Below are 114,944 nucleotides of genomic sequence, written 5' to 3' on the forward strand. Positions count from 1 at the left end.
GCGCCTGTGGGTAGCGCTGCTGCGGCTGATGGGCCGCTTGCTGGCGCTGGCGCTGCAGCCGGCCAGCTACCGCGGCGCGGCGTGGCCGCGGGTGGCCCAGCATCTGGTGACAGCGGCGCTGCCGGCGCTGTGGTGGTATGCGGTGCTGTCGGCGCTGTTCGGTCAGGTGGTGATCCGCATCGTCGTGGTCACCGCGCAAGGCTATGGCCTCACCCAATACGCCGTGGAAGCGGTGGTGCGCGTGCTGGTGCTGGAGCTGCTGCCGCTGGCGGCGGCGCTGTTCGTGCTGCTGCGCGTGATGCTGGCACGGGGAGCCGAGCTGCGACGGCTGCGCCGTGAAGGTCGCCTGCCGTTGGAGCTGCGCGACGGCCTGGAGCCATGGCGCCTGCACGTGCTGCCGCGCGCGCTGGGGGGCGCGTTTGCGGTGGTGCTGCTGACGATGGTCAGCTGCATCCTGGCTTGCGTGCTGACCTATTTGAATCTGTATGGCTTTTCGCCCTGGGCATGGCCGAGCTACACGCGCGCGGTGGGCCAAATTTTCAATCCCGCGGTGACGCTGATTTTTTCGCTCAAGACGCTAGGCTTTGCGTTGGCGGTCGGGGTGGTGCCGCTGGCGGCCATGTTCGACGGACGGTCCCACAGTGATGTGCGCGCGCTGGTGCGCACCGCGGCGGTGTTGCTGGCGGTGGAGCTGCTCGGGCTGGTGGGCAACTATTACTGACAACGTTCGGGATGCGGGATGAACCATCCGACTGAACCCTCGCCCGTTGCGCAAGAGGCTGATGCGGCGCCAGCCCGCGGCATTGAGCGCCGCGCCCGGGCGCTGCTTGGGTTGCTGGCGCTGTTGTTGCTGTCGGCAGCCGGCTACCTGATGCATGCGCGCGGGGTCTTCGAGCCCACGCAGCGGCTCATTCTCGTCACCGACGACGCCGAAGGCGTGACCGTCGGCATGGACCTGACGTTCTCGGGCTTTGCCATCGGCCGCGTGCGCCGCATCGGCCTGGCCGACGACGGCAGCGTGCGCATTGAGATCGACGTGCCGCGGCGCGACGCGCGCTGGCTGCGCGAGGTCAGCGTCTTCACGCTGGAGCGCGGCCTGGTCGGCGGCACCCGGCTGCGCGCCTACACCGGGGTGATGGACAGCCCGCCGCTGCCGGACGGCGCGGTGCGCCCGGTGCTGCGCGGCGACGCGCTGGCGGATCTGCCGCGCGTGGTCAACACCGCGCGCGAGCTGGTCGAGCAGCTCAAGGCGATGACGGCGCCGCAGGCCCCGGTCAACGCCAGCCTGCGCGAGCTGCGCGAGCTGCTGGCGCGCGCCAATCAACCTGGCGGCGCGTTGCAGGCGATGCTCGGCGAGCGCGATCGCCAGCGTGTGACGGCGCTGCTGGACGACAGCCGGCGGGTGCTGGCCGGCGTGCAGGGGGTTCTGGAGCGCGTGGAGGCGGGGGTGCGGCGCGCCGACGAGCGGCTGCTGGCCCCGGAAGGCGTGGCCGGCGACGCCCAAGCCGCGCTGCGCGAGGCGCGCGCGCTGCTGGCCGATCTGCGCGGCTCGCTCAAGCGCATCGACGGCGTGCTCGACGAGGCGCACGGCGTGGCGCGCAACGTGCGCGCCGCCACCGTCGATCTGGATGCCCTGCGGGCCGAGGTCGAGGTCACGCTCAAGCGCGTCGACGCCCTGATGCTGGATTTGCAGCGGCGCTGGCCGTTTGCGCGCGAGACGGAGGTGCGCCTGCCATGAGGAGGCGTTGGCTTGCGGTCGGGGTGCTGCTGCTGGCCGGTTGCGCGGCGCAGCCGCCGGTGCCCGACTGGCGGCTGGATCTACGCCAGGCGGTCGAGCAGGGCCGCGCGGCGGAGCTGGAGGCGCGCGACCGCGTCGCCGCGCTGCACTGGGCGCGGGCGCAGCGGGCCGCGCGCAGCGCCGCGGACCCCCAGGCGCTGGCGCGCGTGGCGCTGGTGCGCTGCGCGCTGCGGTTGGCGGCGGCGCAGCCCGGCGCTTGCCCGTCAGCTGAGCCCTATCTTGAGGACGCAGGCGCGGTGGAGCGCGCCTACGCCGCGTGGCTGGCTGGCGCGGCGCCTGCGGCCGTCCGTCGCGGCGCTGACAAGGATGTGAACCTACCTGCTGCGCCGCAGGCCTTGGCCGTGCTGAACGGCGCTCGCGGCGCCACCGACACCCTGACCGTGCTGCGCGGCATCGATGATCCCTTGAGCCGGCTGGTGGCCGGCGGCTGGTTGTGGCAAGCCGGTCAATTGGATGCGGATGGCGTCCGTCTCATGGTGGAGACCGCCGCTGCCCAAGGATGGCGCCGCCCCTTGGCGGCCTGGCTGGCGGTGCAGCGACGTTGGGCTGAGCGCCGCGGCGACGCCACGACGGCAGGGCAAGCCGAGCGGCGCTTGCGGTGGCTCGGCGTGGAGCAGGCTGTGGCGGCGGACCAAGCGCCTGATGAGCGAGCAACCTCGCCTTGAGAAGCGTCTGTGTCGCCATGCTCAGGGGCCCTTGCGGCACAATCCAACTGGCGGTGGGCTGTCTTTCTCGGAGGCCGGGCTTGCCGTATTCGCCGTTCAAAGCGCCTCCGTGTTGCACCAAACTTAGCGTTGTGGATTTTTGGGCATGAAGAACCGTTTTCCTCTTGGGCCGCGCACGTTTCATGCGCGCAAATCGACCGCATCTTCGTTTCCGTCCGCGGCGGCGGTGGCGCTGGTTGACGAGCGCTACGTGCTTTGGCTGGCCACGCAGGCAGGTCTGGAGTCGGCGGCCCGGTTGCACCGGATCGCGCTGCCAGCCGTGATGACCACCCTGCTGCGCGCTGTAGGCAGCGAGGCCCCGCTGCTGCGCACCCTGCTGTTCACGGATCAGCCGATCACGGAGCTGGACGACGATGTGGTGCTGCGCCCGGTGCCGACGCACGCCAGCGACGGCGGGCTGGCGCTGGTGCGGGCGCTGGGCGCGGAAATGGTGCTATTGGCGCAGCACCAGCCTGGCTGTTTGTTGCTGGTGGCCAGCGACGACGAGCGGCTGATCCCGTATCTGGATGAGGCGCAGTGGCGCGGCGCGCGCGTGGTTTTGGTGGCTGACGATGCGGTGCACGATTTTGCTCGTCTGACCCGCGACGACCCGAGCTGGGCTCGCCTGTTGCAGCAAGCCGACCGGCGCGTGGTGCTGTCGGCCACGGCGTTGCAAACCCTCACCCAGGCGGCGGCAGGGGAACGTGAGGCCGAATCCGCCCGCAGCGAGCCGCCTGCGGAACCGGATGCGCAGTGGCGCGCTGAGGTGGCGCGCATCATCGGCGATTGGTGGGCTGCTGAGCCAGAACAGGAACGTCTGGATCTGGCTGCTGCGATGCGTCAGCAACAGGGCGTGCCGCCCGAGGCCGACCGCCGCATCCTGATGCAGGTCCGGCGCGAGCTGGGACGCAACCTGAGTTTTCCGGAAAAACGCGTGATGCGCGAGATGGTGCGCGCCACTGTCTTGGGCGAGGGCGCGCCATCCGCCCAGGTTGCCGCGCCCGAGTCGGCGCTGGCGCCGGCTTAAGACCGCCGGTTCGAGCTCCGTGACCGCGCCGCTGGCGACCGCCTCCCGACCCACGCCCGAGGGGGCAGGGGCCGAGCTGGCATGCTGGTTTGGCACCGCGCCCGGACGTTACCTGCTTGCATGGGAGGCGCGGCGGTTTGCCGACGCTGTGGCAGACGCCTTTGGCTACCATGCCTTACAGTTGGGGTTGCCGCAACTGGATACCTTGGCGGCCAACCGCATGCCCCAGCGCTGGCTGGCCGCCCCCGAAGACCCGGCGCTGGCTTCGGCGGATGATGGCGCGGCGCAGGCTCAGCGCCCCATCGACCTGGTTGCGCATGCTGCAGCGTTGCCATTTGCGGCGGCGAGCTTAGATTTGGTGACCCTGCCGCACACGCTGGAGCTCAGCGCCGATCCTCATGCGGTGCTGCGCGAGGTGGAGCGGGTGCTGGTGCCCAACGGTCGCGCGGTGGTCAGCGGGCTCAACCCGCTGAGCCTGTGGGGCTTGCGCCAGGGTCGTGCACACCTGGCCGCGCGCCTGGGGCTGGGGCGCACCCGCTTGGCGCGGCCCTACCTGCCGCAGGCGGGGGCGTTCATCGCGCCATGGCGGCTGCTCGATTGGCTGCGGCTGCTCAGCTTTGAGGTGGAGCAGCTCAAGTTTGGCTGCTACCGGCCCGCCATGCGCAGCGAGCGCTGGCTGCAGCGCTGGGCTTGGATGGATCGCTGGGGCTCATGGGCTTGGCCGCCGCTGGGCGCGGTTTATTTCATCGTCGCCGTCAAGCGCGTGCGTGGCATGCACCTGCTGGGGCCGGCGTGGCGGCCGACGCGCGCGGCCAGCGCCCCAGCGGTGGTGGCGCGCCGCGACGGCGACCCGACACCCTCATGAATGACGTCATCATCTACACCGACGGCGCCTGCAAAGGCAATCCGGGGCCCGGCGGCTGGGGCGCGCTGCTGCGCGCCGGCCAGGCCGAAAAGGAACTCTGGGGCGGCGAGCCGCACACCACCAACAACCGCATGGAGCTGACCGCGGTGATCGAGGCGCTGGCGGCGCTGAAGCGCCCGTGCCGCGTGCACCTGCATCTGGACAGCGAGTATGTGCGCAAAGGCATCACCGAGTGGCTGCCGGCCTGGAAGGCGCGCGGCTGGAAAACGGCCGATCGCAAGCCGGTGAAAAACGAAGATCTTTGGCGCCGCCTGGATGAGCTGGTGCATGGGCGCGGCCATGAGATCCACTGGCATTGGGTGCGCGGCCACAGCGGCGACCCTGGCAACGAGCGCGCCGACGCGCTGGCCAACCGCGGCGTGCCCGGTCGCTGAGCTGGGGGTGACGCCGCGTTTACATACGGGCAAAAGGGTTGCGCTACAGTGAGCGGCGGCTGACAACCAACGAGGTTTCGCATGGGCAAGGCCCGACGACCGGTCGCTTGGCTAGCGGGGGTGGCGCTGTTGGCGCTGACCTTGGGTGCGTGGTGGTGGCAACGTTCGGCGCCAGCCGGCGCGGCAGCCGCAGGCGTGGTGGCCGCCGCAGGTGCCTCTTCCGCCGGCGCCAGCGCCGGTGCAACGCCCGCACGCGCGGGCGGCTCCGGCGGTTCCGCCGGTCCCGGCCGCGGCGGCCCGCCGGCGGTGGAGGTGGCGCCGGTGCAGACCGCCCCGATCGCAGAGGAGGCGCAGGCCGTCGGCACGCTGGCTGCGCGCCAGCGCGTGGTCATCAGGCCGGAGGTGGCCGGGCGCATCGTCGCCTTTGGCTTTGCCGACGGCGCGCCGGTGCGCAAGGGGCAGCTGCTGGTGCAGCTGGACGACGCGCTGCAACGCGCGGAGCTGGCCCAGGCGCAGGCGCAACTCGCGGTGCAGCAGGCCAACCTGCGCCGCAACGAGGAGCTGGTGGCGCAGGGCTTCGTCGCGCAGCGCGTGCTGGACGAGAGCCGCGCCGCCGTGCAGGTGGCGCAGGCGCAGGTCGATCTGGCGCAGGCGCGGCTGGCGCGCATGCGCATCGTGGCGCCGTTCGACGGCGTGGCCGGCATCCGCGCCGTGCACGTGGGCGAATACGTCAAGGACGGCGCCGAGCTCGTGCACCTGGAGGATCTGTCGCAGCTGGTGGTGGACTTTCGCCTGCCGGAGCGGCTGCAGCCGCGCGTGCGCGTCGGCCAGCCGCTGCGGCTGCAGGTGGACGCGCGCCCGGGGCAGACGGTGCTGGCGCGCATCGTGGCCATCGACCCGGCGCTGGACGCCGACGGGCGGGCGCTGGTGGTGCGCGCGGCGCTGGACGGCGGCCGCCACGGCCTTCAGCCCGGCATGTTCGTGCGCGTGGCGCTGGAGCTGGGCCGTGACGAGGCCGCGCTGCTGGTGCCGGAGGAGGCCATCGTGCCGCAGGGGCAGCAGTTCTTCGTCTGGCGGCTGCGCCCGGCCGCGGGCGACGCCTTGCCGGAGGTCGAGCGCGTGGCGGTGCGACTGGGGCTGCGCCGCGACGGCCAGGTGCAGGTCACCCAGGGCCTGCAGGCCGGCGACACCATCGTCATCGCCGGCCAGCAGCGCCTGCAGCGCGACGGCACGCCGGTGCGCGTCATCGACCCGAACCGCCCCGGACCGGGCGGGCCGGCGGGGGCGGGCGGCGGCAATGGCCAGCCGCACGTTGGCCCGTCGGGGGCTTCCAGTGCGGCCCAGCCCGGCGGCGCCCCGGGCGCGGGCGGATCCGCTGGTGGTCAACCCGGCGGCGCCCCGGCGCGGGTAGGCTCCTGACGACGCAGCGCAAGGAGCGGCCCCATGCAGTTGCCCGAAATCGCCATTCGCCGCCCGGTGTTTGCCACCGTGCTGTCGCTGCTGATCGTGCTGGTCGGCTGGGTCTCGTTCCAGCAGCTGTCGGTGCGCGAGTACCCCAAGATCGACGAGCCGGTCGTCACCGTCACCACGCGGCTGGGTGGCGCCTCCAGCGAGGTGGTCGAATCCACCGTCACCAAGCCGCTGGAGGATTCGCTGGCCGGCATCGAGGGGGTGGATGTCATCACCTCGATCAGCCGGCCGGAGCAGAGCCAGATCACCGTGCGCTTCCGGCTGGAGCGCGACCCCGACGCCGCCGCCGCCGAGGTGCGCGACAAGGTCGCGCGCGTGCGCGGACGGCTGCCGCAGACGGTCGATGAGCCGGTGGTGGCCAAGGTGGAGGCCGACGCCTTTCCGGTCATCTGGATCGCGCTGTCGTCCGATCGCTACGGCCCGCTGGAGCTGACCGATCTGGCCAACCGCATCGCCAAGCCGGTGCTGCAGACCGCCACCGGCGTGGCCGAGGTGCGCATCTTCGGCGAGCGGCGCTTCTCGATGCGGCTGTGGCCGGACCCGGATCGGCTGGCGGCCTACGGCCTGACGGTGCAGGATCTGGAGGACGCGCTGCGCCGCGCCAACCTGGAAGTGCCGGCGGGCCGCGTGGAAAGCCGCCTGCGCGAGTTTAACGTCACCGCCGCCACCGACCTGCAGACGCCGGAGCAGTTCCGTGCGGTGGTGATCCGCGAAGTGGGAGGGCTGCCGATTCGCGTCGGCGATGTGGCCCGCGTGGAGCAAGGCGCAGCGGATGAGCGCTCCTCCGTGCGCCTGAACGGCCGCGACACGGTGTCGCTCGGGGTCATCCGCCAGGCCACGGCCAACCCGCTGGAGATGTCGGCGGCGGTGCGCGCCCTGCTGGACAAGGTGCGCGCCGACTTGCCGCCGGGCATTGACGTCGAGGTGGCCAACGACAATTCGGTGTTCATCGACCGCTCGATCAAGGCGGTCTATGCCACCCTCATCGAGGCGGTGGTGCTGGTGACGCTGGTCATCGTGGTCTTCCTGCGCAGCGCGCGCGCCTCCATCATCCCGCTGGTGACGATTCCGGTGAGCCTGATTGGCGCCTTCGCGCTGATGGCGCTGTTTGGCTTCACCATCAACACGCTGACGCTGCTGGCGCTGGTGCTGGCCATTGGGCTGGTGGTGGACGACGCCATCGTCGTGCTGGAAAACATCCACCGCCACATCGAGGAGGGCATGACGCCGCTGGCCGCGGCGATCAAGGGCTCGCGCGAGATCGCGTTCGCGGTGGTGGCGATGACGCTGACGCTGGCGGCGGTGTACGCGCCGCTGGCCTTCACGCCGGGGCGCACCGGGCGGCTGTTCGCGGAGTTCGCGCTGGCGCTCGCGGGGGCGGTACTGGTGTCGGGGTTCGTCGCGCTGACGCTCTCCCCGATGATGTGCGCCAGGTTGCTGCGTCACCAGCCGCAGCCGGGCTGGTTCGACCGCGCGATGGAGCGCGCGCTGCAGGCGCTGACGCGCGGCTACGGTGCGGCCCTGGCGGTGGCGCTGCGCTGGCGCTGGGCTGTGGTGGGGGTGATGCTGGCCAGCGCGGCGGCGAGCTGGTGGCTGCTGCGCACCACCAAGCAGGAGCTCGCCCCGCTGGAGGACCGCGGCGTCATCCTCAACATCGTCAACGCGCCGGATGGCGCCACCGCCGCCTACACCTCGCGCTACGCCGCCGCCATCGAGCGCATCGGCGCGCAGTACGAGGAGTTCGACCGCATCTTCGCGCTGGTCGGCAACCCCACCGTGTCGCAGGCCACGGTCTTCTTCCGCGCCAAGCCGTGGGAGGAGCGCCAGCGCTCGACGCTGGAGCTGGCGCGCGAGATCGCGCCGAAGGTCGCCGGCCTGCCGGGCGTGACGGCGTTTCCGATCACGCCGCCGTCGCTGGGGCAGGGCTTTCGCGAGCGGCCGCTCAACTACGTCATCACCACCAACGACAGCTACGCCAACCTGGCGCGCGTGGTCGGCGAGTTCCAGCGCCGCATGGCGCAATATCCGGGCTTCCTGCAGGTGGACACCGACCTGCGCATGAACAAGCCCGAGCTGCGGCTGGAGGTGGACCGCGAGCGCGCCGCGGCGCTGGGCGTCAGCGTCGAGGCGGTGGCGCGCACGGTGGAGACGATGCTGGGCGGCCGCGTGGTCGGCCGCTACAAGCGCGAGGGCGAGCAGTATGACGTCATCGTGCAGACCGCGGCCAGCGACCGCAGCGTGCCGCAGGATATCGAGCGGCTCTACGTGCGCGGGCGCAACAATGCGATGGTGCCGCTGTCGGCGCTGGTCCAGGTGCAGGAGGTGGTGGCCCCGCGCGAGCTGAACCACTTCGCACAGCGGCGCAGCGCCTCGATCACCGCCAACCTGGCGCCGGACTTCGCGCTCGGCGAGGCGCTGGCGACGATGGACCAGATCGCGCGCGAGGTGCTGCCGGAGGGCTACACCACCGACCTCAACGGCCAGAGCCGTGAATTCCGCGCCGCCTCCGGCGCCTTGGCGCTGGTGTTCGTGCTGGCGCTGCTGTTCATCTACCTGGTGCTGGCGGCGCAGTTCGAAAGTTTCCTCGACCCGTTCATCATCATGCTGTCGGTGCCGCTGTCGATGCTGGGGGCGCTGGCGACGCTGAAGTGGACCGGCGGCACGCTCAACGTCTTCAGCCAGATCGGCCTGGTCACGCTGGTGGGGCTGATCACCAAGCACGGCATCCTGATCGTGGAATTCGCCAACCAGCTGCGCCAGCAGGGGCTGGAGACGCTGGCCGCCGTGCGCCGCGCCGCCGAGCTGCGCCTGCGCCCGATCCTGATGACCACCGGCGCGATGGTGCTGGGGGCGATCCCGCTGGCGCTGGCCACCGGCGCCGGCGCGGAGAGCCGCCAGCAGATCGGCTGGGTCATCGTCGGCGGCATGAGCTTGGGCACCTTGCTGACCATCTTCGTCGTGCCGACGATGTACCTGCTGCTGGCGCGCCGCCGCGTGCCGGGGCCGGATCGGACGGTGGTGGAAGACGCCGCCGAATCAGCCCGCGCAGGCGCCGCCTCGGCCTAAGCAGAGGGGGCGGGGGACGCCGAATCGGCGGGGGAGCTGCAGCGCTCGTCCGGCCCGACCGTGCAGCGCTGCAACCACGCGATGTGGCTGCGCAAAAACGCCAAAAAAGTCTGCGCCACCACCGACAGCGGCTTGTCCTTGAGCCGCACCACATACCAATGCCGTCGGATCGGAAAGCCCTCCACATCCAACAGCGCCAGCCCTTGGGCGCGCAGATCCGGCCCCAGCGTGGAGCGCGACAGCACCGCTACCCCTAGACCCCCGGCCACGGCCTGCTTGATGGCCTCGTTGCTGCCCAGTTCCATGCGCACCCGCATCGCGAGGCCCTGTGCGGCCAGCGCTTGCTCGGTCGTCAGGCGGGTGCCGGAGCCGCGCTCGCGGGCGATGAAGGGCTCGTTGGCCAGCGCCTGCAACGGTATCGGCCTGGCTGCAACCAGCGGATGGTCGATGGCGGCCAGCACCACCAGCTCATTGGGCAGGAAGGGTTCGTATTCGATCTCCCAATCCTGGGGCGGCACGCCCATGATGTAGAGGTCGTCCTGGTTGCGTGCCAGCCGCTCCAGCACCCGGTCACGGTTGAGGACTTCCAGCGCTACGTCCACGCCCGGGTATTCGGCGCAAAAGGGGCCCAGCAGACGCGGCATAAAAAACTGGGTGGTGGTGACCGCCGCGATGCGCAAACGTCCTTGCTTGACCCCTTTGTGGTCGGCCACCGTTTGCTCAAAGCGGCTCCAGCTGTCAAGCCATTGGCTGCACGTGGCGTAGAGCGCCTCGCCCAGGTCGGTCAGGTAGATCTTTTTGCCGACCTGCTCCAGCAGCGGCAGACCCACCTCTTCGTGCAGCAGCCGAATCTGCTTGGATACCGTCGGCTGGGTGACGCAAAGCTCCTCAGCGGCGCGCGAAAAACTGCGCAACCGCGCCACCGCCTCAAACGCGCGCAATTGGCGCAGGCTGATGTGCATCATGGCAGGCAACGTTCAATCTATAGCCTTTAGGTTATAGTGTATGTGAAAACAATTCATTTTTCATTCTTTGGCTGCCTTCCTACACTGCCAGGGTCGGAGGCGGCATCTCGCGCGGTTCAAGCCGTCGGGTTACGCCTTCCCTCGATGTTGGAGGTGATGTTCGATGGCGATGGCCGAACTTTGGAGTCCGGTGTGGGCCTGGGCAGCGCCCGCAGCATTGGCGTGGGTCGGGGCGGTTCCCGCTGCCGCCGCCAACGCTCGCCCGCAGACCATGGCAAGGGCGAATGTGGCGGCAGCGTGGCTGGCGTTGCTGGTGGCGATGGGCGTTGCGGCGGCGCATGCAGCGGGGCTGCCAGGGCAGTGGCGCACCAGCGGCGTGGCCTTGCCCTTTAGCATGGGCGAGGCCAGGCTGTCGGTGGACATCAACAGCCTGACGGTGGTCATGCTGCTGTTGGTGAGCTACGTCGGCGTGATCGTCTCGCGCTTTGCAGCCCGCTACATGGAAGGCGATCCCGATCGGGGGCGTTTCCACAAGTGGCTGGCGCTGACGCTGACTTGTATTTTGGTGCTGATCACGGCAGGCAACCTGCTGCTGTTTGCTGCCGCATGGGTGGCTACGAGCCTGAGCTTGCACCAACTGCTGGTGTTTTACCGGCAGCGCCCCATGGCGGTGCTGGCCGCGCACAAAAAATTTATCGCCAGCCGTCTGGGCGACGCCAGCTTGCTGGTGGCCGCCGCGCTGATGGGCTCGACGTTGCAGACGTTGGAGTTTGCCGAGCTGCAGGCCCGCATGGCCGACTGGAGCGGGCCGCTGCCGTTGAGCTTGGAGGTGGCCTCGGTGCTGATCGTCATCAGTGCAATGTTGAAATCGGCGCAATTCCCGCTGCACGGCTGGCTGATCCAGGTGATGGAGGCGCCTACGCCGGTGTCGGCGCTGTTGCACGCGGGCATTGTCAATGCAGGCGCCTTCGTGGTGCTGCGCACCAGCCCCGTGCTGTCGTATGCCAACGAGGCGTTGATGCTGCTGGGCTTGGTCAGCTTGGTGACGCTGGCGCTGGCCTCGCTGGTGATGCTGACGCAAACCAGTATCAAAGTTTCGCTGGCGTGGTCCACCACGGCGCAGATGGGCTTCATGTTGCTGGAATGCGCCTTAGGGCTCTACAGCTTGGCCATGCTGCACCTGGTGGCGCACTCGCTCTACAAGGCGCATGCTTTCTTGGCTTCCGGCAGTGGCGCCGACGCCTACCGCGCACCGGTGTTGCGCGGCCCGGTGGCTGCGCCATCCCGTCTGGCTGTGGTGGCGGCGCTGCTGGCGGGCTGGGGGCTCATGGCAGGGCTGGGCGCCTTGGCGGGGTGGGATTGGAAGGGACAGCCGGCCCTTATCGCGGTCACCAGTGTCGTGGCGACGGCGGCGGCCTTTCTTATGCTGCAAACCGTGGCTTGGCTTGGAGCGGCGGCGTGGGGTCGGGCGCTGGCTCACGCTGCCCTGTTGGTGGTGACGTATGGGGTGCTGCACGCCGTCTTTGACGGGTTGATCAACCCGAGCGTGCAGCCGCTGGCCCAGCCTCAGGCCCCGGGGTTGTGGATCTTGGCGGCCTTGACCACACTGACTGCGCCCGCGCTGTTGCTGATGCAGCGGCGGCTGCAGCAGCCGCGCGCAGCCTGGCAGCGCCGGTTGGTGATCCATTTGGCCAACGGTCTTTATGTGGATGTGTGGATCACGCGGCTGCTGGAGCGGCTGTGGCCGCTGCCGCCGCGTGGCGCGGCCACGTGACGCTGGCACGCAGACGCGCCGTCGGGCGCTGCGGCCACGACCACCCGCATTGCCGCCTTGTGACCGACGAACGCAGCGCCGTTTACCAACGAAGCCCGAGGAGTTGTCATGAAAACCAACGATCTACCCGCGGCCGTCCTACCGCAGGCCCACATCCAGGCGTACGTGGAGGCGGCGTGCAACCGCATCGCGCCGCTGTGGCCGCTGAAGCACTTTGTGGCCGTCAACCCGTTTTTTGGGTTCAGCGACATGACCTTTCAGCAGGCCAGCGACACGCTGGCGCGCATCACCTGCCGCAGCCTCTATATGCCCCGCGCGTATTACCGCGAGCAGTATCGCAGCGGTCGCATCACCCCTGAAGATGTGGTGCAAGCCATTCGCCGCTGCGGCAGCACGCTGTCGCTGCAAGCCGTGGAAGCGGCGCTGGCCACCGAGGGGCCGCAACCCAAGATGGGCATGGTCAGCGTCAGCGACATCCTGGCTTTGGTGGAGGGCGGCCTCTGGAGCAGCTTTGTCACCGAGCGCATCAGCTTGCACTGCGCCGCATACTTCGACTTGGGGCAAGCCAGCATCGCGTTGCCTTGGAAGCACCTGTCGCTGTACGCCGCTTGGCGCGAGGCTGCGCAAGTGGATCGCAGCCCGGCTCTGATGGGTTTGCGCGATTTTGGCGCTCAGGTGGCGCGTCTTCCCGAGCAAGCGCAGCCGACCATCGAGTGGGCGGTGGGCGAGCTGGGGGTGCCCCCAGAGGCGTTGGAGCGCTATTTGCACGCGGCGCTGCTCAGCGTCGGTGGATGGGCGGCTTGGACGCGCTACCTGCGCTGGCAAGCGCAGTTGCAAGGGCGTCGCGATGACGCCATCGTCGATTTGCTGGCCATCCGTCTGGCCTGGGATGCGCTGCTCTTTCGGGCCAAGCGCTCGCCGGCGCTGGAGGCGCGCTGGCGGGAGATGCTGGCGCACAGCATGCGTGAGCCCTCGGCCAAGCGGCAGGCAGCCGCGGAGATCGACCGAATCTGGCTGGCGGCGATGGAAATCGGGTTTCAACGCCAGGTGGCCGCGGGGCTCGCACAGTGCCGCCGCCGTCAGCATGATCCTGATCCCGTTCCGATGCGTCCGGCGGCGCAGGCGGTTTTTTGCATCGACGTGCGCTCGGAGGTTTACCGACGCAGCCTCGAGACGGTGGCCCCGCAGGTGCAAACAGCGGGTTTTGCAGGTTTTTTTGGCGTGTTCATCGAGTGGCTGCCGCTGGGGGCCGACGAGGCGCAACGTCACATCCCGGTGATTTTCAATCCCACCCATCGCATCGCCGAAGTCAGCGCCGACGGCCAACCCTTGGCTGCCGCTTGGCGTCGGCGGCGGCTGGCGCACGCCCGCGCGCTGAAAAACTTTAAATTTGGAGCGGCGTCGTGCTTTTCGTTTGTGGAGACGCAAGGGTTGCTCTACGCCGGCAAGCTGCTCGCCCACAGCTTGGGCTGGTCGCGCCCGGTACCGTATCCGCAGCGCGAGGGCTTGGATGGGCGCGAGCGCCTCAAGCCCGCGATCGAGCCGCCGCGCGAGCCAGCGCTTCCTGATGGGCGGCCCATAGGTATCGATGCATCGGCTCGGGTGGCCGATGCGGCGCGCATTCTCAAGGCCATGAGCCTGCCGCAGCCGTTGGCGCGCATCGTGCTGTTGGTCGGCCACGGCAGCAGCAGCGTCAACAACCCTCATGCGACAGGGTTGGATTGCGGTGCGTGCGGCGGGCAAACCGGCGAGGCCAGCGCGCGCGTGGCCGCGGCATTGTTCAACGACCCAGTAGTGCGGTCTGGACTGGCTGAGCAAGGCATGCCGATTCCGTCCGACACGTGGTTTGTCCCTGCGTTGCACGACACCACCACCGACGAGGTGACGTTGCTGGACACCGACGACTGCCCGGCGCACCTGCGCGACGAATTGGCCCAGCTGCGTCGCTGGTTGGAGCAAGCCAGCGACCTGACCCGCATGCAGCGAGCCGCCCTCCTGGGCTTGGGCGGCTGGCCGGATCAAAAGGTGGCCGCGCAGATCCGCGCGCGCAGCCGCGACTGGTCGCAGGTGCGGCCCGAGTGGGGATTGGCCAACAACGCGGCCTTCATCGCGGCGCCGCGCAGCCGCACGCAAGGGCTCGATTTGGGCGGACGGGCGTTTTTGCACGAATACGTGTGGAAGCGCGATCCCTCGTTTGAAATTTTGACCCTGATCATGACCGCGCCGATGGTGGTGGCCAACTGGATCAACATGCAGTATTACGCTTCCGTGGTGGACAACGCCCGCTGGGGTAGCGGCAACAAGGTGCTGCACAACATCGTCGGCGGCGCCATCGGCGTGCTGGAAGGCAATGGGGGCGATTTGCGCGTGGGGCTGCCGCTGCAGTCGTTGCACGATGGCCAGCGTTGGGTTCACGAGCCGTTGCGCCTGTCGGTGTACATCGAGGCTCCGCGCCAGGCGATGGAGGACGTTTTGGCCCGCCACGCCCTGGTGCGCCAGTTGGTCGATCACCAATGGCTGCATCTGTTCCAAATCGACGACGAAGGCCGCGTGTGGCGACGGGCCAGCGCGCATTGTTGGGGCAACGATTGAGCGCGCCTGCCGCGGCGCGGTTCCGTGGCTTGGTTCGCGCGGGGCGCGGTGGATGATGGGCTAGAGCACCTCGCTGGCGTAATCCGCCAGCCGCGACCGCTCCCCGCGCGCCAGCGTGACATGGCCGCCGTGCGGCCAGCCCTTGAAGCGATCCACCACGTAGGTCAGGCCCGATGAGCCCTCCGTGAGGTAGGGCGTGTCGATTTGAGCCAGGTTGCCCATGCAGACCATTTTGGTGCCGGGCCCTGCGCGGGTGATGAGCGTCTTCATCTGCTTGGGCGTGAGGTTTTGCGCCTCGTCGATGATGACGTATTTGTTCAGGAAGGTGCGGCCGCGCATGAAATTCATGCTTTTGATTTTGATGCGGCTGCGGATCAGGTCGTGGGTGGCGGCGCGCCCCCATTCGCCGGCGCTGTTGCGCGCGCCCTGGGCGAGGAATTCCAGGTTGTCGTCCAGCGCGCCCATCCACGGGCCCATTTTTTCCTCTTCTGTGCCGGGCAGAAAGCCGATGTCCTCCCCGACGCTGACGGTGGCGCGCGTCATGATGATCTCGCTGTAGCGGCGCTCATCCAGCACCTGCGTCAACCCTGCGGCCAGCGCCATCAGCGTCTTGCCGGTGCCGGCGGTGCCGGCCAGCGTGACAAAGTCGATGTCCGGATCCATCAGCAGGTTGAGCGCAAAGTTCTGCTCGCGGTTGCGCGCGGTCACGCCCCAGACGGCGTTCTTGAGGTGTGTGTAGTCTTTGAGCGTGCGCAGCACGGCGGTTTTGCCGCGCAGCTCCACCACCCGCGCATACAGCGCCGGCTCGCCTGGCGCTTCGTAATAGACGAACTGGTTGAGCAGCAGCTGCTCGACGATGGCCCCGCTGATGCGGTAGAAGGTGTGGCCGCCTTGCTGCCAGCTCTCCACCGACTTGCCCTGCCGGCTCCAGAAGTCCGCCGGCAGCGCCAGCATGCCGGTGTAGAGCAGCTCGACGTCGTCGATCGTCTTGTCGTTCTCGTAGTCCTCCGCGGCCAGGCCCAGCGCCCGCGCCTTGATGCGCATGTTGATGTCCTTGGACACCAGCACCACATCCCGGTCGGGATGGCGGGCTTTGAGCCCTTGCACCACCACGAGGATCTGGTTGTCGGCCTTGCCGTGCGCGATGCCATCCGGCAGCGCTTGCGTGAACGGTTCGGTCTGGAAGAACAGCGTGCCGGTGGCCTCGCGGTGGCCGAGCGCGGTCAGCGCCACGCCGTCGCGGATGTCGCCGCGCACGGTGGCCGCTAGCGCATCCAGCGTGCGGCTGGCCTGGCGCGCGTTGCGGGCGACCTCGCTCATGCCCTTCTTGTTGTTGTCCAGCTCCTCCAGCACGATCATTGGCAGGTAGATGTCGTGCTCCTCGAAGCGGAACAGGCAGGTTGGGTCGTGCATCAGCACGTTGGTGTCGAGCACGAACAGGCGTTTGGCGTCGGGTGAGGAAGCCACTGCAGCCCGACGGTGTGAGATGCTGGCGGGTTCCAGCGCAAGCCCTGCAGGGGCCAGACCGCGCCCGTCAGGATGGAGCTGGGGCCCCTCGGCGGCTGGCGCCGCACGGCGCCGTCGGCTACCTGCCGGGCGGGTCGCAGCTCCATTTTGAGGCGGAACGGCGTCGGCGGTTGTGGCGGCCTCGGATATGGCGGCTATCGGCCCGGCGCCGTTGATCGCGGTATCAGGCGCGGGTGCTGCTGCAGCGCCGCGGCCATTGGAACGGCGACGATTGGAGGAGGCTATTGTTTCGGGCGACAGCCGATCGCCTTTGCGGGCGGGAGGAGGGGGTAGAGGCATGGAATCGAAGGCGCCAAAAAGCCAAACGCCGCCCTGGGTCACAGAGCGGCGCGGCTGAATCGGGACAATTTCACAGCAAGGCAATGACCGCGACGGTTTAGGCCACTTTTTTCAGCATCCGCACGGCTTTGAGCACTTCATCCACGTGACCGGGAACTTTGATGCCGCGCCACTCTTGCAACAGGATGCCTTCGGGGCTGATCAGAAAGGTGCTGCGCTCGATGCCTTTGACCTTTTTGCCATACATGATTTTATTTTTGACGACCCCGAACATATGGCACATTTTTTCTTCGGTGTCGGCGATCAGCTCAAACGGCAACCCCAGCTTGGCTTTGAAGTCTTCGTGCGACTTGAGGTTGTCGCGCGAGACGCCAAAAACCTGGGCCCCGAGTTTGACAAATTCCGCATATTGATCGCGGAATTGCATGGCTTCGGTGGTGCAACCTGGCGTATGATCTTTGGGGTAAAAATACAACACCAGGGTCTGGCCGAGGTGGGACTGATGGGTCACTTTGATGCCGCCGGTCGCTTGGGCTTCGAACTCGGGAATGGGTTTGTTGACGACGACGGCCATGCAAGAAGTCCCTTCATCACAGCAACTTAGCCTATTTTAGCATACAGCGAAGCCAGCTCCGCTGGCGGCCTTGCCGGCGTTGCCCGCAGGGCCGGATCAGCGATCCGCAGCGGCCTCAGGTTCCAGCAGCAAGGCCGCGACCACGCGGCGGCCTTCGCTGGCCAGAATGTTGTAGGTGCGCGCGGCGGCCATCGTGTCCATCGTCTCTACGCCGATGCCGCGCTCGATGAGCGGACGCAGCAACCCCGGCGCGACGAAGCGCAGCCGCCGCCCGCTGCCAAACAGCACCACCTCGGGGGCGTCGTCAGCCAAAGCCGCGAAGTGCGCCTCGGTGAGCTCCTCCCAGCGCGCGCAGCCCCAGGCGCGCAGCGCACCGCCAGAGGAGACCACCACGCTGGCTTCGAAGCGCTGGCCGCCGGCGACCAGCCACCCCGGCCCGTGTGCTTGGATGGCCAGGGTGTCGATGCGGTCGGGTTGCAGCTTCATGGTGCACCAATGGCTGGGGGAGTACGCCCGTCCGCCCTAAAGGGCAGAGGATTCTGTGGTGAAATTATGCCCGCCATGCTGCCGCCGATCCACAAGTCCGCCAAACTGGCCAACGTCTGCTACGACATCCGCGGGCCCGTGCTCGAGAAGGCCCGCCAGATGGAGGAGGACGGGCACAAGATCATCAAGCTCAACATCGGCAACCTGGCGGTCTTCGGCCTGGAGCCGCCCGACGAGATCGTGCAGGACATGATCCGCAACCTGCCGCAGGCGGCCGGCTACACCGACAGCAAGGGGCTGTTCGCCCCGCGCAAGGCGATCGTGCACTACACGCAGGAAAAGCGTATCGCCGGCGTGACGGTGGACGACGTCTATCTCGGCAACGGCGCCAGCGAGCTCATCACGATGAGCATGAACGCGCTGCTCAACGCCGGCGACGAGATCCTGGTGCCGGCGCCGGACTATCCGCTGTGGACGGCCTCCGTGTCGCTGTCGGGCGGCACGCCGGTGCACTACCTGTGCGACGAGGCCAACGGCTGGATCCCGGACCTTGACGACATGGCGCGCAAGATCACGCCGCGCACCAAGGGCATCGTCGTCATCAACCCGAACAACCCCACCGGCGCGCTGTACCCGGTGGAGGTGCTGCAGGCCATCGTCGAGCTGGCGCGCAGGCACGGCTTGATCGTCTTTGCCGACGAGATCTACGACAAGGTGCTTTACGACGGGAACGTCCACACCTCGATTGCGTCGCTGGCGGACGACATCCTGTTCGTCACCTTCAACGGCCTGAGCAAGAACTACCGCTCGTGCGGCTACCGCGCGGGGTGGATGATCGTCTCCGGCGACAAGCGCCGCGCCAAGGACTACATCGAGGGGCTGAACATGCTGGCCTCGATGCGGCTGTGCGCCAACACGCCGGGGCAGCTGGCGATCCAGACGGCGCTGGGCGGCTACCAGAGCATCAACGACCTGGTGGCGCCGGGCGGGCGGCTGTGCCGCCAGCGCGACCTGGCGCACCGGCTGCTGACCGAGATCCCGGGCGTGAGCTGCGTCAAGCCGAAGGCCGCCCTCTACATGTTCCCGCGCCTGGATCCGAAGATCTATCCGATCGAGGACGACCAGCAGTTCGCCTACGACCTGCTGGCCGAGGAGAAGGTGCTGATCGTGCAGGGCACCGGCTTCAACTACCCGACGCCGGACCACTTCCGGCTGGTGTTCCTGCCGCACGAGGACGACCTGGCCGAAGCGATCGGGCGCATCGCGCGCTTCCTCGGCCACCTGCGGCGGCGCTACGGCACCGACTGACCTCCCCCGAACCCGGCGGGCGGCGGCCCTGCGGTCGCGCCCTTCGATTTCACGACATCGACCACGGCATCCATGAGCAACCTTCCCCCCATCCAAGTCGGCCTGCTGGGCATCGGCACCGTTGGCAGCGGCGTCTTCCGCGTGCTGCAGCGCAACCAGGAGGAGATCCGCCGCCGCGCCGGCCGCGGCATCGCGATCACGATGGTGGCCGACCTCGACACCGAGCGCGCGCGCTCGATCGTCGGCGACGCGGCGCAGGTGGTGGCGGATGCGCGCGCGGTGATCGCCAACCCGGCGATCGACATCGTCGTCGAGCTGATCGGCGGCTACGGCATCGCGCGCCAGCTGGTGCTGGAGGCGATCGAGGCCGGCAAGCACGTCGTCACCGCCAACAAGGCGCTGCTGGCGGTACACGGCAGCGAGATCTTCGCCGCCGCGCAGGCCAAGGGGGTGATGGTGGCCTTCGAGGCCGCGGTGGCCGGCGGCATCCCGATCATCAAGGCGCTGCGCGAGGGCCTGACCGCCAACCGCATCCAGTGGGTGGCCGGCATCATCAACGGCACGACCAACTTCATCCTGTCGGAGATGCGCGACAAGGGGCTGGACTTCGACGTCGTGCTGAAGGAGGCGCAGCGCCTGGGCTACGCCGAGGCCGACCCGACGTTCGACATCGAGGGCATCGACGCTGCGCACAAGGCCACGCTGATGAGCGCGCTGGCGTTTGGCATCCCGGTGCAGTTCGACAAGGCCTACGTCGAGGGCATCACCCGGCTGCAGGCGGCCGACATCCGCTACGCCGAGCAGCTCGGCTACCGCATCAAGCTGCTGGGCATCACCAAGCGGGTGGACGGCGGCGTGGAGCTGCGCGTGCACCCGACGCTGGTGCCCGCCAGGCGCCTGATCGCCAACGTCGAGGGGGCGATGAACGCCGTCGTCGTGCAGGGCGATGCGGTCGGCACCACGCTCTACTACGGCAAGGGCGCCGGCAGCGAGCCGACCGCCAGCGCCGTGATTGCCGACCTGGTGGACGTGACGCGCCTGCACACCGCCGACCCGCAGCATCGCGTGCCGCACCTGGCGTTCCAGCCGCACGCGATGAGCGATCTGGCCGTGGTGCCGATGGAGCGCGTGGTGACCGGCTACTACCTGCGCCTGCGCGTGGCGGATCAGCCCGGGGTGCTGGCCGACGTCACCGGGATCCTGGCGCGCGCCGGCATCAGCATCGACGCCGTGCTGCAGCGCGAGGCCGACGAGGTCGGCGGCGAGGGCAGCACGCAGACCGACCTGATCATCCTCACGCACGAGACCGCCGAAGGCACGATGAACGCCGCGCTGGCGGCGATGCAGGCGCTGCCGACGGTGCTGGCGCCGATCGTGCGCATCCGCAAGGAGGAGCTGGCCTGATGCTCTACCTCTCCACGCGGGGTCACCCCGAACGCCGCCGCTTCAGCGACATCCTGCTGGAGGGGCTGGCGCCGGACGGTGGCCTCTATCTGCCCGAGCGCTACCCGCGCCTGGAGGCGGCGGATCTGGCGCGCCTGCGGCGCACCTACCACGAGCAGGGCTACGCCGAGCTGGCGTTCGAGATCCTGCGCCTCTACATCGACGACATCCCGGCCGACGATCTGCGCGCGCTGCTGCGGCGCACCTACACCGCCGAGGTGTTCGGCACCGGCGAGATCGTGCCGCTGCGCCACCTGGAAAACGGCCTGTGGCTGGAGGCGCTGTCCAACGGGCCGACGCTGGCGTTCAAGGACATGGCGATGCAGCTGCTCGGCCAGCTGTTCGAGTATGAGCTGGCGCGCCGCGGCGAGACGCTCAACATCCTGGGCGCCACCAGCGGCGACACCGGCAGCGCCGCCGAGTACGCGATGCGCGGCAAGCGCGGCATCCGCGTCTTCATGCTCAGCCCCTATGGGCGCATGAGCCCCTTCCAGCAGGCGCAGATGTACAGCCTGCAGGACCCCAACATCCACAACCTGGCCATCGAGGGGGTGTTCGACGACTGCCAGGACATCGTCAAGGCGGTCAGCGCGGATCTCGAGTTCAAGCGCCGCCACCGCATCGGCACCGTCAACTCGATCAACTGGGCGCGGCTGCTGGCGCAGGTGGTGTACTACTTCGCCGGCTGGATCCAGGCCACCGGGCGCGACGACGAGCGCGTGAGTTTTACCGTGCCGAGCGGCAACTTCGGCAACGTCTGCGCCGGCCACATCGCGCGCATGATGGGGCTGCCGATCGGGCGGCTGGTGGTGGCCACCAACGAGAACGACGTGCTGGACGAGTTTTTCCGCACCGGGGTTTACCGCGTGCGCGGCAGCGCCGACACCTACGAGACCTCCAGCCCCTCGATGGACATCAGCAAGGCGAGCAACTTCGAGCGCTTCGTCTTCGACCTGCTGGGGCGCGACGCCGAGGCCACGCGCCGGCTGTTCGCCGAGGAGCTGGCACGGCACGGGCGCTTCGACCTCTCGGCGCACCCGGCCTTCCCGCGCGCGCGGGAGGTGTTCGGCTTTGCCAGCGGGCGCAGCACGCACGCCCACCGGCTGGCCACGATCCGCGACGTCTGGCAGCGCCACGCGATGCTGATCGACCCGCACACCGCCGACGGCGTCAAGGTGGCGCGCGAGCACCTGCAGCCGGGCGTGCCGATGATCGTGCTGGAGACGGCGCTGCCGGCCAAGTTCGCCGCCACCATCGTCGAGGCCACGGGCCGCGAGCCGGATCGGCCCGCGCACCTGGTCGGCATCGAAAGCCTGCCCAAGCGCGTGCGGGTGATGCCGGCGGATGCGGCGCAGGTCAAGGCCTACATCGCCGAGGTCTGCGCCGCTGGCTGACGGGGAGGGCTGCGATGGGCACACCGATCGACACGACCGCCGCGCCGCCTCCCGCGCGCGCGCCGCTGATGACGGTGGAGGAGGCGTTGCAGCGCCTGCTGCAGGCGGTGCAGCCGCTGGATCTGCCGGTGGAGGAAGCGCCGCTGGAGGAGGCCGACGGGCGCGTGCTGGCCGCCGACGTCGTCGCGGCGCTGGACGTGCCGGGCTTCGACAACAGCCAGATGGACGGCTACGCGGTGCGCGCGGCCGACGTCGCCGCCGCCGTGGCCGAGGGACGGGCGCTGCCGGTGGCGCAGCGCATCGCCGCCGGGGCGTTCGGCGCCGCGCTGCAACCGGGGACGGTGGCGCGCATCTTCACCGGCGCGCCGCTGCCGACGGGGGCGGATGCCGTCGTCATGCAGGAGGAAGCGCAGCCCGGCGAGCCGCCGCCGGGGGCGGACGCGACGCTGGGCGCGCACGGCTGGGTGCGCTTCGCGTCGGCGCCGGCCCTTGGGCAGTGGGTGCGGCGCCGCGGTGAGGACGTGGCGCGCGGTGCGGTGGCGCTGGCCGCCGGCCTGCGGCTGCGTCCGGCGCATCTGGGTGTGGCGGCTTCGCTCGGCGTGGCGCGGCTGCCGGTGCGCCGGCGCCTGCGCGTGGCGCTGGCGCCCACCGGCGACGAGCTGGTGCAGCCCGGCACGGTGCCGCCCGAGCGGCTGCCGCCTGGCGCGATCTACAACAGCAGCCGCTACGCGCTGGTGCCGCTGCTGCGCCGGTTGGGTTTCGACGTCACGGTGCTGCCGGCGCTGCCGGATGAGCGCGCCGCCACCGAGCGGGCGCTGGCGCAGGCGGCGCTAACGCACGACGCCCTGCTGACCACCGGCGGCGTGTCGGTCGGCGAGGCCGACCACGTCAAGCCCGCGGTGCAGGCGCTGGGCGGGCTGGATCTGTGGCAGGTCTCGATGAAGCCCGGCAAGCCGTTCATGCACGGCTTCATCGATCGCGAGCGGCTCGGCGGGCAGGGGCGCTGCCACGTGTTCGGGCTGCCGGGCAACCCGGTCTCCAGCCTCGTGACCTTCCTGCTGCTGGCGCGCCCGGCACTGCTGTGGCTGGCCGGCGCGGCGGTGACGCCGGCGCTGCCGCCGGCGCTGCTGGCGCGCGCGGACTTCGACTGGCCGCGGCCGGACAAGCGGCGCGAGTTCGTGCGCGTGCGCCGCAACGCCGACGGTGCTCTGGAGGTGTTTCCGAACCAGAATTCCTCGGTGCTGACGTCGGTGGCGTGGGCGGACGGCCTGGCGGACATCGTCGCCGGGCGCACGCTGCGCCGTGGCGAGCTGGTGCCGTACTGGCCGCTGGCGGATTTCTTGGCTTGATGGGGAGACCTGCCGGGGAGATTCGATGCGCGTCACGGTGAAATACTTTGCGGCGCTGCGTGAGCAGCTCGGCACCGCGCAGGAGCAGCTCGACACCGACGTGGCGACGCTGCAGGCGCTGCGCGAGCAGCTGCGCGCGCGCGGCGGCGTCTGGGCCGAGGCGCTGGCCGAAGGGCGGCCGCTGCGCATGGCGCTCGACCAGACGATGGCCGACGGCGCCGCCGCGCTGCACGACGGCGCCGAGGTGGCGTTCTTTCCGCCCGTCACCGGAGGGTGAGGCCATGACTCTGCAGCGGCGCAGCGTGACGATCCAGACCGAACCGTTCGACCTCGGCGCCGAGGTGGCGGCGCTGCGCGCGGGCGATGCCGGCGTCGGCGCGGTGTGCGCGTTCCTCGGCACCGTGCGCGACGTCAACGACGGCGATGCGGTGGCGACGCTGGAGCTGGAGCACTACCCCGGCATGACCGAGCGTGCCATCGACGCGATGATCGACGAGGCGGCGCGGCGCTTCGACATCCGCGGCGTGCGCGTCATCCACCGCGTCGGGGTGCTCCAGCCGCAGGATCCGATCGTGCTGGTGGCGGTGACCTCGGCGCACCGCGGCCAGGCGTTTGCGGCATGCGAGTTCCTGATGGACTACCTCAAGACCCAGGCGCCGTTCTGGAAGAAGGAGCACACGCCGCAGGGCGCGCGCTGGGTCGATGCGCGCGTCAGCGACGATGCGGCGCTGGCGCGCTGGGGCATCGAGGCGAAGAACGCCTGAACCGCGCGTTTGCCCCCACGCGCGCGTTGGATCCGCGTCAACGACGCCGGGCTTGAAAGCGCGGCACAGTCGCCCCACATGGAATGGCAGTCTAACCTTTCGGAGCCCCTTCCATGCGGATCGACAAACTCACCACCTCGTTCCAGGAGGCCCTGGCCGAAGCGCAATCGATGGCGCTGGCCAAGGACCACGCCTACATCGAGCCGGCGCACGTGCTGGCCGCGTTGCTGCGGCAGGACGGCCCGCCGGCGCTGCTGCAGCGCGCCGGCGTCAACGTCGCGCAGCTGAAGAAGGCCGCCGAGGACGCCGTGCAGCGCCTGCCGCAGGTGCAGGGCCAGGAGCAGGTGCAGGTCGGCCGTGACACGGTCACGCTGCTGCAGGCCGCCGAGAAGGAGGCCGTCAAGCGCGGCGACCAGTTCATCGCCAGCGAGCTGTTTCTGCTGGCGCTGGCCGACAGCAAGATCATGCTGGCGGATGCCGCGCGCGCCGCGGGCCTGAACCGCAAGGCGCTGGAGGCCGCCATCGACGCCGTGCGAGGAGGACAAGCCGTGACGAGCCCCGAAGCCGAGAACCAGCGCGAGGCGCTGAAGAAGTACACCCTGGACCTGACCGAGCGCGCCCGCCAGGGCAAGCTCGACCCCGTGATCGGCCGCGACGACGAGATCCGCCGCACGATCCAGATCCTGCAGCGACGCAGCAAGAACAACCCCGTTCTGATCGGCGAGCCGGGCGTGGGCAAGACCGCCATCGTCGAGGGGCTGGCGCAGCGCATCGTCAACGGCGAGGTGCCGGAGACGCTGAAGAACAAGCGCGTGCTGGCGCTGGACATGGCGGGGCTGCTGGCCGGGGCCAAGTACCGCGGCGAGTTCGAGGAGCGCCTCAAGGCCGTGCTGAAGGAGATCGCCGCCGAGGAGGGGCGCATCATCCTCTTCATCGACGAGATCCACACCATGGTCGGCGCCGGCAAGGCCGAGGGCGCGATGGACGCCGGCAATATGCTCAAGCCCGCGCTGGCGCGCGGCGAGCTGCACTGCATCGGCGCCACGACGCTGGACGAATACCGCAAGTACATCGAGAAGGACGCGGCGCTGGAGCGGCGCTTCCAGAAGGTGCTGGTCGATGAGCCCAGCGTCGAGGCGACGATTGCCATCCTGCGCGGCCTGCAGGAGAAGTACGAGCTGCACCACGGCGTGGAGATCACCGACCCGGCCATCGTCGCCGCGGCGGAGCTGTCGCACCGCTACATCACCGACCGCTTCCTGCCGGACAAGGCGATCGACCTGATCGACGAGGCCGCCGCGCGCATCAAGATGGAGATCGACTCCAAGCCCGAGGCGATGGACCGGCTGGAGCGGCGCCTGATCCAGCTCAAGATCGAGCGCGAGGCGGTGCGCAAGGAGACCGACGAGGCCTCGCGCAAGCGGCTGGAGCTGATCGAGGAGGAGATCGCGCGGCTGGAGCGCGAGTACGCCGATCTGGAGGAGGTCTGGAAGGCCGAGAAGGCGCAGGTGCAGGGCTCCGCGCAGATCAAGGAGGAGATCGACCGCATCCGCTTCCAGATCGAGGAGCTCAAGCGCAAGGGCGACTTCAACAAGGTTGCCGAGCTACAGTACGGCCGCCTGCCGGAACTGGAGCGGCGGCTGCAGGAGGCGCAGGCGCGCGAGGCCGGCAAGGACGGCGCCAAGGGCTTCAAGCTGCTGCGCACGCAGGTCGGCGCCGAGGAGATCGCCGAGGTGGTCTCGCGCGCCACCGGCATCCCGGTCAGCAAGCTGATGCAGGGTGAGCGCGACAAGCTGCTGCAGATGGAGGCGCGGCTGCACGAGCGCGTGGTCGGCCAGGACGAGGCCATCGCCGCCGTCTCCAACGCCATCCGCCGTGCCCGCGCGGGCCTGAGCGACCCGAACCGGCCGCTGGGCAGCTTCCTGTTCCTTGGGCCCACGGGGGTCGGCAAGACCGAGCTGTGCAAGGCGCTGGCGGCCTTCCTGTTCGACAGCGAGCAGCACATGATCCGCATCGACATGAGCGAGTTCATGGAGAAGCACTCGGTCAGCCGCCTGATCGGCGCGCCGCCGGGCTACGTCGGCTACGAGGAGGGCGGCTATCTGACCGAGGCGGTGCGGCGCAAGCCCTACAGCGTCGTGCTGCTCGACGAGGTCGAGAAGGCCCACCCGGACGTCTTCAACGTGCTGCTGCAGGTGCTGGACGACGGGCGGCTGACCGACGGCCAGGGCCGCACGGTGGACTTCAAGAACACGGTCATCGTGATGACCTCCAACATCGGCTCGCAGCGCATCCAGCAGCTGGCGCAGCAGGGCCACGACATGGAGGACATCAAGGACGCGGTGTGGGAGGAGCTCAAGGCGCACTTCCGCCCCGAATTCCTCAACCGCATCGACGAGACGGTGGTGTTCCATCCGCTGGGGACCGAGCACATCAAGAACATCGCCCGCATCCAGCTGCGCACGCTGCAGGAGCGGCTGGCCAAGCTGGATCTGACGCTGACGTTTACCGACGCGGCGCTGGAGGAACTGGCCAAGGTCGGCTACGACCCGGTGTTCGGCGCGCGGCCGCTCAAGCGCGCGATCCAGCAGCGCATCGAGAACCCGCTGTCCAAGTTGATCCTCGAGGGGCGCTTCCCGCCCAAGAGCGAGATCCCGGTGGACGTGGATCCGGTGCGCGCGCCGGGGCAGTTCCTGTTCGGGCACACGGTGCACTGAAGGCGCGGTGGGGCCGCGACGGCCCCGCCTGCAGGCTGACCCAGGCCCCTGCCGGTTCGCCGGCGGGGGCTTGCGCCGTTGCGGAGGCTCAGAGGCCGTGGTACTCCCGGTACCACCGCACGAACCGCGCCACCCCCTCACGGAACGGCGTGCGCGGCGCGTAGCCGGTCAGGCGCTTGAGCAGCGTGCAATCGGCCCAGGTGGCCGGCACGTCGCCGGTCTGCATCGGAAGATAACGGCGCTGCGCCGGGCGGCCGACCTCGGCCTCGATCGCCTCCACGAAATCCAGCAGGCGCACCTTGTCGGAGTTGCCGATGTTGACCACGCGCCACGGCGCGGCGGGGCTCAGCGTGTCGCCCTCCAGCGGCTGCCAGCCGTGCTGCGGCGTGCGTGCATCCGGTGCGGGCGGCACGGCGTCGATCAGCAGCCGGATCGCGTGCACGAGGTCATCGACGTAGGTGAAGTCGCGCCACATCTCGCCGTGGTTGTAGAGGTCGATCGGCGTGCCCTCCAGAATCCCGCGGGTGAACTTGAAGAGGGCCATGTCCGGCCGCCCCCACGGGCCATAGACGGTGAAGAAGCGAAACATCGTCGTCGGCACGCCGTGGAGGTGCGCCCAGGCGTGGGCCATCGCCTCGTTGGCCTTCTTGGTGGCGGCATACAAGGTCAGCGGCCAGTCGGTTTTCTGCTGCTCGTCGAACGGCAGGCTGTCGTTGGCGCCATAGACGCTGCTGGTGGAGGCCATCAGCAGGTGGCGCGGCTTGAGTGCTCGAGCCACCTCCAGCACGTGGAAGGTGCCGATCAGGTTGGCGTCCACGTAGGCGCGCGGGTTTTCCAGGCTGTAGCGCACGCCGGCCTGCGCGGCCAGGTGGACGATGACGTCGGGCTGCGCGGCGCGCGCGGCGGCCTCAAGCGCCGGCAGGTCTTCCAGCATCGCCTCGGTGGCGACAAATCCAGGGTGTTCGCGCAGCAGCGCGTGGCGGCGCTGCTTGAGCCGCACGTCGTAGTAGTCGGTGAGACCATCGTAGCCGTGCACCGCATGGCCTTCCTCCAGCAGCTGCCGCGCCAGGTGAAAGCCGATGAAGCCGGCGGTGCCAGTGATGAAGACGCGCATCGGTGTGGCCATCGCTTCACATCCCCCACACGCCAATCGCGCGGCCGCCGATGGTCTCCGTGCGATGGAAGATCTTTTCCTCCCAGCTGCGCCCGGGCCGGCGGTCGAAGACGATCAGATGCGCTTCCTGCGCTCCGCACTGATCGGCGTAGGCGGCGGTCTGGGCGAGGCCTTCCTCGATCGTGGCCTCCAGGCTCTTGTGCAGGATTTTCAGTTCAAGGACGACGCGCTGCACCGGCCCGAGAAAGCCCTGCGCTTCATCCAGCGGCCACTCAAGGAGGAGGTCGGTGCGGCGACGCCCCAGGCCGTATTCGCGGCTGATGCGCCCGCCTCCGTTGACGATCCTCTGCAGGAAGGCTTGCAAGAGCAGCTGCGGGCCGGCTTCCTTGTATTGAAAGCGCTCGATCCAGGCGTCGGCGTTTTCGCGGAAAAACTGCTGGAAGGCGGCAAGGAGCTTGTCCATGTCCAGCCGGCGGTCTTGGGGGCGGACATACCAGGCCTGCTGCTGCGGCAGCATGTATTGGGTGCTGAAGGTGAGTTCGCGCGGGATGACTTCGCGGTAGATGCGGTTGCTGATCTCCGCCGACGGGATGCGTCGTATCAGCCCCAGGTCTTCGACATACTGCAGGTCGTCGCTGGGTAGATCATGCACGGCTTCGTCGCCGCCGGCCAGCAGGCGGCTGATGACGGCGTGCACGCGCGGCTCTCTTAACTTGTCGGTGAGCTGATCGAGGTGCGTGGCGCGGCTCTGGATCAGGCGCTCACGCGCCGCTTTGTAGCGCTCCAGCGTCACCGGCAGCGCGCGGTTCTTGCGCAGCTCCTTGTCTTGCCAGGTGCATTCGTGCCCCAGGGCATTGACCAGCCACGGCTGGCCGCGGGTGTCTTCCCAGAGTTCCGACCAGATGGCTTCATCGAAACGCTGGCCGGTGGCTTCGGTGTGCTGCAGCCACAGGGTGCGGGTCTCTTCCTCGCTGAAGTTGCCCAGCCGGATCGAGGCGGCCTTGATGTTGAAGGCGCTGCCGCCCGTGATGATCTCGCCGTCGCCGCTGTGGATGCGGTAGTCGCGCACGTCTCTGACCCCGCACAGCACCACCGTCTGCGGAAACGCCATCGGCCGCTGCGCGTAGCCGGCACGGATCTGGCGCAAAAGGGAAATGAGCGTATCGCCGACCAAGGCATCGACTTCGTCCAGCAGCAGCACGGCGGGGCGCTTGCCATCCATCTGGCTCCAATGCCGCAGCAGGGCGGTGAGCCGGTCACGAGGGTCGATGGCCTCGCCTTCACGGCGATACCACTCATAGAGTGCGCGCTCGCCGGTGCTGTCCTCAATGCTCCGAGCGATGGCGTGGCAAGCGGCGCTGATGCCGGCTCGCACATCGCCGCGAGCGGCTTGCGCGCCTTCGATGTTGGCGTAGGCGCAGCGGTGGCGGCCTTGGGCGTTCAAGTGCTGCATCAACGCCAGCAGCGCCGTGGTCTTGCCGGTCTGCCGTGGGGCGTGCAGCACGAAGTAGCGCTGCGCCTCAATCAGCCCCAGCACCTCCTCCAGGTCGATGCGCGCCAGCGGGTCAAGCAGGTAGTGCAAATCCGCTCGGCTCGGGCCAGCGGTGTTGAATTGCTTGCCAGTCACGCATCCCCTCCGAAAAGATCGCGGGTGTAAACACGTTCGGCTACGTCTTCCAAATCCGGGTGGCGGCGGTTGGCCAGGATCAGGTCGGCCTGCGCTTTGAACGATGCAAGGTCTTTCAACACCGGCGAGCGGAAGAAGTCGTCGCCGTCGTAGGCTGGCTCATAGACGATCACCGGCACGCCCTTGGCCTTGAGGCGCTTCATGACGCCTTGGATCGCTGAGGCGCGGAAGTTGTCCGAGCCCTGCTTCATGACGAGTCGGTAAATGCCGACCACCGGGGCGCGCCCGCCGGGCGTGACCAGCGTCTGCAGCCGGCGCAGCACGTCGTCGGCGATGAAGTCCTTGCGCGTGGCGTTGGCCGAGACGATGGCGGCGATCAGGTTCTGCGGCACGTCGCGGTAGTTGGCCAGCAGTTGTTTGGTGTCCTTCGGCAGGCAGTAGCCGCCGTAGCCGAAGCTCGGGTTGTTGTAGCCGGCGCCGATGCGCGGGTCCAGGCACACGCCGTCGATGATCTGGCGGGTGTCGAGCCCGTGCGTGGCGGCATAAGTGTCCAGCTCGTTGAAGAACGCCACGCGCATGGCCAGATACGTGTTGGCGAACAGCTTGATCGCCTCGGCCTCGGTCGGGTCGGTCAGCAGCACCGGCACGGCTTCCGGCGCGCGGCAGCCCTGGCGCAACAGGTCGGCGATGAGCTGACCGCGCGGGCCGCGGTCGCCGACGACGATGCGGCTGGGGGCGAGGTTGTCTTCCAGCGCGCGGCCCTCGCGCAGGAATTCGGGCGAGAAGACGATGCGGTCGGTGCCGTGGCGCTGGCGCAGCCGCGCCGTGAAGCCCACCGGCACGGTGGACTTGATGACCAGCGTGCTGCTCGGGTGGGCGGCCAGCGCCTGCGCCGCCACCGCCTCGACGCTGGAGGTGTCGAACGCGTTGGTGACCGGGTCGTAGTCGGTCGGGGTGGCAATGACGACGACGTCGGCGCTGGCCAGCGCCTGCGCCGCGTCGGTGGTGGCGGTGAGCTGCAGGTCGGCGCGCTCGCGCAGCCACTCCTCAGCCAGCGCGTCGTGGACGGTGGGGCGGCGCGCCTGCAGCGCCGCCACGCGCCGCGGGTCGATGTCCAGCACCGTCACGGGGTGGTGCTGCGCCAGCAGCAGCGCGTTAGCCAGGCCGACGTAGCCGGCGCCGGCGACGGTGATGCGTCGTGGGGAGACTGGGGCAGGGGCGTAGGTCATGGGCGAGTCGAACAGACGCAGGTGCGTGGCAGTATAAAGTCGGCCCTGCGTCGGTCATGCGCCGATGTCATACTCGACGCTCGCTTGACCGCATCGATCCCCAGCGTGATGATCCTTTGAACCATGCAACCCTCCGCTGCCTTTGTGGTGCCAGTCGGCGCCGTTCCCAACCATGATCCTGTCGCTTCGTGGCGGACTGTTGGCGTTTCCGATGCGATGCCGATCGATGTGTCGGTGGTGGTTCCGGTGTATCAGGAGCGCGACAACTTGGCTGAGCTGGTGGCGCGCGTGCAACAGGCTTTGCAGCCGACCGGTTGGTCGTTTGAGCTGATCTGCGTCGATGATGGGTCCACCGACGGCAGCCCTGCGTTGCTGGCTGAGCTGGCGGCTCAACGCCCGTGGCTGCGGCCCGTGGCGCTGGCGCGCAACTACGGGCAGTCCACGGCGTTGCAGGCGGGCTTTGAGCGTGCGCGCGGACGCTACATTGTGACGCTGGACGGCGACTTGCAAAACGACCCGGCTGACATTCCGGCGCTGATCGAGCGGCTGCAGCAGGATCCGGACGTGGACATGATCTCGGGCTGGCGCCGCCAGCGCCAAGACAAGGCGCTGTCACGCAAATGGCCGTCGATGCTGGCCAACCGGCTGATTTCCTGGGCTACGCGTGTCAAGCTGCACGACTACGGCTGCGCGCTCAAAGCCTATCGGCGCGAGATCATTGAACGCATCCACCTTTATGGTGAGTTGCACCGCTTCATCCCCTCCCTGGCCAAGGAAGCGGGCGCGCGCATCGTCGAGGTGCCAGTGCGCCACCATCCGCGCACGCGCGGCCAGTCGAAATACGGCCTCGATCGCACCTTTCGCGTGATCCTGGATCTGGTGCTGATCGTATTTTTTCTGCGCTATCGGCAGCGTCCGCTGCACGCCTTTGGGGGGTTGGGGCTTTGGCTGCTGGTTCCGGGCAGCCTGATCTTGTCGTATTTGGCGGCGCTGAAGCTGCTAGGACAGGATATCGGCGGGCGTCCGCTGCTGATGGTCGGGGTGATGATGGTGTTGATGGGGGTGCAGCTGATCGTGGCGGGGCTGACGGGCGAGCTGCTGATTCGCATCTACCACGAGGGCGCCGCCAGACCGCAATACCACACGCGTGCGTTGCCGGCGCCACGGCGCGAGGCATGAGACGCGCCCGCTTGCTGCGTCTGGCCGCCTCGCTGGGGATCTTGGCGGCGCTGCTGGCCTGGGTGGGCTGGCAGCCGCTGTTGCAAGCGCTCGGACAGGCTCAGCCCTTGTGGGTGCTGGCTGGGTTTGCGCTGGCCTTGCTGGCCAATTCGCTCTGCGCGTGGCGTTGGCGCGCGCTGGCCCAACGGCTGGGTCACCACATGACGGCAAGCTGGGCTTGGGTGGCCTACCTGCGCGGTCAGGCGCTCAACGCCGTGCTACCAGGGGCCACCGTCGGTGGCGACGTGTGGCGTGCCTGGGTGCTGCACCGTGCCGGCATGCCGCTGGCGCGCGCCAGCGCCAGCGTGGTGCTGGATCGGCTTTTCGGACTGTGGGCGCTGGTGTTGCTGGGCGCCGCGGCGCTGGGGCCGGCCTTGGCCTGGAGCGCGCCATCGGCAGCTTGGCCCAGGTTGCAAGCCTTGGCTGACCCTGCCGTCTTGGGGTTGTTGGCGTTGGCCACCTTGTTGTTGGCGCTGGGGCCCCTTGCACTGTTGCGCGCGGGGGCGCGTGTGCCGTGGGCAAAGCGACCTTGGTGGCGCGGCTGGCTAGAGCTGGCGCAGCGCGACCCGGTGGGCTTGTGGACGCAGCCCTTGGCGCTATCACTGGCAGCACAGGCCGCTACGGTGGCTGCGCTGGTGGCCGCCGCACGTGCACTGGAGGTGCCGCTGGCGTGGTGGTGGCTGGTGCCGGCGGCTACGCCGATCTTCATTGCGGCGGCGCTGCCGGTGGGACTGGGGGGATGGGGCACGCGCGAAGCGGCTGCCGTGGCGGTGCTGGGTCTGCTTGGCGTGCCCGCGACCCAGGCGGTGGCGCTGTCGGTGCTGTTTGGACTTTACCCATTGCTGCAGGCGCCGCTGGGGTTATGGCCGCTGCCCGACCTCCAGCGCTCCGGCGGGACTGCGGGCAAATCCTGACACGGCCAACGAGGAGACCAGCGACAAGAGCCCGGAACCTTGCCAGCGGCACTCGCCGATCACGTCCACGCCTGCCGCAAGCGCCTCTCTTACTGCACCTTGGCTCGAGCCCGCAGCTGCTCCTGGAAGCGGGCGAGTTTTTGCTGCTGCAATTGTTGTTGCAGCTGAGGCTTGACGGCTTCGAAATCCGGCAGTTGCGCCTTGCGCACGTCGTCCAAGCGAATAATGTGCCAGCCAAAGGGGCTCTTGACCGGCTCACGCGTCGTTTCGCCCTTGCCAAGTTTGACCATGGCTTGGCTAAATTCCGGCACAAACACATCCGGCGTGGCCCAGTCAAGGTCGCCACCGTTGGCTCCCGATCCTTTGTCTTTGGAGCGCTGGCGGGCCAGCTCGTCGAACTTAGCCCCCTTGGCCAGTTCGCTCAAAATGGCTCGGGCTTCCTCTTCAGAATCGACCAAGATGTGCCGCGCTCGGTATTCTTGCCCCATCGACTGCGCGATGCGGTCGTATTCGGCGCGCATTTCGGCCTCGGTGACGGGGTGGCGGCGCTGCTCGTCGGCGAACAGCTCGCGGATGAGCACGGTCTGGGTGGCCAGCTCAAGCTGGGCTTTGACCTCGGGCGAAGCGCGCAAGCCGCGGCGCTCGGCTTCCTGCATGAAGATTTCGCGCAAGATCGCTTCTTCGCGCAGTTGTTCGCGGATCTGATCGTCAATCGGTCGGCCCGAGCGCGCCACTTGGGCTTCGAGGGCTTTGAGCCGCGCCATCGGCACCGGCTTGCCGTTGACGATGGCCAGGTTTTGGGCCGCGGCGGGCAGGGTCAAGGCCAGCGCCAGCGCGGCCAGGGTGAAGTTTCGTTTCATGAGTCAAAAAAATGAAAAATGGAGGCCCATTCCGGCGTTCGCGGGCTACAGTGGAACTTTCAGGCCATTGATGAGGAAGGGTGACGCTCGATCTCCAGCGCAAGCGCATGAAGCCCCGCGTCAAAAGCCGGACGCAGCACATCATACACAACCCGATGGGCTGCCAATCGGCTCAGGCCATCGAGGCGGTCGGCAGCGATGCGCACGCGAAAATGGGTTCCGCCTCCACTAGGGGAAGCAGCCATGTGCCCCGCGTGGGCCGCGCTTTCGTCGATGACTTCGAGTTGCCGCGGGGCCAAGGCGGCCCTCAGCATCGCTTCGATCGAGGCTGCGCTGGGGGTGGTGCGTGGATGGGCGGGTGTCATGCCTCGTGATCCTTCAGATGACGAGCGATGTAGATACCTTGACCCAGGATGAAGGCCAAGGGGAAGATGTAGCCCCAAAGCTTAAAATCAACCCAGGCGTCGGTGGAAAACCAAGTGGCCATGACGGCATTGAGGATGGCCATGAACAGGCAGTAGGCGATCCAAGCCAGCGTCAAACGGCGCCACACCGCCGCAGGCAAGCTGAGCTGGTTGCCGAGCAACACGTGCAGCAGGTTGCGCCGCCAGCCCCAAAGCGCGGCGGCCAGCACCAGCGCCAATGCGGCGTAGAGCACGGTGGGCTTCCATTTGATGAACCGTTCATCGTGCAGGGCCAAAGTCAAGGCCCCAAACACCCAAATCAGCGCCAGCGTGACCTTCTGCAGGGTTTGCAGCTGCCGTTCCAAGGCGTAAACCACGCCCATTTGTATGGCGGTCGCCCCCATCAGCACCGCTGTGGCGGTGTAGATGCCATCAAGGCGGTAAGCCACAAAGAACGCCACCAGCGGCGCAAAGTCAAGCAGCCATCGCATGGCGCCGCATTATCCTCAAAGCTGGCGCGGGGCGTTTGCGGCTCAAGCCGCCTCCCAGCGCAACGCCGCGGAATTGATGCAGTAGCGCAAACCGGTCGGCGGCGGGCCGTCGTCGAACACGTGGCCCAGGTGTGCCCCGCAGCCCGCGCACAGCGTTTCGGTGCGCAGCATGCCGTGGCTGCGATCGAGTCGCTCGACGATGGCATCAGGGCGCGCGCGCCAGAAGCTCGGCCAGCCGCAGCCGGCGTCGAATTTGGTTTCGCTGTCGAACAGGTGGGTGCCGCAGACGATGCAGCGGTAGCGCCCGGGCTGCCACCACGACGCGTATCGACCGCTAAAAGGGCGCTCGGTGGCCGCGTGGCGGGTCACCTGCCATGCCAGCGGTTCAGCCTGCCCTTGCGCGGCCAGCGCTTGCAGGCGTTGCTGCCAAGCTTGGTCGTCAGGCCGCAGCGGGAAGCGGGCGGGTTCGGTCATGGTTTTGATGGGTAGAACTCCACAAACACCCCGAATTGTGGGTCGCCGAACCGTCCCTAGAGCCCGACGGCTTAAAGCCAGCGCGCTCGGTGGGGTTACGTGACCGCTTATGGCGTTGGTTTCGGGCCGCCCGAGCGTGTCAGGATTGTGGTTTGAGTTGAGAACCTGCCATGACGACATCCAGGAGCCCCCATTTCAAGCCAAGAGAACCCTCGGTGCCGCCAAGCTGCACGCCATCTTTTCCGACGAGCTGCTGAACAAGCTCTGATCCCTGGCCCGACGGACGCCGCCGGCGTTGCGGTCGTGCTCCGGAAATTGAAGAAGGCCGTCTTGGGCGCGCTGCCGGACGGTACCCGCGGTATTGTCGGGCTGTGGATCGACCACACCGAGGGCGCCAAGTTCTGGATGAAGGTTTTCAACGACCTGAAAACGCACGGCATGCAGGACATCCTGATCGGCGTTGCCGAGGGGCTTAAGGGCCTGCCGGAGGCGCTGAAAGCGGTGTATCCGGCCACAACAACGCTGCAGACAGCCTCGTGCACCTGATTCGCAACAGCCCCGACTTTGCCAGCTGGAAGGAGTGCAAGGCGCTGGCGGCGGCGATCAAGCCGATTGGCACTGCAGCAAGCGTGCCGGCGGCCATCACCGAGTGGGACGCCTTCGAGCAAGGCCCGTGGGGCCAGCGCTTGCCGACGTCGTTGCGGCCTGGCAGCGGGCCTGGAGCTGGGTAATTCCGTTTTTTGGCTTCGCGACTGAGATGCGGCGCATTCTTAACAACGCCAACGCCATCGAGAGCGTGCAAGCGCGGCGCGGGTATTTCCCATGCGACAAGGCTGCGACCAAGCCGATCTGGCTGGCTCTGCACATCATCACCGCCGAGTGGAGGCGCTCGAGCAGGGAGCGGAAGTTGGCGATGAACGAGTTTGTGATACCGTGCGGCGACCGCTTCATCCTCGCACCGCGCTGAGCCGCACGAAGACCGTTTCAGAAAACCGCCCCGCCCCCAAAATTGCAGACAGTCCCGCGTGACACGGTGCGCACCGAGCGTTACCTGTACCCATTGGGCGGGCGCCGCTTGTTCGCTTCGTCGTGACAGGCGCCGAGCTGATCTTGGACTGGCTTTCGACAGGTGAATTTTGATGGAGTTTGCCATCGTTACCCTGCTCAACGGACTGAGCTACGGCTTGCTGTTGTTCATGCTGAGCTCGGGGCTGACGCTGATCTTTTCATTGATGGGCGTGCTCAATTTTGCGCACGCCAGTTTTTATATGTTGGGGGCCTACTTGGGTTACGCCCTGACGCCCGTGCTGGGATTTTGGGGTGCGCTGGTGGCGGCGCCGTTAGCGGTGGGTGTGGCCGGCGCATTGTTTGAGCGCTTTTGCCTGCGCAAAGTGCATTCGTTTGGCCACGTGCCCGAGTTGCTGGTGACCTTTGGGCTGTCGTATGTGATGGTGGAGCTGGTGCAGTTGATCTGGGGGCGCACGGCGGTGCCGTTTCAGCCGCCCCCTGTTCTGCAGGGGCCGGCCTTTACATTGGTTCATCACGCCAACGACACGCTTGGGTTGGTGTGGGGGCGCGCCCCATCTGAGGTGTGTGCGCAGGCCACCTGCACGCCGTTTCCGGCCATGCGCGCTTTCATGATGGGGGTGTCGGTGGGCATGCTGGCGGCGCTAGGGCTGCTGGTCAAGCGCACCCGGGTGGGCTTGGTCATTCAGGCGGCGCTGACGCACCCGCAGATGGTGGAGGCGCTTGGGCACAACGTGCCGCGCGTGTTCATGCTGGTGTTCGGCGCCGGCTGCGCGCTGGCGGGGATGGCTGGCGTGATTGGCGGCAGCGCCTTCGTGACCGAGCCGGCAATGGCCGCCACGCTCGGCCCGCTGCTGTTTGCGGTGGTGGTGATCGGGGGGCTTGGCTCGCTGCCCGGCGCGTTGGTTGCGTCATTGCTGATCGGCATGATCCAGACGTGGGCGGTGGCGGTGGATCAATCGATGGGCTCGTTGCTTGCGAGTTTGGGCGCGCCGCTGTCGCCGCCTCTGCGCGACCAAGGCGTGTTGCGCTTGACGCTGTCGCAGGTGGCGCCCGTGCTGCCGTATGCGCTGCTGGTGTTGATTTTGATCTTGCGGCCCAAGGGGTTGCTCGGCACGCGCGAGCATTAAGCCAATGCTGCAGAAAGGATCCCGCATGGGTCTGACGCGCGATCCATGTCGTTTTGAGCGCTTTCGTTTTGAACGTTTCGGACAAGGGTGGGCGTGGTGGCTGTTTGCGCTGGTGTTGCTGCTGGCCCCGCAGGTGCTGGACAGTCATTTCGGCATCAGCATGCTGTCGCAAATGGGCATTGCGATCTTGGCTTGTTTGTCTTACAACTTTTTGTTTGGCCAAGGCGGCATGCTGAGTTTTGGGCACGCGGTTTACACCGGGCTGGGTTCGTATGCGGCGATCCACGCTTTGCTCAGGGCGGCTGACGGCGGCGTGATGATTCCGGTGTCGTTGATTCCTTTGGTGGGGGGCTTGGCGGGGTTGCTTGTTGCCGCCTTGTTCGGGTGGGTGATGACGCGCAAGGCGGGCACCGCCTTTGCCATGATCACCTTAGGCTTCGGCGAGCTCGTTTTTGCGCTGGCGCTGATGTTTCCGGATTGGTTTGGCGGCGAAGCTGGCATCAGCGCCAACCGCGTGGTCGGCGAGCCGTTTTTCGGCATTACTTGGGGGCCGAGCGTGCAGGTGTATTATCTGATAGCGGTGTACACCTATGTCGGCGTGGCGGCGATGTTCGCCTTGACCCGCACGCCATTGGGCCGTATCCTCAACGCCGTGCGAGACAATCCCGAGCGCGTCGAATTTATCGGCTACGACGTGCGAGCGGTGCGTTATTGGGCGATGATGGTGGCCGGGTTTTTTGCGGGTGTTTCCGGCGGCCTGGCGGCGATTTTGTTTGAGATCGTCACTCCTGAAGTGCTGGGATCGCTGCGCTCGGGCGCTTATCTGCTGTTTACCGTCTTAGGTGGATCGACGTTTTTCTTTGGGCCAATCCTGGGCGGTGTGCTGATGGTGTTGGCGTTGGTTTTTTTATCCGAGCTGACCCAGGCCTGGATGCTTTATCTTGGGCTGATTTTTGTGTTCATGATGATGCATGCGCCCGGGGGGCTGGCCAGCGTCATCATGGCTAATTTGCGTGTGGCCGCGCATGGCCGGTGGCGTGAGCTGTGGGGTGGCTATCTGGCCCTCGGCGGCACAGGGTTGGCGGCGCTGGCAGGCGCCAGTGCGATGATCGAAATGCTCTACCACTTGCAACATGAAGCCGCGTTGGGGCCGCATGTGGAGGTTTTCGGTCTGCTGCTGGATCCGCGCTCGGCTCAGCATTGGATCGGCGCGGCGTGGGTGCTGGCGACCGGGGCGGCGCTGTTTGAGCTGGCGCGGCGGCGCTTGCGCGCGCACTGGAACGAGATTCAGCTCGACATCGAGAAGGAAACCCAGCGGCGGGAGCGGGCGGCATGACGCAACCGGATCGCCGCGCGGACGGGGCCGGCGTGCCGGCGCTGGAGCTGCGCAACGTGGTCAAGCGCTTCGGCAAGACCGAGATCATCCGCGGCGTGAGCCTGGCGGTGCGCCGCGGCGAGCGGGTGGCCATCATCGGCCCCAACGGCGCGGGCAAGTCCACGTTGTTTGACCTCATCAGCGGGCGCTCGGCGCCCAGCAGCGGCGAAATCCTGCTCAACGGACGGCGCATCGATGGCAAAAAGCCGTTTGAGATCCACCGCCTAGGTCTGGGCCGCAGCTTTCAGATCACCAACCTCTTTCCCAAGCTCAGCGCGTTTGAGAACCTGCGCTGCGGGGTGCTGTGGAGCCTGGGCTACCGCTACACGTTCCTGAAGTTCCTGGCTGACCTGGACGACGCCAACGACCGCGCCGAGCAGCTGCTGGAGCGCATCGGGCTGCGCCAGAAGCGCAATATGTTGGCCATGCACCTCACCTACGCCGAGCAGCGCGCGCTGGAGATCGGCCTTGCCATCGCCGGCGGGGCGAATGTGATCCTGTTGGATGAGCCCACCGCCGGCATGAGCCAGAGCGAGACGCGCCGCTTCGTCGAGCTCATCCGCGAGGTCACCGAGGGCAAGACGCTGCTGATGGTGGAGCACGACATGGGGGTCGTCTTCAGCTTGGCGGATCGCATCGCGGTGTTGGCCTACGGTGAGGTCATCGCGTTCGACACCCCTCAGGCCGTCAGGGCCAATCCCCGCGTGCAAGAAGCCTACCTCGGCTCGGTGCTGGCCGAGCAGCAGGCCGCCGAGTCTGATCCCTAATATGCGCGCGAGGACGCAAGCCATGCTGGAGATCGACAACCTGCACGCCTTCTACGGCAAGAGCCACGTGCTGCACGGCGTGCGCTTTCAGGTCGGCCAAGGCGAGATCGTCGCGCTGCTCGGGCGCAACGGCTCGGGGCGCTCCACCACCGCCAAGGCGATCATGGGGCTGGTGGATGCGGAGGGCGACATCCGCTACCGCGGCGAGCGCCTCACCGGCCTTAAGCCGTTTGAGGTGGCGCGGCGCGGCATCGGCTACGTGCCGGAGAGCCGCGACATCTTTCCGACGCTGACGGTGCACCAGAACCTGACGCTGGGCATCAAGGGCCGCGGCCGCGGTGCGCGCTGGAGCTACGACGACATGTATGCGCTGTTTCCGCGTCTGAAGGAGCGCCAGCGCACCGAGGCCGGCGTGCTGTCGGGCGGCGAGCAGCAGATGCTGACGCTGTGCCGCTCGCTGATGGGCGACCCGGACCTCATCCTCATCGACGAGCCGACCGAGGGCCTGGCGCCGAAGATCGTCGAGCAGGTGGCGGCCTGCCTGCGCGCGCTGAAGGGTCGCGGCATCTCGGTGCTGCTGATCGAGCAGAAGTTGACGATCGCGCTGGACATCGCCGACCGCGTGCTGGTCATGGGCCATGGCCGCATCGTGTTCGACGGCACGCCGGCCGAGCTCAAGGCCAACCCGTCTGTGCGGCGCGAGTGGCTGGAGGTCGGCTGAGGGCCGCCGGCCAGACAACTGCGCGACAGCCGCCGCTGGCCGCCGGCGCGGCGCCTTTCTAGAATCCACGCGAGCCGAACGACCGTTCGATTTTTTCGCTTCGCTTTCCGGCATCCGATCGAGGAGACCGTCCATGACCGCTCACTACCAGATCCACGGCGACGTGGCCGTCATCACGCTGGACAATCCGCCCGTCAACGGGCTGGGGCTGAGCACCCGGCAGGCCATCGCGCAGGGGCTGGACCGCGCGCAGGACGATCCGGCCGTGCGCGCCATCGTGCTGACGGGCGCTGGCAAGGTGTTCTCCGGCGGCGCCGACATCAAGGAGTTCGGCTCGCCGCGCGCCTACCAGGATCCAAACCTGCTGAGCCTGATCCGAATGGTGGAACACCTGCGCAAGCCGGTGGTGGCCGCGGTGCACGGCGTCTGCATGGGCGGCGGGCTGGAGCTGGCGCTGGGCGCGCACCACCGCATCGCCGCGCCGGGCAGCAAGGTGGCGCTGCCGGAGGTCAAGCTCGGCCTGATCCCGGGCGCCGGCGGCACGCAGCGGCTGCCGCGCGCGCTGGGGGTAGAGCCGGCGCTGAACATGATCGTCAGCGGCGAGCCGGTGGCGGCCGAGTTGCTGGCGCAGGTGCCGGGGCAGCGGCTGTTCGACCGCATCGCCGCCAGCGCCGACACGCTGCTGGAGGAGGCGCTGGCGCTGGCGCGCGAGGCTGCCGAGCGCCACGCCTCCGGCGCGCCGCTGCCGCGCGTGCGCGACCTGCCGTGCCGCCATCCGCAGGGGGAGGCCTACTTCCAGTTCGCGCGCAACATGGTGAGCGCGCAGGCCAGGCACTACCCGGCCCCGCTCAAGTGCATCGACGCCGTGCAGGCCGCCGCCACCAAGCCGTTCGACGAGGGTCTGGCGCTGGAGCGGCAGACCTTCCTGAACCTGATGACGGACCCGGTGAGCGTGGCGCTGCGGCACGTCTTTATGGCCGAGCGCGCCGCCGGCAAGATCGCCGACGTGCCGCCGGACACCCCGCTGCGCGACATCCGTGCGGTGGCGGTGATCGGCGCCGGCACGATGGGCAGCGGCATCACGATCAACTTCCTCAACATCGGCCTGCCGGTCACGATCCTGGAGGCGAAACAGGAGGCGCTGGAGCGCGGCGTGGCCGCCATCCGCGCCATCTACGAAGGTCAGGTGGCCAAGGGCAAGCTCAAGCCCGAGCAGATGCAGCAGCGCCTGAGCCTGCTGCGCACCACGCTGTCGTATGACGACATCCGCGACGCCGACCTCGTCATCGAAGCGGTGTTCGAGGATCTGGAGGTCAAGCGCCAGGTGTTCGAGCGGCTCGACGCGGTGATGAAGCCGGGTGCGATCCTGGCCACCAACACCTCGACGCTGGACGTCAACCAAATCGCCGCCTTTACCCGGCGGCCGCAGGACGTCATCGGCACGCACTTCTTCAGCCCCGCGCACGTCATGAAGCTGCTGGAGGTGGTGCGCGGCGCGGCCACCGCCAGGGACGTGCTGGCCACCGTCTTGGCGCTGGGCAAGAGCATCAAGAAGACCTGCGTCGTCAGCGGCGTGTGCGACGGCTTCATCGGCAACCGCATGATCGAGCAGTACAGCCGCCAGGCCGGCTTCCTGCTGGAGGAGGGCTGCACGCCGCAGCAGGTGGACCGCGCGATCGAGGCGTTCGGCTTCGCGATGGGGCCGTTTCGCATGAGCGACCTGGCCGGCAACGACGTGGGCTGGGCTATCCGCAAGCGCCGCTACGTCGAAAAGCCCCACTTGCGCTACTCGCCGATCGCCGACCGGCTGTGCGAGCTGGGCCGCTTTGGCCAGAAGACCGGCGCCGGCTGGTACGACTACCAGCCAGGCCAGCGCGACCCCATCCCCAGCCCCGTGGTGCAGCAGCTGATGGAGGACGTCCGCCGCGAGCGCGGCCTCACCCCGCGCCCGGTTAGTGACGAGGAGATCGTGCAGCGGCTGGTGTTTGCGCTGGTCAACGAGGGCGCGCGCATCCTGGAAGAGGGCATCGCCGCGCGCGCCAGCGACATCGACATGGTGTACCTGACCGGCTACGGCTTTCCGGCCTGGCGCGGCGGGCCGATGCACTACGCCGAGCAGTTCGGCCTGTTCAACGTGATGCAGGCGATGAAGCGCTTCGCGCGCAACCCGAACGACGACGCGCAGTTCTGGCAGCCGGCACCGCTGATCCAGCGGCTGGTGACCGAAGGCCGGGGCTTCGCCTCGGTCTGACGCCAGCCGTCCGATCCGTTTCCGCATTTCCGCCAAGGGATCCACCATCATGAGCAACGCCGTCATCGTCTCCACCGCCCGCACGCCGCTGGCCAAGAGCTGGAAGGGCGCCTTCAACATGACCCACGGGGCCACGCTGGGCGGCCACGTGGTGCGCGCCGCCATCGAGCGCGCTCGGCTCGAGCCGGCCGAGGTCGAGGATGTGATCATGGGCTGCGCCAACCCCGAGGGCGCCACCGGCTGGAACATCGCGCGCCAGATCGCGCTGGCGGCCGGCTGCCCGGTCAGCGTCAGCGGCATCACCGTCAACCGCTTCTGCGCCTCTGGCCTGCAGACGATCGCGCTGGCCGCGCAGCGCATCATGAGCGGCGAAGGCGAGATCTACGTGGCCGGCGGGGTCGAGAGCATCTCGTGCGTGCAGAACGAGATGAACAAGCACATGTTCACCGATCCGGCGCTGCTGCAGCGCAAGCCCGAGATCTACTGGACCATGCTGCAGACCGCCGAGCAGGTGGCCAAGCGCTACGGCATCACGCGCGAGCAGATGGACGAATACGGCGCCGCCAGTCAGCAGAAGGCGTGCGCCGCCGCCGCCGCGGGCAAGTTCGACGACGAGATCGTGCCGATCACCGTTACCGCCGGCGTCGTGGACAAGGTGCGCGGCCTGGTGACGAAGGAGGTCACGGTCAGCCGCGACGAGGGCCTGCGCGAGGGCACGACGGTGCAGGCGATTGCCGCCATCAAGCCCGCGATCCCCGGCGGCACGATCGCCGCCGGCAACGCCAGCCAGTTCTCCGACGGCGCCGGCGCCTGCGTCGTGATGGACGAGAAGGTGGCCGAACGCAAGGGGCTGCAGCCGCTGGGGCGCTTCCTGGGCTTTGCGGTGGCGGGTTGCGAGCCGGACGAGATGGGCATCGGCCCGGTGTTTGCGGTGCCGAAGGTCCTCCAGCGCCTGGGGCTGACGGTGGACGACATCGACCTGTGGGAGCTCAACGAGGCGTTCGCGGTGCAGGTGATCTACTGCCGCGACCGCCTCGGCATCCCGTCGGAACGGCTCAACGTCAACGGCGGCGCGATCGCGATCGGCCACCCCTACGGCATGTCCGGTCAGCGGCTCACGGGCCACGCGCTGATCGAGGGCAAGCGCCGCGGCGCCAAGCGCGTCTGCGTCACGATGTGCATCGGCGGCGGCATGGGGGCGGCCGGCGTGTTCGAGGTGTTGTGAGATGGTTGCGCCGTCTGCGGCCCCGCCCAACACGGTGGCACAGTCGGACTGTGCCCGCACCGTGCAAGCGTTGTTTGACCTGACCGGGCGCGTGGCGCTGGTCACCGGCGGCTCGCGCGGGCTGGGTTTACAGATCGCGCAGGCGCTTGGCGAGGCTGGCGCCAAACTGATGCTGGCTGCGCGCAAGGCCGAAGAGCTGGAAGAGGCGGTGGCCGCGCTGCAGGCGCAGGGGATCGACGCGCGCTGGTGCGCCGCCGACTGCGCGCGCGAAAATGATTTGCAGCGCTTGGTTCAGGAGACGTTGCAGCGGCTGGGCGACATCGACATCCTGGTCAACAACGCCGGGGCAGCATGGGGCGCGCCGGCGGAGGAGCATCCGCTGGAGGCGTGGGACAAGGTGATGAACCTCAACGTGCGCGGCTACTTCATCCTGAGCCAGCTGGTGGGTCGCCACAGCATGATCCCGCGCCGCCGCGGCAGCATCCTCAACGTCGCCTCGATCGCCGGGCTGGGCGGCAACCCGCCGGACATGCGCACGCTGGCCTACAACACCTCCAAGGGCGCGGTGATCAACTTCACGCGCGCGCTGGCGGCGGAGTGGGGGCGCTACGGCATCCGCGTCAACGCGCTGTGCCCGGGCTTCTTCCCGAGCAAGATGACGTGCGGCACGCTGCAGGCCATGGGCGAGCCGCGGCTGGCCGCCGCCGCGCCGCTGAACCGCCTCGGCGACGACGAAGACCTGAAGGGCGCGGCGCTGCTGTTCGCCTCCGACGCCGGCAAGCACATCACGGGCCAGTGGCTGGCGATCGACGGCGGCGTCAGCGCCGTCATTGGCGCCTGACCCCGCGGCAGTGGCCCCCGCCCGCTTCCACGATCCACGCCCGAGGAGTCCGACCATGCCCCGCAACCAGCAGATCCTGCTCGTCAGCCGCCCGCAGGGCGAGGCGACGCTGGACAACTTCCGCCTCGTCGAGACCGAGACGCCCCCGCTGCGCGACGGCCAGGTGCTGGTGCGCCACCATTACCTGAGCCTGGACCCTTACATGCGCGGGCGCATGAACGAGGGCAAGAGCTACGCCGCGCCGCAGCCGCTGAACGAAGTGATGATCGGCGGCACCGTCGGCCAGGTGGAGGCCAGCCGCCACCCCCGCTACGCCCCCGGCGACTGGGTCGTCGGCATGGGCGGCTGGCAGCTCTACAGCGTGGTCGACGCCCACCAGCCCGGCGCGCTGCGCAAAGTGGACGTCACGCGCATCCCGCCGAGCCACTACCTCGGGGCGGTCGGCATGCCGGGGGTCACGGCCTGGTATGGCCTGGTCAAGATCCTGGAGCCGAAGGCGGGCCAGACGATCACGGTCAGTGCGGCGGCCGGGGCGGTCGGCAGCGCGGTGGGCGTGCTGGCCAAGCAGCGCGGCTGCCGCGTGGTGGGCATCGCCGGTGGCCCCGAGAAATGCGCCTACGTGCGCGATGAGCTCGGCTTCGACGACTGCGTCGATTACCGCCAGCACCCCGACCTGCGCAGCCTGGCCGCGGCGCTGAAGGCGGCCTGCCCGGACGGCATCGACGGCCATTTCGAAAACGTCGGCGGCGCCGTGCTGGATGCGGTGATGCTGCGCGCCCATGCGTTTGCGCGCGTGGCGCTGTGCGGCATGATCGCCGGCTACGACGGCCAGCCGCTGCCGATGCTCAACCCGTCGCTGATCCTCATCAACCGCATGCGCATCGAGGGCTTCATCGTCAGCGAGCACATGGAGGTCTGGCCGCAGGCGCTGGCTGAACTCGGCGAGCTGGTGGCCAGCGGGCGCTTTCGCCCGCGCGAGACGGTCGCGCAGGGGCTGGCGGCAGCGCCGCAGGCGTTTCTCGGCCTGCTCAAAGGCCGCAATTTCGGCAAGCAGCTGGTCAAGCTGGTCGATTGAGATCGGAGCTGCTCGGTTTTCGGGCTTAGAGCGCCTGAAGCCCGGTGTGGGCGGTTCGGTGACCGATGGCGCGAGGGTGCGCTTCCCAAATGCCTGCGTCCGCATCACCGTTGCGCTTGCCTTCCTGTGGCAAACTCAAACGCTTACGATGTTGATACCTTGGTCTTACTAACCGTGAGCGCAACGATCGTGGCGCGTCTGGCCGAAGAGCTGGGCGTGCGAGCCAGTCAAGTCCAAGCCGCTGTCGATCTGCTAGACGGCGGCGCCACCGTCCCCTTCATCGCCCGCTACCGCAAGGAGGCCACCGGCGGCCTGACCGACACCCAGCTGCGCCAGCTCCAGCAGCGCCTGACCTACCTGCGCGAGCTGGAGGAGCGCCGCGCCGCCATCCTGCGCAGCATCGAGGAGCAGGGCAAGCTCACCCCCGAGCTGCGCGCGGCGCTGGAGGCCGCGGCGACCAAGCAGGATCTGGAAGACCTCTACCTGCCGTACAAGCCCAAGCGCCGCACCAAGGGGCAGATCGCGCGCGAGGCGGGGCTGGAGCCGCTCGCGGACGCCCTGTGGGCCGACCCGACGCTGGACCCGCACGCCGCCGCCCAGCCTTACGTGAAGGAGGCCAAGGGCGAGGACGGCAGCGACTTCACCACCGTGGCTGCGGTGCTGGACGGCGTGCGCGACATTCTGAGCGAGCGCTGGGCCGAGGACGCCGCGATCGTGCAGCCGCTGCGCGAGTGGCTGTGGGCCGAGGGGCTGCTGCGCAGCCGCCGCATCGAGGCGCGCAACCCGGACGACCCGGAGGTCGCCAAGTTCCGCGACTACTTCGAGCACGACGAGCCGATCGCGCGCGTGCCGTCGCACCGCGCGCTGGCGATGCTGCGTGGCCGCGCGCAGGAGGTGTTGGACCTGTGCCTCGTGCCGCCGCGGGAGGCGCCGGCCGGCCAACCGTCCGAGGCCGAGGTGCGGCTCGCCCGGCTGCTGGGCTGGAGCCACCAGGGCCGCGCCGCCGACGACCTGCTGCGCCGCTGCGTGGCGTGGACGTGGCGCGTGAAGCTGAGCCTGTCGATCGAGCGCGACCTGTTCGCCCGTCTGCGCGAGCAGGCCGAGGCGGTGGCGATCCAGGTGTTCGGCGCCAACCTGCGCGACCTGCTGCTGGCCGCCCCAGCCGGCGCGCGTCCGACGATGGGGCTGGACCCCGGCATCCGCACCGGCGTCAAGGTGGCGGTGGTGGACGCCACCGGCAAGGTGGTGGACACCGCCACGGTCTATCCGTTCGAGCCTCGGCGCGATGTCGAAGGGGCGCTGGCGACGCTGGCCGCGCTGGTGCGGCGCCACGGCGTGGAGCTGATTGCCATCGGCAACGGCACCGCCAGCCGCGAGACCGACCGGCTGGTGGGTGAGTTGCTGCAGCGCCTGCGCCAGGGCGGGGCAAGTCCCCTGCCGCAGAAAGTCGTCGTCAACGAGGCTGGGGCGTCGGTTTACAGCGCCAGCGAGCTGGCCGCGCAGGAGCTGCCCGATCTGGACGTCAGCCTGCGCGGGGCGGTCAGCATCGCGCGCCGGCTGCAGGATCCGCTGGCGGAACTGGTCAAGATCGACCCCAAGAGCATCGGCGTCGGCCAGTACCAGCACGACGTCGATCAGGCGCAGCTGGCGCGCACGCTGGATGCGGTGGTGGAGGACTGCGTCAACGCCGTCGGCGTCGACCTCAACACCGCCAGCCCCGCGCTGCTGGCGCGCGTCTCGGGCCTGTCGGCGGCCACCGCGCGCGCGGTGGTGCGCTGGCGCGACGCGCACGGGGCGTTCCGCAACCGACGCCAGCTGCTGGAGGTCAGCGGCATCGGGCCGAAGACCTTCGAGCAATGCGCGGGCTTTTTGCGCATCCGCGGTGGCGATGAGCCGCTGGACATGACCGGCGTGCACCCGGAGGCCTACCCGGTGGTGCAGCGCATCCTGGCCGCCGCCGGGCAGCCGATCGAGGCGCTGCTCGGCCAGCGCGAGCGGCTGCGCGGGCTCGATGCGCGCCGCTTCACCGACGAGCGCTTTGGCGAGCCGACCGTGCGCGATATCCTGGCCGAGCTGGAAAAGCCAGGCCGCGATCCGCGTCCGGCGTTCCGTGTCGCGCGCTTCGATGACGCGGTGCAGGATTTGGAAGACCTCAAGCCCGGCATGGTGCTGGAAGGCACGGTAACCAACGTCGCCCAGTTTGGGGCGTTCGTGGATATCGGGGTGCATCAGGACGGACTGGTGCACGTCAGCCAGCTGGCGCGCCACTACGTGGCCGACGCCCGCAGCGTCGTCAAGGTCGGCGACGTGGTACGCGTCAAGGTGCTGGAGGTGGACGTGTCGCGGCGGCGCATCGCGCTGTCGCTGCGGCTGGATGCGGAAGTCGGCGGCATGGCCGCTGCCGGTGCTCGGTCAGCCTCGGGCGGCCAACCGATGCGCGTGCCACGGCCCCAGGCTGCGGCAACGCCAACCGCGATGGCTGCCGCCTTCGCTCGTCTGCAAAACCGCGCACGCGGCTAGGGGAAAGTCCTGTGCCCGCTTTAGCGTTGGAAGCCTTGTTGCAGCAGACCGAGGCCATCCCCAGCCTGCCGCGGATGGTGGCTCAGGTGCTGCAGGAGCTGCAGCGCGACGAGCCCGATGCGCATCGGCTCATCGATGGGATTGGCGCTGAGCCGGGCCTGACCGCCCAGGTGCTCAAGATGGCCAACTCGCCGCTGTGGGGCTTGCCCAGACGCATCGACTCGGTCGCCGAAGCGGTGACCGTGCTGGGTATGGACGCCCTGCGCTCGGTGGTGCAGGCGGTGGCGCTGGGCGCCTGTTTCCGCAGCGTGCCGGGGGTCGATTTGGAGCTGTTCTGGCGCTACAGCGTGCAAGCGGCCCAAATCTGCCGCCCGCTGGCCCGCAGCTTAGGGTTGCCGCCTGGCTCGGCTTGGACAGCCGGCCTGATGCACGCCTCAGGCGAGCTGGTGATGCATTTGGGCATGCCGCAAGAGATGGCGGCGCTGGATTGGCACGTGGCGTTGTTCGATCTGCATCGCGCAGCCGCCCAGCAAGCCCGGTTTGGCTACAGCTACGCCGGCGTCGGGGCCGCCCTGGCCCAGCGTTGGCACTTCCCCGATCGGATCGTGCGCGCGTTGCGGCATCAATTGGCGCCCTTTGAAGGCGATGTCCATGAGCCGCTGGCCGGCGTGGTGCACCTGGCGTCGTGGCGTGCGCGCGCGCAGGCGATGAACCTCGATCGCGAGGCCATGCGCGCCACTTTTCCGGATGCGGTGACGATGCTGCTGGGCTTGAGCCCAGACGCCGTGCTGGACCAGGATCCGCAGCCGTGGGCCTCGGCCGGCGCACTGGCGGCCTTTTTGCCCTGAGCCGGGGGCGCGCGCATGCAACTGCAGGAGCTGCTGCAACATCCGCAGGCGTTGCCGGTGGCGCCGCAAGCGGCCGCCCGGCTGATCGCCACCTTTGGGCAGCAGGATGTGGATCTTGGCGAACTGGCGCGTCAGCTCGAACGGGATCCGGCGTTGGCCGCCCGCGTGCTGCAGCAAGCCAACTCGGCGTTCTTGCGCCGCCTGCGCCCAGTGCACAGCGTGCGCGACGCGGCGTGGGTGTTGGGTCTGAACCGCCTGCGCGCCTTGGCCTTGGCAGCGGCGGTGCAGAGCCGCTTTCCCTCGCCCCCAGGCATCGAGTTGGAGCGCTTTTGGGCGTATAGCTTGGCGGCAGCGGCTGTGGCGCAGCGGCTGAGTGCGCCGCGGCGTTGGGGCGAGGCCATCGCCGTGACGGCGGCCTTGCTGCATGCGGTGGGCGAGCTGGTGATGCACCAGGTGATGCCGCAACGCATGGCGCCGCTTCAGGCGCAGACGCCGTGGTGGTCGCTGCAGCGGCCCCAGATCGAGCAGCAAACGCTGGGCTACACCTACGCCGAGGTCGGCGCGGCGCTGGCGCGTCATTGGCGCTTGCCCGCCTTGCTAGCGCAGGCCATCGAGACGCACCTTCATCCTCTGCGCAGCGACCCGCCTGATCCTTTGGCTGCGTTGGTGCACATGGCGGCGTGGCGCGCGCGTGTTTGGTGCCTGGGCGACGATCGTGACGTGCTCATTCACTCCTACCCGGATGCGGTGGGCGAATTGCTGCAGCTCGATCCCGACTCGCTGGTGGATCCCGTCGCCCTTGGGACAGAGGAAGCCCTCTGATGCGCGCGCTGCGTTGGTATGCGGGCCCGGCCGCGCTGGCGCACTTGCGGCGACATGGGCTGCAGCCGGACGACATTGGGATCGTGCCGGGCGCAGCTGGCGGGCCCAAGGGCCTGATTCTGGGGCCGCTGGATCGCTTCCTGTTCGGCCAGTGGCTGCCGCAAGGCGGGCGCGAGGTGCATCTGGTCGGCGCCTCGATCGGCGCCTGGCGCATGGCCGCCGCGTGCCTGAACGACTGCGTGGCGGCGTTCGAGCGGCTGCAGCGCGACTACATCGCGCAGGACTACGAGCCCGAGCCGGGACGGCGCCGGCCGCATCCGCGCCACGTCAGCGAAGCGTTCGCGCGCGAGCTGCAGGCGTTCTTCGGAGGGCGCGTGCACGAGGTGCTCGGCCACCCGCGCTGGCGCGTGCACGTCGTGACGTCGCGCGGGTGCCACATCCTGGGGCGCGAAGGGCGCTGGCGCACGCCGCTGGGCTACCTCGGCGCCGCAGCCTGCAACGTCGCGCACCGGCGCGCGCTGGGCGCCTGGCTGCAGCGGGTGGTGTTCAGCGCGCCCGGGGCGCAGGGCGCGCCGGCGGCGCTGCCGTTCGAGGCGCGCGACCTGCCGACGCGCCAGGTCGCCCTGACCGAGGCCAACTTCATGCCGGCGCTGCAGGCCAGCTGCTCGATCCCGTTCGTGCTGCAGGCGGTGCACGACATCCCCGGCGCGCCGAGTGGGGCCTACTGGGACGGCGGCATCACCGACTACCACCTGCACCTGCGCTGGCGGCCCGAACTGGGGCTGGTGCTGTACCCGCACTTCCAGCGCCGGGTGGTGCCGGGCTGGCTGGACAAGGCGCTGCGCTGGCGCCACCGCGCCACCGCGGCGCTGGACCATACGCTTCTGCTGGCCCCCGATCCGGACTGGGTGCGCCGCTTGCCGGGCGGCAAGTTGCCCGACCGCCGCGACTTCGAACGCTTCGGGCGCGACCTGCCCGGACGCATGCGCGCCTGGCAGACCGCCGTGCGCGAGGCGCAGCGCCTGGCCGACGAATTCGCCGCCTGGCTTGAGCGCCCTGATCCAAGATGGGTGGAACCGCTGTGAAGCCGCTTGCGGTGGATCACGACCCGCACGCACGGCTGTCGCCTGCTATGCGTGAGCTGCTGCAGCGCATGGCGCGAGCCGGGCGTCCAGCGCTGCACTCCCTTACGCCGCAGCAAGCGCGCGCGTTCTACGAGGCGGCAGGAGGCGTGCTGGAGCTGCCGCCGCCTGCCGTGGCGCGCGTGCAAACGCTGTCGATTCCAGCCCGTGATGGCGCGCAGCTGCTGGCCGAACTCATCGATCTAAGCCCGCTGCGCGCGGGCGATCGGCGGCCCGTGCTGCTGTTCCTGCACGGGGGTGGCTACGTCGTGGGCAGCGTGCGCACGCACGCCGCGCTATGCCGCCATCTGGCCGCTGCGGCGGACTGCGCGGTGCTGTCCTTGGACTATCGTTTGGCGCCTGAGCACCGCTTTCCCACAGCGGTGAACGATGCGTTCGACGCGCTGGCTTGGCTGTATGGCGCGGCCGCTGGGCTTGGGCTGGATCCGATGCGCATCGCGGTGGGAGGCGACAGCGCCGGGGGCACGCTGGCTGCGGTGACGGCGCTGCAGGCGCGGGATGCGGGCTGGCCGCTGGCGCTGCAGCTGCTGTTCTACCCCGGCTGCGGGGCTTGGCCCGATACCGCGTCGCACCAGCGCTACGGGCGCGGCTTCTTGCTGGAGACCAAGACCCTGCAGTGGTTTTTTCGCCACTACATCGACGACCGCCAGCGCGAAGACTGGCGCTTTGCGCCGCTGCGGGCACCGGATTTCAGCGGCGTGGCGCCGGCCTGGCTGGGCTTGGCCGAGTGCGATCCGTTGGTTGATGAGGGCGTGGCGCTGGCCGATGCGCTGCGGCTGGCCGGCGTGGCGGTAGAGCTCAACATCTACCGCGGCGTCACCCACGAATTTGTGCGCATGAGCCGAGTTTTGGCCTCGGCCCGGCAAGCGCTGGCTGACGCGGCAGCCGCCCTGCGGCGGGCTTTCGCGCTGGGGGTTGTCTAAACCCGCCTCAGGCGAGCCATGACTGGCCCGCCTACAATGCGGGCCCTGCCATCGACTTGTCGGCAGGCAAGTCCGCCCGTCATCCTGCCATGAACGCCCCTGCCCAGCCGGCCCACCTGCGGCCACCGCCCAAGCCGCTGATGCGCTACAAGCCCTATTGGGCCAAGCGCTTCGGCGTGGCGCCGTTTTTGCCGATGAGCCGCGCCGAGATGGAGGCGCTGGGCTGGGACTCGTGCGACGTCATCCTCGTCACCGGCGACGCCTACGTCGATCACCCGAGCTTTGGCATGGCGGTGATCGGCCGCGTGCTGGAGGCGCAGGGCTTTCGCGTCGGCATCATCGCCCAGCCGGACTGGCACAGCGCCGAGGCGTTCAAGGCGCTGGGCCGCCCCAACCTGTTCTGGGGCGTGACGGCGGGCAACATGGACTCGATGATCAACCGCTACACGGCCGACCGCAAGATCCGCTCGGATGACGCCTACACGCCGGGCGGCGTGGCCGGCAGGCGGCCCGACCGCGCCAGCATCGTCTATGCCCAGCGCTGCCGCGAGGCCTACAAGGACGTGCCGATCATCCTTGGCGGCATCGAGGCGTCGCTGCGGCGTCTGGCGCACTACGACTACTGGAGCGAGACGGTGCGCCGCTCGATCCTGCTGGACGCCAAGGCCGACCTGCTGCTGTATGGCAACGCCGAGCGCGCGCTGGTGGAGGTGGCGCACCGGCTGGCGCGGCGCGAGCCGATCGAGTCGATCACCGACGTGCGCGGCACCGTCTTCGTGCGCCGCGGCGTGCCCGACGGCTGGTGGGAGATCGACTCCACCGATGTCGATCGCCCCGGGCGCGTGGAGCCGCACCCCAACCCCTACGCGATGCCGCAGGAGGAAGAGGGTGCCGCCTGTGGCGAAGGAGCGGGGGCGGGCGGGCAGGCCCAGCCGGTGCGCCTGGTGCCGCGCGCCGCGGCGCTGCGCGCGCCGCGCGAGCGCACCGTGATCCGCCTGCCGAGCTACGAGCAGGTCAAGGCCGATCCGGTGCTCTACGCCCATGCCAGCCGCGTGCTGCACCTAGAGACCAACCCCTACAACGCGCGTGCGCTGGTGCAGCGTCACGGCGAGGGCGCCGCCGCGCAGGACGTCTGGGTCAACCCGCCGCCGCTGCCGCTGACCACCGAGGAGATGGACTGGGTGTTCGGCCTGCCGTACGCGCGCAGCCCGCACCCGGCCTACGCCGACGAGCGCGGGCGCCACGATGGCGCCACCAGGATCCCGGCCTGGGAGATGATCCGCTTCTCGGTCAACATCATGCGCGGCTGCTTCGGCGGCTGCACGTTCTGCTCGATCACCGAGCACGAGGGGCGCATCATCCAGAGCCGCTCCGAGGACTCCATCATCCGCGAGATCGAGGAGATCCGCGACAAGGTCGGCGGCTTCACCGGGGTCATCTCGGATCTGGGCGGGCCCACCGCCAACATGTGGCGCCTGGGCTGCAAAAGTCCCGAGATCGAGGCCGCGTGCCGCAAGCCGAGCTGCGTCTATCCCGGCATCTGCTCCAACCTGCGTACCGACCACGGGCCGCTGGTGCAGCTCTACCGCCGGGCGCGCGCGCTGCCCGGCATCAAGAAGATCCTGATCGGCTCGGGTCTGCGCTACGACCTGGCGGTGCTCAGTCCCGAGTACGTCAAGGAGCTGGTGCAGCACCACGTCGGAGGCTACCTCAAGATCGCGCCGGAGCACACCGAGCCCGGGCCGCTGTCCAAGATGATGAAGCCGGGCATCGGCGCCTACGACCGCTTTAAGGCGATGTTCGACCGCTACTCGCGCGAGGCCGGCAAGGAGCAGTACCTGATCCCGTACTTCATCGCCGCCCACCCCGGCACGAGCGACGAGGACATGCTCAACCTCGCGCTGTGGCTGAAGAAGAACGGCTTTCGCGCCGACCAGGTGCAGACCTTCTATCCGAGCCCGATGGCCACCGCCACTGCGATGTACCACACGGGGCTCAACCCGCTCAAGGGCATCCACCGCGACGAGCGCGCCGAGCGCGTCGACGTCGTCAAGGGCGAACGCCGGCGCCGGCTGCACAAGGCCTTCCTGCGCTACCACGACCCGAACAACTGGCCGCTGCTGCGCGAAGCGCTCAAGCGCATGGGCCGCGCCGACCTGATCGGCAACGGCAAGCATCACCTCGTGCCGGCGTTCCAGCCCGTCACCGACGGCGGCTACCGCGCCCCGCGGCGCGCCAACTCCACCCCGCCGGGCGGCAAGCCGCCGGTGCGCGCCGCCGCCCCGGCCACGCCGCCCAAGGGCCGCATCCTGACGCAGCACACCGGGCTGCCGCCGCGGCCCGGTGCCACTCAGCGGCCCGGTGCCAGGCCGAAGTCCAGCGGCAGGCCGACGTAGTTTTCGGCGAGGGTTCGCGCGCCGGCCTCGCTGTGCACCAGGTAGTCGAGTTCGGCCTCCTGGAATTTCTGCGCGATCTCCCCTTCGCCGGGGAAGCGGTGCATCAGGCTCGTGAACCACCACGAGAAGCGCTCGGCGCGCCAGACGCGGCGCAGGCAGCGCTCGCTGTAGTGGGCCAGCCCGGCCTCGCTGCGCTCGTGGTAATGCTCGATGAGCGCGTCGGCCAGGTATTTCACATCCGTGGCGGCGAGGTTGAGCCCCTTGGCACCGGTGGGCGGCACGATGTGCGCGGCATCGCCCGCGAGGAACAGGCGGCCGAAGCGCATCGGTTCGGCCACGAAGCTGCGCAGCGGGGCGATGCTCTTCTCGATCGAGGGGCCGGTGACCAGCGCCTCGGCCGCGGCGGGGTCGAGCCGGCGGCGCAGCTCGTCCCAGAACGCCTGGTCGCTCCAGCCCTCCACCGTGTCCGACAGCGGCACCTGCAGGTAGTAGCGGCTGCGCGTGCGGCTGCGCATCGAGCACAGCGCAAAACCGCGCGGGCTGTTGACGTAGATCAGCTCCTCGTGCACCGGCGGGGTGTCGGCCAGCAGCCCCAGCCATCCGAACGGATAGACGCGCTCGTACTCCGTGATGGCGCTGCGCGGCACGCTGGCGCGGCTGACGCCGTGGAAGCCGTCGCAGCCGGCGATGAAGTCCGCCTCCAGCCGCTGCGCCACGCCATCCTTCTCGTAGCTGACCCAGGGGCGCGTGCCGTCGAAGTCATGGATGGCGACGTTGCGTGCCTCGTAGACGCTGGTGCGGCCGCTGCGCTGGCGCGCCGCCATCAGGTCGCGCGTGACCTCGGTCTGGCCGTAGACCAGCACCGACCGGCCGCCGGTCAGGCCCTTGAGATCGATGCGGTGGCGCCGTCCCTGCCACAGGAGGTCGAAACCCTCGTGCACCAGGCCCTCGCGGTGCATGCGCTCGCCCACGCCGGCCTCGTCCAGCACGTCCACCGTGACCTGCTCCAGCACGCCGGCGCGGATGCGCCCGAGCACGTAGTCGGCACTCTGGCGCTCGAGGATGACGTTGTCGATGCCGGCGTTGTGCAGCAGCTGGCCGAGCAACAGGCCGCTGGGGCCGGCGCCGATGATGACGACCTGGGTTCGCATGGGACTCCTCCTAGCAGGGTGGGGCGTGTCGCGCGTTGCTGAACGAAGCCGGGCGCGACGCCATGTCCCATGCTAGGACGCAGCGGCTCGGCAGCGTCGGCCGTGCCCTCCTTTTTGCGCGATCATCGCGCACGGTGTGCGAACAGCGCGCAAATGTCCGGTGCGCCGTCGCGATCGGGGCGGCATGCGGTATCGTTGCGCCATGACGCTTGCCGCCGCCGACACCATCGCCGGCCTGATCAAGGGGCTGGCCGTGCTGGAGAGCTTCGACACCGAGCGCCAGCGCCTCAACGCCACGTTGGCGGCGCAGCGCGCAGGCCTGTCGCGGGCGGCGGCGCGGCGCCATCTGCTGACGCTGGCGCACCTGGGCTACCTGGAGACCGACGGCCACGACTACTGGCTGGCGCCGAAGGTGCTGCGGCTGGCCGGTCGCTACCTGGCCAGCGCCCGTCTGCCACGCACGGTGCAGCCGGTGCTGGATCGGCTGGCGGCGCGCGCCGGCGAAGCGTTTTCGGTCGCGGTGCTGGACGACGAAGCGGTCGTGGTCGTGGCGCGCAGCGTGCCGGCCGGGGCCGCGGCGGGGGACGCGCTGAGCAGCTCGCTCGGCGAACCGCTGGCGGCGCGCCCGCGCGTGCGCTGGCTGGCCCACGGGCTGCACCTCGGCGCGCGCCTGCCGGCGCATGCCACGTCCACCGGCCGCGTGCTGCTGGCGGCGCTGCCGGCGGCGCAGCAGCGCCAGTGGCTGGCGGCGCACGTGGGGCCGGACGGGCGTCTGCCGCGGCTGACGCCGTACACGGTGACCGAGCCGGCGGCGCTGCGGCGCATCCTGCGCCAGGTGCGCCAACAGGATTTCTGCCTGTGCAGCGAAGAGCACGAGCCCGGCGTGCACGCGGTGGCGGTGCCGCTGCGCGATGCGCGGGGCCGCACGGTGGCCGCGCTCAACGCCGTGCTGTCGACGCAGCGGCTGAACGACGGGGCGGTGACGCGTGAGCTGCTGCCGCTGCTGCAGGAAGCCGCCGCTGGACTGAGGCCACTGCTGTGAGGGCGGGACGGACCATGCGGGCGGGGTGGGGCGCGATCCAGTTCGGGCTGGCAGCCGTGCTGGTCTGGGCGGCGTTGGCCGGCTGCAGCGGGCCGGCGGCGCCGCCCGGTGCGGCGGCGCAGGCGGCGGTCACCGTGGTCGCGGTGCACGACGGCGACACCCTGCGCGTGCGTGATGACCTGGGACGCGTGCAGACTGTGCGGCTGGCGGCCATCGATGCGCCGGAGCTCGATCAACCGGCAGGCCCGCAGGCGCAAGCTGCGCTGCGAGCGTGGGCTTGGGGGCAGACCGTGAGTCTGGACGAGCGCGGACGGGACCGCCACGGTCGCACGCTGGCGGTGGTGTGGCGACTGCAAGCGGACGGCTCGGCCCTGGAACTCAACCATGCTCTGCTCGAACAGGGCTGGGCGTGGCACTACCGCGCGCATGCCGACGAGCAGCCGCTGGCGGAGCGCTGGCGCTACGCCGTCGCCGAGCTGGCCGCGCGCCACGCCCGCCGCGGCCTGTGGGCGGATCCGGAGCCGATGCCGCCGTGGCAATGGCGCCGCACCCATCGGCATGGTGTCGGCGCCCTTCCTGAGCCGGCGGGTCCGCCTTAGGCTCGTCCTACGGCGCCAAATCCGCTGCCGTGGGCGCCCAAATGGGGCTGCTGGATGCCGCCGGCAGCGTGCCGTGCAACGCCGCCGTGGCGGCAACGGCATCCAGCAGTGCGCTCATGTCTTCCACGGGCGTCCAGGCCGCCAGCCGCGCGCCCAACAGTCCGGCCAAGACGTCGCCGCTGCCGGCAGTGGCCAGCCAGCCGCTGCCGCTGGCCACAATACGGGGCAGGGCGCCCGGCATGGTCACCACCGTGCCGCTGCCCTTGAGCACCACGATCGCCTCTGTGCGCTGCGCCAGTTGCTCAGCGGCCTGCAGGCGCGCGCGTTGCACGTCGGCCACCTGAGCGTCAAGCAGCCGCGCGGCTTCCAGCGGGTGGGGCGTCAGAACGGTGATCCAGCCTCGAGCGGCGCGATCGCGCAGCGCAGCCAGCCAAGGCGAGTTCGAGCCAGGGACGGCGGCAGCCCCCAGGGCGTTGAGCGCGTCGGCGTCGAGCACCAGTCGCGGCGTCTGCTGCATCAAGGCGCCCAGCACCGGCACCAGAGCCGAGCCTGCGCCACAACCGGCCACCACCGTGGCGCGTTGGGGAAGGCCTTCGGCCAGCGCGGCCTCGACGGTGCGCCACATCAGCGCCGGCTGCGCAGGATCGAAAGCGGGAGTTGAGGAGGGCGGGGCTGGCACGGCCACCCATACGCGGCCGGCTCCGGCGCGCAGCGCCGCGCGACCGGCCAGCAGCGCCGCGCCGGTCATGCCGATGCCGTGGTGCGCGGCGGCGGGAACCCCGCCGATGATCAGCACGTCCCCACGGCGGCCTTTGTGGCTGGCGTGATCCGCGCGCAGCCGATCACGGTGCGGCCAACCGTCGGGGCCGACCAGCCAGGCATCGGGCAGGGCCGCGCAGACATCCACGTCCAAGTCGTCGCACCAAATCGCTTCGCCTGCGGCGGCGCGTCCCGCGCCGGTGAACAGTCCAGGTTTGAGCGTCAGCAGCGCCAGCGTGATGCGCGGGCCGGCTGGCTGCACGGGGGCGTCGGCCCACCAGTGGCCCAGGTCGGCGTCGAGCCCGCTGGGCAAGTCCACGCACAGGGTCGGCGACGGGCAAGTCTGCAGCCAGCGCAGCGCGGCCAACATTTCGCCCTCCAACGGGCGATGGAGGCCCGCGCCCAGCAGCGCGTCGATCACAAGATCCGGGGCGTCTTGCGGCGCCTCCTCGACGAACGCGACGCCAGCCGCGCGTGCCTGTGCGAGCGCCCAGCGGGCATCGGCAGGCAACCGCTCCTCTTGGCCAAGCCAACGGACCTCGATGCGCTCGCCAAAGCCGGCCTGTCGCAGCCGCGCTGCCGCCAGCAGGCCGTCGCCGCCATTGTTGCCGCCGCCGGCCAGCACGTGAATGCGGCGCGCGTGCGGCTGCCAGGCGCGCGCCAGCCGCGCCACCGCGGTGCCAGCGCGATCCATCAGCGTGTGCGGGGGCAAAGCGGCGGCAAACTTCTGCTCCAGGCGGCGGGTGGCTGCCGCGCCATACAGCGGGCGCGGCGCCTGCGCGGCCGCGATCGAGTCCGGGACGCCGTTCAGGGGTAGGACGAGGCGCAGCATGGCAAGCGGCAGTATAGGCGCGGGCGCTGAGGCGTCGGGTTGCGGGCTTCGGGAACGCAAGCCATCGCCCGACGCGATCTCGTGAAGAAGCTTGCCGACCCTCCAGTATCCCGCTGATCGTGTCTAGGCTATAATCGTTAAGTTTTGCACTTTGGCGTCCAAGCCTCAAGGGCAAACCAATCGCGAGCTGGTTTCCTCCGGGTGTCGCAGCGGGCCAAGCGCCCGCACGATCATAGAGCCAGCTTTAGACCCAACCTTTGGAGAGTGAATTCATCATGCCCGTGTCCATGCGCGAAATGCTGGAAGCCGGTGTTCACTTCGGGCACCAAACGCGCTTCTGGAACCCCAAGATGGCCCCCTACATCTTTGGCCATCGCAACAAGATTCACATCATCAACCTCGAAAAGACGGTGCCGATGTTTGAGGCGGCGTGCAAATTTGTGCGCCAGCTCACCGCCAACGGCGGCACCTTGCTGATGGTGGGCACCAAGCGGCAGTCGCGCGACATCGTTGCCGCCGAGGCGCAGCGCGCGGGCGTGCCCTACGTGGATCAGCGCTGGCTGGGAGGCATGCTGACCAACTTCAAGACGGTCAAATCGTCGATCAAGCGGCTCAAAGACATGCAGGCTCAGCGCGAAGCGGGGCTGGAGCATATGTCGAAAAAAGAGCAGCTGCTGTTCAACCGCGAGCTGGAAAAGCTGGAGCGCGATCTGGGTGGCATTCAGGACATGAACGCGCTGCCGGATGCGGTCTTCATCATCGACGTGGGCTACCACAAGATTGCCGTGGCCGAGGCGCGCAAGCTTGGCATCCCGGTGATTGGGGTGGTGGACACCAATCATTCGCCCGAAGGCATCGACTACGTGATTCCGGGCAACGACGACTCGGCCAAAGCGGTGGCCATTTATGCCCGCGGCATTGCGGATGCGGTGTTGGAAGGTCGCCAGGCTGCTCTGGCGTCGGTGGTAGAGGCCGCCCGCGCGGATGACGAGTTCGTTGAAGTGCAAGAAGCCTAAAGCCTCTGTTCCCAAGCCGACGGCGGGCTCTTTCGGTGCTCTGCCGCCGGCCTAGTCGCGTTGAAACGGTCGCGACGCTGTCATCGATTCGACATCCCCAGCCCCGACGATTGGTCGGGGTTCACCAGCGTTCAATCCTTGGAGTGATCTATGGCTACCATCACCGCCAGCATGGTTGCGGAGCTCCGCGCCAAAACCGATGCGCCCATGATGGAGTGCAAAAAGGCGCTGACCGAAGCCGGTGGCGATATGGAAAAAGCGGAAGAAATTCTGCGCGTCAAGCTCGGCAACAAAGCGGGCAAGGCTGCCAGCCGCATCACCGCCGAAGGCATGGTGGCGGCCCACGTGGACGGCGCCACAGGGGCCATGATCGAGGTCAATTGTGAGACCGATTTCGTTTCGAAAAACGAGCTGTTTGCCAATTTTGGGCAGGCGCTGGCCCGCCTGGTCGCCCAGCACGCCCCGGCCGATGTGGCGGCCCTGGCCGCGCTGCCGTTGTCGATGGAGGGCTTTGGTCCGACCGTCGAGGACGTGCGCAAAGGGCTGGTGGGCAAAATCGGCGAGAACATGACCATCCGCCGCTTTTGCCGCTACGCAGGGGGCGGCCAGCTTGCGGTGTATTTGCACGGCGTGCGCATCGGCGTGATGGTCGAATACGAAGGCGATGCGGCGGCGGCCAAAGATGTGGCGATGCACATCGCCGCCATGAAGCCTGTGGCGCTGTCGGCGGCCGAGGTGCCCGCCGAGCTGGTGGCCAAAGAGCGCTCGATTGCCGAGCAAAAAGCCGCCGAATCGGGCAAGCCCGCCGAGATCGTGGCCAAAATGGTCGAGGGCGCGGTGCAGAAATATTTGAAAGAAGTTGCGCTGCTGGATCAGGTGTTTGTGAAGGCGGCCGACGGCAAGCAGACGGTGGGGCAGTTCCTCAAGGCCGCCGGCACCACCGTCAAAGCCTTCACCCTGTTTGTGGTGGGTGAGGGCATCGAAAAGAAGCAAGACGATTTTGCCGCTGAGGTGGCGGCACAGGTGGCGGCGGCACAAAAAGCGGCCTGACGCGCTGGCTTTGAGCCTCGGGGCCGGACGCCTGGCAGTGGCGCCGGCCCTTTTTCGCAGCCGTCGATCGCTGTTTGCCCTGCTGTAGCCCCTACAATCCCGCTCCAATTGCACCGACGCCAAGGTTTCGCCATGCCTGCCCTGCAACGCATCCTGCTGAAGCTCTCGGGTGAAGCCCTCATGGGCGAGGAAGCGTTTGGCATCCATCGAGCCACGCTGGAACGCATCGTGGCCGAGGTGGCCGACGTCGCGCACCTGGGCGTGCAGGTGGCCATCGTCATCGGTGGAGGCAATTTGTTTCGCGGGGTGGCTGGGGGAGCGTTTGGGATGGATCGCGCCACCGCCGACTACATGGGCATGCTGGCTACGGTGATGAACGCGCTGGCGCTGGGCGACACCCTAGAGCGCGCCGGCGTGCGGGCGCGCGTGATGTCGGCCATCGCCATCGATCAGGTGGTGGAGCCCTACGTGCGGCCCAAAGCGTTGCAATACCTGGAAGAGGGCAAAGTGGTGGTGTTTGCCGCGGGCACCGGCAACCCGTTCTTCACCACCGACACCGCCGCGGCGCTGCGTGGCGCTGAAATCGGCGCGCAGCTGGTGCTCAAAGCCACCAAGGTGGACGGCGTTTACACCGCCGACCCCAAAAAAGACCCCCAGGCGCGCCGCTATCAGCGTATCAGCTTCGACGAGGCCATGGTGCGTCAGCTGCAAGTGATGGATGCGACGGCGTTTGCGCTGTGCCGCGATCAAAACTTACCGGTGCGCGTGTTTTCGATCTTCAAGCCCGGCGCGCTCAAGCGCGTTGTCATGGGCGAAGATGAGGGCACGCTGGTGCATGTCTGAATCGCACAGGGGTAGTTTGAGGACGGCTCCGATGAGCAACATTCCCGAAATCAAAAAAACCGCTGAACAAAAAATGCAGCAGTCGCTGGAGGCCCTGCGCGCGAGTTTGGCCAAAGTGCGAACCGGCCGGGCCAACCCCGCGTTGCTGGACACCGTGCAAGTGGAATATTACGGCTCCATGGTGCCAATCAGCCAGGTGGCCAACCTTTCCTTGTTGGATGCGCGCACGATCGGCGTGACGCCGTGGGAAAAGGGCATGGTGGCCAAAATTGAAAAAGCCATTCGGGAATCTGATCTTGGCCTCAACCCAGCGGCGCATGGCGACCTGATCCGGGTGCCGATTCCACCCATGACCGAGGAGCGCCGGCGCGAGCTCGTCAAAGTGGTCAAAGCCGAGGGCGAGCACGCGAAGGTGGCGATCCGCAACCTGCGCCGCGACGCCAACGAGCACGTCAAGCGGTTGCTCAAGGATAAGCTCGTTTCGGAAGATGAAGAGCGGCGCGCTCAGGATGAGATTCAAAAACTCACCGACCGCATGATTGCCGAAGTGGACAAGATGGTGACGGCCAAGGAAGCCGACATCATGGCGATCTGAGGCTGTCAAGGCATGGCGGGTGATCGCAACGCCTCCCTCCCTCCACGTGTCCACGGCGTGCCCGTGCACGTGGCCATCGTCATGGATGGCAATGGCCGCTGGGCGCGTCAGCGGCTGTTGCCGCGGGCGGCGGGGCACCGCGCGGGGATGGAAGCGTTGCGTCGCATTGTCGCGCACGCCGCTCGACGCGGGGTGGCGGTGCTGACGGTGTTTGCTTTTTCTTCGGAAAATTGGGCGCGCCCCCCCGAAGAGGTGCAGGGCATTTTGCGTCTGCTGGCGCAAGCCCTGATCGACGAGGTGCCCCGTTTGCATGAGGCCGGCGTCGCGCTGCATGTGGTGGGCGCGCGCGACGGGCTTGATCCGCAGCTGGTGCAGGGCATCGAAGAAGCGCAGCGGCGCACCGTTGGCAACACACGGTTGGTGCTCAACGTCTGTTTCAACTATGGAGGGCGCTGGGATATTGTGCAGGCCGCGCAGCGCCTGGCAGCGCGTGGAGAACCCATCAACGAAGCGAGCCTGTCGGCGGCGCTGGCGTTGGCGCATGTGCCCGACCCGGATCTGGTGATCCGCACGGGCGGCGAGCAGCGCATCAGCAACTTTGTGCTGTGGCAGCTGGCCTACAGCGAATTATTCTTCACCGATTGCCTGTGGCCGGCTTTCGACGAGGCGGAGTTTGACCGCGCGCTGCAGGCTTACGCCGGGCGGCAACGCCGCTTTGGCCGCACCCCTGAGCAGGCGCTGTCGGCCACCGTGGCAGCCTGAGCGCTTCGACCTCCGTCTCTTACCCCGAGCCCGATTTCATGCTGCGTCAACGGGTCATCACCGCGGCGGTGTTGTTGGGTTTGCTGGCGCCGGCGCTGTGGAGTCGGGTCTCATGGCCCTTCGCCTTGGTCACGTTGTTGTTGTTGGCCGCGGCGGGCTGGGAATGGGGGCGCCTCAATGGCTTGTCCGGGCCAAGCTCCATGGCCGCTGCGGGAGGCCTGGCCGGCGCGCTGGCCCTGGCGTGGTGGCAGCAGCCTCAGCTTGCCCAAGGAGGAGCGTTTTGGTTGCTGGCTACGCTTGTCTGGTGCGTGGGGCTGTCGTGGGCGCTGGGGCGAGGGGTGTCCGACTGGAGCCGTCAGCCGCGTTGGGCTCGCTTGTTAGGGGGGTGGATGGCGCTGGCGCTGGCATGGTGGGCATTGGCCACGTTGCATCAGCTTGGCGTGGCTGTGCTGCTGAGCACCTTGTTGTTGGTCTGGGTGGCGGATGTGGCGGCCTACTTCGGTGGTCGTGCTTGGGGGCGGCGTAAGCTTGCCGCCGAGATCAGCCCCGGCAAAAGCTGGGAAGGCGCATGGTGTGGCGCGGCGGCGGTGTTGGCGCTGGCCTTGGCCTGGGTCGCAGCAGCCCGCCTCTGGGGAGGTTGGTGGCAGGACAGTTTGTTTGCCCGGCTATGGGCCGTCGCGCCTGGGTGGGCCGTGGCTTGGTGGATGTTGCTCACCGGCTTGAGCGTGGCGGGAGACCTGTTTGAGTCGCTGGTCAAGCGCAGCGCCGGGGTCAAGGATTCCAGCCGGCTGCTGCCGGGCCATGGCGGCGTGTTGGATCGTATCGATGCCTTGCTGCCGGTGTTGCCGGCGGCGCTGGCAGCGTTGTCGCTGTCACCGGGAGGCGGGCGGTGATGGGGGCGCGCGCGTTTGCGGCGGATCTTGCCCGCCAGCGGGTGGCGGTGCTTGGGGCAACTGGCTCGATCGGCGCCAGCACGCTGGACGTGCTGGCGCGGCATCCGCAGCGTTTTGAGGTGGTGGCGCTCAGCGCCGCGCGTCAGGTTGCCAAGATGGCCGATCTTTGCCGGCGTTTCCGACCGCGCTGGGCGGTGATCGGCGCCGGGCACGGCGCGGCGCTGCGGGCTGAGCTGAATCAGCGCGGCCTGCTCGACGTCGAGGTGCTGGAAGGCCAAGCAGCGTTGCAGGCGGTGGCCAGCGCTGCGGAGGTGGATATCGTCATGGCGGCGATCGTTGGCGCCGCCGGCCTGGCGCCGTGTCTGGCCGCTGCGCGCGCCGGCAAACGGCTCTTGTTGGCCAACAAAGAGGCGCTGGTGGTCGGCGGCGAGGTGTTTTTGCGCGCGGTGCGCGAAGGCGGTGCGACGTTGTTGCCGGTGGACAGCGAGCACTCCGCCGTTTTTCAGGCGCTGCCCGAGGATGCCTCGACCTGGTCGGCGCGCGTGGACAAGATCGTCCTGACCGCCTCCGGCGGGCCGTTTCGCACGCGCGATCCGGCTACGCTGGCCGATGTGACGCCGGAGCAGGCGTGCGCCCACCCGAACTGGGTCATGGGGCGCAAAATTTCGGTGGACTCCGCCACCATGATGAACAAAGCGCTGGAGGTCATCGAGGCGCGCTATCTGTTTGGCCTGGAGCCGCGGCGCATCGAAGTCATCGTGCATCCGCAAAGCGTCGTGCACTCGATGGTGCAGTTCCGCGACGGCTCGGTGGTGGCGCAGCTGGGCACGCCCGATATGCGCGTGCCCATCGCCTACGGCTTGAGCTGGCCTGAGCGCATCGACTCGGGCGCCCCCGCGTTGGATTTGACGCGGCTGGCTGGCTTGACGTTTGAAGCTGTCGATCCTGCGCGCTTTCCCGGCCTGCGGCTGGCCTGGGAAGCGCTGGAAGCGGCGCCGGGCACGCCGGCGGTGCTCAACGCCGCCAACGAGGAGGCGGTGGAAGCCTTTCTGGCAGGCCGGCTGCGCTTCGATCGCATCGTGGCGGTGACGCAGGCCACGATGGAGCAGTGTTTGCCCGGGCCCGTTGGGGGACTGGATGACCTGCTGGCGCTGGATCGGCGCGCGCGGGCGGTGGCGCGGCATTGGGTGCAGCAGTGGGCCCTTTAAAGCCGAGCGCTGCGTGCCGCCAGTTGCCATGACAAACTTGCGCTTATGCTGACGGTGCTTTCGTTCCTGGTTGCGATTGGCATTCTGATTGCGGTGCACGAATGGGGGCACTATCGCATGGCCGTGGCTTGCGGCGTGCCGGTGATGCGCTTTTCCATCGGCTTTGGCCGTCCGCTGCTGCGCTGGCGCAACCGTGCCGGGACGGAATTTGTCATCGCAGCTTTGCCGCTGGGCGGGTATGTGCGGATGTTGGATGGCCGCGAAGGTCCGGTGGAGCCTGAGCGCCGTCGTTTGGCTTTCGATGCCCAGCCGCTGCGCAAGCGGGCCGCGATCGTCGCAGCCGGCCCCGCCGCCAACCTGTTGCTGGCGGTGCTCCTGTATGCATTCGTGGGATGGTGGGGCGTGACCCAGCCGCTGCCGATTTTGGGAACACCGCAAGCGGGGTCGCTTGCCGAACAAGCGGGCTTGCGCGCCGGTGAGCGTGTGCTGGCGGTGCAGCGCGGCGAAGATGCGGCGCCGCAGCCCGTTCGCTCGTTTGAGGCGTTGCACTGGGCCCTAATCCAGGCGGCGTTGCAGGGGCGCGATCTCACGCTGCTGCTGGGCGAACCGCATGAGGCGGTGCCGCGGCGCGTGACCTTGCCGCTGGCTGCGCTGCAGGCGCGCGAAGCCGATGCCGCGCTGTTGCAGCGCATAGGGCTGGTGGCGCCATGGTCGCCGCCTGTGGTCGGGACGGTGCAACCCGATGGAGCTGCGGCGGCTGCTGGCTTGCGCGAAGGCGATCGCGTGCTTGCGGTGGACGGGCGCGACGTGGGCGATGCAGCCCAACTTCGGGCGTGGATTCGCGCGGCGGTCGATGCGGAGGGTCGCGCCTCAACCCAGCTTTGGCAGGTGGAGCGCGATGGCCGTCTTTTGGAGTTGGCGGTGACGCCGCGCCCTGAGCCACAGGGCTCGCAATGGGTGGGCCGCGTCGGGGCGATGATCGGGGGAACGCCTGCCACCACGTTGGTGCAGCTTGGCCCTCTGGAGGCGTTGGCGCAGGGCGCGCAGCGCACATGGGAGGTGGCAACGCTGACCTTGCGGATGCTGGGCCGCATGGCGATCGGCGAAGCCTCGCTGAGCAACCTCAGCGGCCCTCTGACCATGGCCGACTATGCTGGCAAGTCGGCGGCGCTGGGGTGGATCGCGTTTGTCTCGTATTTGGCGCTGATCAGCGTCAGCCTTGGGGTGTTGAATCTGTTGCCGCTGCCCGTCCTCGACGGGGGGCACCTGATGTATTATCTGTGGGAGGCGGTGGTCGGTCGGCCGCTGTCGGAAATTTGGATGGAGCGGCTGCAGCGAGCTGGCCTTGGCGTGCTGGCGGCGCTCATGACGCTGGCCATCGCCAACGATTTGATGCGGTTGCTCGGCTAACCGTCGAGCGGCCCCTATCCTCAGGGCATGAAACGCACATCTCAACGCGCTTGGCGCGTCCGGGCCGGTTTGTGGTTGGTCGCTCTCTCGGCGGCGCTGCCGGCTTGGGCGGTAGAGCCCTTCACCCTACGAGATATCCGTGTCGAGGGCCTTCAAAGGGTCGAGCCCGGCACCGTCTTGGCGTCGCTTCCGTTTCGAATTGGCGATCGCTACACCGACGAGCAGGGGGCGGCCGCCATTCGGGCGCTGTTCGCTTTGGGTTTGTTTTCCGATGTGCGGCTGCAAGTGGAAGGTGATGTGCTGGTCGTCATCGTCGAGGAGCGTCCGACGGTGGCCGACGTCAGCTTCAGCGGGGTCAAGGAATTTGACAACGAGGTGCTGCGCAAAGCGCTGCGGGACATCGGACTCAGCGAAGGTCGCCCGTTCGATCGCGCCTTGGCCGATCGGGCCGAACAAGAACTCAAGCGTCAATACCTCAATCGCAGCATGTATGCGGTGCAGGTGACCACCACCGTGACCCCGATCGAGCGCAATCGCGTCAACATCAACTTTAACGTGGTGGAGGGTGACGTCACCAAGATCCGTGAAATTCGCATCGTCGGGGCGCAAGCGTTTTCCGAAAAGACGCTGCTGGATTTGTTTGATTTGGACACCGGCGGCTGGTTGAGCTGGTACACCAAAAGCGACCGCTACTCGCGCGCCAAATTGAATGCGGATCTGGAGACGCTGCGCTCCTATTATTTAACGCGCGGTTATCTTGAGTTTCGCATTGACTCGACCCAGGTCGCCCTGTCGCCTGACAAAGCGTCGCTTTCGCTGACCATCCACATTACCGAAGGGCAGCGCTTTGTCGTCTCGGCCGTGCGCCTTGAAGGCGACTACCTGGGGCGAGAGGACGAGTTCAAATCGTTGGTGCGCATTCGCGCTGGGCAGCCCTACAACGCCGACGAAGTTGAGCAGACGGTCAAGGCGTTTACCGATTATTTTGGTCAGTTCGGTTACGCCTTCGCGCGGGTGGAAGCGGTGCCCGAGCTGGATCGGGAACGCGGCCTGGTTACGCTGACGCTGCGCAGCGAGCCCTCCAGGCGTGCGTATGTGCGCCGCATTCAAATCGAGGGCAACCACCGCACGCGCGACGAAGTCATTCGTCGCGAATTCCGGCAGTTGGAGTCGGCGTGGTACGATGGTGACAAAATCCGCTTGTCGCGCGACCGTGTGGATCGTCTTGGTTTCTTTACCGAAGTGGCGGTCGAGACTCAGGAAGTGCCGGGCGCGCCGGATCAGGTGGATTTGATTGTCAAAGTGACGGAAAAGCCGACCGGCAACTTGACGCTGGGCGCGGGTTATTCGCAGGCGGAAAAGTTGTCGCTGTTGGCGGGGATCCAGCAAGACAACGTCTTTGGCACCGGCAATTACCTCGGCCTCAATCTCAACACAAGCAAATATAACCGACAGTTGGTGCTTTCCACCACCAACCCCTATTTCACCGATGACGGCATTTCCCGCAGCTTTGATCTCTACTACCGAACCACCCGTCCTTTCAACGCTCAGGACGGCGACTACCGCTTGGTGACGCCGGGGGTGGCGATTCGCTTCGGCGTGCCGTTTACGGAGGTAGATACGGTCTATTTCGGGCTTGGGGTTGAACAAACCAAAATCGAGCCGGGCAATCGTATGCCAACGGCTTACAACGATTTCATTGCGCGGTTCGGCGATGCGCCCGTGTCGGTGCCGCTGACGGTGGGCTGGGCGCGCGACGAGCGCGACAGCGCTTTGGTGCCGACGCAAGGCATCCTGCGTCGTGTGAACGGCGAGCTTGGCATCGCCGGTGACACCCGCTACGTCAAAGCCAATGCACAGCACCAGCAATATTTGCCGTTGAACAAAAAGTTTACGCTCGCGTTCAATGCTGAGCTCGGCTGGGCCAAGGGGTTGGGAGGCAAACCGGTTCCCCTGTTTAAACACTTTTATGGCGGGGGATTGGGCTCCGTGCGCGGTTTTGAGCAGGGCACGCTGGGAGCCACCAGTGACATTGTCGGCACCTCGGACAAAGCCTATTTGGGCGGCACGAAAATGGCGGTGCTCAACACCGAGCTGATCGCGCCTTTCCCCGGGGCTGGCAACGACCGAACTTTGCGTATGTTCGGATTTGTTGACATCGGCAACGTTTTTGCCCCGGACCAAAAGCTCAAAGTTGCCGATCTACGCGCGTCGGTCGGCGTCGGGATCAGTTGGATTTCGCCGGTCGGCCCGCTTCGAATCGCATTGGCCAAGCCGGTGCGCAAACAGCCTGGCGATCGAACCCAAACGGTTCAGTTTTCAATTGGAACGGCATTCTGATGAGTTTGAAGGCAGTGAAACAAATGATTCGCAAGTGGGCGGTGTTGGCGCTGGCTGCTCTTACGGTGTCGGCCTGGGCGCAAGAATTTAAGATCGGCTTTGTCAGCACCGAGCGGATCTTGCGCGACTCCAACGCTGCCAAAGCGGCGCAAGCGCGCCTGGAGCAGGAGTTCGGACGGCGCGAGCGGGAAATCGAAAATCTCGGCAACCAGCTTCGGCAGGCGACGGAAAAATTCGAAAAAGAAGCTCCAACGTTGTCGGAAAGTCAGCGCGCCGCGCGGCAACGGCAAATTGCCGAGCTGGAGCGCGATTTTCAGCGCCGCCGTCGCGAGTTTCAAGAAGACTTAGCCCAGCGCCGCAACGAAGAGCTGCAGCAGGTCATCGAGCGCGCCAATCGCGTCATTCGACAAATCGCGGAAAGCGAGAAGTTCGACCTGATCCTGCAGGAGGCTGTTTACATCGCGCCGAAGCACGACATCACCGACAAGGTGATCCAGGGTCTTAACAACGCGCGCTGAGACGCGCTGGCCGATGGTGCTGCCCAACGGTGGCCGCGATCGCCAAGCTTCGGCGACAGGGGTTCTGCTTGCCGAACTGGTCGCCGCGCTTGGGGGTGAGCTGCGTGGCGCGGACGTGCGCCGGGTGTGGCGCCTGGCTCCGCTGGTGGAGGCCGACCCCGACAGCCTTTCCTTTGTGGCGCATCCGCGCTACCTGGCGCAGCTGCAAGCGAGCCGTGCCGGCGTCGTGATCGTCGCGCCGACGTTGGCGGATGCGGCATTGCAGCGTCCCGACCCGCCGCCGGGCGGCTGGGCCGCGTGGGTCGTTGCCGATCCGTACGCCACGTTTGCCGCGCTGACGCGCTGGTGGCGTGCGCACGTGCAGCCGCGCCCGGCGCCCGTCGGGGTGCACCCCACCGCCTGGGTGGCGCCGGGCGCACGCGTGCACCCGACGGCGCGGCTCGGGCCGTTTGCGGTGGTGGAAGACGGCGCGGTGGTGGAAGAGGGCGCGGAGCTCGGCGCGCACGTGGTGGTGCAGGTGCGCGCACACGTCGGCGCCGGTACGCGGCTGGGGCCTCACGTCGTGCTCGGCTACGACTGCCGCATCGGCGCGCGCGGCCTCGTGCACGGCGGCACGGTCATCGGCGCCGACGGCTTTGGCTTTGCGCCGGTGCCGCTGCCCGATGGGGAGGGCAAGCGCTGGGAGAAGATCGAGCAGCTTGGCGCCGTGCGCATCGGCGACGACGTGGAGATCGGCGCCAACTGCTGCATCGACCGCGGCGCGCTCGGCGACACGGTGCTGGAGGACGGCGTCAAGCTCGACAACCTGATCCAGATCGGCCACAACGTGCACGTGGGCCGCCACACCGCGATGGCCGGCTGCGTCGGCATCGCCGGCTCGGCGCGCATCGGGGCGTTCTGCACGCTGGGTGGCGGGGCCATCGTGCTCGGCCACCTGGAACTCGCGGACCATGTGCACATCTCGGCGGCGTCGGTGGTGATGCGCTCGATCCTGCAGCCTGGGCACTACAGCGGCATCTTTCCGATCGACGACAATCGCGCCTGGGAGAAAAACGCCGCGACGCTGCGCCAGCTGCATGCGCTGCGCGAGCGCCTCAAGGCCCTGGAACGACGCACGACCCCATGATGGATATCCACCAGATTCTCAAGCAACTGCCGCACCGCTACCCGATCCTGCTGGTGGACCGGGTGCTGGCGCTGCACAAGGGCGCCTCGATCCGGGCGCTGAAGAACGTCACGATCAACGAGCCGGTGTTCACCGGGCACTTTCCGCACCGGCCGGTGTTTCCGGGCGTGCTGATGCTGGAGGCGCTGGCGCAGACGGCGGCGCTGCTGGCGTTTGCCACGCTGGAGGTGACGCCGGACGAGCAGACGGTGTACTACTTCGCCGGCATCGACGGCGCGCGCTTCAAGCGCCCGGTGGAGCCGGGCGACCAGCTCGTGATGGACGTGACGCTGGAGCGCATGAAGGCCGGCATCTTCAAATTCAAGGGCGTGGCGCGCGTCGGCGACGAGGTGGCCTGCGAGGCCGAGCTGATGTGCACGATGCGCCGCATCGCCGGCTGAAGCCGACCAAGCCCGCGATGGCCCGCATCCATCCGACCGCGCTGGTCGATCCGAAGGCCGAGCTCGACGCCGACGTCGAGATCGGCCCCTACACCGTCGTCGGCCCGCACGTGCGCATCGCCGCCGGCACCACGGTGGGCGCGCACTGCGTGCTCGACGGCCACACGACGATCGGGCGCGACAACCGCATCTACCCGTTCGTCAGCCTCGGCCTGCCGAACCAGGACAAGAAATACCGCGGCGAACCGTGCCAGCTCGTCATCGGTGATCGCAACACCATCCGCGAATACAGCACCTACCACGTCGGCACGGTGCAGGGCGGGGGCGTGACGCGCCTGGGCGACGACAACTGGATGATGGCCTACACCCACCTGGCGCACGACTGCGTGGTCGGCAGCCACACGATCTTTGCCAACAACGCGCAGCTGGCGGGTCACGTGCAGGTCGGGGACTGGGCGATTCTGGGGGGATTCACGGTCGTGCACCAGTTCGTGCGCATCGGCGCGCACGCGATGACGGCCATGTGCGCGCTGCTGTTTGCGGACGTGCCGCCGTTCGTGATGGCGCAGGGCCAGCCGGCGCAGGCGCGCTCGATGAACTTCGAGGGGCTGCGCCGACGCGGCTTTTCCGCCCAGCGCATCGCCGCGGTCAAGGCGATGCACAAGGCGCTCTACCGAGAGGGGCTGACGCTCGCGCAGGCGATCGAGCGCATCGAAGCGCTGGCGCGGACGCACCCCGAAGCCGCGGCAGACGTGGCGCTGATGCGCGACTTTCTGGCCGGCGTCGATGCGCAGCGCGGCATCGTGCGCGCGCGCCGTGGCGAGGCTTGACGGCAGCTGGGTGAAATGAGCCACCCGTCTCGGGATGCGGCCACGGGCGCCGCCGCGCCACGGCTGGCGCTGGTGGCCGGCGAAGCGTCGGGCGACCTGCTGGCGGCACAGCTGCTGCAGGGGCTGCGCGCGCGCTGGCCCGGGCTGCAGGCCGCCGGCATCGGCGGGCCGGCGCTGCAGGCGCAGGGGTTCGAGGTCTGGTGGCCGACTGAGAAGCTGGCGGTGCGCGGCTACGTCGAGGTGCTGCGCCACTACCGCGAGATCGTCGCCATCCGCCGCCGCCTGCGCGCGCGGCTGCTGGCCGAGCGCCCGGCGCTGTTCGTCGGCGTCGATGCGCCGGACTTCAACCTGACGCTGGAGGCCGACCTGCGCGCGGCGGGGATTCCGACGGTGCACTTCGTCGCCCCGGCCATCTGGGCGTGGCGGCCGGAGCGCGTCGAGCTGATCCGCCGCGCCTGCGACCACGTGCTGTGCATCTTCCCGTTCGAGCCGGCGCTGCTGGCCCCGCACGGGATCGCCGCCACCTACGTCGGCCACCCGCTGGCCGGCGTCATCCCGCCGCGGCCGGACCGCGCCGGCGCGCGCGCGTCGCTCGGTATCGACGACGCGCAGCCGCTGGTGGCGCTGCTGCCCGGCAGCCGCCGCGCCGAGATCGACCATCTGCTGCCGCGCTTTCTCGCCGCGGTGGCGATCCTGCGCGCCGAGCGGCCGGGGCTGCGCTTCGTGCTGCCGGCCGTGCCGGCGCTGGAGGGGCTCATCCGCGCCCAGGTGGCCGCGAGCCCCCACGCCGCGGCCATCACCGTGCTGCGCGGGCAGTCGCACACGGCGCTGGCTGCCTGCGACGCGGCGCTCGTGGCCAGCGGCACGGCGACGCTGGAGACGGCGCTGTTCAAGCGCCCGATGGTGATCGCCTACCACATGCACCCGCTGTCGTGGTGGCTGACGCGGCGCAAGATGCGCCAGCCTTGGGTCGGGCTGCCCAACATCCTGTGCGGCGAGTTCGTCGTGCCGGAGCTGCTGCAGGACGCGGCCACCCCCGCGGCGCTGGCCGAGGCGACGCTGGCGTGGCTGGCCGACGACGCGCAAGCGCACGCGCGGCGCGAGCGCCTGGTGGCGCGCTTCGAGGCGCTGCACGCCGAGCTGCGGCGCGACACCGCGTCGCTGGCGGCGCAGGCGATCGCGCCGCTGCTGGAGCGCGGGAGGGCGGCATGAGGGCCGACCGTCCGCGCCGCCGCCCCGCGCGGTCGAACGCCGGCCACGCCGCCCAGCTGGCGCTCGACTGGGACGATGGCGGGCTCGTGGCCGGGGTGGACGAAGCCGGGCGCGGGCCGCTGGCCGGGCCGGTGGTGGCCGCCGCGGTCATCCTCGACCCAGGCGCTCCGATCGACGGCGTGGCCGATTCCAAGGCGCTCAGCCCCGCGCGGCGCGAGCGGCTGTTCGACGCCATCCACGCCCGCGCCCGGGCCGTGGCGGTGGGGCTGGCCAGCGTGGAGGAGATCGACCGCCTCAACATCCTGCAGGCGACGCTCCTGGCGATGCAGCGCGCGGTGGCGGCCCTGAGCCTGCGGCCAACCCGGGTGCGGGTGGACGGCAACCGCCTGCCGGCGCTACCGGTGCCGGCGGAGGCGGTGGTGGGCGGCGACGCGACGGTGGCGGCGATCGCCGCCGCCTCGATCGTCGCCAAGGTCACGCGCGACCGCCTGATGGACGCGCTGCACCGCGAGTACCCCGACTACGGCTTCGACCGCCACCGCGGCTACGGCACCGCGCAGCACCTGCAGGCGTTGAGCCGGCTCGGGCCGACGCCGGCGCACCGGCGCAGCTTCGCGCCGGTGGCCCGCGCGCTGGCCGCAGCCTTAGAGGGAGGACGCCGATGACCCGCGGCGACGAGGCGCCGATCGCCTCGCGCGACAACCCGCGCTTCAAGCGGCTGCGCCGGCTGGTGGAGGATGCCGCGGCCTACCGGCGCGACGGGCTGGTCTGGATCGAGGGCGACCACCTGCTGCGCGCGCTGCTGGCGCGCGGCGGCCGGCCGCAGGCGGTGGTGCTGACGCCGCAGGCCGAGCCGCTGTGGCACGAGATGCGCGCCGCCGCCGGCCTCGGGGCCGACGCCGTGCCGCGGTGGCGGCTGACGCCGGCGCTGATGGCGGCGCTCACGCAACTCGCTTCCCCCGCAGCGTTGGCGGCGCTGTGGCCGCTGCCGCCCGCTGCCGTCCCCGAGCCCGAGGCGCCGACGGTGGTGCTGGACCGCGTGCAGGATCCCGGCAACGTCGGCTCGATCCTGCGCAGCGCGGCGGCGTTCGGCTTCGCGCAGGTGCTGGCGCTGCGCGGCACCGCGGCGCTGTGGTCGCCGAAGGTGCTGCGCGCCGGCATGGGGGCGCACTTCGGCCTGCGCCTGTCGGAGGGGCTGGCGCCGGACGACCTGGCCGGCCTGCGCGTGCCGCTGCTGGCCACCAGCTCGCACCAGGGCGAGTGGCTGCACCGCGCCCGCCTGCCGTGGCCGTGCGCGTGGGTGTTCGGGCATGAGGGTCAGGGCGTGCAGCCGGCGCTGCGGGCGCGCGCCGCGCGCACGCTGCGCATCGCCCAACCGGGCGGCGAGGAGTCGCTCAACGTCGCCGCCGCGGCGGCGATCTGTCTGCACGCCAGCGCGGTGCAGCGAGCCGGAGCCGGCTGACCCACCCGGCGTGCCGGCTCACCGCCGTCCATGCTGCGATGCAAAACCAATCGGGGGTGGTCGCTATAATCGAAAAGTTTATCCAGACCGCCCGCTGCCGCCGTGGCCGGTTCCGCGCGCGTCCCTCCGACGGATGCGGTCGGTGGGCCCGGCGGTGGGCTGGCGGCACCGCCAACCTGGAGTCCCGCACCGTGTTTTCCGTCCCCGCACCCGCCATCCTCGCGCTTGCAGACGGCACGGTCTTTGAAGGGGTGTCGATCGGCGCGCCCGGTCGCACCACCGGCGAGGTGGTCTTCAACACCGCCATCACCGGCTATCAGGAAATCCTCACCGACCCGAGCTACCGCCAGCAGCTCGTGACGCTGACGTACCCGCACATCGGCAACGTCGGCGTCAACGGCGAGGACGTCGAATCCGGCGCCATCCAGGCTGCCGGCCTGATCATCAAGGACCTGCCCCCGCTCCATTCCAACTTCCGCGCCGAGCAGTCCCTGGGCGAATACCTGCGCCGCGAGGGCGTCGTTGCCATCGCGGGGCTGGACACGCGCGCGCTGACGCGCCGCCTGCGCGAGCACGGCGCGCAAAACGGCGCCATCGTCGCGCTGCGCGAGGGCGAGGCGCTCACCGACGCCGTGCGCGCCGAGGCCGTGGCCGCCGCGCTCGCCGCCCCCAGCATGGCCGGACTGGATCTGGCGCAGACCGTCACCACCGCGCAGCCGTACGAGTGGACCGAGACCGAGTGGCGGCTCAAGCGCGAGGATGGCTCGCGCGGCTACGGGCGCTTGGCGCAGCCACGCTTCCATGTCGTCGCTTACGACTTTGGCGTCAAGCGCAACATCCTGCGCATGCTGGCCGAGCGCGGCTGCCGCGTCACCGTGGTGCCAGCGCGCACCCCGGCGGCGGACGCGCTGGCGCTGCGTCCGGACGGCGTGTTCCTCTCCAACGGCCCTGGCGATCCCGAGCCGTGCGACTACGCGATCGCGGCGGCGGCCACCGTCATCGAGCGCGGCGTGCCGACGTTTGGCATCTGCCTCGGGCATCAGATCATGGCGCTGGCCAGCGGCGCGCGCACCTTCAAGATGAAGTTCGGCCACCACGGCGCCAACCACCCGGTCAAGGATCTGGATACCGGGCGCGTCAGCATCACCAGCCAGAACCACGGCTTTGCGGTGGACGAGGCGAGCCTGCCGGCGACGCTGCGCGCCACGCACGTGAGCCTGTTCGACGGCACGCTGCAGGGCATCGCGCGCACCGACCGGCCGGCGTTTGGCTTCCAGGGCCACCCGGAGGCCAGCCCCGGCCCGCACGACATCGGCTACCTGTTCGACCGCTTCGTCGGCCTGATGGAGCAGGCGCGCGCAGTCTGAGCCGCGCATCCGCCGACGAACCAGCCGCGCGCCACACGCCAACCGACCATGCTGGGTATCACCGACCTGACCACCTTCATCGTCGGCACGATCGTCATCGTGCTGCTGCCGGGGCCCAACTCCATGTATGTGCTGTCGGTGGCGTCGCGCGAGGGCGTGCTGCGCGGCTACCAGGCCGCCTGCGGCGTCTTCGTCGGTGACACGATCCTGATGGCGCTGTCGGCGGCGGGGCTGGCCTCGGTGCTGGCGGCCCACCCGTGGCTGTTCATGGCCGTCAAGTACGCCGGCGCGGCTTATCTCGGCTGGATTGGGCTGAACCTGCTGCGCGCGGCGTGGCGCGGCTGGCGCCGCGGGGCCCCGCAGCGACTCGAGGCTGAGGCGCCGCCGCCGGCTGCGGCGGGTGGCGGGCGGCCGTTTCGCCGCGCGCTGTCGATCAGCCTGCTCAACCCCAAGGCGATCTTTTTCTTCATCTCGTTTTTCGTGCAGTTCGTGGACCCTGCCTATCCGTGGCCGGCGCTGAGCTTCGTGGCGCTGGGCGCGATCGTGCAGGTCTGTAGCGCGCTCTACTTAAGCGCCCTCATCTTCGCCGGCGACCGGCTGGCGCAGGCGTTCCGCGCGCAGCGTCATCTGGCCGCCGCGCTCAACGCCGCCGTCGGCGCCCTGTTCATCGGCTTCGGCCTGCGGCTGGCGCGCGCCAGCGCCCCGTGACCGCCGTCGGCCCACCGACCCTTTCGACACCATGCCCAAGCGTCAAGACCTTCGCAGCATCCTCATCATCGGCGCCGGCCCGATCGTCATCGGCCAGGCGTGCGAGTTCGACTACTCCGGCGTGCAGGCGTGCAAGGCGCTGCGCGAGGAGGGCTACCGCGTCATCCTGATCAACAGCAACCCGGCCACCATCATGACCGACCCCGCCACGGCGGACGCGGTCTATATCGAGCCGATCACCTGGCCGACGGTCGAGAAAATCATCGCCAAGGAGCGCCCGGACGCCATCCTGCCGACCATGGGCGGCCAGACCGCGCTGAACTGCGCGCTGGACCTGTGGCGCCACGGCGTGCTGGAGCGCTACGGCTGCGAGCTGATCGGCGCGCGCCCGGAGGCCATCGACAAGGCCGAGGACCGCCAGAAGTTCAAGGAGGCGATGACGCGCATCGGGCTGGAGTCGGCCCGCTCCGGCATCGCGCACAGCCTGGAGGAGGCGTGGGCGGTGCAGCGCACGGTGGGCTTTCCGTGCGTGATCCGGCCTAGCTTCACGCTGGGCGGCACCGGCGGCGGCATCGCCTACAACCCGGAGGAGTTCGAGACCATCTGCAAGCGGGGGCTGGAGGCCTCGCCGACCTCGGAGCTGCTGATCGAGGAGTCGCTGGTCGGCTGGAAAGAGTTCGAGATGGAGGTGGTGCGCGACAGGGCCGACAACTGCATCATCGTCTGCTCGATCGAAAACCTCGACCCGATGGGCGTGCACACCGGCGACTCCATCACCGTGGCGCCGGCGCAGACGCTGACCGACAAGGAATACCAGCGCATGCGCGATGCGTCGATTGCCGTGCTGCGCGAGATCGGCGTGGACACCGGCGGCTCCAACGTGCAGTTCGCCATCAACCCAGCCGACGGGCGCATGATCGTCATCGAGATGAACCCGCGCGTGAGCCGCTCCTCGGCCCTGGCGTCCAAGGCCACGGGATTCCCGATCGCCAAGGTGGCGGCCAAGCTCGCGGTGGGCTACACGCTCGATGAGCTGAGGAACGACATCACCGGCGGGGCCACGCCCGCGTCGTTCGAGCCGACCATCGACTACGTCGTCACCAAGATCCCGCGCTTTGCGTTCGAGAAGTTCCCGCAGGCCAACGACCGCCTGACGACGCAGATGAAGTCGGTCGGCGAGGTGATGGCCATTGGCCGCACCTTCCAGGAAAGCTTCCAGAAGGCGCTGCGCGGGCTGGAGGTCGGCGTCGATGGGATGAACGAAAAGACCCAGGACCGCGAGACGCTGGAGCGCGAGCTTGGCGAGCCGGGGCCGGAGCGCATTTGGTATGTGGGCGACGCCTTCGCCGCCGGCTGGACGCTGGAGGAGGTGCATCAGCTCACCAAGATCGACAAGTGGTTTTTGGCCCAGATTCAGGAAATCGTGCAGATCGAGCTGGCGCTGGACGCCCACACGGCGCAGCACGGTGCGCGGGCGCTGGAGGCGCTGGATGCCGCCACGCTGCGCACGCTCAAGCGCAAGGGCTTCTCAGACCGGCGGCTGGCCAAGCTGTTGGCCAGCACCGAAGAGGCGGTGCGGGCGCGCCGCCATGCCCTGGGCATCCGCCCTGTTTACAAGCGCGTGGACACCTGCGCGGCGGAGTTCGCCAGCCACACCGCCTACCTCTACTCCACCTACGAGCAGGAGTGCGAGGCCGCGCCGAGCGATCGGCGCAAGATCATCGTGCTCGGCGGCGGCCCCAACCGCATCGGCCAGGGCATCGAGTTCGACTACTGCTGCGTGCACGCGGCGCTCGCCTTGCGCGAGGACGGCTTCGAGACCATCATGGTCAACTGCAACCCGGAGACCGTCTCCACCGACTACGACACCAGCGACCGGCTCTACTTCGAGCCGCTGACGCTGGAGGACGTGCTGGAGATCGTCGCGGTGGAGAAGCCCGAGGGCGTCATCGTGCAGTACGGCGGGCAGACGCCACTGAAGCTGGCGCTGGGGCTGGAGCGCGCCGGTGTGCCGATCATCGGCACGACGCCCGACATGATCGACGCTGCCGAGGATCGCGAGCGCTTCCAGCAGATGCTGCACCGGCTGGGCCTGAAGCAGCCGCCCAACGCCACTGCGCGCACCGAGACCGAGGCGATGGAGAAAGCCGCCGAGCTCGGCTATCCGCTCGTGGTGCGGCCGAGCTACGTGCTGGGCGGGCGCGCGATGGAGATCGTGCACGAGCCGCGCGATCTGGAGCGCTACATGCGCGAGGCGGTCAAGGTCAGCAACGACTCGCCGGTGCTGCTGGACCGTTTTCTCAACGATGCCATCGAGTGCGACGTGGACTGCATCCGCGACGCCAGCGGCCAGGTGCTGATCGGCGGCGTGATGGAGCACATCGAGCAGGCGGGCGTGCACTCCGGCGACTCGGCCTGCTCGCTGCCGCCGTACTACCTGTCGGCGGCCACGGTGGCCGAGATCAAGCGCCAGACCGCCGCGCTGGCTGAGGCGCTGCAGGTCGTCGGCCTGATGAACGTGCAGTTCGCCATTCAAGAAGTGGAGGAGGGCGGCGCCAAGCGCGACGTGATCTACGTGCTGGAGGTCAACCCGCGCGCCAGCCGCACCGTGCCGTTCGTCTCGAAGGCCACCGGCATTCCACTCGCCAAGGTGGCGGCGCGCTGCATGGCGGGCAGGACGCTGGCGCAGCAGGGCGTCACGCGCGAGGTCACGCCACCCTATTTCAGCGTGAAGGAGGCGGTGTTCCCGTTCGTCAAGTTCCCGGGCGTGGACACCATCCTGGGGCCGGAGATGAAGTCCACCGGCGAGGTGATGGGCGTGGGCCGCACGTTCGGCGAGGCGTTCGTCAAGAGCCAGCTCGGCGCGGGCGTCCGTCTGCCGCGGCCCACCGACGCGGTGCGCAGGATCTTCCTGTCGGTCAAGCCCGGCGACAAGGCGCGCGTGGTGCCGATCGCGCGCGACCTGGCGGCGATGGGCTTCGAGCTCGTGGCCACGCGTGGCACCGCCGCGGCGATCCAGGCCGCGGGCATCCCGTGCGCGGTGGTCAACAAGGTCACCGAGGGCCGCCCCAACATCGTGGACATGATCAAGAACGGCGAGATCGCCATGGTCATCAACACGGTGGAAGAGCGCCGCAACGCGATCGCCGACTCGCGCTACATCCGCGTGGCGTCGCTGGCGCACCGCGTGACCACCTTCACGACGATCTTCGGCGCCGAGGCGGCGGTGGAGGGCATGAAGGTGATGGACGACCTGCCGGTGTACGCGCTGGCGGAGCTGCATGCGCAGCTGGCCTGAGCCGCGCGTGCCTGCCTAACCAGCTTGGGGTTGGCGCGCAGTGCCCGATCGGGCGCTTTGCGGGTATCATTCAGGCTAACCGATCCAAGACCGCCGACCGGCAACGTTCGGCGGTTTGCTTTTGTGCTGCAAGGACGCAAACCCTCATGCCCACCATCCCGTTGACCAAGCGCGGTGCCGAAAAGCTCAAGGAGGAACTGCACCGCCTCAAGACCGTGGAACGCCCGGCGGTCATCCAAGCCATTGCCGAAGCGCGCGCGCAAGGCGACTTGAGCGAAAACGCCGAATACGATGCCGCCAAAGATCGGCAAGGCTTCATCGAAGGGCGGATCAAAGAAATTGAAAGCAAGCTGGCCGCTGCCCAGATCATCGACCCGGCGCAGCTCGACGCCGGTGGCAAAGTGGTGTTTGGCGCCACCGTCGAGCTGCAGGACGAGGCCACCGGCGAGACCGTCACCTACCAGATCGTCGGCGAGGACGAGGCCGACCTGAAGCTCGGGCTGATCAACGTCTCCAGCCCCATCGCGCGCGCGCTGATTGGCAAGGAAGAGGGCGACGTTGCCGAGGTGCAGGCGCCCAACGGCGTGCGCCGCTACGAGATCGTGGCGGTGCGCTACGAGTGAGGGCGCAGCCGGTGCGGGCTTTCTGGCAAGCCTGGGCGCAGCGCTGGCCGCTGCTGGTGGCGGCGCTGTGGTGGGGGGCGGTGACGGCGTGGAGCTTCGTCGCCGTGCCGCTGCTGTTTGCGCACTTCAACAACCCGGCGGTGGCCGGCGGCATGGCCGCACGGCTGTTCGAGGTGCAGTCGTGGGTGAGCGTGGCCGCGGCCCTGGCGCTGCTGCTGTGGGGGCGCGCGCAGCGCGGCCGCGGCCAGGCTGGGGACGCCAGCTGGGCGCTGCTGCCGTGGCTGCTGCTCGGGGCGCTCGCCGGCCTGGTGCAGGAGTTCGGCGTCGCGCAGCGCATCCTCACCGCCCGCCAGACCGGCGGCAATCTTGCGCTGTGGCACGGCCTCGGCACGCTGCTGGTGGCGCTGCAGTGGCTGTGCGCGTTGCGCAGCCTGTGGTGGCTGGCGGGGCGGGGGCGGTAGCGCCAGCGTCATCGGCCGCTCAGTGGCGTCGTGCTCGAACCGCTGGCCTCGATCGTTCGTCCAGTCGGCAGCAGCATGTATGTGCAAATTTTGCACATACTGCCTCACGTTCCAGCTCATCCTCGGCGAAGACGTTACGGATGTGTTTGGTGATGACCGAGCGCTCCCGGCCGAAAAGGAGGGCCATCTGCTCCTGCGTAAGCCAGACCGACTCCCGGTCGAGCCGTACCTCCACGCGGGCTTCGCCGGCGTCGTAGGTGACGATGTCGGAGGAAGCGGTCATGTCAGCCTATTGAAGGCGGAGGAGCTGCGGGAAGGCCGTCCGCCATGGCGCCGATGCTGGCGCAAGACGATCGGGCCCGCTCCGCCGCCTCGACCGTATTCAGCAGCAGCATCGCGATCGTCATCGGCCCCACGCCGCCGGGCACCGGGGTGATCCAGCCGGCCACCTCGCGCACGGCGTCGAAGTCCACGTCGCCGCACAGCTTGCCGTCGGGCAGGCGATTGATGCCGACGTCGAGCACCACGGCGCCAGGCTTGACCATGTCAGCGCCGATCATGCGCGGCTTGCCGACCGCCGCCACCAGGATGTCGGCTTGGCGCGTATGGCGGGCCAGATCCGCGGTGCCGCTGTGGCAGATCGTCACGGTGGCGCCGGCCTGCAGCAGCAGCAGCGCCATCGGCTTGCCAACGATGTTGCTGCGGCCCACCACCACGGCGTGCTGGCCGCGCAGGTCGGTGCGGCCGAGGTGCTCCAGCATCTTCATGCAGCCCAACGGGGTGCATGGCCGCAGCGCCGGTTGGCCGACCAGCAGCGCGCCGGCGTTGGCGACGTGAAAGCCGTCCACGTCCTTTTGCGGCGCGATCGCTTCGATGACGCGCTGGGCGTTGAGGTGCGCCGGCAGCGGCAACTGCACCAGGATGCCGTGGATGGCGGGGTCGGCGTTGAGCGCGGCGATGCGCGCCAGCAGCGCATCCTCACCAAGGCTGGCGGGATAGGTCTCCAGCACCGAATGGATGCCGGTTTCGCCGCAAGCTTTGACCTTGTTGCGGACATACACCTGGCTGGCGGGGTTGTCCCCGACCAGGATCACGGCCAAGCCGGGCCGGTGGCCGCGCTGGGCTAGCGCCGCGGCGCGTTCAGCTACGCGTTGGCGCCAGTGGCGCGCCAGCGCCGCGCCGTCGATCAATTGGGCGGTCATAACAAAAAGCGAGTGAAAAACGTTCAGAATTTGGACGGCGGGATTGGCGCCAATGCGATTTTGAGCAAATCGGCTACGGTGTTGGCGCCCAGCTTTTCCATGATGTTGGCGCGGTGCGCCTCCACCGTTTTGATGCTGATGCCCAGATCATCGGCGATTTGTTTGTTGAGCCGCCCGGCGACGATGCGTTCCAGCACCTGAGATTCACGCGCGGTTAATTTGGCCAACAGGGCCTCGCGGGTGGCGGCCTGCTGATGCACCGCAAAGGCTTCTTGGGCCAGAGTCAGCATGCGCTCGACCAGCGCCAGCAATTGCGCTTCATCGAATGGCTTTTGAATGAAGTCCACCGCGCCTTTTTTCATCGACTCGACGGCCATCGGCACATCGCCGTGGCCGGTGATGAAGCAAATCGGCAGCGGCGAGTGACGCTCGCGCAAGCGATCTTGCAGCTCCATGCCGCTCATGCCGCCCATGCGAATGTCGGCGATCAGGCACGCGACTTCACGCGGGTCGTAACGCGCCAAAAAGGCTTCGGCGGATTCAAAGCAGCGCACCCGGTAGTCCTTGCCTTCAAGCAGCCATTGCAGCGAGTCGCGCACAGCCTCATCGTCATCGACGACATAGACGGTTCCGCGTTTGGCGTTGGGGTTCATGGTCATCCTGGGATGGGGTCAGCAGAAGCTTCAGCGCCGTTTGGGCTGGGGCGATCCGCGGCGGCGCGCGCCGCGGGCAGCCAAACCGTAAATTCGCAGCCGCTGATCTGCGCGCCATTGTAGAGGTTGCGCGCCGACAGCCGGCCATGGTGGGATTCAACGATGGAGCGGCACAGCTTCAGGCCAATGCCCATGCCTTGGGCTTTGGTGCTGTAAAACGCGTCGTAGATGCGTTCCAGATGCTCAGGGGGGATGCCGCAGCCGTTGTCGCGCACGACGAATTCGACGCCGTCGCGTCCCTCCACGCGCCGCGGCGTCACGGTGAGCTCAACGAGGCGCTGGCCGGGCGGGCGTCCGGCGCACTGGATCGATTCGCCGGCGTTTTTGAGCAAATTGATCAAAACTTGCTCGATCAAAATCGGATCGACCATCAGCGGCGGCAGCCGTTCTGCCTGATAAACGTTAAGGCGCACCAAATGGCGGCGCAGCTCAATGTCGGCGAGCTCCGTCGCATTGGCCACCATTTGGCTGACATCCGACAGCGTCGGGTGCGGCTCGCTTTTTTTGACGAAGGCCCGGATGCGCTGGATGATGGAGCCGGCGCGTTGCGCCTGGCGGGCGGTTTTTTCCAGCGCTCCCAGCAGCTCGTCGGCTTCGATGCGCCCTTGGCGCAGCCGGCTGATCATGCCGCTGGCGTAGTTGCTGATGGCGGTCAGCGGCTGGTTGAGTTCGTGCGCGACGCTGGAGGCCATCTCGCCCATCGTGATCAGGCGGCTGGCGGTGGCGGCGCGCTCGGCTTGCAGCTTGGCCTGCTCCTCGGCCTGGCGGCGCGCGGTGATGTCGGTGGCGATCAGCATTTGCACCAGCCGCCCGTCCACCCACGTCAGGTAGCGCGTGCGCAGCTCCAGCCACTTGCCGAGCTCCGGCACATGGATCTGCGCGTGCTCGGCGATGGCCTCCACCAGCGCGTCGGCTGGCAGCCCCATCAGGTGATCGACATGATCCTGCACCTCTTGCGCGGGCAGCACTGGCACCGCGGCGCACAGCTCCAGCAGCCGCTCATGGCCGGCTAAGCCGTCGCCAAACCAGTTGCGATACATGCGGTTGGCAAACAGCAGCTCCTGGCTGTGCAGCGGCGCCACCGAAATGGCCTCATCCAGGCTGTCCAGCACCGTGACGAAACGGTGGTAGGAGGCGGCCAATTCTTCGCGGATGCGGCGCGGTTCGGTGATGTCGGTCATCGACGACATCCACCCCGTTTGCCGCCCCTGCGCGTCGATGAGCGGCGAAACATACATGCGCGCGTAGAAGATGCTGCCGTTTTTGCGCTTGACCGGCGCTTCAAAGCCGCCTGGGGGGTGGCGGCCAGTGATTTCGTCCTGCAGCCGCGCCATCAGGTAGTCGTAATCGGCTTCGGGCCAGAAAGGAAACGGGGCGCTGGTGCCGATCAGCTCTTCGGCGCTCCAGCCGGTCATGTCGCAAAAGGCGCGGTTGACGTAAGTGATGCGACCCTGCAGGTCCAACACGCGCATGCCGGTGAGCATGGAGTTTTCCATGGCGCGCCGGAAATTGGTTTCAGCCAGCAAGGCGCGCTGCGCTTGCAGCCGCCGCCGCGTGTGGCGCATGTTGGCCAGCAGCATCCACAGCGTGGCCGCGCTCATGGCGCCCACCAGCCAGAACAACGCCTCGGCGGTGCGGTCGCGTTGCGCGCGCAGGCCCTCCACCCGCACCAGCACGCTGGCGCCCACGGGCGACAAGCTCAGCGCATGGCTTTGCGGTCGGGCGGCCCAAGGCAGACGGCTTAAGGGACTGCGCGGACCTGGGGTCAACGCCTCGCCGGCCAAAACGGCGCCGCTTTCATCGATCAGCGTGACCGCGTAGCGCGCCAGCACCTCCGGCGGCACGCCGTAGCGCAGCAGGTTTTCCAGCGACAGCTCGGCCACCACCGCCCCGCCAAAGCGGCGTTGATGTTCAAACGGCACCCACAACAGTAGGCTCCAGCTGCCATCGCCTTGGCGCAGCGGGCGGGAATACACCGGCTGGTGCAGGTCGCGCGCCAGCTCCCACGCGCCCTGCGCGAAGTCGGCGGGCAGCCGCTGGCCGTGGCGCCACGCGGCAGAGGGCTGCGCCGCCGGCGAAGTAAAGCCGCTGACCACCTCACGAAACGGGTTGACCCAGTGCAACGCCATCAGCTCGGAGTGCTGCAAGACAAGGTTTTCAGCCTGCGCCACAAACGTGGCTTCGTCGAGCGCATGGTTGGCCAGATCGCGCGCCAGGCGCATGACTTGCTCTTGACGCTCCAGCAAGCGCAAGCGCAGGCGTTGCTGGGCGTATTCGGTGTCGCGCACCACGGTTTCACGCTCGCGCGCTTGGTCTTCACGGGTGAAATAAACCAGCGCGGTCAGGATGGCCGTCAAAAACAGCAACACCGACACCAGCGGCCCCAGCATGGCCAGCAAATCTTGCCGGTGGGGAGGCAGGCGCGCCCACCAGCGCCGCCAGGTTTGCAGCGGCCACCGGGGCGACAACGTCAGACGAGCCAGGGCCGGAATCACGAGCCTGGAGTTTAGGGCAAACCCGGAGCTTGGTGCGCGGCCTATTTTTCGTATAGAGAAAAACTAGATCGTAGTTTGAAAGAGTGTTTTTTTGTGCGACACTCCCACCTGCAGACCGTGGCCTGCGCTTCGCAGGTCCCAGCCCCCAAGCCGTTCAACGCCCTAGAGGAGACACCGCCATGTCCGACACCCCGCCGCTGCAATCCCCGCTGATCGCCCCGGACGCCGACCCGCAGGAGACGCGCGAGTGGCTCGATGCGCTGGACGCCGTCATCGAGCGCGCCGGGCCCGAGCGCGCGCACTTCCTGCTGGAGCAGCTGCTGGAGGAGGCGCGCGAGCACAGCATCGACCTGCCGTTCTCGGCCACCACCGGCTACGTCAACACCATCGAGCCGGACGAGGAGGAACACAGCCCCGGCAACCTGGAGCTGGAGGGCCGCCTGCGCGCCTACATGCGCTGGAACGCGATGGCGATGGTCGTCAAGGCCAACCGGCTGGAGTCGCCCGATGGCAGCGAGCTGGGCGGGCACATCAGCTCGTTTCAGTCGTTGGCGCACCTGCTGGCTTGCGGCTTCAACCATTTCTGGCACGCCGACGACACCGACCAGGGCGGCACGCACGGCGGCGACCTGATCTACATCCAGGGCCACAGCGCGCCGGGCATCTACGCGCGCGCGTTCCTGGAGGGGCGCATCACCGAGGAGCAGCTGCTCAACTTCCGTCAGGAGGTGGAGGGCAAGGGGCTGTCCAGCTACCCGCACCCCAAGCTGATGCCGGAGTTTTGGCAGTTTCCGACCGTCAGCATGGGCCTGGGGCCGATCATGGGCATCTACCAGGCGCGCTTCCTCAAGTACCTGCACGCGCGCGGCATCGCCGACACCAGCCGGCGCAAGGTCTGGGTGTTCTGCGGCGACGGCGAGATGGATGAGCCGGAGAGCATGGGCGCCATTGGACTGGCCGCGCGCGAGGGGCTGGACAACCTGATCTTCGTCGTCAACTGCAACCTGCAGCGCCTCGACGGCCCGGTGCGCGGCAACGGCAAGATCATCCAGGAGCTGGAGGGCGACTTCCGCGGCGCCGGCTGGAACGTCATCAAGCTGCTGTGGGGCAGCAACTGGGATCCGCTGCTGGCGCGCGACAAGGACGGCGTGCTGCGCCGCATCATGATGGAGACGCTCGATGGCGACTACCAGGCGTTCAAGGCTAACGACGGCGCCTACGTGCGCAAGCACTTCTTCGGCCGCCACCCGAAGGCGCTGGAGCTGGTGGCCAAGATGAGCGACGAGGACATCTGGGCGCTGCGCCGCGGCGGCCACGACGCCAACAAGGTCTATGCAGCGTTTCACCGCGCCTACCACCACAAGGGCCAGCCGACGGTGATCCTGGTCAAGACGGTCAAGGGCTACGGCATGGGCCGCGCGGGTGAGGGCAAGAACACCGCGCACCAGACCAAGAAGCTCACCGACGAGGATATCCGCTACTTCCGCGACCGCTTCAACATCCCGATTCCCGACAGCGAGCTGCCGAAGATTCCGTTTTACAAGCCGGCGGACGACACGCCGGAAATGAAATACCTGCACGAGCGGCGCAAGGCGCTGGGCGGCTACCTGCCCAAGCGGCGCACCAAGAGCGACGAGCAGTTCACCGTGCCGTCGCTGCAGACCTTCCAGGCGCTGCTGGAGCCCACGCCCGCCGGGCGCGAGATCAGCACCACGCAGGCGTATGTGCGGTTCCTCACGCAGCTGCTGCGCGACAAGGCGCTGGGCCCGCGCGTGGTGCCGATCCTGGTGGATGAGGCGCGCACCTTCGGTATGGAGGGGCTGTTTCGCCAGATCGGCATCTACAACCCCAAGGGCCAGCTCTACACGCCGGTGGACAAAGATCAGGTGATGTATTACCGGGAAGACAAAGCCGGCCAGATCCTGCAGGAGGGCATCAACGAGGCGGGTGGCATGAGCTCGTGGATCGCCGCGGCGACGTCGTATTCGACGAACAACCGCATCATGATCCCGTTTTTCATCTACTACTCGATGTTTGGCTTCCAGCGCTTCGGCGACCTGGCCTGGGCCGCCGGCGACATGCAGGCGCGCGGCTTCCTGCTCGGCGGCACCTCGGGGCGCACCACGCTCAATGGCGAGGGTCTGCAGCACCAGGACGGCCACAGCCACATGTTCGCCGCCGCCATCCCCAACTGCGTCAGCTACGACCCGACGTTTGCGCACGAGGTGGCGGTCATCCTGCACCATGGCTTGAAGCGCATGGTGGAAAAGCAGGACAACGTGTTCTTCTACGTCACGCTGCTGAACGAGAACTACGCCCACCCGGGGCTCAAGCCCGGCACCGAGGAGCAGATCATCCGCGGCATGTACCGGCTGCTGGAGGGCCCCGAGCTGCCGCTGCGCGTGCAGCTGCTGGGCAGCGGGGCGATTCTGCGCGAGGCCATCGAGGCGCAGACGCTGCTGGCGCGCGACTGGGGCGTGGCCGCCGACGTCTGGAGCTGCCCGAGCTTCACCGAGCTGGCGCGCGAGGGGCAGGACTGCGAGCGCTGGAACCTGCTGCACCCGACCGCCGAGCCGCGCGTGCCGTTTGTGGCACAACAATTGGCCGCGCACCCGGGGCCGGTGGTGGCCTCCACCGACTACGTCAAAGCCTACGCCGAGCAGATCCGGCCGTTCCTGCCGAAGGGCCGCACCTACAAGGTGCTGGGCACCGACGGTTTTGGTCGCAGCGACTTCCGCTGGCGGCTGCGGCGCCACTTTGAGGTGGATCGGCACTACATCACGGTGGCGGCGCTCAAGGGGCTGGCGGAGGAGGGCGCCGTGCCCGCGAGCCGCGTGGCCGAGGCGATCGCCAAGTACGGCATCGACGCCGACAAGGTCAACCCGCTGTTCGCCTGAGTCCGGCCGAGGAGACACGACATGGCAGTGGTCGAGATCAAGGTGCCGGACATCGGCGACTTTAAGGACGTGGCGGTGATCGAGCTGCTGGTGCAGCCGGGGGACCGGGTGCAGGCGGAGCAGTCGCTGATCACGGTGGAAAGCGACAAGGCGTCGATGGAGATTCCGTCGAGCCACGCGGGGGTGGTGCGGGAGCTCAAGGTCAAGCTCGGCGACAAGGTGTCGGAGGGCTCGGTGATCGCGCTGCTGGATGTGGCGGAGGACGAGGCCGCCGCCGCGCCGGCCAGCCCGGCGCAAGCCCCGGCGGTGGCTCCAGCGGTGGCTCCAGCGGTGGCTCCGGCGGTGGCTCCGGCGGTGGGGGCGCCCGTGGCCCCATTGGTCGCGCCCGCGGCGACGCCCGCCGCGCCGGCGCCGGTCGAGCCGCACGAGCCGCACGAGCCGCACGAGCCGACGCGCGCCCCGGTGGGGCTGCCGCACGCGTCGCCGGCGGTGCGCAAGTTTGCGCGCGAGCTGGGTGTGCCGCTGGCGGAGGTGCGAGGCAGCGGACCGAAGGGCCGCATCACGATCGAGGACGTGCAGGCGTTCACGCGCGCGGTGATGCGCGGCGAGCAGCAGACCGAGGCGCAGAAAGCGCGCGCCCCGGCCCCGGCCACCGGCGGGGACGGCGCGGCGCTGGGGCTGCTGCCGTGGCCGAAGGTGGACTTTGCCAGGTTCGGCCCGATCGAGCGCCAGGAGCTGCCGCGCATCAAGCGCATCAGCGGCGCCAACCTGACGCGCAACGCGGTGATGATCCCGGCGGTGACCAACCACGACGACGCCGACGTCACCGAGCTGGAGGCGTTTCGCCAGCAGCTCAACAAGGAGCACGAGCGTGATGGTGTCAAGGTCACGATGCTGGCCTTCCTGATCAAGGCGTGCGTGGCGGCGCTGCAGAAGTTTCCGGAATTCAACAGCTCGCTGGACGTGGAAGGCGGCGGCGAGGCGCTGATCCTGAAGCGCTACTGGCACATCGGCTTTGCCGCCGATACGCCCAACGGTCTGGTGGTGCCGGTGATTCGGGACGCCGACCGCAAGGGCGTGCTGCAGATCGCGCGCGAGACCGCCGAGCTGGCCAGGAAGGCGCGCGACGGCAAGCTCAGCCCCGCCGACATGAGCGGGGCGACCTTCACCATCTCCAGCCTCGGCGGCATCGGCGGACGCTACTTCACGCCGATCATCAACGCGCCCGAGGTGGCGATCCTGGGCGTGTGCAAGGCGCGCTGGGAGCCGGTGTGGGACGGCAAGGCGTTCGTGCCGCGGCTGATGCTGCCGCTGTCGCTGACGTGGGACCACCGCGTGATCGACGGCGCGGCCGCCGCCCGCTTCAACGCCTACCTCGGCCAGCTGCTGGCGGACTTCCGCCGCATCCTGCTGTGAAAGGGCCGCGCGCATGGCAACGATCGAACTGAAGGTGCCCGACATCGGCGACTTCAAGGACGTGGCGGTGATCGAGCTGCTGGTGCAGCCGGGGGATCGGGTGCAGGCGGAGCAGTCGCTGATCACGGTGGAGAGCGACAAGGCGTCGATGGAGATCCCGTCGAGCCACGCGGGCGTCATCCGGGAGCTCAAGGTCAAGCTTGGCGACAAGGTGTCGGAAGGCTCGGTGATCGCGCTGCTGGAGGTGGCCGAGGACGCGGCCGCCGCCGCGCCGGCCAGCCCGGTGCCAGCCCCGGCGGCCACGCCGCCCGTCGAGGGTACGCAGGCCCCGACGGTGCCAGCGGCGGGCGGTCACGGCAGTGCGGCAGCCGCCCCAGCCCCAGCCCCCGCCGCCGCGTGGCGCGGCGCGGTGGATCACGAGTGCGACGTGGTGGTGCTGGGCGGCGGGCCGGGCGGCTATTCGGCGGCCTTCCGCGCCGCCGACCTGGGCCTCAAGGTCGTGCTGGTGGAGCGCTACGGCACGCTGGGCGGGGTGTGCCTCAACGTCGGCTGCATCCCGAGCAAGGCGCTGCTGCACGTGGCGGCGGTGATCGACGAGGCACGCCACCTGGCCGACATCGGCGTGACGTTCGGTGCGCCGCAGATCGACGTGGAGCGGCTGCGCGCGCACAAGCAAGCCGTCATCGGCAAGCTGACCGCGGGCCTGGCGTCCATGGCCAAGATGCGCAAGGTCACCGTGCTGCGCGGGGTGGGGCGGCTCGTCGGGCCGCACCACCTGGCGGTGGAGGAGACCACCGGCCTTGGAAAGGAGCGCACCGGGCGCCAGCAGGTGGTGGCGTTCCGGCGCGCCATCCTGGCCGCCGGCTCGCAGCCGGTGCGGCTGCCGTTCCTGCCGCAGGACGAGCGCATCGTGGATTCCACCGGCGCGCTGGAGCTGGCGCGCGTGCCGCAGCGCATGCTGGTGATCGGCGGCGGCATCATCGGGCTGGAGATGGCCACCGTCTATTCGACGCTCGGGGCGCGGCTGGAGGTGGTCGAGATGGCCGACGGCTTGATGCCCGGCGCCGACCGCGACCTCGTCAAGGTCTGGCAGAAGGTCAACGCGCACCGCTTCGACGCCATCCGGCTGCGCACGCGCACGGTGGCTGCGGAGGCGACCGCCGACGGCATCCGCGTGACGTTCGAGGGCGCCGACGGCGCGCGGGGTGAGGGCGTGTATGACCTCGTGCTGCAGGCGGTGGGGCGGGTGCCGAATGGCCGCTCGATCGGTGCCGAGGCCGCAGGTCTGCCGGTCGATGAGCGCGGCTTCATCCGCGTGGATCGGCAGATGCGCACCGCGGTGCCGCACCTGTTCGCGATCGGCGATCTGGTCGGCCAGCCGATGCTGGCGCACAAGGCGGTGCACGAAGGGCACGTCGCGGCCGAGGTCTGCGCCGGCGAGCTGCTCGGCGACGAGAAGCTGGCGCGCGCGGCGTTCGACGCCCGCGTGATCCCGAGCGTGGCCTACACCGACCCCGAGATCGCCTGGGTGGGGCTGACCGAGGAGCAGGCTCGCGCGCAGGGCATCGCCGTGCACAAGGGGCTGTTCCCGTGGTCGGCCTCGGGCCGCGCGATCGCCAACCGGCGCGACGAGGGCTTCACCAAGCTGCTGTTCGAGGAGGCCAGCGGGCGCATCGTCGGCGGCGGCATCGTCGGCGTGCACGCCGGCGACATGATCGGCGAGGTGGCGCTGGCCATCGAGATGGGGGCCGACGCGGTGGACATCGGCCGCACCATCCATCCGCACCCGACGCTGGGCGAGACGATCGGGCTGGCGGCGGAGGCCGCGCACGGCAGCTGCACCGACCTGCCGCCGCCGCGGCGCTGACGGGATGCGCGCCAGCCTCCGGTGTGGGCCGGCGCGCATCCGGGCATCGTGGCATGCCGATGAAGCGACGTTGACGCGCGTCAAGGTCGGCCTGCGGGGTTTCCCTAGGATGGTGCACGAGGGCCGTCGGCGGCCCCGTGCATCCAACCCGGAGGACCCCATCATGAGCAAGGCTTGGCAGACGGCGCTGCGCCGCACGATCGCGGCGCTGGGCATCGGCATCGCGGCGTGGGGCGCGCAGGCCCAATCGACCAATCCGCTGGTGGTCGGCGAGGTCATCGCGCGCGACCGCTGCGCGGTCTGCCACGGCCCCTGCGGGCAGAGCGTGGCGCCGAACTTTCCGCGCCTGGCGGGCCAGAACGCGCAGTATCTGGCGCAGCAGCTGCACGCGTTCGCGCGCGGCGAGCGCAAGGACATCGCGATGAGCGAGAAGGTCAAGGGCCTGAGCGCCAGCGACATCGAGGCGGTGGCCGAATACTACGCGCGCCAGAAGCCGGGCCACACCCCCAGCGGCGACGAGCTGCTGCTGGCCGTTGGCCGCTACGTGTATGAGCGCGGCAACCGCCACACCGGCCTGCCGCCGTGCGCCACCTGCCACGGGCCGGGGGCCGCCGGCACCACCGAGCTGCCGCGGCTGGCCGGGCAGCACCCGCAGTACATTATCCGCCAGGTGCAAGCGTTCAAGGAGCGCAGCGGCAACCGCGACTCCGCGATCATGAGGGTGATGGCGCACCGCCTCAACGACCTGGAATTGGAGGCCGTGGCGGCGTATCTTGGCAACCTGAAGTAAAGGCGGGCGGTTGCGCTGGCCCGATTCGTGGATATGGGGCCACGCGCATCGCCCGGCGGGCGCTTGGCATCAGCGAGCGCGCCCAGACTGCTGGCTACCCGCGCGCCAGCGGTCACGCCTCGGTCGTGTCCGAGACGATGCCGCCCATGACTTGGCTGAACCCCCCATCCACGTAAATGACTTCGGCGCTGATGCCAGCGGCCAGGTCGCTGAGCAAAAACGCCGCCGTATGGCCGACGTCGTCGATGGTGACGTTGCGCCGGATCGGGGCGTGCTGCTCCACCACGCTGAGGATTTTGCTGAAGCCCTTGATGCCGCTGGCGGCCAGCGTCTTGATCGGCCCCGCTGAGATGGCGTTGACGCGCCAACCCCGCCGCCGGCTGCCGAGCGACTCAGCCAGGTAGCGCACGCTGGCCTCCAGGCTGGCCTTGGCCAGCCCCATCGTGTTGTAGGCCGGCACCATGCGCACGCTGCCGAGGTAGGTCAGCGTCAGCAGCGCGGCATGGTCGTTCAAATAAGGCAGCGCTGCTTTGGCCATGGCCGGGAAGCTGTAGGCGCTGATTTCGTGCGCGGTGCGGTAAGCGTCGCGCGACAAGCCATCGAGGAAATCTCCGGCGATGGCCTCGCGCGGCGCGTAGCCGATGCTGTGCACGAAGCCGTCGAACGTGGGCCAGTGCGCCGACAGTTCCTTGAACAGGCGCTCGATGTTGGCGTCGTCCGAGACGTCGCACTCGAACACGAGGCTGGAGCCGAACTCGGCGGCGAACTCGGTGATGCGATCCTTGAAGCGCTGCCCGACGTAGCTGAAGGCCAGTTCCGCCCCCTGGGCGCGGCAGGCGCGCGCGATGCCGTAGGCAATCGAGCGATTGGACAAAACCCCGGTGATCAGCAGCCGTTTGCCGGCCAGAAAACCCATGGCTCGTGCTCCTCGTGGTGCGGAAAAAATCCTGCAGAATTGTCGCATGCATGACGGGCCCTGCTTGCTGAGCCTTCGACGCGCTTCCCGTGCCTGGCGCCCTGGAGAGCGCCGCGATGCGTCGCTTCAGGTGACGGCAGCCGCCCTACGCCGACTCAAGGTCGCCCTGGGCTGTGCCACCAGGGGAGGGCTGGCTGTGTTGACCCTCGCGGGGGCCAGTTGGGCCTGGGCCGCGCACGGCTACGCGCTGTGGGGGCGCCTGAAGTACCCGCCGGGCTTTGCGCACTTCGACTACGTCAACCCGGATGCGCCCAAGGGCGGCGAGCTGCGGCTGGTCAGCAACCTGCGCACTTCGACTTTTGACAAATACAACCCGTTCACGCTGCGCGGCAGCGCGCCGGCTTACCTGTCGGACTTGCTGTTTGACAGCCTGCTGGTTGGCGCGGCCGACGAGGTCGGCGCCGCCTACGGCCTGCTGGCGGAGGACGTGCAGGTGGCGCCGGATCGCCTGAGCGCCACCTTCCGCCTGCGGCGCGAGGCGCGCTTCCACCACGGCAAGCCGGTGCTGGCGGAGGACGTGCGCCACACCTTCGAGACGCTGCTCGGCCCGCACACCTCGCCGGTGTACAAGACGATCCTGGCCGACCTGGACGGCGTGGACGTGCTGGATGCGCGTACGGTGCGCTTTCGCTTCAAGCGCCCCAACCGCGAGCTGCCGCTGACGGTGGGCGGCATCCCGATCTTCAGCCGTGACTGGGGCGTGGATCAGGCCACCGGGCGGCGCAAGCCGTTCAACGAGGTGGTGATGGAGGCGCCGATCGGCAGCGGGCCGTACCGTATCGGGCCGGTCAAGTTCGGCAAGGACATCACCTACGTGCGCGATCCCGACTACTGGGCGCGCGACTTGCCGGTGCGGCGCGGCACGTTCAACTTCGACCGCATCACCGTCAAGATCTACAAGGACAACACCGCGCGGCTGGAGGCGCTCAAGGCCGGCGAGTTCGACCTGATGCGCTTCTTTTCCGCCGGCGACTGGGCGCGGCGTGTCAAGGGGCGGCGCTTCGACACGGGCGAGCTGGTCAAGGCCGAGTTCCGCCACCGGCTGCCGACGGGCTTTCAGAGCTACGTGCTCAATACGCGCCGGCCGCCGCTGGATGACCGGCGCGTGCGCCAGGCGCTGGCGCTGGCGCTGGACTTCGAGTGGATGAACGAGCGGCTGTTCTACGGCAGCTACGAGCGCGTGCGCGGGCTGTTCGGCAACACCGCCTGCGCCGCGCAGGGCGAGCCGGACGCGGCGCAGCGCCGGCTGCTGGAGCCGTGGCGCGCGCAGCTGCCGCCGGAGGTGTTTGGGCCGATGTGGGAGCCGCCGGTGGCCGGCACGCCCGAGCGGCTGCGCGCCAACCTGCGTCAGGCGCAGGCGCTGCTGCGCCAGGCGGGCTGGATCTACCGCGACGGCGCGCTGCGCAACGCCAGGGGGGAGCCGCTGGTGCTGGAGTATCTGGACAGCAACGAGGCCGGCGCGCGCGTCGTCACGCCGTGGGCGCACAACCTGGCCCGGTTGGGCATCGAGCTGCGTTTTCGCACGGTGGATTTTGCGTTGTATCAACAGCGCTTGCGTACCTTCGACTTCGACATCGTCAGCCTCGCGTTCGGCGGCACGCACAGCCCCGGCGCGGAGTATGCCGACCTGTTCGGCAGCGAGGCGGCGCGCACGCCCGATTCCGGCAACTTCACGGGGCTGGCCAACCCGGCGGTGGACGACCTGATCGCGCGCATGGTGCGCGCCGAGCGCGAGGAGGAGTTCCTCGCCGCGTGCCGGGCGCTGGACCGCGTGGTGGCGCACCTGCAGGTGCTGATCCCGCAGTGGTCGGCGCCGACGCACCGCATGGCCTACAACGCCTGGCGGCTGGCGCATCCGCCGCAGATGCCGCCGTATGCCAGCGGCGAGGGCTGGGCGATCGAGACCTGGTGGGCGCGCCAGCCGCCGGGGCCGGCCCGTTGAGCAAGGGGATACGCCGATGTGGGCCTACATCCTCAAGCGCCTGCTGCTGATGGCGCCGACGCTGCTGGGCGTGCTGCTGGTGACGTTCGTCGTCATCCAGTTCGTGCCGGGCGGGCCGGTGGAGCAGTACCTGGCCGAGGCGCGCGCAGGTCTCGGTCACGGCTCGGAAGGGGCGGGCTTCTACCGCGGCGGGCAGGGCGTCGATCCGAAGCGGCTGGAGGAGATCAAGGCGCTCTACGGCTTCGACAAGCCGGCGCACGAGCGCTTCGGGCAGATGCTGGTGCAGTTCGCGCGCTTCGACCTCGGGCAGAGCTTCTTTCAGAACAAGCCGGTGGCGCAGCTGATCTGGGAGAAGCTGCCGGTGTCGATGAGCCTGGGGCTGTGGACGTTCGTGATCAGCTACGCGGTGGCGGTGCCGCTGGGCATCGCCAAGGCGGTGCGCGCCGGCAGCCGCTTCGACCTCGTGACCTCAATCCTGGTGCTGGTGGCCTACGCGATCCCGGGCTTCGTGCTCGGGGTGGCGCTGCTGGTGATTTTCGGCGGGCAGCTGCAATGGTTTCCGCTGCGCGGGCTGGTCAGCGACCACTGGGCCGAGCTGTCGTGGCCGGCGCGCATCGTCGATTACCTCTGGCACATCACGCTGCCGGTGCTGGCGATGGTGCTGGGCAGCTTTGCCGTCACGACGATGCTGACCAAGAACGCCGTGCTGGAGGAGATCCGCAAGCAGTACGTGCTGGTGGCGCGCGCCAAGGGGCTGCACGAGCGCACGATCCTGTGGAAGCACGTGCTGCGCAACGCGCTGATCCCGATCGTGACCGGCTTTCCGGCGGCGTTCGTCGGCGCGTTCTTCACCGGCAGCCTGCTGATCGAGACGCTGTTCTCGCTCGACGGGCTGGGGCTGCTGAGCTACGAGAGCGTGATCCGGCGCGACTATCCGGTGGTGCTGGGCACCCTCTATCTGTTCACGCTGATCGGGCTGGTGACCAAGCTGATCAGCGACCTGTGCTACGTGTGGGTGGATCCGCGTGTCAAGTTCGACTGAGGCCACGACCGCCACGCTGAGTCCCGCCCGGCGCGCGTGGCGGCGCTTCCGGCGCAACCGGCTGGGTTTTGCGAGCCTGCTGGTGTTCGCGGCGCTGGTGCTGCTGAGCCTGGCGGCGGAGCTGATCTCCAACGACCGGCCGCTGGTGGTGCGCTACGAGGGGCAGTGGTACTGGCCGCTGTGGCGCGACTACCCCGAGATCACGTTCGGCGGCGACTTCGAGACGCCGACCGACTACCTCGACCCCTACGTGCGCCAGCGCCTGACGAGCGCTGGCAACTGGGCGCTGTACCCGCCGAACCCCTACGGCCCCAAGGCGCTGAACTACTGGGCGCCGGGCCCGCACCCGGCGCCGCCCAGCCGCGCCAACCTGCTCGGCACCGACGACCGCGGGCGCGACCTGCTGGCGCAGCTGATCTACGGCTTTCGCTTGAGCGTCCTGTTCGCGCTGGCGCTCACCTTCATCGGCGTCGTGCTGGGGGTGCTGGCCGGCGCGGTGCAGGGCTACTTCGGCGGGCGCATCGACCTGACGCTACAGCGGCTGATCGAGATCTGGTCGTCGATGCCGGAGCTGTACCTGCTGATCATCTTCAGCGCGATCTTCGCGCCCAGCGTGGCGCTGCTGCTGGTGCTGCTGAGCCTCTTTGGCTGGATGGGGCTGGCCGACTACGTGCGTGCGGAGTTCCTGCGCAACCGCCAGCTCGACTACGTGCGCGCGGCGCGGGCCCTGGGGCTGTCGCACGCGGCGATCATCTGGCGCCACATCCTGCCCAACAGCCTGACGCCCGTGGTGACGTTCCTGCCGTTTCGCATGAGCGCGGCGATCCTGGCGCTGACGTCGCTGGACTTCCTCGGGCTGGGGGTGCCGCCGGGCACGCCCAGCCTGGGCGAGCTGCTGGCGCAGGGCAAGGCCAACATCGACGCGTGGTGGATCTCGCTGTCCACCTTCGGCGTGCTGGTGCTGACGCTGACGCTGCTGACCTTCATGGGCGATGCGCTGCGCGACGCGCTCGACCCGCGCAAGCAGGACTGAGGCGATGACGACCACGACGCCCAACGAGCCGACGCCGCTGCTGGATGTGCGCGACCTGCGCGTGGCCTTCGGTGCGCAGGAGGTGGTGCGCGGCGTGTCGCTGCGGGTGCGCGCCGGCGAGAAGGTGGCGCTGGTGGGCGAATCCGGCAGTGGCAAGACCGTGACGGCGCTGTCGCTGCTGCGGCTGCTGCCAGACGCACGGCTGCAGGGCTCGGTGCGGCTGGACGGCGAGGAGCTGCTGACCGCCCCGCAGCGACGGCTGCGCGCGCTGCGCGGCGACGCGGTGGCCTACATCTTCCAGGAGCCGATGACGGCGCTCAACGCGCTCTATCCGGTCGGCGAGCAGATCGCCGAGGTGCTGCGCGCCAAGCGCGGGCTGCCGAAGGGCCAGGCGTGGGCGCAGGCCGAGGCGGCGCTGGCGCAGGTCGGCATCGACGAGCCGGCGCGCCGCGCGCGCCAGTATCCGCATCAGCTGAGCGGCGGGCAGCGCCAGCGCGCGATGATCGCGATGGCGCTGGCCCTGCAGCCGCGCCTGCTGGTGGCCGATGAGCCGACCACCGCGCTGGACGCGAGCCTGCGCGTGCAGGTGCTGGAGCTGCTCGGCGAGCTGCAGCGCCGCCTGGGCCTGGCGGTGCTGCTGATCACGCACGACCTGCCGCTGGTGCGGCGTTTCGCCGACCGCGTGGCCGTGATGCAGGACGGCACGGTGGTGGAGGACGGCACGGTGGCTGAGGTCTTCGCCGCGCCGCGCCACCCCTACACGCAGCGGCTGCTGGCCAGCCGCCCGGTGCGCGACGTGGCCGAGCTGTGCCCGCCGGGGCCGGAGGACGAACCGGTGCTGGCGCTGCACGACGTGCGCGTGACCTATCCGGTGCCGCTGCCGGGGTTGCGCGGGTGGTTCCGGCGCGGCCGCTTCGAGGCGCTGCAGGGCGTGACGGCGACGCTGCGCGCCGGGCGGACGCTGGCGGTGCTGGGGGAATCCGGCAGCGGCAAGACGACGCTGGCGCTGGCGGCGCTCGGCCTGCAGCCGGCGCAGGGCCGCATCGAGGTCGCTGGCCAGCCGTGGCGCGGCGACGCGCGCGACCGCGCGCTGCGGCGCCAGATCCAGGTGGTGTTCCAGGACCCGTTCTCGTCCCTGTCGCCGCGGCTGACGCTGGAGCAGATCGTCGAGGAGGGGCTGCGCGTGCACGCGCCGCAGCTGGATGCAGCCGCGCGGCGGGCGCGCGTGGTGCAGGCGCTGCGCGACGTCGGGCTGCTGCCGCCGCAGGCCGGCCCCGAGGAGCTGGTCGCCTGGCTGCAGCGCTACCCGCACGCGTTTTCCGGCGGGCAGCGCCAGCGCATCGCGCTGGCGCGCGCGCTGATCGTCGAGCCGCGCGTGCTGGTGCTGGACGAGCCGACCAGCGCGCTGGACGTGACCGTGCAGCAGCAGGTGCTGCAGCTGCTGCGGCGGCTGCAGCGCCAGCGCGGCCTGGCGTACCTCCTGATCACCCACGATGTGGCGGTGGTGGCGGCATTGGCACACGAGGTGCTGGTGCTGCAGCGCGGCCAAGTGGTGGAAAGCGGCGTTGCCGAGCAGGTCTTGGCCGCACCGCAACATCCCCTGACCCGTGCGCTGGTGGCTGGCAGCGGCGGGTGGGCGCTGGGCTCAACTGAAGGTTGCGCCAACGCCGGGTCGGTTTGAATGTGATCCAATCTCGCTGTTGTGCCACACCCTCATCGGGCGCAGCCGCCCAAGTTGGCGTTGAACCCAGAGCCTAAAAAGAGGAGACCGCTGCCATGAACCCTGAAACCGTGGCGCCTGAGGCTTCGCAGCCGCAGCCGATCGATGCGCGCGCGCCGCTGCGCTGGCTGGCGCGCGGCTGGCGTGACTACCGCACCAACCCGTTGCCCGGCGTGCTGCACGGCGGCTTGATGGCGTTGTTCGGGCTGATTTTGCTGCTGGCGCTGCGCGACCACTTCTGGCTGCTGGCAGGGGCGTTTTCGGGCTTCTTGCTGATCGCGCCCATTTTGGCCTCGGGCTTGTATGCGGTGAGCTGGCATCAAGAGCAGGGGCAAAAGGCGTGCTGCCAGGAAGTGATGGCGCTGTGGACTTCGGGGGATCGTCGACTGCTGATTTTTGGCGTGTTGCTGGCGCTGGCCGGCACTGGGTGGGTGCTGACCTCGGCGGCGCTGATCACGCTTGGGGCGCCCGTGCCGATCGAGCGGCCCGCGGATTTTGTGCGCCACGTCATGCTGGCGCCGGGTTTAGGTTTGTTTGAAGTGTGGATCTTGCTGGGGGCTTGGCTGGCTGCGCCGGTGTTTGCCTCCAGCGTGATGGCGTTGCCGATGCTGGTGGATACACCCACGCCGCTGTGGCGCGCGGTCGGCGAAAGTTGGCGCGCAGTCGGGGCGCGCCCGGGTGTCATGGCGGCCTGGGCGGTGTGCATTGCCCTGTTGGTGGGGCTGGGCATGGCGCTGGCCATGGTGGGGCTGGTGGTGGTGGTGCCGGTGCTGGCCTACGCCAGCTGGCACGCCTACCGGGACTTTGAGCGCGCTGGGCTGATTGCGCCCGAGCGCGCGCCGAGGGCATGATGGAAGGTTCGCTGTTTGGATTTTCGGAGGCGCAAATCGCGCAGTTTGGCCTCACCTTTGGCGTTGGGGCCTTTATTCTTTACATGCTGTTTATCGTGTTGAATCTGGCGCGGGAATCCAAAGCTGGCAAATTTGGCACGTTCGTGCTCTTTTTGGTGCTGGCGCTGGGCATGCTGGGCTACATCGCCAAAAACGTCATTCAATGGATCATTGGAATCTGAGACGCTCACGGTCAAGCGAAGCGCACCGATTGCAAGCAGGAACCGCCAACATGAGCACAGGCAGCCATTTCACGATCCCGGGACTGCATCACGACGAAACCTACCCGGTGGGCGACCGCTCGCAGACTGTGGCGGTGGAGGGATGGAACGAGCGGGTGCTGCAAGGGTATTTGGTTGATTTTCAACCCGGGCAGGGCATCAAAGTGCTGCCATGGGGTCAATCCAAAGCGCTGGCGCTGCGTTTTGTGCAGGTCAAGCGGCTGCGCTGGTTGACGGCTGCTTGGGCGCCCGCGGCGACCGGCGACGCAGCGTTGCTGACGTTCGTGGTGCATTTGCGTGACGGGGCGATTTACAGCGGTCGTTGTTACGACTGTCGCTCGGGTGCTGACGGGCTATGGATTTTTCCCAAGGTCGCCGCGGCTGACGATCCGCCACGCGTGTTCATTCCCCATAGCGCGATCGCGCACCACCACGTGCAGCGGGTGGACGAGGCGCTGCGCGCCGATGAGGAGTTCAGCGCCACGGTTTGGCAGGACGACGAGGGCGGAAGCGGGGAGCCGCAAGCCGGCGCGGCATCTTCCGCGTCGCCTGCGTGGATAACGGTGGAGACCCCGGAACAACTGCGCGAGGCGCTGCAGCGGCAAGCCACGCTGCGACCGGTGCCGATCGGCGAAGCGCTGCTGGGCTTGGGCAAGATCACCCCGCCTCAGCTCGAGGCGGCGCTGCAGCGGCAAAAAAGCACCGGCGCGCCGCTGGGCCAGACGCTGATCGAGATGGGTCTGATCCAGCCGGCAGACTTGCAGGTCGCGTTGGCGCGCAAGATGGGCTATCCGTTCGTCGATGTGCGTCAATACCCGGTCGATCCCGAAGCGTTGCAGCGCGTGCCGATGGCCTTGGCGCTGCGGCTGCGCGTGCTGCCGCTGACGCTGCTGGACGGCGCGCTGGTCGTGGCCATGCCCGACCCGCTGCAGTTTCGTGCCATTGATGAGCTGGAATTCGCCGCGCAGTGCAAGGTCATCCCGGTGGTCAGTGCCGCCACCGAGCTGCAAGCCCGCATCGGCGAGCTCTATCACCTTCACGGCCTGGCCGACGCGGCAGCCGAGGCGTTGGATGTCAGCGCGCGCGACAGCGCGGCGCTGCCGCCGGATGCCAGCGCGCAGCAACTGGCGCAGCGGCTGGCGGGCGAGTCCGCTGCCGAGCTGCCGGATCCCGAGCCCGGCGCGGCCGACGCCGCTGCGACCACCGCCGACAACACGCTGGTGCGCCTGATCAACACGATGATCGTGGAGGCGTTTCACCAAGGCGCCTCCGACATTCACATCGAGCCCTATCCCGGCAACGAAAAAATTCAAATTCGTTTTCGGGTTGACGGTCATTTGCGCCCTTATCTGGAGCTACCCGCTGCGTTTCGCAATGCTTTGGTGGCGCGCATCAAGGTGATGTGCGACTTGGACATTGCAGAGCGACGAAAGCCGCAAGACGGAAAAATCGATTTCAAGCGCTTTGGCGGGCTGCCGATCGAGCTGCGCGTGGCCACCATTCCCACCGTCAACGGCATGGAAGATGTGGTGATGCGCATGCTGTCGGCGGCCGAGCCGATGCCGCTGGATAAATTGCAGCTGTCGCCGGACAATCTGCGCCGTCTGGTGGAGATCCTGGAACGACCTTATGGGCTGTTTTTGTGCGTGGGCCCCACCGGGTCGGGCAAGACCACGACATTGCACGCGGCGCTGCGGCACATCAACACGCCCGACCGCAAGATTTGGACGGCAGAAGACCCGGTGGAAATCACGCAGCGCGGGCTGCGCCAGATCCAGGTCAACCCCAAGATTGGCTGGACGTTTGCCAATGCCTTGCGGGCGATGTTGCGAGCCGACCCGGATGTCATCATGGTCGGCGAAATCCGGGATGCCGAAACGGCGGAGATGGCCATCGAGGCGTCGCTGACGGGGCACTTCGTGCTGTCCACCTTGCACACCAACTCGGCGGCGGAGACGGTCACGCGCCTGCACGAGCTGGGGGTGGATCCGTTTTCGTTTGCCGATTCGCTGCAGGGGGTCTTGGCGCAGCGGCTGGTGCGCAAGGTGTGCCCGGCGTGCGTGCGCCACGAGCCGCTGCAGGGCGAGACCTTGCGCGAGCTGATGCTGGAATACCAAACCCAGCTGCCGGCTGACCACCCTTGGCGCGATGCAGCGCAGCTCCACGCGGTCTGGCTTGAGCGCTTTGCCCGTGAAGGACAGCTCTGGCTGCCCCAGCCGCAGGGCTGCGCTGAGTGCGGGCAGACCGGATATCGCGGGCGGCTGGCGATCCACGAGCTGCTGTTCGCGCACCCCGACCTCCACCCGTTGATCGTGCGGCGCGAGCCGCCGGCGCGGTTGCGCGACGAGGCGGTGCGGCAGGGCCTGCGCACCTTGCGCCAGGACGGCATCGAAAAGGCGCTGATGGGCCTGACCACCCTGGCGGAGGTGCGGGCCAACAGCAACCTTTGAGGTTGGCTCAGCCGCGAGCTGTCCAGATGCTGCCTGCTCAGCAGCCGCGGATGGCCGGCGTTTCCCCCTCCGACGTGCGCGGCCGCCTCAGGGCTCGGCTTCGACGATGCGCATCAGCGCGGTACGGTCGCGCACCACGATACCGCCCGGCTCGATGCGGATGGCGCCTTCGCGCTCCATCGTTTTGAGCTCTTGGTTGACGCGTTGGCGCGAGGCGCCCAGCAGCTGCGCCAGCTCTTCCTGCGCCAGCTGCAGCCCGATGCGCGTCTCTTGCCCGTTGGCCAGGCACGGCACGCCGTAGGAGCGGCACAGGTGCAGCAGCTGCTTGGCCAGCCGCGCGCGCAGCGGCAGGGTGTTGAGGTCTTCCACCAAACCAAACAGCGTGCGCATGCGCCGCGCTTGCAAGCGCAGCAGCGCTTCGTAGAGCTCGACATGCTGGTCGAGGATTTTGCGAAAGTCGCTGCGCGCCACGCACAGCAAGGTCGTCGCTCCGTGGGCATAGGCGTCGTGCGTGCGGGCGTCGCCATCGAACATCGCCACGTCGCCGAACCACACTCCCGGCTCCACGTAGGTCAGCGTGATTTGCTTGCCGCTGAGGGTGGTGGAGCTGACCCGCACCGCGCCTTTGGCCACCGCGCTCCAGAAGGAGGGCGGATCGCCGCGCGCGCAGATCAGCTCGCCGTCTTGGTAGCGTTTGACGTAGGCGCATCGCAAAATGTCGTGCCGCAGCGAGGGAGAAAGACTGGAAAACCAGCGGCCATGGTTGATGGCCTCGCGCTCTTCCATGGTCAGCATCGGTTCCTCAAGCGGCTGTCGTGCGAGCGACTGAATGGTCATGCGGTCGTCTCCTAGGGGACACGGGGTCGGCGCAAGGTTCAGCGGTAGCGCGGCGCGCGCTTGTCCAAAAAAGCCTGGATGCCTTCGCCGGCGTTGGGGTGGTGCAGGTTGCGCACGAAGTGGTCGCGCTCGTCGCGCAGCTGGCGCGCCAGGCCGTGCTCCAGCGCGTCGTTGGCCAGCGCCTTGATGCTGGCCAGCGCGTTGGGGGCCTTGGCGTTGAGGCGTTCGGCCAGCGCCAGCGCGTCCGTCAGCGCCGCGCCCGCGGCGCTGACCGCGGTGACGAGGCCCAGCTGGTGCAGCCGTTCGGCGCCGATGCGCTCGCCTAACATCAGCAGCTGCAGCGCGGTGGCGCGCGGCAGCTGGCGCAGCAGGCTCCAGGTGGCGCCGCCGTCGGGCGAAAGCCCGACGTTGACGTAGGCCATCACGAACACCGCGTCGCGCGCCGCCACCAGCAGGTCGCACGCCAGCGCGAGCGAAAACCCCGCCCCGGCGCAGGCGCCTTCCACCGCGGCGATGACGGGCTTGGGAAAGCTGCGGATCGCCTCGATCCAGCTGTGCAGCGCCTCGATGCTGTCGGCCTGCACCTCGGGCGGCTGCTGCCGGTTGGCCAGCAGCCGCTGCAGGTTGCCGCCGGCGCAGAAGGTGCCGCCAGCGCCGGTGAGGATGACGCTGCGCACCTCGGCGTTGCGCTCGGCGGCGATCAGCGCCTCGAGGCCCGCGACGTAGATTTCCGGCGCCAGCGCGTTGCGCTGCTCGGGGTTGTGGATCGTCAGCACCAGGGTGCCGCTTTCCAAGCGGGTTTGCAGGGTCGCAGGCATGGCCTAGCCCTCTTCAGCGTGCAGCAGGCTCAGACCGAGCTGGGCGCGACGGCGCAACCACGGCGAAGGCCGGTAGCGCGGGTCGCCGTAGAGCGCCTGCAGGCGCGTCAATACCGTCAGCAACCGATCCGGCCCCATGGCATCACCCATGGCCAGCGGCCCCTGCGGGTAGCCCAAGCCCAGGGTAACGGCGGTTTCCAGGTCGGTCGGGGTGCAAATGCCTTGCTGGCAGATGTCGGCGGCGATGTTGACGATGGTGGCCAGCGTGCGTTGGGTGACGAAGCCGCCGCTGTCGCGGATGACGCTGACCGGCTTGCCGTCGCGCGCGAGCAGCGCCTGCGCCGCAGCGCGCATCTCGGGGCGCGTGGCGGGATTGGTGGCCAGCACGCGGCGCTTGACGGCACCATCGGGCAGCAGCATGTCGAGGCCGACGGTGCGGCCAGGGTCGAGCTGCTCCTGCGCCGCCACGGTGGTGACGTCGTCGCCCAGCGGCGCCACCACGATCAGCGCCTGCTCCGACGGCTGGGCGGCGGTCTCGATCGTCGCGCCGAGCCCGTGCAGCAGTTGCAGCAACGCCTCCCGACGGCAGGCGCTGGGCGCGACCCAAACGGGCGGCAACGCCCCCACCACCGGCACAGGCGGCTCCGGCGGCACCTGCGCCTGCCCATCGACGTAGCGGTAGAAGCCCTCGCCGACCTTGCGCCCAACCACGCCGCCGGCCAGCCGCTGCGCCGCGATCACGCTTGGGCGAAAGCGCGGCTCCTCGTAATATTGGTGATAGATCGACTCCATCACCGGCTGCGAGACGTCCAGCGCCGTCAGATCCAGCAGCTCGAACGGCCCCAGGCGAAAGCCCACCTGGTCTTTCAGGATGCGGTCGATGGTGGCGAAGTCGGCCACGCGCTCGCCGGCGATGCGCAGCGCCTCGGTGATGTAGCCGCGCCCGGCGTGGTTGACGATGAAGCCCGGCGTGTCCTGCGCCATCACCGGCGTGTGGCCCAGCTCGCGCGCGAAGGCGGCCAGCCGCTGGGTGACGCCGGGGTCGGTCTTCAGCCCCGACACCACCTCGACCACCTTCATCAACGGCACCGGGTTGAAGAAGTGAAAGCCCGCCAGACGCTGCGGGGCGCGCAGCCGGCTGCCGATCGCCGTCACCGACAGCGACGAGGTGTTGGTGGCCAGCACCGCGTCCTGGCCGACGATGTCTTCGAGCTGGGCAAACAGCGCCTGCTTGGCGTCCAGCCGCTCGACGATGGCCTCGATGACGAGGTCGCAGCCCGCCAGCGCCTCCACGCCCGCCGCCGGTGCCAGCCGCTGCAGGCACGCGGCGGCCTCATCTGCGGTCATGCGGCCCTTGGCCACCAGCTTGTCCCAGGTCTCGCGCAGTGCCGCAAGCGCGGCCTGCACCGCTTCGGGCCGTGCGTCCAGCAGATGCACCACACAGCCGGCCTGCGCAGCGATCTGCGCGATGCCGCGGCCCATGGCGCCCGCGCCAACCAAGCCAATGTTGCGGAAAGTGAGACAGGCCGTTGCATCCGACATGGGCAATCCCGGTTCAACCCCATGAATATGACAAAATCGATGCGTGGGAGGCATCTTTAGCCCATCCGTGGATCATAGGCATGAAACTGAAGGATAACCGCATGCGTCCCCTTGTTTTGGCCATCGCCGCAGGCTGGGCAGCCTGGCCTTCGCTGTGGGCCCAGTCGCTGGGTGCGGCGCAGGGGACGGTGCAGATCGGGCGTCCGCTGGACGTGGTGGTGGCCGCGCCTCTGGAAGGCGACGACCCTGCCGCGGTTTGCGCGCAGGCGTGGGTTCGCTTCGGGGATTTGCCGCTGCCGGCCTCCGAAGTGGCGCTGACGGTGGTGCGCGACGAAGCGCGCGGCAGCGGGTTGCGGGTGCGCACGCGCAGCGTGGTCAACGAGCCGGTGGTTCAGCTGCGGGTGACCTTGGGCTGCGGCGCGCCGCTGACGCGCATCTACACCTTGCTGCCGCAGGCGCCCGAGGTTGTGGCCGAGGTCGCCATGCCTGCCGCGTCGGCGGCGGCAGCCGCTCCTGCGGCCACGGCTTTGCCGGTGGCGCGCGCGCAAGCTCCAGCAGCGGCGGCCTTGGATCCAGCCGGGTCGGCTCCTGCCGCGCCACGCACGCCCAAGTCGGGTTCGCCACGCGCCGAGGCAACGTCCTCCCGAGCCTCAGCGCCCCGGGACGCCACGCGCTCCGCTGCGTCGGCGGCGCGTCCTCGACCGCCGCGAGATCCCTTGCCAACCCCTGTTGCCGCCCCCTCGTGGAGCAGCCGTTTGAGCGCGGAGTTGCTCACCCCTGTGGCCGCCGCGCCCGAAGGCGCGCCGCGCCTGAGCGTGGAACCGCTGGCGTTTGAGTCCGACGAAGCGTTTGTGCAGTTTTTGCTGGCCCGCTCGCTGGGCCTGGCGCCCGCACGCGCAGAACCTGAGGCGTCCCCGGCCGCCGAGGGGCAGCCCGATGCCGCTGCCGGCGCTGTGGCCACGCCCGCAGCGGCTGCGGCGGACGCGGCTGCGGCGCCGCCAGCCGCCGCGCCTCAGCCTCCTGCATCCCCAGCGCCGCAGGACGAGCTGCCGTGGACATGGATCGGGGCTGGCGCAGCGGCGCTGTTGCTGGCGGCGCTGGCGGCGCTGCGTTGGCGGCAGCGCTCCGGTGCGAGCGCGGATTCGGGTCGTTTTCGCTGGCTGTCGAAAGCGGCGGCAGATGGCGAGGGGGCCTTAGGGCCGTCGGCGCAGCGCCAAGATCCGGTGATCGCAACGGTCACCGCGTCAGCGGCTGGGGCGGCCCCGGCCACAACCCCGCGCGAGACGCCGGCCAAGCCCCTGCGACGCGTTGAAGCGTCGGCCACCTCCCCTTTGGCTGCCCCGACAGCGACTGCCGTGCCGCGAGCGGCGTTGGCAGAAGAAGGCCGCGGGGCTGCTGCCACGCGCACGGTGCCGCCGCCCACGCCGCAAGCTCCCGCTGCCGCGGCAGCGCAGCCTCCATCGCGTCCGGCTCCTTCGCCGGTGTCGGCTGGGCCCGCGCAGGAGTCGGGCGATTTCGTCGCTGATTGGGATGCTGCTCCCCAGGAGGACAAGGCGGCAGCCGCCCGCGTCAACCAGGAGGCGGCGCTAGCAGTTTCAACCTCCACTTCTGCCGCCATGCCCGCATCGTTGGATGTGGCGGCGCTGCACGAGCTGTGGCAGCGCGTGGACTTTCTCGTCGATCTTGGGCAGGTGTCGGATGCCATCGCGGCGCTGCGCAGCTTTGTGCTAGCGCATCCCGGCGCCAGCGAAGCGCCTTATCGACGCTGGTGGGCGCTGGCGCAGGCAAGCGGCCTGGACGCTGGGTTGGCTCAGCGCACCTACGAAGCGCACTACCAGCGCCCCTGGCAGCCGGACGGGCTTGACGCCAGCCTGTTGGACGATGCCGAATGGCTGCAGCGCTTGCAAGCGGTTTGGCCCAAGGACGAAGCGCGCCGCCTCATCGAGGCAGCCTTGGCCAGTGCGCCGGGCCACGCTGGAGAGCCGCCGTTGGCGGTGCGCACCCTGGCCGCTTGGGACGACCTGATGTTGCTGCACGGCGTGCTGCAAGCGCGCGCGTCGTTGCCTGAGTCGGATCCCAACGCCGCGCCGTCCAGCCCTGCCGGTAAGGGCGAGGATGACCACGTTCTCGAGTTCGATCTAGGGGATTGGACGCCGCCGCCCGCCGCGCCGCAGCGCTAAAGCGGCGTGGGCCTTGAGCTGCTGCGACTTTGCAGCGGGCGACGCACTTGCAGCGCGCCGGGGTTGACGATGTGGGTCGGCGTGCCCTTGATGTAGTTGACCACGTTGTCAAACGCGGCGGAAAAATAGGTTTCGTAGCTGTCGAGCTCGACGAAGCCGATGTGCGGCGTGCAGACGCAGTTTTCCAGCCGCAGCAGCGCGTGGCCCTGCAGGATCGGCTCGCTTTCGAACACGTCCACCGCCGCCATGCCAGGGCGGCCGCGGTTGAGCGCCGCCACCAGCGCGTCCGGCTCGATCAGCTCGGCGCGCGCGGTGTTGACCAGCAGCGCGGTCGGCTTCATGGTGGCCAGATCGTCGAAGCGCACGCAGCCGCGCGTCTCGTCGGTCAGGCGCAGGTGCAGGCTCAGCACGTCGCTGTCGCGGAACAGCGCGGCCTTGTCCGGCGCCACCTCGAAGCCGTCGGCGGCAGCCTGCACGCGGCTGGCCTCGCGCCCCCAGACGAGCACGCGCATGCCAAACGCCCGCCCGTAGCCGGCCACGAGCCGGCCGATGCGGCCGTAGCCCCAGATGCCCAGCGTGCGGCCGCGCAGCACCATGCCGAGCCCGAAGTTCGGCGGCATCGAGGCCGCTTTCAGCCCCGACTGCTGCCAGGCGCCGTGCTTCAAGTTGGCGACGTACTGCGGGATGCGGCGCATCGCGGCCATGATCAGCGCCCAGGTCAGCTCCGCCGGCGCCACCGGATCGCCGACGCCCTCGGCCACCGCCACGCCGTGCTCGGTGCAGGCCTGCACGTCGATGTGCGGCCCCACCGCGCCGGTCTGCGCGATCAGCTTCAGGCGCGGCAGCTTCTCCAGCAGCGCGCGGGTGATGGCGGTGCGCTCGCGGATCAGCACGACGATGTCGGCGTCGCGCAGCCGCACCGCGAGTTGCCCTACGCCCTTGACGTTGTTGGTGTAGACCTTGGCGGGGTAGGGGTCGAGCTTGCGCGCGCAGGCCAGCTTGCGCACAGCGTCCTGGTAATCGTCGAGGATCACGATGTTCATGCCCCGGCATTGTGCCCGCTGTCGCCGGCGCGGCGATCCCTAGGGCGCGGTTCGCGTAGCATTCAACGATGGCTTTGTCGATGATCTCCTCTGCAGCCGATGCGTCAACTACGCCCGCCCCTTGGCGTCAGGACGCCACCGTGATCGGGCTCGTGGGGCTGGCGCACGCAACGTCGCACTTCTCGCACCTGCTGCTGGCGCCGCTGTTTCCGATCTTCATGCGCGAGTTCGGCCTGAGCTATTCGCAGGTCGGGCTGTTGACCAGCGTCTTCTTCGTCATCTCCGGCGTCGGGCAGGCGCTGTCGGGTTTTCTGGTGGACCGCGTGGGGGCGCGCCCGGTGCTGTTTGCGGCGATCGCCTGCTTCATCGGCTCGGCGCTGGCGGCGGCCACCGCGCAGGGCTGGTGGGGGCTGCTGCTGGCGGCGGCGCTGGCCGGCGTCGGCAACGCGCCGTTTCACCCGGTGGATTTTTCGATCCTGAACCAGCGCGTCTCGGCGCCGCGGCTCGGCTACGCGTTCAGCGTGCACGGGCTGACCGGCAACCTCGGCTGGGCGCTGGCGCCGGTGTTCCTGGTCGGCATCGCCACCTGGGACGACTGGCGCAGCGCCTACTGGGCCGCCATCGCGGTCTATGCCGCGGTGCTGGCGCTGCTGTGGTCGCAGCGCGAGCATCTGGCCACGCGCGTGGTGCGCCGGCCGGCCGGCCAGACGGCGGCGGATGACCTGGCCTTCCTGCGGCTGCCGGTGGTGTGGGGGTGCTTCGGCTTCTTCCTGCTGTCCACGATGACGCTGGCGGTGGTGCAGACCTACGCCAGCTCGATCCTGCAGGCGGTGCATGCGGTACCGCTGGCCACCGCGACGCTGACGGTGACGGCCTACATGCTGGCCGGCGCGCTCGGCATGCTGCTGGGCGGCTGGGTGGCGGCGCGCGTGGCGGCGGTGGATCGCGTGGTGGCGCTGACGATGGCGGCCGGCGCCGCGCTGATGCTGCTGGCGGCCACCGGCTGGCTCGGCGGCTTCGGCACGATGGCGGCGCTGGCGGTGACGGGGTTGGCGATCGGCATCGGCGGCCCCAGCCGCGACCTGCTGATCCGCCGCGCCACGCCGGCCGGCGCCACCGGGCGCGTGTATGGCACGGTCTATTCGGGGCTGGACACCGGCTTTGCGCTGGCGCCGCTGGTGTTCGGCGTGCTGATGGATCACGGCTGGTACGCGGCGACGCTGGCCGGCGGGGCGGTGACGCTGTTGCTGGCCACCGGCGCGGCGCTGGCAGTGGGCGGGCGCACGCGGCCACACTGAAGGCGCGGACCGTCCGGCGCGGCGGCCCACGGCGCCGGCGGTTTCAGCCCGCCTTGCGCAGCCGGGCGAGGAAGAACGCGTCCGTCCAGCGGCTCGGCAGCACGCGCCGCGCCCGCTGCAGGTCGGGGTGCAGCGGCTGGCCGTCCCACGCCGCCAGGCCCGGCGCCGCCGGCAGCGGGCAGGGCCACGGCAGCGGCTCCACGGTGAGGTCGTCGCGCTCGCGCAGCAGGGCGTCGAGCACCAGCTCGTCTTCCTGCGGCGACAGCGAGCAGGTGCTGTAGAGCAGCACGCCGCCGGGCTTGAGCGCCTGCACGGCCGAGCGCAGCAGCCGCGCCTGCAGCGCGGCGCTCGCGCGCACCTTGCGCGGGCTCCAGTGCGCCCACGAGGCCGGATCCAGCCGCGTGAACTGCGCCTCCGACGAGCACGGCGCGTCCAGCAGCACGCGGTCGAAGCGCTGCGGCACGAGCCGCCCGACCTGCGTGCCGTCCTTCAGATAGAGCTGGGCGCAGGTCACGCCGAGCCGCTGCAGATTGGCCTTGAGGCGGAAGAAGCGCGCGCGCACCGGCTCCACCGCGGCGATGCGCCCGCGGTTGGCCAGGCGGGCCGCGATCAGCGCGGTCTTGCCGCCCGGCGCGGCGGCCAGGTCGAGGATGTCCTCACCCGGTTGCGGGTCGAGCGCCCACACCGCCGCCTGGCTCGCCGCGCCTTGGATGTAGAGGGCACCCTGCTCGACGAGCGGGTGGCGCGTGAGCCGCTCGCGCGCCGCCGCCGGCACGCGCCAGACGCCCTCGACCCCGGGCAGCGGCTCGGCCCCCAGCGCCGCCAGCGCCTCGGCGGCGTGGGCCAGGCTCACGCCCTGCAGCGGGTTGTGGCGCACCACCGCGTCCTTCGGCTCGGCGTAGCTGGCCTCCACCATCGCCCGGTGTTCGGGCGGGATCACCGCGTCCAGCAGCGCGGCGAAGGCGGCAGGCAGCGGCGGCAGCGCGTCCGGGTCTTGGCGGTCCATCGCGCGCCTCCTCACGCGGGATCGGCCTCACGCTGCAGCGCCTCGATCGTCTCCACGAGCAGCAGCCAGCGTTCCTCGGCGGCGGCCAGTTCCGCCTCCAGCGCCTTCAGCCGCCGGCCCGCCTCGGCGATGGTGGCGCCGTCGCGCAAGCTGGCCAGCGTCTCCTGCAGCTCGGCCTGTTCGGCCTGCAGCGCCGCCATGCGCGCCTCCAGCGCCTGCTGCTCGCGCTGGTGCGGGCGCAGCCGCTCGGCCAGGCGCTGGCGCTGCTGCGCCTGCAGCCGGCGGCGTTCCTGCGGCGCCAGGGCCGGTTCGGCGGCGTGCGCGGCGGACGGGCGTGCACCGCCGGCGGGCCCGGAGTCGCTCTTGCGCGAGGCGGCCAGCGCCTCGCGCCGCTGGCGCGCCACCTCCTGCAGGTGGCGCTGGTAGTCGTCCAGGTCGCCGTCGAACGGCTGCAGCCGCCCTGCGGCCACCAGCCAGAACGTGTCGCAGACGCGGCGCAGCAGCGCGCGGTCGTGGCTGACCAGCAGCACGGTGCCGTCGAAGCCGGCCAGCGCCAGCGCCAGCGCCTCGCGCGTGGCCAGGTCGAGGTGGTTGGTCGGCTCGTCCAGCAGCAGCAGGTTGGGGCGCTGCCACACCAGCAGCGCCAGTACCAGGCGCGCCTTTTCGCCGCCGCTCATCGTGCCGACCGGCTGCAGCGCCGCCTCGCCGCCGAACTGAAAGCCGCCGAGGAAGCTGCGCAGGTCCTGCTCGCGCACCGACTGCCCCGGCAACAGGGCGCCGGCGGCCTCGGTGTCGCGCGCCAGCCGCTGCAGGTGCTCCAGCGGCGTCTCGTCGGTGCGCAGCACCTCCAGCTCCTGCTGCGCGAAGTAGCCGATGCGCAGCCCGCGGCCCGGCTGCAGCCGCCCCTGCAGCGGCGGCAGCACGCCGGCCAGCGTCTTGACCAGCGTGGACTTGCCCTGGCCGTTGGCGCCGAGGATGCCGATGCGCTGGCCCGGCAGCAGGCTGGCGCGCACGCCGTGCACGATCGGGCGCGCCTGCCCGCTGGCGGCGTCGCGGTAGCCGGCGGTGACGTCGTGCAGCACCAGCAGCGGGTTCGGCGGCGGGCCGGGTTCGGCGAACTCGAAGCTGAAGTCGGCCTCGGCCAGCACCGGCGCGACGCGCTCCATGCGCGCCAGCGCCTTTAAGCGGCTCTGCGCCTGGCGCGCCTTGGTGGCCTTGGCGCGGAAGCGTTCGACGAAGCGCTGCAGGTGGGCGATGCGCTCCTGCTGGCGTTCGAAGGCGGCCTGCTGCTGCGCCTGCTGCTGCGCGCGCTGCTCCTCGAAGGCGCTGTAGCCGCCGGCGTAGCGCGTCAGCCGTCCGCCTTCCAGGTGCAGCGTGACGCGCGTGACGGCGTCCAGAAATTCGCGGTCGTGGCTGATGACGATCAGCGTGCCGGGGTAGCGTTGCAGCCAGCCCTCCAGCCACACCAGCGCGTCGAGGTCGAGGTGGTTGGTCGGCTCATCCAGCAACAGCAGGTCGCTCGGGCTCATCAGCGCGCGCGCCAGCTGCAGCCGCATGCGCCAGCCGCCGGAGAAAGCGCCGACCGGCTGCTCGAGTTCCGCCGGCGCAAAGCCCAGCCCCAGCAGCAGCGCCTGGGCGCGCGCCGGCGCGTCGTGCGCGCCGGCGTCGGCCAGCCGCGCGTGCGCCAGCGCGATCGCCTCGCCGTCGCCGGCGGCCTCGGCGCCGGCCAGCGCCGCGCGCGCCTCGACCAGCCGGGCATCGCCGTCCAGCACGAATGCGGTGGCCGGCTGCGCGCCATCCGGCATGTGCTGCGCCACGTGGGCGGTGCGCCAGCCGCGCGGGCGCTGCAGTTCGCCGGCGTCCTCGTGCAGCTCGCCGAGCAGCAGCGCGAACAGGCTGGACTTGCCGGCGCCGTTGCGGCCCACCAGGCCGATCTTCTCGCCGGCGTGCAGCGTGACGCTGGCGCGCTCCAGCACCACCTTGGCGCCGCGGCGCAGCGTGACGTCGCGCAGCACGATCATGGCGCGCCCCGCTTCGGGTCGGGCGGCAGGTCGGCGCGCGCGGCCTGCAGCGCCGCGCGGGTGACGAGCAGCACCGCATCCGGCCCCGCGCTGGTGTGCAGCCACTCCACCGCCAGCGTCGGAAACGCCGCCTCGAAGTGCGCGCGCTCGTGGCCGATCTCCAGCACCAGCACGGCGTCTTCCTCCATGTGGTCGGCGGCGCGCGCCAGCAGGTGGCGCACGAAGTCCATGCCGTCGTCCCCGCCGTCCAGCGCCAGCGCCGGCTCGGCGCGGTATTCCGGCGGCAGCGCCGCCATGCTGGCGCGGTTGACGTAGGGCGGATTGCACAGGATCAGGTCCCAGCGCCCTTCCAGCCCGCACCAGCCGTCGGCCTGCCGCAGCCGGATGCGGTCCTGCAGCCCGTGGCGCGCCACGTTGCGCGCCGCCACCTCCAGCGCCTCGGCGCTGATGTCGGTGGCGTCCACCGTGACGTCGGGCCAGGCCAGCGCCGCCAGCACCGCCAGCGACCCGTTGCCGGTGCACAGGTCCAGCGCGCGCCGCGTGTGCGCGCCCAGCCACGGGTCGATCGCGTCGGCCTGCGGCGCCGCGGCGATGATCTCGGCGATCAGGCTGCGCGGCACGATCACGCGCTCATCGACGAAGAACGGCACGCCCTGCAGCCACGCCTCGCCAGTCAGGTAGGCGGCGGGCTTGCGCGTGCGGATGCGTTCTTCGATCAGCGCGCGCACCGTGGCGGCCTCGGTCTCCGTCACCGCACGCGCGCCTTCGGCGCTGAGATCCAGATCCAGCGGCAGCCCGAGCCGCCACAGCACCAGCCACGCGGCCTCGTCGCGCGCGCAAGTCGTACCGTGGCCGAAGCTGACGCCGGCCTCGGCTAGGCGCCGCTCGGCTTCGGCCACCAAGTCGCCCAAGGTCGGGCCCAACGGCGAAGATCGATCGGCGGTCATCGCGTGCGCTCCTCCACGATCAGCCAGCGCGAGCCTTCGCGCTGCAACACCAGGGTCTTGCGCACGCGCAGCTCGCGCTGGCCATCGGCACGGTAGCGCTGGATGAAGGTCACGCTGGCGCGCTGGCCGTCCAGGCGCACCCGCGGCTGCAACACTTCCACCTCGATGCGGCGCTTGTCTTCGATGCGTTGACGCCGTTGCGCTTCCCAAGCGGCGCGGCTCAGACCTGCTTCGGGTTGAAAGCGCGGATGGTAGTGCGCCAAGTAAGCTTTGACGTCGCGCGCGCTCCAGGCGCGGGCCCAGGACTGCACGGCTTGCAGCACGGGGCGCATCTCGGCGTTAGGGTTGGCGGACGCCTCCTCGGCGCCTTCTTCGCGGTGGCGCGCCGCTGGGGCAGCCGCCTGCACCGTCTCAGCAGGCCGCGCTGGCAGGGCGCCGGCGACGTGCTGCAAGCCGTCTTCGGCTTCGCGCAAAAACCAAGTGTGGCGCGCACCGTCGGGGGCGTCGGGACGGTATTCCACGCGCCAATACCGCTGGCCGTCGCGTTCGATCCAGCGTTGCACGCCGAGCCGGGTAAGGTCAAGGTCTTGACCGAGACGCTGGCGTGCCCACATCTGGATCAGCGCCAGTGCTTCGTCGCGCTCACGCTGGTGTTGGCCGGGCGGCAACCACTGCACGGAAGGCACGACCAGAACCGGGCTGTCGATGGCGTCGCGCAGCTCTATCAGCTGACGCATGTCCGGGTTGGCCAGCACAATGCAACCTTCGGAGGCCAGCGGATCGCGGGTATAGGTATCCGGCGGGCTGCCGTGCAACCAGATGCCGCTGCCGGTGCGTCCCAGCAGCCGATCGACGGGGTTGGGGTAGTCCAGCACCAGCGCGCCCGCGCCGTAAAACGCCGGCAACTCTTCAGCTGGACGTCGGCCAGTGATCCGATAGACCCCCAGCGGCGTTTTGTTGTCGCCTTCCACTTGTTTGCCGACCCCCGCTTTGCCGACCGAAATGTAAAAGCTGGACACCAGCTTGGGCGGGCCGTCGTCCTCAGGACGCTGAAACCAATACAGGCGCAAGGTGCTGGCATCCACCACGAATGCATGCCGGCTTTGGGGCGAGAACGTCACCAA

At 69.0% G+C, this 114,944-nt stretch carries 95 protein-coding genes and 1 pseudogene (2 of these 96 cut by a window edge); 70 read left to right on the forward strand and 26 right to left on the reverse strand.

Annotation, left to right across the window (positions count from 1 at the left end; all coding sequences use genetic code 11):
• From Talka_RS03945 to Talka_RS03980, 8 genes are all read left to right on the forward strand, one after another.
• On the forward strand, window positions 1-721 hold the 3' portion of the coding sequence (locus tag Talka_RS03945; protein ID WP_246100564.1) for an ABC transporter permease. Its footprint begins 53 nt before the window's first position; only the last 721 of its 774 coding nucleotides appear in the window; its start codon lies off the left edge, out of view; its stop codon occupies window positions 719-721.
• An 18-nt stretch (window positions 722-739) separates the two neighbouring features.
• Window positions 740-1,738, forward strand: coding sequence for an MlaD family protein (locus tag Talka_RS03950; protein ID WP_143889822.1), 999 nt, complete (start codon window positions 740-742; stop codon window positions 1,736-1,738).
• The gene (locus Talka_RS03955; protein WP_143889823.1) at window positions 1,735-2,463 is read left to right on the forward strand and encodes a hypothetical protein; all 729 of its coding nucleotides are present in this window, start codon (window positions 1,735-1,737) and stop codon (window positions 2,461-2,463) included. Before Talka_RS03950 ends, Talka_RS03955 begins: the two co-directional genes overlap by 4 nt.
• Window positions 2,464-2,608: 145 nt before the next feature.
• Window positions 2,609-3,529: a hypothetical protein gene (locus Talka_RS03960; RefSeq protein WP_143889824.1), complete on the forward strand. Its 921-nt coding sequence runs from the start codon at window positions 2,609-2,611 to the stop codon at window positions 3,527-3,529.
• Between the two features lie 76 nt (window positions 3,530-3,605).
• Window positions 3,606-4,394: a class I SAM-dependent methyltransferase gene (locus Talka_RS03965; RefSeq protein WP_143889977.1), complete on the forward strand. Its 789-nt coding sequence runs from the start codon at window positions 3,606-3,608 to the stop codon at window positions 4,392-4,394.
• Window positions 4,391-4,828 (forward strand): ribonuclease HI, encoded by a 438-nt coding sequence (gene rnhA, locus Talka_RS03970; protein WP_143889825.1) that lies wholly within the window; start codon window positions 4,391-4,393, stop codon window positions 4,826-4,828. Before Talka_RS03965 ends, rnhA begins: the two co-directional genes overlap by 4 nt.
• A gap of 81 nt (window positions 4,829-4,909) precedes the next feature.
• Window positions 4,910-6,247 carry an efflux RND transporter periplasmic adaptor subunit gene (locus Talka_RS03975; RefSeq protein ID WP_221933853.1) on the forward strand — a complete coding sequence of 446 codons (1,338 nt, stop codon included), beginning with the start codon at window positions 4,910-4,912 and terminating at the stop codon, window positions 6,245-6,247.
• A gap of 24 nt (window positions 6,248-6,271) precedes the next feature.
• The gene (locus Talka_RS03980) at window positions 6,272-9,364 is read left to right on the forward strand and encodes an efflux RND transporter permease subunit (protein ID WP_143889826.1); all 3,093 of its coding nucleotides are present in this window, start codon (window positions 6,272-6,274) and stop codon (window positions 9,362-9,364) included.
• Here the strand turns inward: Talka_RS03980 and Talka_RS03985 are convergent.
• Window positions 9,361-10,329, reverse strand: a complete 969-nt coding sequence (locus tag Talka_RS03985; protein WP_143889827.1) for a LysR family transcriptional regulator — start codon at window positions 10,327-10,329, stop codon at window positions 9,361-9,363. The two genes, Talka_RS03980 and Talka_RS03985, sit on opposite strands and share 4 nt — an antisense overlap.
• Window positions 10,330-10,498: 169 nt before the next feature.
• On the opposite strand from Talka_RS03985, the gene Talka_RS03990 reads away from it, so the two are divergent.
• Both Talka_RS03990 and Talka_RS03995 read left to right on the forward strand, forming a co-directional pair.
• On the forward strand, window positions 10,499-12,103 hold the full coding sequence (locus tag Talka_RS03990; protein ID WP_143889978.1) for an NADH-quinone oxidoreductase subunit L: 1,605 nt from the start codon (window positions 10,499-10,501) through the stop codon (window positions 12,101-12,103).
• Between the two features lie 108 nt (window positions 12,104-12,211).
• Window positions 12,212-14,695 carry a YbcC family protein gene (locus tag Talka_RS03995; protein WP_143889828.1) on the forward strand — a complete coding sequence of 828 codons (2,484 nt, stop codon included), beginning with the start codon at window positions 12,212-12,214 and terminating at the stop codon, window positions 14,693-14,695.
• 60 nt (window positions 14,696-14,755) lie between these two features.
• On the opposite strand, the gene Talka_RS04000 is transcribed toward Talka_RS03995, so the two are convergent.
• The 3 genes from Talka_RS04000 to Talka_RS04010 form a co-directional block, all read right to left on the reverse strand.
• The gene (locus tag Talka_RS04000) at window positions 14,756-16,501 is read right to left on the reverse strand and encodes a PhoH family protein (protein WP_143889829.1); all 1,746 of its coding nucleotides are present in this window, start codon (window positions 16,499-16,501) and stop codon (window positions 14,756-14,758) included.
• A 97-nt stretch (window positions 16,502-16,598) separates the two neighbouring features.
• Window positions 16,599-17,075 (reverse strand): peroxiredoxin, encoded by a 477-nt coding sequence (locus Talka_RS04005; RefSeq protein WP_143889830.1) that lies wholly within the window; start codon window positions 17,073-17,075, stop codon window positions 16,599-16,601.
• 96 nt (window positions 17,076-17,171) lie between these two features.
• Entirely contained in the window at window positions 17,172-17,561 is a 390-nt protein-coding gene (locus Talka_RS04010) for an Mth938-like domain-containing protein (protein ID WP_143889831.1), read from the reverse strand.
• A gap of 78 nt (window positions 17,562-17,639) precedes the next feature.
• Here Talka_RS04010 and Talka_RS04015 point away from each other — a divergent pair, with 78 nt between their 5' ends.
• From Talka_RS04015 to clpB, 7 genes are all read left to right on the forward strand, one after another.
• Entirely contained in the window at window positions 17,640-18,869 is a 1,230-nt protein-coding gene (locus Talka_RS04015; protein ID WP_143889979.1) for a pyridoxal phosphate-dependent aminotransferase, read from the forward strand.
• 72 nt (window positions 18,870-18,941) lie between these two features.
• Entirely contained in the window at window positions 18,942-20,273 is a 1,332-nt protein-coding gene (locus Talka_RS04020) for a homoserine dehydrogenase (RefSeq protein ID WP_143889832.1), read from the forward strand.
• Window positions 20,273-21,706, forward strand: coding sequence for a threonine synthase (gene thrC, locus Talka_RS04025; protein ID WP_143889833.1), 1,434 nt, complete (start codon window positions 20,273-20,275; stop codon window positions 21,704-21,706). Before Talka_RS04020 ends, thrC begins: the two co-directional genes overlap by 1 nt.
• A 14-nt stretch (window positions 21,707-21,720) precedes the next feature.
• On the forward strand, window positions 21,721-23,055 hold the full coding sequence (locus Talka_RS04030) for a molybdopterin molybdotransferase MoeA (RefSeq protein ID WP_246100565.1): 1,335 nt from the start codon (window positions 21,721-21,723) through the stop codon (window positions 23,053-23,055).
• A gap of 25 nt (window positions 23,056-23,080) precedes the next feature.
• Window positions 23,081-23,332 (forward strand): molybdopterin converting factor subunit 1, encoded by a 252-nt coding sequence (gene moaD, locus Talka_RS04035; RefSeq protein ID WP_143889834.1) that lies wholly within the window; start codon window positions 23,081-23,083, stop codon window positions 23,330-23,332.
• A gap of 4 nt (window positions 23,333-23,336) precedes the next feature.
• Window positions 23,337-23,819: a molybdopterin synthase catalytic subunit MoaE gene (gene moaE / locus Talka_RS04040; RefSeq protein WP_143889835.1), complete on the forward strand. Its 483-nt coding sequence runs from the start codon at window positions 23,337-23,339 to the stop codon at window positions 23,817-23,819.
• Between the two features lie 113 nt (window positions 23,820-23,932).
• Entirely contained in the window at window positions 23,933-26,536 is a 2,604-nt protein-coding gene (gene clpB / locus Talka_RS04045; protein ID WP_143889836.1) for an ATP-dependent chaperone ClpB, read from the forward strand.
• 88 nt (window positions 26,537-26,624) lie between these two features.
• Here clpB and Talka_RS04050 read toward each other — a convergent pair whose 3' ends face one another.
• The 3 genes from Talka_RS04050 to Talka_RS04060 are packed head-to-tail and all read right to left on the reverse strand — an operon-like array spanning window position 26,625 to window position 30,506.
• Entirely contained in the window at window positions 26,625-27,662 is a 1,038-nt protein-coding gene (locus Talka_RS04050; RefSeq protein ID WP_246100566.1) for an NAD-dependent epimerase/dehydratase family protein, read from the reverse strand.
• A gap of 4 nt (window positions 27,663-27,666) precedes the next feature.
• Complete coding sequence (locus tag Talka_RS04055; protein ID WP_143889837.1) at window positions 27,667-29,277, reverse strand: AAA family ATPase; 1,611 nt, start codon at window positions 29,275-29,277, stop codon at window positions 27,667-27,669.
• Window positions 29,274-30,506, reverse strand: a complete 1,233-nt coding sequence (locus Talka_RS04060; protein WP_143889838.1) for a nucleotide sugar dehydrogenase — start codon at window positions 30,504-30,506, stop codon at window positions 29,274-29,276. Before Talka_RS04060 ends, Talka_RS04055 begins: the two co-directional genes overlap by 4 nt.
• Before the next feature lie 216 nt (window positions 30,507-30,722).
• Between Talka_RS04060 and Talka_RS04065 the strand changes: the two genes are divergently transcribed.
• Entirely contained in the window at window positions 30,723-31,685 is a 963-nt protein-coding gene (locus Talka_RS04065; protein ID WP_143889839.1) for a glycosyltransferase family 2 protein, read from the forward strand.
• Window positions 31,682-32,638 carry a lysylphosphatidylglycerol synthase transmembrane domain-containing protein gene (locus tag Talka_RS04070; RefSeq protein ID WP_143889840.1) on the forward strand — a complete coding sequence of 319 codons (957 nt, stop codon included), beginning with the start codon at window positions 31,682-31,684 and terminating at the stop codon, window positions 32,636-32,638. Before Talka_RS04065 ends, Talka_RS04070 begins: the two co-directional genes overlap by 4 nt.
• An 89-nt stretch (window positions 32,639-32,727) precedes the next feature.
• On the opposite strand, the gene Talka_RS04075 is transcribed toward Talka_RS04070, so the two are convergent.
• From Talka_RS04075 to msrB, 4 genes are read right to left on the reverse strand one after another with little or no spacing between them, the layout of a single operon-like run.
• Complete coding sequence (locus Talka_RS04075) at window positions 32,728-33,498, reverse strand: peptidylprolyl isomerase (protein ID WP_143889841.1); 771 nt, start codon at window positions 33,496-33,498, stop codon at window positions 32,728-32,730.
• A 59-nt stretch (window positions 33,499-33,557) separates the two neighbouring features.
• A complete protein-coding gene (locus Talka_RS04080) occupies window positions 33,558-33,863 on the reverse strand; it encodes a BolA family protein (protein ID WP_143889842.1) in 306 nt (101 codons plus the stop codon).
• Complete coding sequence (locus Talka_RS04085; protein WP_143889843.1) at window positions 33,860-34,393, reverse strand: septation protein A; 534 nt, start codon at window positions 34,391-34,393, stop codon at window positions 33,860-33,862. Before Talka_RS04085 ends, Talka_RS04080 begins: the two co-directional genes overlap by 4 nt.
• 42 nt (window positions 34,394-34,435) lie before the next feature.
• Window positions 34,436-34,867, reverse strand: coding sequence for a peptide-methionine (R)-S-oxide reductase MsrB (gene msrB / locus Talka_RS04090; RefSeq protein ID WP_143889844.1), 432 nt, complete (start codon window positions 34,865-34,867; stop codon window positions 34,436-34,438).
• A 297-nt stretch (window positions 34,868-35,164) separates the two neighbouring features.
• On the opposite strand from msrB, the pseudogene Talka_RS12085 reads away from it, so the two are divergent.
• The 15 genes and pseudogenes from Talka_RS12085 to Talka_RS04175 form a co-directional block, all read left to right on the forward strand.
• A pseudogene (locus tag Talka_RS12085) lies at window positions 35,165-35,834 on the forward strand (transposase); the annotation flags it as partial.
• A gap of 172 nt (window positions 35,835-36,006) precedes the next feature.
• Window positions 36,007-37,023: a branched-chain amino acid ABC transporter permease gene (locus tag Talka_RS04110; RefSeq protein WP_143889848.1), complete on the forward strand. Its 1,017-nt coding sequence runs from the start codon at window positions 36,007-36,009 to the stop codon at window positions 37,021-37,023.
• A gap of 25 nt (window positions 37,024-37,048) precedes the next feature.
• On the forward strand, window positions 37,049-38,359 hold the full coding sequence (locus Talka_RS04115) for a branched-chain amino acid ABC transporter permease (protein WP_143889849.1): 1,311 nt from the start codon (window positions 37,049-37,051) through the stop codon (window positions 38,357-38,359).
• Window positions 38,356-39,165: an ABC transporter ATP-binding protein gene (locus Talka_RS04120; protein WP_143889850.1), complete on the forward strand. Its 810-nt coding sequence runs from the start codon at window positions 38,356-38,358 to the stop codon at window positions 39,163-39,165. Before Talka_RS04115 ends, Talka_RS04120 begins: the two co-directional genes overlap by 4 nt.
• A 22-nt stretch (window positions 39,166-39,187) precedes the next feature.
• Window positions 39,188-39,886: an ABC transporter ATP-binding protein gene (locus Talka_RS04125; protein ID WP_143889851.1), complete on the forward strand. Its 699-nt coding sequence runs from the start codon at window positions 39,188-39,190 to the stop codon at window positions 39,884-39,886.
• Window positions 39,887-40,019: 133 nt separating this feature from the next.
• A complete protein-coding gene (locus Talka_RS04130; RefSeq protein WP_143889852.1) occupies window positions 40,020-42,137 on the forward strand; it encodes a 3-hydroxyacyl-CoA dehydrogenase NAD-binding domain-containing protein in 2,118 nt (705 codons plus the stop codon).
• A gap of 49 nt (window positions 42,138-42,186) precedes the next feature.
• Complete coding sequence (locus Talka_RS04135; protein ID WP_143889853.1) at window positions 42,187-43,362, forward strand: acetyl-CoA C-acyltransferase; 1,176 nt, start codon at window positions 42,187-42,189, stop codon at window positions 43,360-43,362.
• Window position 43,363: 1 nt separating this feature from the next.
• Window positions 43,364-44,203 carry an SDR family oxidoreductase gene (locus Talka_RS04140; protein WP_143889854.1) on the forward strand — a complete coding sequence of 280 codons (840 nt, stop codon included), beginning with the start codon at window positions 43,364-43,366 and terminating at the stop codon, window positions 44,201-44,203.
• 55 nt (window positions 44,204-44,258) lie between these two features.
• Window positions 44,259-45,278 (forward strand): NADP-dependent oxidoreductase, encoded by a 1,020-nt coding sequence (locus tag Talka_RS04145; RefSeq protein ID WP_143889855.1) that lies wholly within the window; start codon window positions 44,259-44,261, stop codon window positions 45,276-45,278.
• A 174-nt stretch (window positions 45,279-45,452) separates the two neighbouring features.
• The gene (locus Talka_RS04150; protein WP_246100567.1) at window positions 45,453-47,798 is read left to right on the forward strand and encodes a Tex family protein; all 2,346 of its coding nucleotides are present in this window, start codon (window positions 45,453-45,455) and stop codon (window positions 47,796-47,798) included.
• 11 nt (window positions 47,799-47,809) lie between these two features.
• Window positions 47,810-48,646 (forward strand): HDOD domain-containing protein, encoded by an 837-nt coding sequence (locus tag Talka_RS04155; RefSeq protein ID WP_185970056.1) that lies wholly within the window; start codon window positions 47,810-47,812, stop codon window positions 48,644-48,646.
• Between the two features lie 15 nt (window positions 48,647-48,661).
• Entirely contained in the window at window positions 48,662-49,468 is an 807-nt protein-coding gene (locus Talka_RS04160; protein ID WP_143889857.1) for an HDOD domain-containing protein, read from the forward strand.
• Entirely contained in the window at window positions 49,468-50,553 is a 1,086-nt protein-coding gene (locus Talka_RS04165) for a patatin-like phospholipase domain-containing protein (protein WP_143889858.1), read from the forward strand. The genes Talka_RS04160 and Talka_RS04165 overlap by 1 nt, the downstream gene beginning before the upstream one ends.
• 47 nt (window positions 50,554-50,600) lie before the next feature.
• Window positions 50,601-51,533: an alpha/beta hydrolase gene (locus Talka_RS04170; RefSeq protein WP_143889859.1), complete on the forward strand. Its 933-nt coding sequence runs from the start codon at window positions 50,601-50,603 to the stop codon at window positions 51,531-51,533.
• Window positions 51,534-51,622: 89 nt separating this feature from the next.
• Entirely contained in the window at window positions 51,623-53,929 is a 2,307-nt protein-coding gene (locus Talka_RS04175) for a YgiQ family radical SAM protein (RefSeq protein ID WP_143889860.1), read from the forward strand.
• Here the strand turns inward: Talka_RS04175 and pobA are convergent.
• On the reverse strand, window positions 53,884-55,080 hold the full coding sequence (gene pobA / locus Talka_RS04180) for a 4-hydroxybenzoate 3-monooxygenase (RefSeq protein ID WP_143889861.1): 1,197 nt from the start codon (window positions 55,078-55,080) through the stop codon (window positions 53,884-53,886). The two genes, Talka_RS04175 and pobA, sit on opposite strands and share 46 nt — an antisense overlap.
• Before the next feature lie 202 nt (window positions 55,081-55,282).
• On the opposite strand from pobA, the gene Talka_RS04185 reads away from it, so the two are divergent.
• Together Talka_RS04185 and Talka_RS04190 are read left to right on the forward strand one after the other, a co-directional pair.
• On the forward strand, window positions 55,283-56,122 hold the full coding sequence (locus Talka_RS04185) for an IclR family transcriptional regulator domain-containing protein (RefSeq protein WP_143889862.1): 840 nt from the start codon (window positions 55,283-55,285) through the stop codon (window positions 56,120-56,122).
• A gap of 14 nt (window positions 56,123-56,136) precedes the next feature.
• Window positions 56,137-56,721, forward strand: a complete 585-nt coding sequence (locus tag Talka_RS04190; protein ID WP_143889863.1) for a thermonuclease family protein — start codon at window positions 56,137-56,139, stop codon at window positions 56,719-56,721.
• A 7-nt stretch (window positions 56,722-56,728) separates the two neighbouring features.
• Here the strand turns inward: Talka_RS04190 and Talka_RS04195 are convergent, their stop codons facing one another.
• A complete protein-coding gene (locus tag Talka_RS04195) occupies window positions 56,729-58,312 on the reverse strand; it encodes an NAD(P)H-hydrate dehydratase (RefSeq protein WP_143889864.1) in 1,584 nt (527 codons plus the stop codon).
• A 275-nt stretch (window positions 58,313-58,587) separates the two neighbouring features.
• Here Talka_RS04195 and rpsB point away from each other — a divergent pair, with 275 nt between their 5' ends.
• The 21 genes from rpsB to Talka_RS04300 all read left to right on the forward strand — a co-directional run bounded on the left by rpsB (window position 58,588) and on the right by Talka_RS04300 (window position 80,474).
• Complete coding sequence (rpsB, locus tag Talka_RS04200; RefSeq protein ID WP_143889865.1) at window positions 58,588-59,328, forward strand: 30S ribosomal protein S2; 741 nt, start codon at window positions 58,588-58,590, stop codon at window positions 59,326-59,328.
• Between the two features lie 150 nt (window positions 59,329-59,478).
• Window positions 59,479-60,378: a translation elongation factor Ts gene (gene tsf, locus Talka_RS04205; RefSeq protein WP_143889866.1), complete on the forward strand. Its 900-nt coding sequence runs from the start codon at window positions 59,479-59,481 to the stop codon at window positions 60,376-60,378.
• 132 nt (window positions 60,379-60,510) lie between these two features.
• Window positions 60,511-61,221: a UMP kinase gene (gene pyrH, locus Talka_RS04210; protein WP_143889867.1), complete on the forward strand. Its 711-nt coding sequence runs from the start codon at window positions 60,511-60,513 to the stop codon at window positions 61,219-61,221.
• A gap of 31 nt (window positions 61,222-61,252) precedes the next feature.
• Window positions 61,253-61,816, forward strand: a complete 564-nt coding sequence (frr, locus tag Talka_RS04215) for a ribosome recycling factor (RefSeq protein ID WP_143889983.1) — start codon at window positions 61,253-61,255, stop codon at window positions 61,814-61,816.
• Between the two features lie 12 nt (window positions 61,817-61,828).
• On the forward strand, window positions 61,829-62,578 hold the full coding sequence (gene uppS / locus Talka_RS04220) for a polyprenyl diphosphate synthase (RefSeq protein ID WP_143889868.1): 750 nt from the start codon (window positions 61,829-61,831) through the stop codon (window positions 62,576-62,578).
• Window positions 62,579-62,616: 38 nt separating this feature from the next.
• Window positions 62,617-63,471, forward strand: a complete 855-nt coding sequence (locus Talka_RS04225) for a phosphatidate cytidylyltransferase (protein ID WP_143889869.1) — start codon at window positions 62,617-62,619, stop codon at window positions 63,469-63,471.
• Window positions 63,471-64,679 (forward strand): 1-deoxy-D-xylulose-5-phosphate reductoisomerase, encoded by a 1,209-nt coding sequence (locus Talka_RS04230; RefSeq protein WP_143889870.1) that lies wholly within the window; start codon window positions 63,471-63,473, stop codon window positions 64,677-64,679. Before Talka_RS04225 ends, Talka_RS04230 begins: the two co-directional genes overlap by 1 nt.
• Before the next feature lie 45 nt (window positions 64,680-64,724).
• A complete protein-coding gene (gene rseP / locus Talka_RS04235; protein ID WP_143889871.1) occupies window positions 64,725-66,089 on the forward strand; it encodes an RIP metalloprotease RseP in 1,365 nt (454 codons plus the stop codon).
• 27 nt (window positions 66,090-66,116) lie between these two features.
• Complete coding sequence (gene bamA / locus Talka_RS04240) at window positions 66,117-68,429, forward strand: outer membrane protein assembly factor BamA (RefSeq protein ID WP_143889872.1); 2,313 nt, start codon at window positions 66,117-66,119, stop codon at window positions 68,427-68,429.
• 23 nt (window positions 68,430-68,452) lie between these two features.
• The gene (locus Talka_RS04245) at window positions 68,453-68,947 is read left to right on the forward strand and encodes an OmpH/Skp family outer membrane protein (RefSeq protein WP_143889984.1); all 495 of its coding nucleotides are present in this window, start codon (window positions 68,453-68,455) and stop codon (window positions 68,945-68,947) included.
• Window positions 68,948-68,960: 13 nt separating this feature from the next.
• The gene (gene lpxD / locus Talka_RS04250; protein WP_143889873.1) at window positions 68,961-70,073 is read left to right on the forward strand and encodes a UDP-3-O-(3-hydroxymyristoyl)glucosamine N-acyltransferase; all 1,113 of its coding nucleotides are present in this window, start codon (window positions 68,961-68,963) and stop codon (window positions 70,071-70,073) included.
• Window positions 70,070-70,513, forward strand: coding sequence for a 3-hydroxyacyl-ACP dehydratase FabZ (fabZ, locus tag Talka_RS04255; RefSeq protein ID WP_143889874.1), 444 nt, complete (start codon window positions 70,070-70,072; stop codon window positions 70,511-70,513). Before lpxD ends, fabZ begins: the two co-directional genes overlap by 4 nt.
• Before the next feature lie 17 nt (window positions 70,514-70,530).
• The gene (gene lpxA, locus Talka_RS04260; protein WP_143889875.1) at window positions 70,531-71,343 is read left to right on the forward strand and encodes an acyl-ACP--UDP-N-acetylglucosamine O-acyltransferase; all 813 of its coding nucleotides are present in this window, start codon (window positions 70,531-70,533) and stop codon (window positions 71,341-71,343) included.
• Window positions 71,344-71,358: 15 nt separating this feature from the next.
• Complete coding sequence (lpxB, locus tag Talka_RS04265) at window positions 71,359-72,555, forward strand: lipid-A-disaccharide synthase (RefSeq protein ID WP_185970057.1); 1,197 nt, start codon at window positions 71,359-71,361, stop codon at window positions 72,553-72,555.
• Window positions 72,552-73,220, forward strand: a complete 669-nt coding sequence (gene rnhB / locus Talka_RS04270; protein ID WP_143889876.1) for a ribonuclease HII — start codon at window positions 72,552-72,554, stop codon at window positions 73,218-73,220. The genes lpxB and rnhB overlap by 4 nt, the downstream gene beginning before the upstream one ends.
• Entirely contained in the window at window positions 73,217-74,017 is an 801-nt protein-coding gene (locus Talka_RS04275; RefSeq protein WP_143889877.1) for a TrmH family RNA methyltransferase, read from the forward strand. Before rnhB ends, Talka_RS04275 begins: the two co-directional genes overlap by 4 nt.
• Window positions 74,018-74,208: 191 nt before the next feature.
• The gene (gene carA / locus Talka_RS04280) at window positions 74,209-75,384 is read left to right on the forward strand and encodes a glutamine-hydrolyzing carbamoyl-phosphate synthase small subunit (RefSeq protein WP_246100568.1); all 1,176 of its coding nucleotides are present in this window, start codon (window positions 74,209-74,211) and stop codon (window positions 75,382-75,384) included.
• Between the two features lie 48 nt (window positions 75,385-75,432).
• Entirely contained in the window at window positions 75,433-76,092 is a 660-nt protein-coding gene (leuE, locus tag Talka_RS04285; protein ID WP_143889879.1) for a leucine efflux protein LeuE, read from the forward strand.
• A 31-nt stretch (window positions 76,093-76,123) separates the two neighbouring features.
• On the forward strand, window positions 76,124-79,390 hold the full coding sequence (carB, locus tag Talka_RS04290; RefSeq protein ID WP_143889880.1) for a carbamoyl-phosphate synthase large subunit: 3,267 nt from the start codon (window positions 76,124-76,126) through the stop codon (window positions 79,388-79,390).
• A 146-nt stretch (window positions 79,391-79,536) separates the two neighbouring features.
• Window positions 79,537-80,013, forward strand: coding sequence for a transcription elongation factor GreA (gene greA / locus Talka_RS04295; protein ID WP_143889881.1), 477 nt, complete (start codon window positions 79,537-79,539; stop codon window positions 80,011-80,013).
• Window positions 80,014-80,024: 11 nt separating this feature from the next.
• Window positions 80,025-80,474, forward strand: coding sequence for a DUF4149 domain-containing protein (locus Talka_RS04300; protein WP_143889882.1), 450 nt, complete (start codon window positions 80,025-80,027; stop codon window positions 80,472-80,474).
• Between the two features lie 19 nt (window positions 80,475-80,493).
• Here Talka_RS04300 and Talka_RS04305 read toward each other — a convergent pair whose 3' ends face one another.
• The 4 genes from Talka_RS04305 to Talka_RS04320 are packed head-to-tail and all read right to left on the reverse strand — an operon-like array spanning window position 80,494 to window position 84,884.
• Window positions 80,494-80,757, reverse strand: coding sequence for a virulence RhuM family protein (locus Talka_RS04305; protein WP_143889883.1), 264 nt, complete (start codon window positions 80,755-80,757; stop codon window positions 80,494-80,496).
• A 1-nt stretch (window position 80,758) separates the two neighbouring features.
• Window positions 80,759-81,676 carry a bifunctional methylenetetrahydrofolate dehydrogenase/methenyltetrahydrofolate cyclohydrolase FolD gene (gene folD / locus Talka_RS04310; protein WP_143889884.1) on the reverse strand — a complete coding sequence of 306 codons (918 nt, stop codon included), beginning with the start codon at window positions 81,674-81,676 and terminating at the stop codon, window positions 80,759-80,761.
• A gap of 23 nt (window positions 81,677-81,699) precedes the next feature.
• Window positions 81,700-82,329: a response regulator transcription factor gene (locus Talka_RS04315; protein ID WP_425472626.1), complete on the reverse strand. Its 630-nt coding sequence runs from the start codon at window positions 82,327-82,329 to the stop codon at window positions 81,700-81,702.
• A gap of 2 nt (window positions 82,330-82,331) precedes the next feature.
• Window positions 82,332-84,884 carry a PAS domain-containing sensor histidine kinase gene (locus tag Talka_RS04320; RefSeq protein ID WP_246100569.1) on the reverse strand — a complete coding sequence of 851 codons (2,553 nt, stop codon included), beginning with the start codon at window positions 84,882-84,884 and terminating at the stop codon, window positions 82,332-82,334.
• 179 nt (window positions 84,885-85,063) lie between these two features.
• Between Talka_RS04320 and aceE the strand changes: the two genes are divergently transcribed.
• The 4 genes from aceE (at window position 85,064) to Talka_RS04340 (ending at window position 91,854) form a co-directional block, all read left to right on the forward strand.
• On the forward strand, window positions 85,064-87,781 hold the full coding sequence (gene aceE / locus Talka_RS04325; protein WP_143889886.1) for a pyruvate dehydrogenase (acetyl-transferring), homodimeric type: 2,718 nt from the start codon (window positions 85,064-85,066) through the stop codon (window positions 87,779-87,781).
• Between the two features lie 21 nt (window positions 87,782-87,802).
• Complete coding sequence (locus Talka_RS04330; RefSeq protein ID WP_143889887.1) at window positions 87,803-89,197, forward strand: dihydrolipoyllysine-residue acetyltransferase; 1,395 nt, start codon at window positions 87,803-87,805, stop codon at window positions 89,195-89,197.
• Between the two features lie 13 nt (window positions 89,198-89,210).
• The gene (lpdA, locus tag Talka_RS04335; RefSeq protein ID WP_143889888.1) at window positions 89,211-91,064 is read left to right on the forward strand and encodes a dihydrolipoyl dehydrogenase; all 1,854 of its coding nucleotides are present in this window, start codon (window positions 89,211-89,213) and stop codon (window positions 91,062-91,064) included.
• Window positions 91,065-91,227: 163 nt separating this feature from the next.
• Window positions 91,228-91,854: a c-type cytochrome gene (locus tag Talka_RS04340; RefSeq protein WP_185970058.1), complete on the forward strand. Its 627-nt coding sequence runs from the start codon at window positions 91,228-91,230 to the stop codon at window positions 91,852-91,854.
• A 112-nt stretch (window positions 91,855-91,966) separates the two neighbouring features.
• On the opposite strand, the gene fabI is transcribed toward Talka_RS04340, so the two are convergent.
• A complete protein-coding gene (fabI, locus tag Talka_RS04345; protein ID WP_143889890.1) occupies window positions 91,967-92,770 on the reverse strand; it encodes an enoyl-ACP reductase FabI in 804 nt (267 codons plus the stop codon).
• A 46-nt stretch (window positions 92,771-92,816) separates the two neighbouring features.
• Between fabI and Talka_RS04350 the strand changes: the two genes are divergently transcribed.
• The 7 genes from Talka_RS04350 (at window position 92,817) to Talka_RS04380 (ending at window position 102,128) form a co-directional block, all read left to right on the forward strand.
• Window positions 92,817-94,772 (forward strand): extracellular solute-binding protein, encoded by a 1,956-nt coding sequence (locus tag Talka_RS04350; RefSeq protein WP_143889891.1) that lies wholly within the window; start codon window positions 92,817-92,819, stop codon window positions 94,770-94,772.
• 16 nt (window positions 94,773-94,788) lie between these two features.
• Complete coding sequence (locus Talka_RS04355; protein ID WP_143889892.1) at window positions 94,789-95,814, forward strand: microcin C ABC transporter permease YejB; 1,026 nt, start codon at window positions 94,789-94,791, stop codon at window positions 95,812-95,814.
• Window positions 95,798-96,847, forward strand: a complete 1,050-nt coding sequence (locus Talka_RS04360) for an ABC transporter permease (protein ID WP_143889893.1) — start codon at window positions 95,798-95,800, stop codon at window positions 96,845-96,847. The genes Talka_RS04355 and Talka_RS04360 overlap by 17 nt, the downstream gene beginning before the upstream one ends.
• 4 nt (window positions 96,848-96,851) lie before the next feature.
• Entirely contained in the window at window positions 96,852-98,528 is a 1,677-nt protein-coding gene (locus tag Talka_RS04365; RefSeq protein ID WP_143889894.1) for an ABC transporter ATP-binding protein, read from the forward strand.
• A gap of 95 nt (window positions 98,529-98,623) precedes the next feature.
• Window positions 98,624-99,418, forward strand: coding sequence for a DUF2189 domain-containing protein (locus tag Talka_RS04370; protein ID WP_143889895.1), 795 nt, complete (start codon window positions 98,624-98,626; stop codon window positions 99,416-99,418).
• On the forward strand, window positions 99,418-99,639 hold the full coding sequence (locus tag Talka_RS04375) for a DUF2788 domain-containing protein (protein ID WP_143889896.1): 222 nt from the start codon (window positions 99,418-99,420) through the stop codon (window positions 99,637-99,639). The genes Talka_RS04370 and Talka_RS04375 overlap by 1 nt, the downstream gene beginning before the upstream one ends.
• Window positions 99,640-99,689: 50 nt before the next feature.
• A complete protein-coding gene (locus Talka_RS04380; RefSeq protein WP_143889897.1) occupies window positions 99,690-102,128 on the forward strand; it encodes a GspE/PulE family protein in 2,439 nt (812 codons plus the stop codon).
• Window positions 102,129-102,215: 87 nt separating this feature from the next.
• Here Talka_RS04380 and Talka_RS04385 read toward each other — a convergent pair whose 3' ends face one another.
• From Talka_RS04385 to Talka_RS04395, 3 genes are read right to left on the reverse strand one after another with little or no spacing between them, the layout of a single operon-like run.
• The gene (locus tag Talka_RS04385; RefSeq protein WP_143889898.1) at window positions 102,216-102,965 is read right to left on the reverse strand and encodes a Crp/Fnr family transcriptional regulator; all 750 of its coding nucleotides are present in this window, start codon (window positions 102,963-102,965) and stop codon (window positions 102,216-102,218) included.
• A gap of 38 nt (window positions 102,966-103,003) precedes the next feature.
• Window positions 103,004-103,783, reverse strand: coding sequence for an oxepin-CoA hydrolase, alternative type (locus Talka_RS04390; RefSeq protein WP_143889899.1), 780 nt, complete (start codon window positions 103,781-103,783; stop codon window positions 103,004-103,006).
• A gap of 3 nt (window positions 103,784-103,786) precedes the next feature.
• Entirely contained in the window at window positions 103,787-105,265 is a 1,479-nt protein-coding gene (locus Talka_RS04395) for a 3-hydroxyacyl-CoA dehydrogenase (protein ID WP_246100571.1), read from the reverse strand.
• Window positions 105,266-105,426: 161 nt separating this feature from the next.
• Between Talka_RS04395 and Talka_RS04400 the strand changes: the two genes are divergently transcribed.
• Entirely contained in the window at window positions 105,427-107,505 is a 2,079-nt protein-coding gene (locus Talka_RS04400; protein WP_143889901.1) for a hypothetical protein, read from the forward strand.
• Here Talka_RS04400 and Talka_RS04405 read toward each other — a convergent pair.
• Window positions 107,502-108,548 carry a D-2-hydroxyacid dehydrogenase family protein gene (locus Talka_RS04405; RefSeq protein ID WP_143889902.1) on the reverse strand — a complete coding sequence of 349 codons (1,047 nt, stop codon included), beginning with the start codon at window positions 108,546-108,548 and terminating at the stop codon, window positions 107,502-107,504. The two genes, Talka_RS04400 and Talka_RS04405, sit on opposite strands and share 4 nt — an antisense overlap.
• A gap of 80 nt (window positions 108,549-108,628) precedes the next feature.
• On the opposite strand from Talka_RS04405, the gene Talka_RS04410 reads away from it, so the two are divergent.
• The gene (locus Talka_RS04410) at window positions 108,629-109,846 is read left to right on the forward strand and encodes an MFS transporter (protein ID WP_143889903.1); all 1,218 of its coding nucleotides are present in this window, start codon (window positions 108,629-108,631) and stop codon (window positions 109,844-109,846) included.
• Window positions 109,847-109,889: 43 nt separating this feature from the next.
• On the opposite strand, the gene Talka_RS04415 is transcribed toward Talka_RS04410, so the two are convergent.
• The 4 genes in view from Talka_RS04415 to Talka_RS04430 are tightly spaced (at most 11 nt apart) and all read right to left on the reverse strand, a layout consistent with a single transcriptional unit that may run on beyond the window.
• Window positions 109,890-110,852, reverse strand: coding sequence for an RsmB/NOP family class I SAM-dependent RNA methyltransferase (locus tag Talka_RS04415; protein ID WP_143889904.1), 963 nt, complete (start codon window positions 110,850-110,852; stop codon window positions 109,890-109,892).
• 11 nt (window positions 110,853-110,863) lie between these two features.
• The gene (locus tag Talka_RS04420) at window positions 110,864-112,873 is read right to left on the reverse strand and encodes an ABC-F family ATP-binding cassette domain-containing protein (protein WP_143889905.1); all 2,010 of its coding nucleotides are present in this window, start codon (window positions 112,871-112,873) and stop codon (window positions 110,864-110,866) included.
• Window positions 112,870-113,820 (reverse strand): 50S ribosomal protein L3 N(5)-glutamine methyltransferase, encoded by a 951-nt coding sequence (gene prmB, locus Talka_RS04425; protein WP_143889906.1) that lies wholly within the window; start codon window positions 113,818-113,820, stop codon window positions 112,870-112,872. Before prmB ends, Talka_RS04420 begins: the two co-directional genes overlap by 4 nt.
• A protein-coding gene (locus Talka_RS04430; RefSeq protein ID WP_221933854.1) for a L,D-transpeptidase family protein crosses the window boundary here: on the reverse strand, window positions 113,817-114,944 show its 3' portion. It continues 282 nt past the right edge of the window; only the last 1,128 of its 1,410 coding nucleotides appear in the window; its start codon lies beyond the right edge, outside the window; its stop codon occupies window positions 113,817-113,819. Before Talka_RS04430 ends, prmB begins: the two co-directional genes overlap by 4 nt.

It is taken from the genome of Tepidimonas alkaliphilus (assembly GCF_007556595.1).
Classification (GTDB): domain Bacteria; phylum Pseudomonadota; class Gammaproteobacteria; order Burkholderiales; family Burkholderiaceae_C; genus Tepidimonas; species Tepidimonas alkaliphila.

Bases quoted from the DNA above. Each gene is read 5' to 3' on its own strand.
- Talka_RS04020 (WP_143889832.1), top strand. From the start codon at position 18,942: ATGAGCAACCTTCCCCCCATCCAAGTCGGCCTGCTGGGCATCGGCACC.
- Talka_RS04230 (WP_143889870.1), top strand. From the start codon at position 63,471: ATGGGGGCGCGCGCGTTTGCGGCGGATCTTGCCCGCCAGCGGGTGGCG.
- Talka_RS04140 (WP_143889854.1), top strand. From the start codon at position 43,364: ATGGTTGCGCCGTCTGCGGCCCCGCCCAACACGGTGGCACAGTCGGAC.
- frr (WP_143889983.1), top strand. From the start codon at position 61,253: ATGAGCAACATTCCCGAAATCAAAAAAACCGCTGAACAAAAAATGCAG.
- rnhB (WP_143889876.1), top strand. From the start codon at position 72,552: ATGAGGGCCGACCGTCCGCGCCGCCGCCCCGCGCGGTCGAACGCCGGC.
- Talka_RS04000 (WP_143889829.1), bottom strand. From the start codon at position 16,501: ATGCCTCTACCCCCTCCTCCCGCCCGCAAAGGCGATCGGCTGTCGCCC.
- Talka_RS04165 (WP_143889858.1), top strand. From the start codon at position 49,468: ATGCGCGCGCTGCGTTGGTATGCGGGCCCGGCCGCGCTGGCGCACTTG.
- Talka_RS04400 (WP_143889901.1), top strand. From the start codon at position 105,427: ATGCGTCCCCTTGTTTTGGCCATCGCCGCAGGCTGGGCAGCCTGGCCT.
- Talka_RS04350 (WP_143889891.1), top strand. From the start codon at position 92,817: ATGCATGACGGGCCCTGCTTGCTGAGCCTTCGACGCGCTTCCCGTGCC.
- Talka_RS04395 (WP_246100571.1), bottom strand. From the start codon at position 105,265: ATGGGCCGCGGCATCGCGCAGATCGCTGCGCAGGCCGGCTGTGTGGTG.
- uppS (WP_143889868.1), top strand. From the start codon at position 61,829: ATGGCGGGTGATCGCAACGCCTCCCTCCCTCCACGTGTCCACGGCGTG.
- Talka_RS03990 (WP_143889978.1), top strand. From the start codon at position 10,499: ATGGCCGAACTTTGGAGTCCGGTGTGGGCCTGGGCAGCGCCCGCAGCA.
- Talka_RS04275 (WP_143889877.1), top strand. From the start codon at position 73,217: ATGACCCGCGGCGACGAGGCGCCGATCGCCTCGCGCGACAACCCGCGC.
- Talka_RS03975 (WP_221933853.1), top strand. From the start codon at position 4,910: ATGGGCAAGGCCCGACGACCGGTCGCTTGGCTAGCGGGGGTGGCGCTG.
- Talka_RS04305 (WP_143889883.1), bottom strand. From the start codon at position 80,757: ATGACCGCTTCCTCCGACATCGTCACCTACGACGCCGGCGAAGCCCGC.
- lpdA (WP_143889888.1), top strand. From the start codon at position 89,211: ATGGCAACGATCGAACTGAAGGTGCCCGACATCGGCGACTTCAAGGAC.
- Talka_RS04170 (WP_143889859.1), top strand. From the start codon at position 50,601: ATGCGTGAGCTGCTGCAGCGCATGGCGCGAGCCGGGCGTCCAGCGCTG.
- Talka_RS04075 (WP_143889841.1), bottom strand. From the start codon at position 33,498: ATGAAACGAAACTTCACCCTGGCCGCGCTGGCGCTGGCCTTGACCCTG.
- thrC (WP_143889833.1), top strand. From the start codon at position 20,273: ATGCTCTACCTCTCCACGCGGGGTCACCCCGAACGCCGCCGCTTCAGC.
- Talka_RS04385 (WP_143889898.1), bottom strand. From the start codon at position 102,965: ATGACCATTCAGTCGCTCGCACGACAGCCGCTTGAGGAACCGATGCTG.
- Talka_RS04380 (WP_143889897.1), top strand. From the start codon at position 99,690: ATGAGCACAGGCAGCCATTTCACGATCCCGGGACTGCATCACGACGAA.
- fabZ (WP_143889874.1), top strand. From the start codon at position 70,070: ATGATGGATATCCACCAGATTCTCAAGCAACTGCCGCACCGCTACCCG.
- carB (WP_143889880.1), top strand. From the start codon at position 76,124: ATGCCCAAGCGTCAAGACCTTCGCAGCATCCTCATCATCGGCGCCGGC.
- Talka_RS04315 (WP_425472626.1), bottom strand. From the start codon at position 82,329: ATGAACCCCAACGCCAAACGCGGAACCGTCTATGTCGTCGATGACGAT.
- fabI (WP_143889890.1), bottom strand. From the start codon at position 92,770: ATGGGTTTTCTGGCCGGCAAACGGCTGCTGATCACCGGGGTTTTGTCC.
- Talka_RS03985 (WP_143889827.1), bottom strand. From the start codon at position 10,329: ATGATGCACATCAGCCTGCGCCAATTGCGCGCGTTTGAGGCGGTGGCG.
- Talka_RS04405 (WP_143889902.1), bottom strand. From the start codon at position 108,548: ATGAACATCGTGATCCTCGACGATTACCAGGACGCTGTGCGCAAGCTG.
- Talka_RS04125 (WP_143889851.1), top strand. From the start codon at position 39,188: ATGCTGGAGATCGACAACCTGCACGCCTTCTACGGCAAGAGCCACGTG.
- lpxB (WP_185970057.1), top strand. From the start codon at position 71,359: ATGAGCCACCCGTCTCGGGATGCGGCCACGGGCGCCGCCGCGCCACGG.
- Talka_RS04195 (WP_143889864.1), bottom strand. From the start codon at position 58,312: ATGCTGCGCCTCGTCCTACCCCTGAACGGCGTCCCGGACTCGATCGCG.
- Talka_RS04070 (WP_143889840.1), top strand. From the start codon at position 31,682: ATGAGACGCGCCCGCTTGCTGCGTCTGGCCGCCTCGCTGGGGATCTTG.
- rnhA (WP_143889825.1), top strand. From the start codon at position 4,391: ATGAATGACGTCATCATCTACACCGACGGCGCCTGCAAAGGCAATCCG.
- Talka_RS03960 (WP_143889824.1), top strand. From the start codon at position 2,609: ATGAAGAACCGTTTTCCTCTTGGGCCGCGCACGTTTCATGCGCGCAAA.
- Talka_RS04185 (WP_143889862.1), top strand. From the start codon at position 55,283: ATGACGCTTGCCGCCGCCGACACCATCGCCGGCCTGATCAAGGGGCTG.
- clpB (WP_143889836.1), top strand. From the start codon at position 23,933: ATGCGGATCGACAAACTCACCACCTCGTTCCAGGAGGCCCTGGCCGAA.
- aceE (WP_143889886.1), top strand. From the start codon at position 85,064: ATGTCCGACACCCCGCCGCTGCAATCCCCGCTGATCGCCCCGGACGCC.
- rseP (WP_143889871.1), top strand. From the start codon at position 64,725: ATGCTGACGGTGCTTTCGTTCCTGGTTGCGATTGGCATTCTGATTGCG.
- pobA (WP_143889861.1), bottom strand. From the start codon at position 55,080: ATGCGAACCCAGGTCGTCATCATCGGCGCCGGCCCCAGCGGCCTGTTG.
- moaE (WP_143889835.1), top strand. From the start codon at position 23,337: ATGACTCTGCAGCGGCGCAGCGTGACGATCCAGACCGAACCGTTCGAC.
- lpxD (WP_143889873.1), top strand. From the start codon at position 68,961: ATGGTGCTGCCCAACGGTGGCCGCGATCGCCAAGCTTCGGCGACAGGG.
- prmB (WP_143889906.1), bottom strand. From the start codon at position 113,820: ATGACCGCCGATCGATCTTCGCCGTTGGGCCCGACCTTGGGCGACTTG.
- rpsB (WP_143889865.1), top strand. From the start codon at position 58,588: ATGCCCGTGTCCATGCGCGAAATGCTGGAAGCCGGTGTTCACTTCGGG.
- Talka_RS04030 (WP_246100565.1), top strand. From the start codon at position 21,721: ATGGGCACACCGATCGACACGACCGCCGCGCCGCCTCCCGCGCGCGCG.
- greA (WP_143889881.1), top strand. From the start codon at position 79,537: ATGCCCACCATCCCGTTGACCAAGCGCGGTGCCGAAAAGCTCAAGGAG.
- Talka_RS04060 (WP_143889838.1), bottom strand. From the start codon at position 30,506: ATGACCTACGCCCCTGCCCCAGTCTCCCCACGACGCATCACCGTCGCC.
- Talka_RS04130 (WP_143889852.1), top strand. From the start codon at position 40,020: ATGACCGCTCACTACCAGATCCACGGCGACGTGGCCGTCATCACGCTG.
- Talka_RS04010 (WP_143889831.1), bottom strand. From the start codon at position 17,561: ATGAAGCTGCAACCCGACCGCATCGACACCCTGGCCATCCAAGCACAC.
- Talka_RS04160 (WP_143889857.1), top strand. From the start codon at position 48,662: ATGCAACTGCAGGAGCTGCTGCAACATCCGCAGGCGTTGCCGGTGGCG.
- Talka_RS04225 (WP_143889869.1), top strand. From the start codon at position 62,617: ATGCTGCGTCAACGGGTCATCACCGCGGCGGTGTTGTTGGGTTTGCTG.
- moaD (WP_143889834.1), top strand. From the start codon at position 23,081: ATGCGCGTCACGGTGAAATACTTTGCGGCGCTGCGTGAGCAGCTCGGC.
- pyrH (WP_143889867.1), top strand. From the start codon at position 60,511: ATGCCTGCCCTGCAACGCATCCTGCTGAAGCTCTCGGGTGAAGCCCTC.
- leuE (WP_143889879.1), top strand. From the start codon at position 75,433: ATGCTGGGTATCACCGACCTGACCACCTTCATCGTCGGCACGATCGTC.
- Talka_RS03950 (WP_143889822.1), top strand. From the start codon at position 740: ATGAACCATCCGACTGAACCCTCGCCCGTTGCGCAAGAGGCTGATGCG.
- Talka_RS04110 (WP_143889848.1), top strand. From the start codon at position 36,007: ATGGAGTTTGCCATCGTTACCCTGCTCAACGGACTGAGCTACGGCTTG.
- Talka_RS04330 (WP_143889887.1), top strand. From the start codon at position 87,803: ATGGCAGTGGTCGAGATCAAGGTGCCGGACATCGGCGACTTTAAGGAC.
- Talka_RS04420 (WP_143889905.1), bottom strand. From the start codon at position 112,873: ATGATCGTGCTGCGCGACGTCACGCTGCGCCGCGGCGCCAAGGTGGTG.
- lpxA (WP_143889875.1), top strand. From the start codon at position 70,531: ATGGCCCGCATCCATCCGACCGCGCTGGTCGATCCGAAGGCCGAGCTC.
- Talka_RS03980 (WP_143889826.1), top strand. From the start codon at position 6,272: ATGCAGTTGCCCGAAATCGCCATTCGCCGCCCGGTGTTTGCCACCGTG.
- Talka_RS03995 (WP_143889828.1), top strand. From the start codon at position 12,212: ATGAAAACCAACGATCTACCCGCGGCCGTCCTACCGCAGGCCCACATC.
- Talka_RS04135 (WP_143889853.1), top strand. From the start codon at position 42,187: ATGAGCAACGCCGTCATCGTCTCCACCGCCCGCACGCCGCTGGCCAAG.
- Talka_RS04120 (WP_143889850.1), top strand. From the start codon at position 38,356: ATGACGCAACCGGATCGCCGCGCGGACGGGGCCGGCGTGCCGGCGCTG.
- Talka_RS04355 (WP_143889892.1), top strand. From the start codon at position 94,789: ATGTGGGCCTACATCCTCAAGCGCCTGCTGCTGATGGCGCCGACGCTG.
- Talka_RS04175 (WP_143889860.1), top strand. From the start codon at position 51,623: ATGAACGCCCCTGCCCAGCCGGCCCACCTGCGGCCACCGCCCAAGCCG.
- Talka_RS04415 (WP_143889904.1), bottom strand. From the start codon at position 110,852: ATGGACCGCCAAGACCCGGACGCGCTGCCGCCGCTGCCTGCCGCCTTC.
- Talka_RS04340 (WP_185970058.1), top strand. From the start codon at position 91,228: ATGAGCAAGGCTTGGCAGACGGCGCTGCGCCGCACGATCGCGGCGCTG.
- Talka_RS04080 (WP_143889842.1), bottom strand. From the start codon at position 33,863: ATGACACCCGCCCATCCACGCACCACCCCCAGCGCAGCCTCGATCGAA.
- Talka_RS03955 (WP_143889823.1), top strand. From the start codon at position 1,735: ATGAGGAGGCGTTGGCTTGCGGTCGGGGTGCTGCTGCTGGCCGGTTGC.
- Talka_RS04145 (WP_143889855.1), top strand. From the start codon at position 44,259: ATGCCCCGCAACCAGCAGATCCTGCTCGTCAGCCGCCCGCAGGGCGAG.
- msrB (WP_143889844.1), bottom strand. From the start codon at position 34,867: ATGACCGAACCCGCCCGCTTCCCGCTGCGGCCTGACGACCAAGCTTGG.
- Talka_RS04115 (WP_143889849.1), top strand. From the start codon at position 37,049: ATGGGTCTGACGCGCGATCCATGTCGTTTTGAGCGCTTTCGTTTTGAA.
- bamA (WP_143889872.1), top strand. From the start codon at position 66,117: ATGAAACGCACATCTCAACGCGCTTGGCGCGTCCGGGCCGGTTTGTGG.
- tsf (WP_143889866.1), top strand. From the start codon at position 59,479: ATGGCTACCATCACCGCCAGCATGGTTGCGGAGCTCCGCGCCAAAACC.
- Talka_RS04005 (WP_143889830.1), bottom strand. From the start codon at position 17,075: ATGGCCGTCGTCGTCAACAAACCCATTCCCGAGTTCGAAGCCCAAGCG.
- Talka_RS04190 (WP_143889863.1), top strand. From the start codon at position 56,137: ATGCGGGCGGGGTGGGGCGCGATCCAGTTCGGGCTGGCAGCCGTGCTG.
- Talka_RS04245 (WP_143889984.1), top strand. From the start codon at position 68,453: ATGATTCGCAAGTGGGCGGTGTTGGCGCTGGCTGCTCTTACGGTGTCG.
- Talka_RS04050 (WP_246100566.1), bottom strand. From the start codon at position 27,662: ATGGCCACACCGATGCGCGTCTTCATCACTGGCACCGCCGGCTTCATC.
- Talka_RS04085 (WP_143889843.1), bottom strand. From the start codon at position 34,393: ATGCGATGGCTGCTTGACTTTGCGCCGCTGGTGGCGTTCTTTGTGGCT.
- Talka_RS04065 (WP_143889839.1), top strand. From the start codon at position 30,723: ATGCCGATCGATGTGTCGGTGGTGGTTCCGGTGTATCAGGAGCGCGAC.
- Talka_RS04370 (WP_143889895.1), top strand. From the start codon at position 98,624: ATGAACCCTGAAACCGTGGCGCCTGAGGCTTCGCAGCCGCAGCCGATC.
- Talka_RS04410 (WP_143889903.1), top strand. From the start codon at position 108,629: ATGATCTCCTCTGCAGCCGATGCGTCAACTACGCCCGCCCCTTGGCGT.
- Talka_RS04365 (WP_143889894.1), top strand. From the start codon at position 96,852: ATGACGACCACGACGCCCAACGAGCCGACGCCGCTGCTGGATGTGCGC.
- Talka_RS04375 (WP_143889896.1), top strand. From the start codon at position 99,418: ATGGAAGGTTCGCTGTTTGGATTTTCGGAGGCGCAAATCGCGCAGTTT.
- folD (WP_143889884.1), bottom strand. From the start codon at position 81,676: ATGACCGCCCAATTGATCGACGGCGCGGCGCTGGCGCGCCACTGGCGC.
- Talka_RS04390 (WP_143889899.1), bottom strand. From the start codon at position 103,783: ATGCCTGCGACCCTGCAAACCCGCTTGGAAAGCGGCACCCTGGTGCTG.